Source organism: Pseudomonas sp. BIGb0164 (genome assembly GCF_024810135.1).
GTDB lineage: Bacteria > Pseudomonadota > Gammaproteobacteria > Pseudomonadales > Pseudomonadaceae > Aquipseudomonas.
The window spans coordinates 1-115,343 of record NZ_JANUEA010000008.1 but is presented as its reverse complement, the minus strand read 5'-3'; the positions used below and the strand labels follow the sequence as shown (position 1 = coordinate 115,343).

At 61.6% G+C, this 115,343-nt stretch carries 102 protein-coding genes and 2 pseudogenes; 60 read left to right on the top strand and 44 right to left on the bottom strand.

Annotation, left to right across the window (positions count from 1 at the left end; all coding sequences use genetic code 11):
- Positions 1-36 precede the first annotated feature (36 nt).
- The gene (locus M2394_RS21240; protein ID WP_176997566.1) at positions 37-309 is read left to right on the top strand and encodes a DUF1652 domain-containing protein; all 273 of its coding nucleotides are present in this window, start codon (positions 37-39) and stop codon (positions 307-309) included.
- Here M2394_RS21240 and M2394_RS21235 read toward each other — a convergent pair.
- From M2394_RS21235 to M2394_RS21225, 3 genes are all read right to left on the bottom strand, one after another.
- Positions 272-1,465: an MFS transporter gene (locus M2394_RS21235; RefSeq protein WP_178924004.1), complete on the bottom strand. Its 1,194-nt coding sequence runs from the start codon at positions 1,463-1,465 to the stop codon at positions 272-274. The two genes, M2394_RS21240 and M2394_RS21235, sit on opposite strands and share 38 nt — an antisense overlap.
- A 77-nt stretch (positions 1,466-1,542) precedes the next feature.
- Positions 1,543-1,851 (bottom strand): RcnB family protein, encoded by a 309-nt coding sequence (locus M2394_RS21230; RefSeq protein WP_259174452.1) that lies wholly within the window; start codon positions 1,849-1,851, stop codon positions 1,543-1,545.
- 211 nt (positions 1,852-2,062) lie between these two features.
- Positions 2,063-2,521 carry an REP-associated tyrosine transposase gene (locus M2394_RS21225; protein WP_259174451.1) on the bottom strand — a complete coding sequence of 153 codons (459 nt, stop codon included), beginning with the start codon at positions 2,519-2,521 and terminating at the stop codon, positions 2,063-2,065.
- Positions 2,522-2,822: 301 nt separating this feature from the next.
- Between M2394_RS21225 and M2394_RS21220 the strand changes: the two genes are divergently transcribed.
- The 3 genes from M2394_RS21220 to M2394_RS21210 are packed head-to-tail and all read left to right on the top strand — an operon-like array spanning position 2,823 to position 5,857.
- A complete protein-coding gene (locus tag M2394_RS21220) occupies positions 2,823-3,380 on the top strand; it encodes a helix-turn-helix domain-containing protein (RefSeq protein WP_010211306.1) in 558 nt (185 codons plus the stop codon).
- Positions 3,381-3,391: 11 nt separating this feature from the next.
- On the top strand, positions 3,392-4,738 hold the full coding sequence (locus M2394_RS21215; RefSeq protein WP_259174450.1) for a glutamine synthetase family protein: 1,347 nt from the start codon (positions 3,392-3,394) through the stop codon (positions 4,736-4,738).
- Between the two features lie 21 nt (positions 4,739-4,759).
- On the top strand, positions 4,760-5,857 hold the full coding sequence (locus M2394_RS21210; RefSeq protein ID WP_178924000.1) for a DNA alkylation repair protein: 1,098 nt from the start codon (positions 4,760-4,762) through the stop codon (positions 5,855-5,857).
- A 125-nt stretch (positions 5,858-5,982) separates the two neighbouring features.
- On the opposite strand, the gene M2394_RS21205 is transcribed toward M2394_RS21210, so the two are convergent.
- Positions 5,983-6,876: a LysR family transcriptional regulator gene (locus M2394_RS21205; protein WP_178923999.1), complete on the bottom strand. Its 894-nt coding sequence runs from the start codon at positions 6,874-6,876 to the stop codon at positions 5,983-5,985.
- 130 nt (positions 6,877-7,006) lie between these two features.
- Between M2394_RS21205 and M2394_RS21200 the strand changes: the two genes are divergently transcribed.
- The 8 genes from M2394_RS21200 (at position 7,007) to M2394_RS21165 (ending at position 18,008) form a co-directional block, all read left to right on the top strand.
- Positions 7,007-8,653, top strand: a complete 1,647-nt coding sequence (locus tag M2394_RS21200) for a GMC family oxidoreductase (RefSeq protein ID WP_259174448.1) — start codon at positions 7,007-7,009, stop codon at positions 8,651-8,653.
- Positions 8,654-8,812: 159 nt separating this feature from the next.
- Positions 8,813-10,435, top strand: coding sequence for an MFS transporter (locus M2394_RS21195; RefSeq protein ID WP_176997557.1), 1,623 nt, complete (start codon positions 8,813-8,815; stop codon positions 10,433-10,435).
- Between the two features lie 227 nt (positions 10,436-10,662).
- Positions 10,663-12,612, top strand: coding sequence for a DNA topoisomerase III (locus M2394_RS21190; protein ID WP_259174446.1), 1,950 nt, complete (start codon positions 10,663-10,665; stop codon positions 12,610-12,612).
- Between the two features lie 131 nt (positions 12,613-12,743).
- On the top strand, positions 12,744-13,184 hold the full coding sequence (locus M2394_RS21185) for a CBS domain-containing protein (protein ID WP_078047822.1): 441 nt from the start codon (positions 12,744-12,746) through the stop codon (positions 13,182-13,184).
- Positions 13,185-13,601: 417 nt separating this feature from the next.
- Positions 13,602-15,827: a cytochrome P450 gene (locus M2394_RS21180; RefSeq protein WP_259174445.1), complete on the top strand. Its 2,226-nt coding sequence runs from the start codon at positions 13,602-13,604 to the stop codon at positions 15,825-15,827.
- Positions 15,824-16,618 (top strand): trans-aconitate 2-methyltransferase, encoded by a 795-nt coding sequence (locus M2394_RS21175; RefSeq protein WP_178923446.1) that lies wholly within the window; start codon positions 15,824-15,826, stop codon positions 16,616-16,618. Before M2394_RS21180 ends, M2394_RS21175 begins: the two co-directional genes overlap by 4 nt.
- A gap of 39 nt (positions 16,619-16,657) precedes the next feature.
- Positions 16,658-17,200 carry an isopentenyl-diphosphate Delta-isomerase gene (idi, locus tag M2394_RS21170; protein WP_259174444.1) on the top strand — a complete coding sequence of 181 codons (543 nt, stop codon included), beginning with the start codon at positions 16,658-16,660 and terminating at the stop codon, positions 17,198-17,200.
- A gap of 478 nt (positions 17,201-17,678) precedes the next feature.
- Entirely contained in the window at positions 17,679-18,008 is a 330-nt protein-coding gene (locus M2394_RS21165) for a hypothetical protein (protein WP_176997554.1), read from the top strand.
- Between the two features lie 177 nt (positions 18,009-18,185).
- Here M2394_RS21165 and M2394_RS21160 read toward each other — a convergent pair whose 3' ends face one another.
- Positions 18,186-19,094: a LysR family transcriptional regulator gene (locus M2394_RS21160; RefSeq protein ID WP_178923443.1), complete on the bottom strand. Its 909-nt coding sequence runs from the start codon at positions 19,092-19,094 to the stop codon at positions 18,186-18,188.
- A gap of 133 nt (positions 19,095-19,227) precedes the next feature.
- Here M2394_RS21160 and M2394_RS21155 point away from each other — a divergent pair, with 133 nt between their 5' ends.
- Genes M2394_RS21155 through M2394_RS21145 form a run of 3 tightly spaced genes read left to right on the top strand, consistent with a single transcriptional unit; the run spans position 19,228 to position 21,814 of the window.
- Positions 19,228-19,926 (top strand): CoA transferase subunit A, encoded by a 699-nt coding sequence (locus M2394_RS21155; RefSeq protein WP_010211319.1) that lies wholly within the window; start codon positions 19,228-19,230, stop codon positions 19,924-19,926.
- A gap of 35 nt (positions 19,927-19,961) precedes the next feature.
- A complete protein-coding gene (locus M2394_RS21150; RefSeq protein ID WP_003211625.1) occupies positions 19,962-20,621 on the top strand; it encodes a CoA transferase subunit B in 660 nt (219 codons plus the stop codon).
- A gap of 11 nt (positions 20,622-20,632) precedes the next feature.
- On the top strand, positions 20,633-21,814 hold the full coding sequence (locus tag M2394_RS21145; protein ID WP_178923441.1) for an acetyl-CoA C-acetyltransferase: 1,182 nt from the start codon (positions 20,633-20,635) through the stop codon (positions 21,812-21,814).
- Positions 21,815-21,995: 181 nt separating this feature from the next.
- On the opposite strand, the gene M2394_RS21140 is transcribed toward M2394_RS21145, so the two are convergent.
- Complete coding sequence (locus M2394_RS21140) at positions 21,996-22,418, bottom strand: PaaI family thioesterase (protein ID WP_178923439.1); 423 nt, start codon at positions 22,416-22,418, stop codon at positions 21,996-21,998.
- A 157-nt stretch (positions 22,419-22,575) separates the two neighbouring features.
- Between M2394_RS21140 and M2394_RS21135 the strand changes: the two genes are divergently transcribed.
- The gene (locus M2394_RS21135) at positions 22,576-23,361 is read left to right on the top strand and encodes a DUF4349 domain-containing protein (RefSeq protein WP_259174441.1); all 786 of its coding nucleotides are present in this window, start codon (positions 22,576-22,578) and stop codon (positions 23,359-23,361) included.
- Here M2394_RS21135 and M2394_RS21130 read toward each other — a convergent pair whose 3' ends face one another.
- Positions 23,362-24,447 (bottom strand): DUF1615 domain-containing protein, encoded by a 1,086-nt coding sequence (locus M2394_RS21130; protein ID WP_259174440.1) that lies wholly within the window; start codon positions 24,445-24,447, stop codon positions 23,362-23,364.
- A 326-nt stretch (positions 24,448-24,773) separates the two neighbouring features.
- On the opposite strand from M2394_RS21130, the gene M2394_RS21125 reads away from it, so the two are divergent.
- Both M2394_RS21125 and M2394_RS21120 read left to right on the top strand, forming a co-directional pair.
- Positions 24,774-29,441 carry an RHS repeat-associated core domain-containing protein gene (locus M2394_RS21125; protein WP_259174623.1) on the top strand — a complete coding sequence of 1,556 codons (4,668 nt, stop codon included), beginning with the start codon at positions 24,774-24,776 and terminating at the stop codon, positions 29,439-29,441.
- The gene (locus tag M2394_RS21120; RefSeq protein ID WP_259174439.1) at positions 29,438-29,848 is read left to right on the top strand and encodes a DUF6896 domain-containing protein; all 411 of its coding nucleotides are present in this window, start codon (positions 29,438-29,440) and stop codon (positions 29,846-29,848) included. Before M2394_RS21125 ends, M2394_RS21120 begins: the two co-directional genes overlap by 4 nt.
- A gap of 115 nt (positions 29,849-29,963) precedes the next feature.
- Here M2394_RS21120 and hemB read toward each other — a convergent pair whose 3' ends face one another.
- From hemB to M2394_RS21105, 3 genes are all read right to left on the bottom strand, one after another.
- Entirely contained in the window at positions 29,964-30,938 is a 975-nt protein-coding gene (gene hemB, locus M2394_RS21115; RefSeq protein WP_178925609.1) for a porphobilinogen synthase, read from the bottom strand.
- 127 nt (positions 30,939-31,065) lie between these two features.
- On the bottom strand, positions 31,066-31,908 hold the full coding sequence (locus M2394_RS21110; protein WP_259174436.1) for a PhzF family phenazine biosynthesis protein: 843 nt from the start codon (positions 31,906-31,908) through the stop codon (positions 31,066-31,068).
- A gap of 3 nt (positions 31,909-31,911) precedes the next feature.
- Positions 31,912-32,607, bottom strand: a complete 696-nt coding sequence (locus tag M2394_RS21105) for a glutathione S-transferase N-terminal domain-containing protein (protein WP_218647212.1) — start codon at positions 32,605-32,607, stop codon at positions 31,912-31,914.
- A 798-nt stretch (positions 32,608-33,405) separates the two neighbouring features.
- Between M2394_RS21105 and M2394_RS21100 the strand changes: the two genes are divergently transcribed.
- On the top strand, positions 33,406-34,107 hold the full coding sequence (locus M2394_RS21100) for a histidine phosphatase family protein (RefSeq protein WP_178925607.1): 702 nt from the start codon (positions 33,406-33,408) through the stop codon (positions 34,105-34,107).
- 206 nt (positions 34,108-34,313) lie between these two features.
- Complete coding sequence (locus M2394_RS21095; RefSeq protein ID WP_259174434.1) at positions 34,314-36,743, top strand: Ig-like domain-containing protein; 2,430 nt, start codon at positions 34,314-34,316, stop codon at positions 36,741-36,743.
- Between the two features lie 96 nt (positions 36,744-36,839).
- Here M2394_RS21095 and M2394_RS21090 read toward each other — a convergent pair whose 3' ends face one another.
- Both M2394_RS21090 and M2394_RS21085 read right to left on the bottom strand, forming a co-directional pair.
- Positions 36,840-37,589, bottom strand: coding sequence for a TerC family protein (locus M2394_RS21090; protein WP_178925605.1), 750 nt, complete (start codon positions 37,587-37,589; stop codon positions 36,840-36,842).
- A gap of 31 nt (positions 37,590-37,620) precedes the next feature.
- Positions 37,621-37,866: a hypothetical protein gene (locus M2394_RS21085; protein WP_178925604.1), complete on the bottom strand. Its 246-nt coding sequence runs from the start codon at positions 37,864-37,866 to the stop codon at positions 37,621-37,623.
- A gap of 134 nt (positions 37,867-38,000) precedes the next feature.
- Here M2394_RS21085 and nhaR point away from each other — a divergent pair, with 134 nt between their 5' ends.
- On the top strand, positions 38,001-38,903 hold the full coding sequence (gene nhaR / locus M2394_RS21080; RefSeq protein ID WP_178925613.1) for a transcriptional activator NhaR: 903 nt from the start codon (positions 38,001-38,003) through the stop codon (positions 38,901-38,903).
- 4 nt (positions 38,904-38,907) lie between these two features.
- On the opposite strand, the gene M2394_RS21075 is transcribed toward nhaR, so the two are convergent.
- Both M2394_RS21075 and M2394_RS21070 read right to left on the bottom strand, forming a co-directional pair.
- The gene (locus M2394_RS21075; protein ID WP_178925603.1) at positions 38,908-40,065 is read right to left on the bottom strand and encodes an MFS transporter; all 1,158 of its coding nucleotides are present in this window, start codon (positions 40,063-40,065) and stop codon (positions 38,908-38,910) included.
- Positions 40,066-40,223: 158 nt separating this feature from the next.
- Positions 40,224-40,733, bottom strand: a complete 510-nt coding sequence (locus tag M2394_RS21070; protein ID WP_178925602.1) for a DUF1993 family protein — start codon at positions 40,731-40,733, stop codon at positions 40,224-40,226.
- A gap of 116 nt (positions 40,734-40,849) precedes the next feature.
- Here M2394_RS21070 and M2394_RS21065 point away from each other — a divergent pair, with 116 nt between their 5' ends.
- Positions 40,850-41,497, top strand: coding sequence for a YceH family protein (locus M2394_RS21065; protein ID WP_178925601.1), 648 nt, complete (start codon positions 40,850-40,852; stop codon positions 41,495-41,497).
- Positions 41,498-41,616: 119 nt separating this feature from the next.
- Here M2394_RS21065 and M2394_RS21060 read toward each other — a convergent pair whose 3' ends face one another.
- On the bottom strand, positions 41,617-42,435 hold the full coding sequence (locus M2394_RS21060; RefSeq protein ID WP_259174432.1) for a shikimate 5-dehydrogenase: 819 nt from the start codon (positions 42,433-42,435) through the stop codon (positions 41,617-41,619).
- A 156-nt stretch (positions 42,436-42,591) separates the two neighbouring features.
- Here M2394_RS21060 and M2394_RS21055 point away from each other — a divergent pair, with 156 nt between their 5' ends.
- From M2394_RS21055 to M2394_RS21045, 3 genes are all read left to right on the top strand, one after another.
- Entirely contained in the window at positions 42,592-42,945 is a 354-nt protein-coding gene (locus M2394_RS21055; protein ID WP_078741781.1) for a hypothetical protein, read from the top strand.
- Positions 42,946-43,180: 235 nt separating this feature from the next.
- Positions 43,181-43,375 (top strand): hypothetical protein, encoded by a 195-nt coding sequence (locus M2394_RS21050; RefSeq protein WP_145163363.1) that lies wholly within the window; start codon positions 43,181-43,183, stop codon positions 43,373-43,375.
- Positions 43,376-43,466: 91 nt separating this feature from the next.
- The gene (locus M2394_RS21045) at positions 43,467-43,649 is read left to right on the top strand and encodes a hypothetical protein (protein WP_256349872.1); all 183 of its coding nucleotides are present in this window, start codon (positions 43,467-43,469) and stop codon (positions 43,647-43,649) included.
- A gap of 3 nt (positions 43,650-43,652) precedes the next feature.
- On the opposite strand, the gene M2394_RS21040 is transcribed toward M2394_RS21045, so the two are convergent.
- Positions 43,653-44,720 carry an AI-2E family transporter gene (locus tag M2394_RS21040; RefSeq protein ID WP_178925599.1) on the bottom strand — a complete coding sequence of 356 codons (1,068 nt, stop codon included), beginning with the start codon at positions 44,718-44,720 and terminating at the stop codon, positions 43,653-43,655.
- A gap of 207 nt (positions 44,721-44,927) precedes the next feature.
- On the opposite strand from M2394_RS21040, the gene M2394_RS21035 reads away from it, so the two are divergent.
- From M2394_RS21035 to M2394_RS21025, 3 genes are read left to right on the top strand one after another with little or no spacing between them, the layout of a single operon-like run.
- The gene (locus M2394_RS21035) at positions 44,928-46,097 is read left to right on the top strand and encodes an aromatic ring-hydroxylating dioxygenase subunit alpha (protein ID WP_259174429.1); all 1,170 of its coding nucleotides are present in this window, start codon (positions 44,928-44,930) and stop codon (positions 46,095-46,097) included.
- 28 nt (positions 46,098-46,125) lie between these two features.
- Positions 46,126-47,787 carry a choline dehydrogenase gene (locus M2394_RS21030; protein WP_259174428.1) on the top strand — a complete coding sequence of 554 codons (1,662 nt, stop codon included), beginning with the start codon at positions 46,126-46,128 and terminating at the stop codon, positions 47,785-47,787.
- A 9-nt stretch (positions 47,788-47,796) separates the two neighbouring features.
- Complete coding sequence (locus M2394_RS21025) at positions 47,797-48,855, top strand: GlxA family transcriptional regulator (protein ID WP_259174427.1); 1,059 nt, start codon at positions 47,797-47,799, stop codon at positions 48,853-48,855.
- 2 nt (positions 48,856-48,857) lie between these two features.
- On the opposite strand, the gene M2394_RS21020 is transcribed toward M2394_RS21025, so the two are convergent.
- A complete protein-coding gene (locus tag M2394_RS21020) occupies positions 48,858-49,586 on the bottom strand; it encodes a class II aldolase and adducin N-terminal domain-containing protein (RefSeq protein ID WP_259174426.1) in 729 nt (242 codons plus the stop codon).
- A 267-nt stretch (positions 49,587-49,853) separates the two neighbouring features.
- On the opposite strand from M2394_RS21020, the gene M2394_RS21015 reads away from it, so the two are divergent.
- Positions 49,854-50,789: a choline ABC transporter substrate-binding protein gene (locus M2394_RS21015; RefSeq protein WP_259174425.1), complete on the top strand. Its 936-nt coding sequence runs from the start codon at positions 49,854-49,856 to the stop codon at positions 50,787-50,789.
- 97 nt (positions 50,790-50,886) lie between these two features.
- Complete coding sequence (gene yegQ / locus M2394_RS21010) at positions 50,887-52,200, top strand: tRNA 5-hydroxyuridine modification protein YegQ (RefSeq protein ID WP_178925593.1); 1,314 nt, start codon at positions 50,887-50,889, stop codon at positions 52,198-52,200.
- Here the strand turns inward: yegQ and M2394_RS21005 are convergent.
- From M2394_RS21005 to M2394_RS20985, 6 genes and pseudogenes are all read right to left on the bottom strand, one after another.
- Positions 52,197-53,399 carry a pyridoxal phosphate-dependent aminotransferase gene (locus tag M2394_RS21005; RefSeq protein ID WP_259174424.1) on the bottom strand — a complete coding sequence of 401 codons (1,203 nt, stop codon included), beginning with the start codon at positions 53,397-53,399 and terminating at the stop codon, positions 52,197-52,199. The genes yegQ and M2394_RS21005 overlap by 4 nt on opposite strands.
- The gene (locus M2394_RS21000; protein WP_259174423.1) at positions 53,396-54,055 is read right to left on the bottom strand and encodes an RraA family protein; all 660 of its coding nucleotides are present in this window, start codon (positions 54,053-54,055) and stop codon (positions 53,396-53,398) included. The genes M2394_RS21005 and M2394_RS21000 overlap by 4 nt, the downstream gene beginning before the upstream one ends.
- Complete coding sequence (locus M2394_RS20995; protein ID WP_178925590.1) at positions 54,052-54,720, bottom strand: RraA family protein; 669 nt, start codon at positions 54,718-54,720, stop codon at positions 54,052-54,054. The genes M2394_RS21000 and M2394_RS20995 overlap by 4 nt, the downstream gene beginning before the upstream one ends.
- 102 nt (positions 54,721-54,822) lie before the next feature.
- A complete protein-coding gene (locus M2394_RS30530; protein WP_371319373.1) occupies positions 54,823-55,578 on the bottom strand; it encodes a methyl-accepting chemotaxis protein in 756 nt (251 codons plus the stop codon).
- Between the two features lie 102 nt (positions 55,579-55,680).
- Positions 55,681-56,502: pseudogene (locus M2394_RS30525) on the bottom strand (cache domain-containing protein); the annotation flags it as partial.
- 911 nt (positions 56,503-57,413) lie between these two features.
- Positions 57,414-58,733, bottom strand: coding sequence for a Na+/H+ antiporter family protein (locus M2394_RS20985; RefSeq protein ID WP_259174622.1), 1,320 nt, complete (start codon positions 58,731-58,733; stop codon positions 57,414-57,416).
- Positions 58,734-58,981: 248 nt separating this feature from the next.
- Here M2394_RS20985 and M2394_RS20980 point away from each other — a divergent pair, with 248 nt between their 5' ends.
- Positions 58,982-61,129 (top strand): methyl-accepting chemotaxis protein, encoded by a 2,148-nt coding sequence (locus tag M2394_RS20980; protein ID WP_259174422.1) that lies wholly within the window; start codon positions 58,982-58,984, stop codon positions 61,127-61,129.
- A 142-nt stretch (positions 61,130-61,271) separates the two neighbouring features.
- Here the strand turns inward: M2394_RS20980 and M2394_RS20975 are convergent, their stop codons facing one another.
- The 3 genes from M2394_RS20975 to M2394_RS20965 are packed head-to-tail and all read right to left on the bottom strand — an operon-like array spanning position 61,272 to position 63,573.
- Positions 61,272-62,585: a sensor histidine kinase gene (locus M2394_RS20975; RefSeq protein WP_259174421.1), complete on the bottom strand. Its 1,314-nt coding sequence runs from the start codon at positions 62,583-62,585 to the stop codon at positions 61,272-61,274.
- Positions 62,582-63,250, bottom strand: a complete 669-nt coding sequence (locus tag M2394_RS20970) for a response regulator transcription factor (RefSeq protein ID WP_259174420.1) — start codon at positions 63,248-63,250, stop codon at positions 62,582-62,584. The genes M2394_RS20975 and M2394_RS20970 overlap by 4 nt, the downstream gene beginning before the upstream one ends.
- Positions 63,250-63,573 carry a PepSY domain-containing protein gene (locus M2394_RS20965; protein WP_178925841.1) on the bottom strand — a complete coding sequence of 108 codons (324 nt, stop codon included), beginning with the start codon at positions 63,571-63,573 and terminating at the stop codon, positions 63,250-63,252. The genes M2394_RS20970 and M2394_RS20965 overlap by 1 nt, the downstream gene beginning before the upstream one ends.
- A gap of 149 nt (positions 63,574-63,722) precedes the next feature.
- Between M2394_RS20965 and M2394_RS20960 the strand changes: the two genes are divergently transcribed.
- The 5 genes from M2394_RS20960 to codA all read left to right on the top strand — a co-directional run bounded on the left by M2394_RS20960 (position 63,723) and on the right by codA (position 67,760).
- Positions 63,723-64,802: a patatin-like phospholipase family protein gene (locus M2394_RS20960; protein ID WP_259174419.1), complete on the top strand. Its 1,080-nt coding sequence runs from the start codon at positions 63,723-63,725 to the stop codon at positions 64,800-64,802.
- 154 nt (positions 64,803-64,956) lie between these two features.
- The gene (queD, locus tag M2394_RS20955; protein WP_003173033.1) at positions 64,957-65,313 is read left to right on the top strand and encodes a 6-carboxytetrahydropterin synthase QueD; all 357 of its coding nucleotides are present in this window, start codon (positions 64,957-64,959) and stop codon (positions 65,311-65,313) included.
- A gap of 92 nt (positions 65,314-65,405) precedes the next feature.
- Positions 65,406-65,846 carry an N-acetyltransferase gene (locus M2394_RS20950; RefSeq protein ID WP_259174416.1) on the top strand — a complete coding sequence of 147 codons (441 nt, stop codon included), beginning with the start codon at positions 65,406-65,408 and terminating at the stop codon, positions 65,844-65,846.
- An 8-nt stretch (positions 65,847-65,854) separates the two neighbouring features.
- Positions 65,855-66,478, top strand: coding sequence for an NUDIX hydrolase (locus M2394_RS20945; RefSeq protein ID WP_178924323.1), 624 nt, complete (start codon positions 65,855-65,857; stop codon positions 66,476-66,478).
- A gap of 46 nt (positions 66,479-66,524) precedes the next feature.
- On the top strand, positions 66,525-67,760 hold the full coding sequence (codA, locus tag M2394_RS20940; protein WP_259174411.1) for a cytosine deaminase: 1,236 nt from the start codon (positions 66,525-66,527) through the stop codon (positions 67,758-67,760).
- Positions 67,761-67,777: 17 nt separating this feature from the next.
- Here the strand turns inward: codA and M2394_RS20935 are convergent, their stop codons facing one another.
- A complete protein-coding gene (locus tag M2394_RS20935) occupies positions 67,778-68,764 on the bottom strand; it encodes a diaminopimelate epimerase (RefSeq protein WP_259174409.1) in 987 nt (328 codons plus the stop codon).
- 356 nt (positions 68,765-69,120) lie between these two features.
- On the opposite strand from M2394_RS20935, the gene M2394_RS20930 reads away from it, so the two are divergent.
- Positions 69,121-70,272 carry an MFS transporter gene (locus tag M2394_RS20930; protein WP_259174408.1) on the top strand — a complete coding sequence of 384 codons (1,152 nt, stop codon included), beginning with the start codon at positions 69,121-69,123 and terminating at the stop codon, positions 70,270-70,272.
- 6 nt (positions 70,273-70,278) lie between these two features.
- On the opposite strand, the gene M2394_RS20925 is transcribed toward M2394_RS20930, so the two are convergent.
- From M2394_RS20925 to M2394_RS20900, 6 genes are all read right to left on the bottom strand, one after another.
- The gene (locus M2394_RS20925; RefSeq protein WP_259174407.1) at positions 70,279-70,911 is read right to left on the bottom strand and encodes a type III secretion effector protein; all 633 of its coding nucleotides are present in this window, start codon (positions 70,909-70,911) and stop codon (positions 70,279-70,281) included.
- 478 nt (positions 70,912-71,389) lie between these two features.
- Positions 71,390-71,563 (bottom strand): type III secretion effector protein, encoded by a 174-nt coding sequence (locus M2394_RS20920; RefSeq protein WP_178924317.1) that lies wholly within the window; start codon positions 71,561-71,563, stop codon positions 71,390-71,392.
- A 304-nt stretch (positions 71,564-71,867) separates the two neighbouring features.
- Positions 71,868-74,273: a TonB-dependent receptor gene (locus M2394_RS20915; protein ID WP_259174405.1), complete on the bottom strand. Its 2,406-nt coding sequence runs from the start codon at positions 74,271-74,273 to the stop codon at positions 71,868-71,870.
- Between the two features lie 97 nt (positions 74,274-74,370).
- Positions 74,371-75,321 carry a FecR family protein gene (locus M2394_RS20910; RefSeq protein WP_259174621.1) on the bottom strand — a complete coding sequence of 317 codons (951 nt, stop codon included), beginning with the start codon at positions 75,319-75,321 and terminating at the stop codon, positions 74,371-74,373.
- Positions 75,322-75,353: 32 nt separating this feature from the next.
- Positions 75,354-75,854, bottom strand: coding sequence for a sigma-70 family RNA polymerase sigma factor (locus M2394_RS20905; protein ID WP_176999320.1), 501 nt, complete (start codon positions 75,852-75,854; stop codon positions 75,354-75,356).
- A 129-nt stretch (positions 75,855-75,983) separates the two neighbouring features.
- On the bottom strand, positions 75,984-76,895 hold the full coding sequence (locus tag M2394_RS20900) for a LysR family transcriptional regulator (RefSeq protein WP_259174404.1): 912 nt from the start codon (positions 76,893-76,895) through the stop codon (positions 75,984-75,986).
- A 111-nt stretch (positions 76,896-77,006) separates the two neighbouring features.
- Between M2394_RS20900 and M2394_RS20895 the strand changes: the two genes are divergently transcribed.
- The 6 genes from M2394_RS20895 (at position 77,007) to M2394_RS20870 (ending at position 82,944) form a co-directional block, all read left to right on the top strand.
- On the top strand, positions 77,007-78,119 hold the full coding sequence (locus M2394_RS20895) for an alkene reductase (RefSeq protein WP_259174403.1): 1,113 nt from the start codon (positions 77,007-77,009) through the stop codon (positions 78,117-78,119).
- Between the two features lie 11 nt (positions 78,120-78,130).
- A complete protein-coding gene (locus M2394_RS20890) occupies positions 78,131-78,652 on the top strand; it encodes an ester cyclase (protein ID WP_259174401.1) in 522 nt (173 codons plus the stop codon).
- Positions 78,653-78,790: 138 nt separating this feature from the next.
- On the top strand, positions 78,791-79,591 hold the full coding sequence (locus M2394_RS20885) for a glucose 1-dehydrogenase (RefSeq protein ID WP_178925877.1): 801 nt from the start codon (positions 78,791-78,793) through the stop codon (positions 79,589-79,591).
- Positions 79,584-81,410: a glycoside hydrolase family 15 protein gene (locus M2394_RS20880; protein WP_259174400.1), complete on the top strand. Its 1,827-nt coding sequence runs from the start codon at positions 79,584-79,586 to the stop codon at positions 81,408-81,410. Before M2394_RS20885 ends, M2394_RS20880 begins: the two co-directional genes overlap by 8 nt.
- A 49-nt stretch (positions 81,411-81,459) precedes the next feature.
- A complete protein-coding gene (locus M2394_RS20875; RefSeq protein WP_259174399.1) occupies positions 81,460-81,933 on the top strand; it encodes a cysteine hydrolase family protein in 474 nt (157 codons plus the stop codon).
- Positions 81,934-82,017: 84 nt separating this feature from the next.
- Complete coding sequence (locus tag M2394_RS20870; RefSeq protein ID WP_259174398.1) at positions 82,018-82,944, top strand: alpha/beta fold hydrolase; 927 nt, start codon at positions 82,018-82,020, stop codon at positions 82,942-82,944.
- Here the strand turns inward: M2394_RS20870 and M2394_RS20865 are convergent.
- Complete coding sequence (locus tag M2394_RS20865; protein WP_259174396.1) at positions 82,914-83,882, bottom strand: GlxA family transcriptional regulator; 969 nt, start codon at positions 83,880-83,882, stop codon at positions 82,914-82,916. The genes M2394_RS20870 and M2394_RS20865 overlap by 31 nt on opposite strands.
- 90 nt (positions 83,883-83,972) lie before the next feature.
- Here M2394_RS20865 and inhA point away from each other — a divergent pair, with 90 nt between their 5' ends.
- Positions 83,973-84,653: an isonitrile hydratase gene (inhA, locus tag M2394_RS20860; protein ID WP_259174395.1), complete on the top strand. Its 681-nt coding sequence runs from the start codon at positions 83,973-83,975 to the stop codon at positions 84,651-84,653.
- Positions 84,654-84,736: 83 nt separating this feature from the next.
- Here inhA and M2394_RS20855 read toward each other — a convergent pair whose 3' ends face one another.
- Positions 84,737-85,366, bottom strand: a complete 630-nt coding sequence (locus tag M2394_RS20855) for a LysE family translocator (RefSeq protein WP_259174394.1) — start codon at positions 85,364-85,366, stop codon at positions 84,737-84,739.
- A 616-nt stretch (positions 85,367-85,982) separates the two neighbouring features.
- Here M2394_RS20855 and M2394_RS20850 point away from each other — a divergent pair.
- The 12 genes from M2394_RS20850 to M2394_RS20795 are packed head-to-tail and all read left to right on the top strand — an operon-like array spanning position 85,983 to position 101,364.
- Positions 85,983-87,422 (top strand): undecaprenyl-phosphate glucose phosphotransferase, encoded by a 1,440-nt coding sequence (locus M2394_RS20850; RefSeq protein WP_259174393.1) that lies wholly within the window; start codon positions 85,983-85,985, stop codon positions 87,420-87,422.
- The gene (locus M2394_RS20845; protein ID WP_259174386.1) at positions 87,422-88,882 is read left to right on the top strand and encodes a mannose-1-phosphate guanylyltransferase/mannose-6-phosphate isomerase; all 1,461 of its coding nucleotides are present in this window, start codon (positions 87,422-87,424) and stop codon (positions 88,880-88,882) included. Before M2394_RS20850 ends, M2394_RS20845 begins: the two co-directional genes overlap by 1 nt.
- Position 88,883: 1 nt before the next feature.
- On the top strand, positions 88,884-89,795 hold the full coding sequence (locus M2394_RS20840) for a glycosyltransferase family 2 protein (RefSeq protein WP_259174384.1): 912 nt from the start codon (positions 88,884-88,886) through the stop codon (positions 89,793-89,795).
- Positions 89,796-89,824: 29 nt separating this feature from the next.
- Positions 89,825-90,601: a polysaccharide biosynthesis/export family protein gene (locus M2394_RS20835; RefSeq protein ID WP_178926065.1), complete on the top strand. Its 777-nt coding sequence runs from the start codon at positions 89,825-89,827 to the stop codon at positions 90,599-90,601.
- A gap of 14 nt (positions 90,602-90,615) precedes the next feature.
- The gene (locus M2394_RS20830; RefSeq protein ID WP_259174381.1) at positions 90,616-92,607 is read left to right on the top strand and encodes an exopolysaccharide transport family protein; all 1,992 of its coding nucleotides are present in this window, start codon (positions 90,616-90,618) and stop codon (positions 92,605-92,607) included.
- Positions 92,607-93,797, top strand: a complete 1,191-nt coding sequence (locus tag M2394_RS20825; RefSeq protein ID WP_259174380.1) for a glycosyltransferase — start codon at positions 92,607-92,609, stop codon at positions 93,795-93,797. Before M2394_RS20830 ends, M2394_RS20825 begins: the two co-directional genes overlap by 1 nt.
- The gene (locus M2394_RS20820) at positions 93,787-95,115 is read left to right on the top strand and encodes a GH39 family glycosyl hydrolase (RefSeq protein ID WP_259174378.1); all 1,329 of its coding nucleotides are present in this window, start codon (positions 93,787-93,789) and stop codon (positions 95,113-95,115) included. The genes M2394_RS20825 and M2394_RS20820 overlap by 11 nt, the downstream gene beginning before the upstream one ends.
- An 8-nt stretch (positions 95,116-95,123) precedes the next feature.
- Positions 95,124-96,341: a glycosyltransferase family 4 protein gene (locus M2394_RS20815; RefSeq protein WP_178925958.1), complete on the top strand. Its 1,218-nt coding sequence runs from the start codon at positions 95,124-95,126 to the stop codon at positions 96,339-96,341.
- Positions 96,332-97,435 (top strand): glycosyltransferase family 1 protein, encoded by a 1,104-nt coding sequence (locus tag M2394_RS20810; RefSeq protein WP_259174377.1) that lies wholly within the window; start codon positions 96,332-96,334, stop codon positions 97,433-97,435. Before M2394_RS20815 ends, M2394_RS20810 begins: the two co-directional genes overlap by 10 nt.
- Positions 97,432-98,865, top strand: coding sequence for an O-antigen ligase (locus M2394_RS20805; RefSeq protein WP_259174376.1), 1,434 nt, complete (start codon positions 97,432-97,434; stop codon positions 98,863-98,865). Before M2394_RS20810 ends, M2394_RS20805 begins: the two co-directional genes overlap by 4 nt.
- Positions 98,866-98,867: 2 nt before the next feature.
- Entirely contained in the window at positions 98,868-100,277 is a 1,410-nt protein-coding gene (gene murJ / locus M2394_RS20800; protein ID WP_259174375.1) for a murein biosynthesis integral membrane protein MurJ, read from the top strand.
- Between the two features lie 37 nt (positions 100,278-100,314).
- A complete protein-coding gene (locus M2394_RS20795) occupies positions 100,315-101,364 on the top strand; it encodes an acyltransferase family protein (RefSeq protein ID WP_405046580.1) in 1,050 nt (349 codons plus the stop codon).
- A 45-nt stretch (positions 101,365-101,409) separates the two neighbouring features.
- Here M2394_RS20795 and M2394_RS20790 read toward each other — a convergent pair whose 3' ends face one another.
- The 4 genes from M2394_RS20790 to M2394_RS20775 form a co-directional block, all read right to left on the bottom strand.
- Entirely contained in the window at positions 101,410-102,003 is a 594-nt protein-coding gene (locus tag M2394_RS20790; protein ID WP_259174374.1) for a DUF4174 domain-containing protein, read from the bottom strand.
- 165 nt (positions 102,004-102,168) lie between these two features.
- Positions 102,169-102,801: a glutathione S-transferase N-terminal domain-containing protein gene (locus M2394_RS20785; protein ID WP_178925957.1), complete on the bottom strand. Its 633-nt coding sequence runs from the start codon at positions 102,799-102,801 to the stop codon at positions 102,169-102,171.
- Between the two features lie 12 nt (positions 102,802-102,813).
- Positions 102,814-103,392, bottom strand: coding sequence for a GNAT family N-acetyltransferase (locus tag M2394_RS20780; protein ID WP_178925956.1), 579 nt, complete (start codon positions 103,390-103,392; stop codon positions 102,814-102,816).
- Between the two features lie 69 nt (positions 103,393-103,461).
- Positions 103,462-105,819 carry a DNA polymerase II gene (locus M2394_RS20775; protein ID WP_259174373.1) on the bottom strand — a complete coding sequence of 786 codons (2,358 nt, stop codon included), beginning with the start codon at positions 105,817-105,819 and terminating at the stop codon, positions 103,462-103,464.
- 217 nt (positions 105,820-106,036) lie between these two features.
- Between M2394_RS20775 and M2394_RS20770 the strand changes: the two genes are divergently transcribed.
- Positions 106,037-108,268, top strand: a complete 2,232-nt coding sequence (locus M2394_RS20770; RefSeq protein WP_259174372.1) for a TonB-dependent siderophore receptor — start codon at positions 106,037-106,039, stop codon at positions 108,266-108,268.
- 87 nt (positions 108,269-108,355) lie between these two features.
- Positions 108,356-108,940, top strand: a complete 585-nt coding sequence (locus M2394_RS20765) for a hypothetical protein (RefSeq protein WP_259174371.1) — start codon at positions 108,356-108,358, stop codon at positions 108,938-108,940.
- 101 nt (positions 108,941-109,041) lie between these two features.
- Here M2394_RS20765 and M2394_RS20760 read toward each other — a convergent pair whose 3' ends face one another.
- The 3 genes and pseudogenes from M2394_RS20760 to M2394_RS20750 all read right to left on the bottom strand — a co-directional run bounded on the left by M2394_RS20760 (position 109,042) and on the right by M2394_RS20750 (position 110,184).
- Positions 109,042-109,500 carry an SRPBCC family protein gene (locus M2394_RS20760; RefSeq protein ID WP_178925824.1) on the bottom strand — a complete coding sequence of 153 codons (459 nt, stop codon included), beginning with the start codon at positions 109,498-109,500 and terminating at the stop codon, positions 109,042-109,044.
- Positions 109,501-109,579: 79 nt separating this feature from the next.
- Positions 109,580-109,864: pseudogene (locus tag M2394_RS30395) on the bottom strand (hypothetical protein); the annotation flags it as partial.
- Positions 109,783-110,184 (bottom strand): sigma factor, encoded by a 402-nt coding sequence (locus M2394_RS20750; RefSeq protein ID WP_310522025.1) that lies wholly within the window; start codon positions 110,182-110,184, stop codon positions 109,783-109,785. The gene M2394_RS20750 and the pseudogene M2394_RS30395, both read right to left, overlap by 82 nt.
- A 135-nt stretch (positions 110,185-110,319) precedes the next feature.
- On the opposite strand from M2394_RS20750, the gene M2394_RS20745 reads away from it, so the two are divergent.
- The gene (locus M2394_RS20745; RefSeq protein WP_178925823.1) at positions 110,320-110,721 is read left to right on the top strand and encodes a GFA family protein; all 402 of its coding nucleotides are present in this window, start codon (positions 110,320-110,322) and stop codon (positions 110,719-110,721) included.
- 1 nt (position 110,722) lies between these two features.
- Here the strand turns inward: M2394_RS20745 and mrdA are convergent, their stop codons facing one another.
- Positions 110,723-112,615 (bottom strand): penicillin-binding protein 2, encoded by a 1,893-nt coding sequence (mrdA, locus tag M2394_RS20740; protein ID WP_259174370.1) that lies wholly within the window; start codon positions 112,613-112,615, stop codon positions 110,723-110,725.
- A 134-nt stretch (positions 112,616-112,749) separates the two neighbouring features.
- On the bottom strand, positions 112,750-114,165 hold the full coding sequence (locus M2394_RS20735) for an aldehyde dehydrogenase family protein (protein WP_259174369.1): 1,416 nt from the start codon (positions 114,163-114,165) through the stop codon (positions 112,750-112,752).
- Between the two features lie 102 nt (positions 114,166-114,267).
- Here M2394_RS20735 and M2394_RS20730 point away from each other — a divergent pair, with 102 nt between their 5' ends.
- The gene (locus M2394_RS20730) at positions 114,268-115,158 is read left to right on the top strand and encodes a LysR family transcriptional regulator (RefSeq protein WP_259174368.1); all 891 of its coding nucleotides are present in this window, start codon (positions 114,268-114,270) and stop codon (positions 115,156-115,158) included.
- The last annotated feature ends 185 nt before the right edge of the window (positions 115,159-115,343 follow it).

Genomic DNA, 115,343 nt, shown 5'->3' with positions numbered 1-115,343 from the left:
TTTAAGGCATCGAAATGATGCCCTGAAGGAACCCGCATGTTTACCCTCGCCCAACTGCGCAACTGCATTGAAGAAGGCTTGTCGCCACTGACCTGTGAGTTCACCCTGTGCCGTGACGCGTCCCTGACCCTCAAGGTCTACGACCTGGACACCGGCCGGGTGGACCTGGTGGTCACCGGGATCAGCACCAACCGGCTGCAGACCCCGCAAGAAGTGGAAAAGATGGTGGAAGAGCTGCGCTACGAACTGCAGAGCAACACCATGGGCAAGCTCACGCTGGATGATTTGCCTTCAACGACGCCCCAATGAAATAGAACACCCCGCCCCCGACGATGAATGCCCCCAGCATGTAGAACATGGTGTGAGCCGGCAGGTTGGCCAACACCAGCCCACACAGCACCGGCCCAAGGGCGGCGCCCAGGTTGGACAAGTTCTGCGCCCCGTAATACATGCCCCGCAGGTGGTCCGGGGCGATGCGGTCGATGAACATGTACTCGGCCGGAAACACGATGATCTCCCCCACCGTGAACACCGCCATCGCCAGCACCCACCACAGCACGCTGGTGGACAGCGCAAAACCGATCAAGCCCAGCATGAACATGCCCAGGCCGGCGACCAGCCACTGGCCCAGGTAACGGTGGGAAATCCGCCGCCCGATCACGTATTGCAGGGCGATCACCAGCACTGCGTTGGTGGTCAGCACGGCGCTGACCACGGTGTAGGTGTATTCGGCCGTGGTGGTGGTCACCAGGTATTGCGACAGCCATGCTGTGAACTGGCCGAACACCACGGCGCTGAGCACACCGCCGAGGGTGAAGCACACCAGGCGATGATCCCTTAACAGAACACGGCCGACGGCAAGGAACGGCACCGGCTTTTGCGTGGCATCAACGGTCGCCAGGGTGCGGTCGCCCCAGCGCCAGTACAGCAGGAAGAACCCCACCCCCATCAGCGCCGACAGGATAAACGGCACGCTGATATCCAGCTTGGCCACTATCGCCCCGAACGCCGGGCCCACGGCGTAACCGATATTGGTCAGGGTGTACTTGATGGAAAACACTTCGCTGCGCGCATCCTCGGGCAGCAGGACGGCAAAACCGGCCTTCACCGCGATATCGATCACCGCATATGCCAGGTTGATCAGGATCAGACAGCTGTAGAACGCCCAGATATTCTGCGCGAGCACTGTGCCGATAAAGCCCAATACGAACAGCACACTCAAGGCCAGCAGCAAGCGATAGCTGTTGATGCGGTCGACCAGGAAACCGCCGTACACGCTGAGCAGCGAACCGACGATCAACGAACTGCCGATCACCAGGCCGACCTCGGTGATGTCCAGGGCAAAGTGGCTGGAAAGGTAGATGACGAGGTAGGGAAACGTGATCGCCTTGGCCAGCGTCAGCAGCAACGTGGCGGACAGCAACAGGTTAACGGTACGGGGGTAGTTTCTTATTGTGGCAAGCATCCTGCTCTCTTTCTCTTAAGGTAACGCGGCGTCTATAGCCGGCTACCTTAACGCATGAGCTGGGACAAAATGCAAGGTCATTTCTTGACGGGCGTGATCTCAAGAATGGTGCCATTGGTGGTCTTGAGCAGCACGAACTTATCGCCTACACGCGCCCATTGGCTGTCGGCCTCAGGCTGTTTGAGGCCGCGCTGTTTCCAGTCGCTGACGGCCGATTCCTTGCGCATCAGGATATCCGGGGCACGGTCGCCTTCTTTCAAATCGCGGGTGTTGATGCTGGAAGGTTGCACGGTTTCTTGCGGAGTATCACCGGCCTGCACGATGAAGCTGGCAGTGGACAGGCTGGTGGCGACCAGCAGGCTGGCGATCAGGGACGTTGATTTCATGGGTGCTCCTTCAAGGGATGAGGCGTACCTAAGGTCGGACCACTGCCACGCGTGATCATTCAATCAACCCTGTGGCGAGGGAGCTTGCTCCCGCTGGGCTGCGCAGCAGCCCCAAAAGTCAGACCGAGGCCTTTCTGAATCAACGCGCTGAAGCCATTGGGGCCGCTTCGCGGCCCAGCGGGAGCAAGCTCCCTCGCCACAGGGGTTGCCTTTATAGCCAGGCGGCGTCCCATAGGGGGTAATCACCCACATGATCGACCAGACCTGCTCGCAAGGGATTGCCGATGATGTATCGCGCGATTTGTATAAGGTCTTCTTCTGCACGGGCTGCGCGGTCATGGTAGCAGCTTTGCCAAAAAGCTCCCTGTGCGCCACGGGCACGATTGATGGCCAAGGTACTCTTGGATTTCACCCGCCTCATGACCTGGGGTAATGCTGCGTCTCGCAACTCAAACAGCCAGTGGAAATGGTCCGGCATGATGACCCACGCAAGGGATTCAACCAGGCTGAGGTCGTGCGCCTGCTTGAACTCTGCAACCAATAACCGTCCTAGATAAAGGTTGGTGAAAACGGGGCGTCTTTGATAAACCACAGCAGTGACCAGATAGGCGCGACCTGATTCCGAATAACGACCACGGCGTAACAAATGAGAATTGGGCTTTTGAAGCAATCCTCTGCTCCTCTGAATGAATAATTAATGCCTTCAACCTAGCAGGCGCCCCCAATGCTCTTGCTCTGTACAGTGTCCCAATATGTCACCGTTCCCCCTGTGGCGAGGGAGCTTGCTCCCGCTGGGCTGCGCAGCAGCCCCAAAAGTCAGACCGAGGCCTTTCTGAATCAACGCGCTGAAGCCATTGGGGCCGCTTCGCGGCCCAGCGGGAGCAAGCTCCCTCGCCACATAGGTAATCAGTAGCATTGCCCGCGTGAAATAAATCCTGTAATTTTTCATGAAATTTATCGAAATAAATTTCATGACCCCACAAGAAGAACTCGCCACCCTCGCCGCGCTGATCCACGACCTGCGCAAGCACAAGAAGCTCACCCTCGCCCAGCTCGCGCAGAAAATCGAGCGCTCGGTGGGTTTCCTGTCTCAGGTTGAACGCGGCCTGTCGCGCCCGACCGTGGCGGACCTCACGGCCATCAGCCACGCCCTCGACGTGCCCACCACTTACTTCTACAGCCAGCCCAAACCCAAGGCGGTGGACTGGATCACTCGTCCCAACGAACGGCGCACGGTGTATTACGCCAATGGCATCACCGACATCCTCGTCTCGCCCAGCATGAACGGCGCCTTCTCGATGCTCGACAGCCTGCTTGCCCCCGGCGCCAACAGCGGTGAACAAACCATGAGCGACCGCGCCGAACAGGCCGGTTTCGTGCTGGAAGGCGAGTTGACACTGTGGGTGGAGGGCGAAGCCGATTCGGTCACCCTCGGCCCCGGCGACAGCTTCCACCTGGCCAGTTTTGCCCATTGCCGCTATGCCAACCTGACCGACCTGCCCGCCCGCGTACTGTGGGTTTACAACTAGGAGCTGCACCCGTGAAAAGCCATGCCTCCACGTTACTGGCCGAAGTACGGACCTTTCGCCAGAACCATCCCGATGTGCGTTATGTCGACCTGATCGCCCTGGACATTCCCGGGCACTTCTACGGCAAACGCTACCCCATCGAGATGCTGGAAAAAGTTGCCGCCGGCAGCCCCTTGAAGTTGCCGCAGAACGCTGTGCTGCTGGGGGCCCAGGGTGGGCTGTTCAAGATTGGTGACTACTGCTTCAACGACGGCGACCCGGACGCCAACCGCCGGCTGGTGCCCGGTACGCTCAAGCCGGTGAGCTGGGAATCGCAGCCGTTGGGCCAGATGCTCATCACCTCCGACGGCACCGAGGCGCCGATCGAATTCGAACCCCGCGAGGTGTTGGCCAAGGTGCTGGAGCGCCTGCAGCACAAGGGCATTCACCCGGTGGTGGCGTTCGAGCTGGAGTTCTACCTGTTCGACAAAAAGCTCGATAACGGCCTGCCGCAGTTCGCCCGCGACCCGTTGAGTGATGACGCCGATGACCAGCCCAACCTGCACATCGAACGGCTGTCACGCTTCAGCGAGGTACTGGATGACATGGCGCAGACCGCCAAGGACCAGGGCATCGACATCACGGTGATCACCGCCGAAATCGGCCCCGGCCAGTTCGAGATCAACTTCGGTCATTTGGACGATGGCCTGCGCGCCGCTGACTGGGCCGCCCTGTTCTGCCGCAGCACCCGAGGCGTGGCGCTCAAGCACGGTTATCGCGCCAGTTTCATGGCTAAGCCGTACCTGCAATACCCCGGCAGCGGCATGCATGTGCACGTCAGCCTGTATGACGGCGCGGGCAATAACCTGCTGGCCGCGCACCAGCAGCAACCGTTGCGCCACGCCGTGGCCGGTTGCCTGGAGTTGCTGCCCCACTGCATGCCGATCTTTTCGCCCAACAGCAATGCCTTCCGCCGCCTGGGCGGCACGGTGAATGCGGCGACTCGCGCCAGTTGGGGCTTTGAAGACCGCGACGCGTGCGTGCGTATCCCTGAGTCCGACCCGCGCAACCTGCGCATCGAGCACCGCCTGGCCAGTGCCGATGCCAACCCGTACCTGGTGCTGGCGGCGATCCTGGTCGGCCTGGAGCATGGCCTTGAAGCCAAACGCGAGCCCATCGCACCGCTGAACGAGGACCGCAGCAGCGGCACCGACTTCCCCCTGGAAATGCTCGAAGCCGTGCGTGCCATGCACCACCAACCGGTATTGCGCGATAAGCTGGGCGCCGAATTTGTCGACGTGTACTGCGAGAACAAACGCCAGGACCACCTGGCCTTCCAGCAAGAGATTCATGCGCGGGAATACCGCTGGTTTCTCTGACCCCACCCAATGGAATCACCGATGACCGACCAAAGCGCCCCGGCCCTCAAGGAAATTTTCAACGTCGAACGCCTGCAACACATCGCCACCGAGATGACAGCGGTGTACCCGGCGTTCGACGCCAAGGGGTTTCTCAAACACGCCAAGGCCGGGCTGGCCGAGTTGTCGGTGATGCAGCGCATGGCGCGGGTCAGCGAGAGCCTGCACGCGGTGATACCTCTGGATTACCCGCAAACACTCAAGCTGCTGCATGCCCTGGCACCGCGCTTGAACAGTTCGTTTGTCAGCCTGTTCCTGCCGCACTACGTGGCGAGCTACGGGCTGGATGATTTCAAGCGTTCCATGGCCGCGCTGAAGTACTTCACCACTTTCGGTTCCGCTGAATTCGCCATCCGCCACTTTCTGCTGCACGACTTCCCGCGCACCCTGGCGGTGATGCAAGCCTGGTCGCTGGACGACAACGAACACGTGCGCCGCCTAGCCAGCGAAGGCTCGCGCCCGCGCCTGCCCTGGTCGTTTCGCCTGGCCGATGTGCAAGCCAACCCCGAGCTGTGCGCGTCGATCCTCGACAACCTCAAGGCCGACCCCAGCCTGTACGTGCGCAAGTCGGTGGCCAACCACCTCAACGACATCACCAAGGACCACCCCGACTGGGTGCTCGGCCTGATCGAAGGCTGGAACCTGGAGAACCCCCACACCGCCTGGATCGCCCGCCATGCCCTGCGCAGCCTGATCAAGCAAGGCAACACCCGCGCACTGACGATCATGGGCGCAGGGGCCAAGGCCGAGGTGAAGCTTCACCACCTGAAGGTCACGCCGGCTGTGATCAACCTGGGCGAGCGCATCAATCTGTCCTTCAGCCTGGAATCCACCGCTGCTGCGCCACAGAAGCTAGTGGTCGACTACGCCATCGACTACGTGAAAAGTGCCGGGCACAGTGCGAACAAAGTGTTCAAGCTCAAGGCCTTCAGCCTGGGCGCCGGCGAGCAGCAGCACGTTCGGCGCGAGCAGCACATTCGCGACATGACCACCCGCAAGCACTACCCCGGCCGGCATGTGGTGCATGTGTTGGTGAATGGGGAAAGGTTGGGGAGCGCGGAGTTTGAGTTGCGCGCCTGACGCAATACCCCCCCGACCTGTAGGAGCCAGCTTGCCGGCGATTGCGGTGTGTCAGTTGATAAATCTGGCGACTGATACACCGCCATCGCAGGCAAGCCAGCTCCCACAGTGAGGGTCCGATTTCTTCAGTGGGTTTCACCCAGCAACAAGCCCTGCTCCCGCGCGCACAACTCCACCACGTAATCCCACAACACCCGCAGCCGCACTGACTTGTGCAGCTCCCGTCGCGAGCTGATCCAGTAACTGCGTTGTATCCCCTCCCCCGGCAGCAACGGCACCAGGTCCGGGTCGCCGGCGGCCATGAAGCACGGCAACACCGCAATGCCCAGCCCCGAGCGCGCCGCCTGGTGCTGGGCGATAACACTGGTGCTGTGGAACACCACCTTGGGGTTACGGCAAAAGCTGCTGAGGAATTTGAGTTCCTGGCTGAATAGCAGGTCGTCCACGTAATCGATCCAGGCGTGGGCGGCGAGGTCTTCGCGTTTTTCGATCGGCGGGTTGCGGTCCAGGTAGGCGCGGCTGGCGTATAGCGCCAGGCGGTAGTCGGTGAGCTTGCGGGTGACGAGTTGGTCGACGCTGGGGCGTTCGAGGTGGATGCTGATTTCCGCTTCGCGGTTGAGGATGCTGACAAAGCGCGGCACCGCCACCAACTCCACCTCCAGCCCCGGGTAGCGCTCGAACAACCCGCCCATGCGGCTGGCCAGGAACATTACGCCCAGGCCTTCGGCGACGCCGAGGCGGATTTTGCCCAGGGGCGCGGCGCTGTGGGTGAGCTCGTCTTCGGCCAGCAGCGCGACGTTTTCCATGGCCTCGGCGTGCTTGAGCAAGGCTTCGCCCGCGGGGGTGAGTTCGTAACCCTGGGCGTGCTGCACGAACAACGCGGTGCCGAGGCTTTTTTCGATGGCTTCGATATGCCGGGCCACAGTGGCGTGGGTGGTTTTCAGGCGTTGCGCGGCGGTGAGCAGGCGGCCGCTGCGTTGCAGCTCCAGAAAATATCGCAGGTCATTCCAGTCGAACATGTCGCCTCCATTGCATGAACTCCGGCCGCGCTGTTTAAAAACGCACAGCAGCTGGGTAAAAACTAACATTTTTAAGACGAAAACTAACAACTAGGATGGAACCCATAAGAAAAACAAGCGAGACCTTCAGATGCCCATTGCAACTGCTGAATACGATTACATCGTCGTAGGCGCCGGCCCCGCAGGCTGCCTGCTGGCCAATCGACTGTCCGCCAACTCCGCCCACCGCGTGTTGCTACTGGAAGCCGGTGGCCGCGACAACTACCCCTGGATCCACATCCCCGTCGGCTACCTGTTCTGCATCGGCAACCCACGCACCGACTGGTGCTTCAAGACCGAGGCCCAAGAAGGCCTGCAAGGCCGTGCGCTGAGTTATCCGCGCGGCAAAGTATTGGGCGGCTGCTCCTCCATCAACGGCATGATCTACATGCGTGGCCAGGCCCAGGACTACGACGGCTGGGCGGCCCTGGGCAACCCGGGCTGGGCCTGGAACGACGTGCTCCCGCTGTTCAAGCACAGCGAAAACCACTTTGCCGGCGGCTCGGACTTCCACAGCGATGGTGGTGAATGGCGCGTGGAACAACAGCGCCTGCACTGGCCGATCCTCGACGCGTTTCGGGATGCCGCGGCGCAAAGCGGCATCGCGCCGATCAGCGACTTCAACACCGGCGATAACGAAGGCTGCGGCTACTTCCAGGTCAACCAGAAAGCCGGTGTGCGCTGGAACGCGGCAAAGGCGTTTCTCAAGCCGGTTCGCCATCGGCCCAACCTCACGGTACTGACTGATGTGGACGTCGACCGTGTGCTGCTGGAAAACGGCCGCGCTTCGCAGGTCATCGCACGTCAGCATGGCCAGCAGGTGAGCTGGAAGGCACGCAAGGAAATCGTGTTGTGTGCCGGCTCCGTGGGTTCGCCCGGCATTCTGCAGCGCTCGGGCATCGGCCCGTCCAACGTGCTCAAACCCTTGGGCATCGAGGTGCTGCGCGAACTGCCTGGGGTGGGCGGCAACCTGCAAGACCACCTGCAATTAAGGCTGATCTACAAGCTGGAAAACGCCCGCACCCTGAACCAGATCGCCGGTTCCGTGTGGGGCAAGATGGGCATGGGCCTGCAGTACCTGTATGACCGCAGTGGCCCGCTGTCGATGGCGCCCAGTCAGTTGGGGGCGTTCGCCCGCTCGGGCCCCGAGCAGGCGTCGGCCAACCTTGAATACCATGTGCAGCCACTGTCCCTGGAGCGCTTCGGCGAACCGCTGCACGGGTTCCCGGCGTTCACCGCATCGGTGTGCGACCTGCGCCCACAGAGTCGCGGGCGCATTGATATTCGCTCTGCCAACCCTGCGGATGCGCCGCTGATCCGCCCCAATTACCTGAGCCATCCCGAAGACTTGCGGGTGGCCGCCGATGCGATCCGCCTGACACGTCGCATTGTCGCTGCGCCTGCCCTGAGCCAGTTCAAGCCGGTGGAATACCTGCCCGGCGATTCGCTGCAAACCGAAGAAGAACTGCACGAAGCAGCAGCCCGCATCGGTACGACTATCTTCCATCCGGTGGGCACCTGCCGCATGGGCGACGACCCGGATGCCGTGGTGGACGCACAGCTGCGCGTGCATGGCGTGCCGGGCCTGCGCATCGCCGACGCCTCGATCATGCCGCGCATCACGTCCGGCAACACCTGTTCACCTACGCTGATGATTGCGGAAAAAGCCGCACAGCTGATCCTTTCGCCGAATACAAGGAACCTTGCTGCCGAGAAAACAATCGCCACACCCGCGTGACCTGCAGGCGTCCGGCTTGCCGGCGATTGCACCCTCTGGATTTGCGTATGACTTGAGGGCGCCATCGCCGGCAAGCCGGGCTCCTGCATAAGGACGACCGGCGCTGAAGTTGGCGCCGACAGTGGAACAACAATAAATAATCACTGTGAGGGCTACCCGATGTCAGAACATGCTCAACCCCTGGGCTCGGCGGTTACCGCCAGCGCCGGCAACGACTCCAAAAAGGTCATCTTCGCCTCGTCCCTGGGGACGGTGTTCGAGTGGTATGACTTTTTCCTCTATGGCGCCCTCGCGGCGGTGATCAGCAAGCAGTTCTTTGCCGGGGTCAACGACACCACGGCGTTCATCTTTGCCCTCATGGCGTTTGCCGCAGGCTTCGTGGTGCGCCCCTTTGGCGCGCTGGTGTTCGGCCGCCTGGGGGATATGATCGGGCGCAAGTACACCTTCCTGGTGACCATCATCCTGATGGGCGTGGCAACCTTCTGCGTCGGCCTGTTGCCCACCTACGCCAGCATTGGCATTGCGGCGCCGATCATCCTGATCGTGCTGCGCATGCTGCAAGGCCTGGCGTTGGGCGGTGAATACGGCGGTGCAGCGACCTACGTGGCCGAGCACGCACCGGCCGGCAAACGCGGTTTCCACACCAGCTGGATTCAATCCACCGCTACCCTCGGCCTGCTGCTGTCGCTGCTGGTGGTGCTGGCCTGCCGTTACTTCACCGGTGACCAGTTCGAGGTGTGGGGCTGGCGGATTCCGTTCCTGTTCTCCATCGTGCTGCTGGGCATTTCCACCTGGATCCGCATGAGCCTGCATGAGTCGCCGGCCTTCCTGAAAATGAAAGAGGAAGGCAAGGCGAGCAAATCGCCAATCCGCGATTCCTTCGGCAAATGGGAAAACCTCAAGATCGTGCTGATTGCGCTGTTCAGCATCAACGGCGGGCAAGCGGTGACCTTCTACGCAGCGCAATTTTATGTGCTGTTCTTCCTCACGCAATTCCTGAAGATGGACCCAGCCCTGGCGAACATGCTGTTGATCATCAGCGTGGTGATCGGCGCGCCGTTCTTTATTTTCTTCGGCTGGCTGTCGGACAAGATCGGGCGCAAACCGGTGCTGATGCTCGGCCTGCTGCTGGCAACCGCGCTGTACTTCCCGATCTTCAAGGGCCTGGCGCACTACACCAACCCCGCCATGGACCAGGCCAGCCACCAGGCGCCGATCACCGTGACGGCCGACCCGGCCACCTGCACCTTCCAGTTCGATCCGGTGGGCAAGGCGAAATTTGACAGCCCGTGCGACAAGGTCAAGACGTTTCTGGTCAAGCAGGGCCTGCCCTACAGCAGCGCCGCCGCACCCGCCGGCAGCCCGGTACAGGTGAGCGTGGGCGAAGTGCGTATCGACGGCTTCGACGAGGCCGCCCTGCGCGGCGCGGTGACCCTGGCCGGCTACCCGACTTCGGCGGATGTGGCCCAGGTCAACAAGACCATGGTGGTGGTGCTGATCGTGGCGCTCATCCTGATCGCGGCCATGTGCTACGGCCCGCTGGCGGCGTTGATGGTGGAGCTGTTCCCGACGCGTATCCGCTACACCTCGATGTCGCTGCCCTACCACATCGGTAACGGCTGGTTTGGCGGGTTCCTGCCCACCGTATCGTTTGCCCTGGTGGTGTACACCGGCGATATCTTCTACGGTTTGTGGTACCCGGTGGCCGTGACCGGGGTGAGCCTGATCGTGGGGCTGTTCTGCCTCAAGGAAACGCGCAACGTGGATATCGACAACAACTGATCTTCAACACACTGGAGATCCTCTGTGGGAGCGGGCTTGCTCGCGAATTCGGTGCATCAGTCAAAGACGAGTTGACTGACCCGCCGCCTTCGCGAGCAAGCCCGCTCCCACATTGGGTTGTGTGGCTGCCACACAAATTGCTGTATATCCATCCAGATAATGGTTGATCAAATCCCTTCTTTTGCCCATCCTGCTCCCCATTCAACTGTGTAACGAATGGGCTGACCATGCGGCTGTACCTCTGTGAAAAACCCTCCCAGGCCAAGGACATTGCGGCCGCGCTCGGCGCCAGCCGCCGTGGCGACGGGTGCTGGCTAGGCACCGGGGTTACCGTCACCTGGTGCATCGGCCACCTGCTGGAAACCGCCCCGCCCGATGCCTACGACGAGAAGTACAAACGCTGGGTGCTGGCCGACCTGCCGATCATCCCGGAAAAATGGAAGATGCGGGTCAAGCCCAAGACCGCCAGCCAATTCAAGGCGGTCAAGCGCCTGTTGGGGGAAGCCCAGGAACTGGTGATCGCTACCGACGCCGACCGCGAAGGCGAGATGATTGCCCGTGAGCTGGTGGAGCACTGCCGTTATCGCGGGCCTATCCAGCGCCTGTGGCTGTCGGCACTGGATGACGCTTCCATCCGCAAGGCCCTCGCCGCACTCAAACCGGGGGCAGAAACCTTTAGCCTGTATCACTCGGCTCTTGGCCGTTCCCGCGCCGACTGGCTGATCGGCATGAACATGAGCCGGCTGTTCACCTTGCTCGGGCGCCAGTCCGGGTATCAAGGCGTGCTGCCCGTGGGCCGCGTGCAAACGCCGACCTTGCGCCTGGTAGTGGACCGCGACCGCAGCATTGCCGACTTCGTGCCGGTGGCCTACTGGGCCATCGATGTCGACCTGCAACATGAACGCATGACCTTCACCGCCCAGTGGCGCGCCGCCGAGGATGCCTGTGATGACCAGGGCCGCTGCCTCAACCCGCAACTGGCACGGGAAGCCGCAGACGCGATGAGCAACGCCGTCCGTGCACGCCTGGTAAAACTGCGCACCGAGCGCATGCGCGAAGTGGCTCCCCTGCCCTTCGACCTGGGCACCCTGCAGGAAATCTGCTCCAAGAAGCTGGGCCTCGGCGCCCAGGAAACGTTGGATATCGCCCAGTCGCTCTACGAAACCCACAAGGCCATCACTTACCCGCGAAGCGATTGCGGCTACCTGCCGGTGAGCCAGCACAGCGAAGCGCCGAAGATCCTCGCAGCACTCGGGCGCGCAGACGCGGCCGTGAATGAGCTGATGCCGCATCTCGATGCCCAGCGCCGTTCACGGGCCTGGAACGACGCCAAGGTCAGCGCGCACCACGGCATCATTCCCACTGGCGCCGGTAAGGATGCCAGCCAACTCACCGGCAAACATCGGGCGGTGTACACGCTGATTCGTGCGCGCTACCTGGCGCAGTTCCTGCCCAACCATGAATACGATCGCACCCAGGCGGATTTCGACTGCGCCGGCTTTGCGTTGCGCGCGGTGGGCAAGGTGGTGATCGAGCCGGGCTGGAAACGCGCATTGCCTGAAGCGCTGGCCCCGGCCAAGGGGCGTGAAGCGCCGGCGCCTCAAGCGTTGCCGACATTGGTGCAGGGCCAGCACTACGCGGTGGCAAAGGTCAACCTGAAAGACCTGTGGACCCAGCCGCCCAAGCCCTTTACCGAAGGGGACCTGATCAAGGCGATGAAGAACGTCGCCAAGCTGGTGGAAGACCCGCTGCTCAAGCAAAAACTCAAGGATACCACCGGCATCGGCACCGAGGCCACCCGCGCCGGAATTATCCAGGGGCTGTTGGATCGTGGTTACCTGGTGAAAAACGGCAAGGCCCTGTCGGCCACAGCGGCGGCGTTCAGCTTGATCGACGCAGTGCCCCGCGCCATAGCCGACCCGGGCACCACGGCCATCTGGGAGCAGGCACTGGACATGGTGCAAAGCGGTGAAATGAGCCTGGAGGAATTCGTTGCCAAACAGGCGGCCTGGATGAGCAAGCAGGTGGCACGCTGCAACGGGATGCGCATGACCATCACCGCACCGGCCAGCCCCGCAGGCCGTAGTGCCACCCCCTGGAAAAAGAAACGCAAGAGTGCCCCACGCAAGGCAGCGACGGGCCCGAAACGGGCGAAAAAGCCGAAAAATGCAGGGTAAAGCGCAAAAAAATCCGGGGAATGACGTTTTTCGACGGGTTTGACGCCGCTTTGGACCTTGCGACGGCGTGGGCCGTCTAGGATTCTGTAGGGGGACCCTGACCCACTAACAACAACATCGGAGTGGCCGCCATGAAAACCGTCGCACAAGTGCTCAAAGCCAAGGACCAGAAAAACCAGGACGTCCACACCATCAAGCACGACCATACCGTGTTTGAAGCGCTGGTGCGGATGTCGGAGAAAAACGTCGGGGCCTTGCCGGTGGTCCAGGACGGTGTAGTGGTAGGCATCATCAGTGAGCGTGACTACGCGCGCAAAATCATGCTCAAGGGGCTGTCATCGGTCACCACCAAGGTCCATGAGGTGATGAGCTCTCCGGTGATCACCGTCGACACCCATAAAAAGGTCGATGAGTGCATGAACATCATGACCGACAGTCACCTGCGCCACCTGCCCGTGGTCGAAGACGGCAAACTGCTGGGCCTGCTGTCCATCGGTGACCTGGTGAAGGAAGCCATTGCCGACCAGGCTGACCTGATCAAACAGTTGGAGCAGTACATCCGCGGGGAGTAGAGACCCCGAAGGCGTGTGCCGCAACGAGGCGGCACACGCGGTATACATACCAAACGCTCCGGGGTTGGGTTTTATGCCCGCGCCATGGGAGCCGTTTCCTGTGCTGACCACAGTTAACTCCTACATCTTGAGCATTTCGTCCTCCAGTAAAGTCTGCCGGTCTGAATAGCCGGGTTGGCCGAACAATGGAGTTTTTTGCGTATACGACACAGGGACGCTCTATGGCTGATACTCCAGGCCATGGCTCAATCTCGAACGCCTTACACCTCCCCGCCAGCGAACGATCCCTCCAAACGCGCACTGACCGCCCCAATTGCTCAGAAACACCCTCCAAGCCTTCCATTTTGCAGAAAACGGAACCGCTCGGGTGTTGCCGCCAAACGATCCTTATAAAAACTTGATTCAAGGTAGAGCGCCATGCCAACGGTACACCTCGAAGGCGGCCCCCGTATCCGCCACGGCCGTCATTTACCGCCGACATCACTGATCATTCCAGAGATTCGGCTTCCTTTTGCCGGTCCGCCGCCCCGTTCCGACAACGATCAGTTGAAGGCGCATGCCCTTGCTTGGGCACAGCAACGTGGCTTGATCGGTCGACGCGGTGCGCATCGGTTAAACACCACGCCGCTGCTCGAGCTGGGGATGGCGTTGTGCGGACAAGCCCCCACACACCGAGCCGAGACGCTGGTGTGCTGGTATCTGTGGGCGCTTACGCTGGACGATCGGATTGATGACGGGCCATGGGCGGAAAACGGTGCATTGGAGCGATTCGTCACCGCCGTGCAGGCAGTGACCGAGAACGATGGCACGCATCCCTCCAGTGAAATGAGCCGTTTTGATGACCCGATGCTGACTGTCCTGGCCAACGATCTGTGGCCACGCACCAGACACTGGGGTAACGACGGTTGGCGGCAACGGCTTGTACGGCACCTGATCCGACACCTGCGCGCCCAGGTGACGCTGGTGCGAATGCGTGAAACCGACGCGGTGCTCACGCTGGCCGAATATCTGCCATTGCGCCGGGATTCGTTCGGCGCACTGTTCTTTTTTGATCTGATAGATGCCGCCGAAGCACTCGACCCCTACCAGCCTCCAGCGGACATCGAATGGTGGGACACACTGCGCGGACACAGTGCCGATATCATTGCCTGGACGAACGATATCCATTCGATTGCCAAAGATGTGGTGTGTGGTGAGCACTTCAACCTGGTATCGATACTGGCGGACAGCGCAGGCATGGAATGGCCAGCCGCGATCGACTCTGCGCATCAGATGGTGGTCAACGCCGTCACGGCGTTCACGGCTGTCGCCACTCGCCCAGCCCATCACCTGCCATCCGCTGCAACCGAGCCGGACCGGCTGCGACAGGTTGTCCGGGCAGCGGGTGACTGGCACCAGACCGTTTCTCGCTACCACCTGCACACCACCGGCGCTACAACTCAGGCCAACCGGACAGTGGACCTGACACTTACGCCACCCACGCTGAAATCCAGGCAGTTCGAAATCGACCCCTATCCCTTGTATGAACGTTTACGTACCACTCTGCCGATCACCTACGACGAGCCCACGGACGTATGGCTGGTCAGCCGGTATGTGGATGTCAAAGCTGCATTGACTCATCCGCAAGCCAGCAACAATAACTACGCCTGGCAGATTGGGCCGCTGCTGGGACACACTCTCGTGGCGATGGACGGCTGTGAACACGCTCAGCACCGTGCACTGCTCAGCCCATCGTTTCGCAGCCAAGCCCTTGCCGCGCTTGAAGCATCCATCATTTCGGTCACCACTGACCTGCTGGCACGCATGCATGGCCGGGCCCAGGTGGACCTTATCGCCGACTTCACTGCAGCACTGCCCGTGCGGGTGATGGCTCACGCACTGGGCCTGCCGGCTGACACCTGCGAAGAGGTAGAGCGGCTGAAGCGCTGGTGCGCGATCGGCTTCGCTTACATGGGCAATTATCGACAGGACCCGGCCCTGCTGACCGGGGGGTTGTCCAATCGAGACAATTTCTACGATTTCATCCAGCCACACATCGACGCCCGCCGCGCTAAACCTGCAGATGATTTGATTTCACAGCTCCTGGCGGCAGAGATTGACGGCCAACCATTGCCTGAAACCTTCGTCCGGGCTTACTGCGCAATTCTGATGACTGCAGGTAGCGAGACCAGTCACGGCGCCCTCGCAAATCTCATTGTCAACCTGCTGAGCGAACCCGGCGTCAAAGACGCCGTGATGGCTGATCCCGACTTGATGGACACTGCGCTCACCGAAACCTTGCGACGCAACCCTCCTTTGCAACTCGTACTCCGCGAGGCCCGCGAGGCGCTGCAACTGCCGTCGGGAACGATTCCTTCCGGTGCGACCCTGGCCTGCCTGATCGGCTCGGCCAACCGTGATCCGGCTCAATACACCGACCCGGACACCTTCAGCTTGTCGCGCACCGATCAGGCAACAAATCATTTCGCGTTCGGCGCAGGGCGTCACTTCTGCCTGGGATCCATGCTGGCGCGGATGGAAATCACGATCGGCGCTCGCATGCTGCTACAGACCTTTCCAGACGTGCGCTGGGCGCCAGGGTTCCAGCCCTCGGAACACGGCTTTCTGAACCGCTGCCCCGACCGACTGGAGGTCGTTCTATGACCACTGCTGCCCCCGGCTACACCGACAGCTATCTCGGCGACCAGCACGCCGGCCAATTGGCACGCTTGCGCACGCTTGAATGCGCCTTTGACCCACAGAGCCAAACGGTTTTCGACCAGCTCAACCTTCCGTGCAAGCCTGACATCCTCGATCTCGGCGCCGGTGCGGGGTCGTTCACTGGCTGGCTGGCCCAGCGATACCCTGACGCGACAGTCACGGCGACCGATATCGATACCCGATTCCTCGCCGATATACCCGGCATAAAGGTGCTCACCCACAATGCCGTTACCGATGACTTTCCTGTGGCCTCTTTTGATGTGGTACACGCCAGGGCGCTCCTGTGCCACCTCCCCCAGCGGGAAGACATATTGACGCGCGCCGTCACCTGGCTTCGCCCTGGTGGCTGGTTGGTGGTCGAAGACGTGAGCCTACAGCCGAGCTTGAAAACCTCGCACCCATTGTTCCGAAAAGTCGCCCAAGCCGGCATCACACTTCTGACAAAATCCATAGGCTCCGACATGCTCTGGGCCGATACGCTCCCTGACCGATTGCGTGACAGGGGACTCTCCAACGTAGGGCATCGCCTCTTTGAAGGCCGAATCGGTGATAACAGCCCTGCCGATACATTCTGGGCCTCAACTACCCTACAGGCTGGGCCGGCGCTGCTGAAACTTGGGTTACTCACCCAGGATGACCTGGAGGCCATGACCCACCTGCGTGCCGATCCAACATTCACCGACACTGCATTGACATTTGTCAGCGCCTGGGGACAAGCCCCTGGACGTGGGTAGAACGGCGGAGCGCCGTGCATTACACCGAAGGAACTCAGAATGATCGATCATGTAGTGTTAGTTGACGCACAAGACGTGCAAGTCGGCGTGTGTGACAAACGTGCCGCACACCTGGGGGAGGGTCAGCTTCATCGCGCCTTTTCGGTCCATCTGATCGACAGCGCCGGACGTCATCTACTTCAACGTCGTGCAGCCGGTAAAATGCTTTGGCCAGGTTTCTGGTCGAATGCCTGCTGCAGCCATCCGGCATCCGGCGAGACGATTACGGATGCCGCCTCTCGTCGTCTGCGCGAAGAACTGGGCATTTCTGCCTCGTGCCGGTTTCAGTACAGTTTTGAATATCATGCTCGCTTTGGCTCGATCGGTGCGGAGCACGAGTTTTGTCATGTATTGGTTGCTCAGTCTGACGCGGCGGCCAACCCGGCGGCAGAGGAAATCAGTGAGATCAAATGGTGGACTCGCGCCGAAATCTCGGCCCGGCTTTCAGAATCCCCAGCGCAATTCACACCCTGGTTCCACATGGAGTGGCTTCACCTGCTGTCAGATTACCCTTCATTCGATACACCCACCGTCCAGGAATGATTGGGGCCAGCTCAACGACCCAGCACGCCAAAAAATGACGCCCAAGTCACGTTTTCACGCATTCTCCCGTCCCTACAGCCATTTATGTAGTGATCAAAAATAATCACTACATAACCGTTGACGTAACCCTTTTGTCCTTGCATTATCGAGACGTCTCCCGGATCGGGAGCGTTGGCAACAAGCGTTTTGAAAGAGCTCGTCTGACCGCCGAGCTGTTTTTTCCGGATGTGCACTGCCCACAAGGCAGATTGATGAAGCTGACCGGCCCGGAGGGCTCGGTACAAGGCGCTCAAATGCGGCTTGTCTTCGTTATGAAAGCATTGCGTAGCAGTTCATCAGCAAGACTACATGCATCAGGTTCAAGACCCTGCCCGTATTCGGCAGACCGTCGCTGACGCCCGGTTTTCGCAACCGGAGACAACTTACGAAGTTTTAACGAACCAACTGATAGATCGCCAACTGGTCAAGGGGCTTACACATGAATCTGAACAACCAACCAACTATCGATGAATTGGCTGAGATGTTCGCAGCGCAGAAAGACACACTCGACGACCATATCCTTTGGGTGGGTAAATCGGGCGAAGTCCAAATTGACTGCCTGGCGCCCCACACCGAAGAAGCCGAGTTTGACCGCAATAACCGTGAACTGGCGGCGCGCCTGAAGATGTACCGCCGTGGCCAGGGTTATGTCGGCAAGAAGGCCGCGGCCGATCGCAACTTTATCGAACATGTATTCGAGACACTTAACAACGCCTGGGCGTCTTTCAAGGACAGCTCGCAAGTTAAAGTGATCGACCGCTACTACTAACTATTAGTTAGCACACTAAGTCCGCCCGGTTAACCGAGCGGACTTTTTTATTACCCTAATTTTTTAATATCTCCACAAACCCTGTAGGAGCCGGCTTGTCGAATCGTCGCACCGCGGCGATTGCGGCCTTGGAAAGTGGCGATCTGTTCAAGCATGCCATCGCCGGCAATCCGACTGCTACACAGGCCAGAGTGGGAATCGGCCTTTCGCAGCTTCATCACGGAAAATGTCGAACAACACCTGCGCCGCAGCCGACAGTTCATGCCCTGGCTTGGTCAACACACCAATCGGCCGTTCGATCACGGGGTCACTCAGGGTGATGCAATGAGCACCCGCCTCTTCCATCTGTTGCGCGCACAACGCCGGGACCGCGCTGACGCCCAGGCCACTGGCAACCATCTTGCCCACGGTCGCCAGTTGATGGCTTTCCAGCGCAACCGGCAGCTTCATTTGCAGGGCACCCAGGTGCTCCTCCAGCATCACCCGCACCGTGGAAGGCCGTTGCAGGGTGATGAATGGTTGCTCCAACAGGGTCTTCCAGTCGATGTCATCGCGCTGCGCAAGCGGTGAGTCGCCGGGTACGACCGCAATGAAGCGGTCCAGGTACAAGGGCGTGAACGCCAGCGATGAACCCTCCGAGGGCTCGAACGCCACACCCAGTTCGACCTGACGGTCGCGGACCATCTCCATGACCTGCTCGTTGATCAGGTCATGCACCGTCACGTTCACCTGCGGGTAACGTGCGCGGAATATCTTCAGGATCGGCGGCAGCAGGTTGCCCGCAAATGAGGGCATCGCTGCCACGGTCACCCGCCCGCGTTGCAAGGTGAAGCGCTGGCGCAGTTCGTCCTCGGCGTTGTCCCAATCGGCGATCAGCCGACGTGCCAGGGGCAGCAGCGATTCGCCCTCAGGCGTGAGGGCCACATTGCGCGTGTTGCGGCTGAACAGGCGCCCGCCCAAGCCTTCTTCCAGGCCCTTGATGGTCAGGCTCAACGCCGATTGGGAAAGGTGCAGGCGCTCGCAGGCGGCGGCGAAACTCAGGGATTGGGCCACGGCGAGAAAGGCCCGCATCTGTTTAACGGTCATGAGGCTGCTCCGGGCGGTTGGACGACTATGCTGTTTTTTAAATCAATCATCCCTAAAAAACAACTTAACAAATCAATCCGTCGGCGCAACACTCGGATCACTGGCTGGACCACAAACAATAAAAGAGGTGCATATGGCAGGTTTCGATAAACGCGTAGCGTCCTATGAAGAAGCGCTGGCAGGCCTGGAAGACGGCATGACCGTCCTCTCCGGTGGTTTTGGCCTGTGCGGCATTCCAGAAAACCTCATCGCCGAGATCAAGCGCAAAGGCACCCGCGACCTGACTGTGGTTTCCAACAATTGCGGCGTCGACGGTTTTGGCCTGGGCGTGCTGCTCGAAGAAAAACAGATCAGCAAGGTGATCGCCTCCTACGTGGGTGAAAACGCCCTGTTCGAGAAGCAATTGCTCAGCGGCGAAATCGAAGTGGTGCTGACCCCACAGGGCACCCTGGCCGAAAAAATGCGTGCAGGCGGCGCCGGTATCCCGGCCTTCTTCACCGCCACCGGTGTCGGCACCCCTGTGGCCGAAGGCAAGGAAACCCGCGAGTTCAACGGCCGCCCGTACCTGATGGAGGAGTCCATCACCGGCGACTTCGCCATCGTCAAAGGCTGGAAAGCCGACCACTTCGGTAACGTGATCTACCGCCATACAGCCCAGAACTTCAACCCGCTGGCCGCCACCGCCGGCAAGATTACCGTGGTCGAAGTCGAGGAAATCGTCGAACCGGGCGAGCTGGACCCGGCGCAGATCCACACCCCTGGCATCTACGTCGACCGGATCATCTGCGGCACGTTCGAGAAGCGCATCGAACAGCGCACCGTGCGCAAATAATCCGCCCCCAGCCCGAATAATAAGAGGAAACACACATGGCGCTTACCCGCGAACAAATGGCTCAACGCGTCGCCCGCGAAATGCAGGACGGTTTCTACGTCAACCTGGGCATCGGCATTCCGACACTGGTGGCCAACTACATTCCCGAAGGCATGGAAGTGATGCTGCAATCGGAAAACGGCCTGCTGGGCATGGGACCGTTTCCTACCGAAGAAACCATCGATGCCGACATGATCAACGCCGGTAAACAGACGGTGACCGCACGCATCGGCGCGTCGATCTTCTCCTCCGCCGAATCCTTCGCGATGATCCGTGGCGGCCACGTCGACCTTACCGTGCTGGGCGCCTTCGAAGTGGACGTACAAGGCAACATCGCCTCGTGGATGATCCCTGGCAAGCTGGTCAAGGGCATGGGCGGCGCCATGGACCTGGTGGCCGGCGCAGAAAACATCATCGTGATCATGACCCACGCGTCCAAGGACGGTGAGTCCAAGCTGCTCAGCCAATGCAGCCTGCCGCTGACCGGTGCCAACTGCATCAAGCGCGTACTGACGGACCTGGCGTACCTGGAAATCGAAAATGGCGCTTTTGTCCTCAAGGAACGCGCACCTGGCGTCAGCGTTGAAGAGATTGTGAGCAAGACGGCCGGTAAACTGATCGTCCCGGACCACGTTCCAGAAATGCACTTCCAGTGAGGACAGATTCCATGCAAGACGTCGTGATTGTTGCTGCCACCCGCACCGCCGTGGGCAGCTTCCAGGGTTCGCTGGCGAACATCCCGGCACCGGAACTGGGCGCCGCCGTGATCCGTCGCCTGTTGGAACAGACCGGACTGGACCCGGCTCAGGTCGACGAAGTAATCCTCGGCCAGGTGCTTACCGCAGGCAGCGGCCAGAACCCGGCGCGCCAGGCCTCGATCCTCGCCGGCCTGCCCCACGCGGTGCCGAGCCTGACCTTGAACAAGGTCTGCGGTTCGGGCCTCAAGGCCTTGCACCTGGGCGCCCAGGCCATTCGCTGTGGCGACGCCGAGGTCATTATCGCAGGCGGCATGGAGAACATGAGCCTCGCCCCTTACGTACTGCCCGCCGCGCGCACCGGCTTGCGCATGGGCCACGCCAAGATGATCGACAGCATGATCACCGACGGCCTGTGGGATGCGTTCAACGACTACCACATGGGCATCACCGCCGAGAACCTGGTGGACAAGTACGGCATCAGCCGTGAAGCCCAGGATGCGTTCGCCGCAGCCTCCCAGCAAAAAGCCGCTGCCGCCATCGAAGCCGGGCGTTTTGTGGATGAAATCACACCCATCCTGATCCCGCAGCGCAAAGGCGATCCGGTAGCGTTTGCGGTGGATGAACAACCCCGCGCCGGCACCACCGCCGAATCCCTGGCCAAGCTGAAACCGGCGTTCAAGAAAGACGGCAGCGTCACCGCCGGCAACGCTTCCAGCCTCAACGACGGCGCCGCTGCGGTGCTGCTGATGAGCGCCGACAAGGCCAAGGCCCTCGGCCTGCCCGTGCTGGCGCGCATCGCCAGCTACGCCAACGCAGGCGTCGACCCGGCGATCATGGGCATCGGCCCGGTGTCGGCCACCCGCCGCTGCCTGGACAAGGCCGGTTGGAGCCTGGGCGACCTGGACCTGATCGAAGCCAACGAAGCCTTCGCCGCGCAATCCTTGGCGGTGGGCAAAGAGCTGGAATGGGACGCGAGCAAGGTCAACGTCAACGGCGGCGCCATTGCCATCGGCCACCCGATCGGCGCCTCAGGCTGCCGCGTGCTGGTGACCCTGCTGCATGAAATGATCAAGCGCGACGCCAAGAAAGGCCTGGCAACGCTGTGCATCGGTGGTGGCCAAGGCGTAGCCCTCGCCCTCGAACGCAGCTGATCCAAAGAGCAACACGGAAAAGGCCCGGTTCCACGAAAACCGGGCCCTTTCTTAATGCGCTCTATCTGAAAAACGCTGTTCAAATGTGGGAGCGGGCTTGCTCGCGAAAGCGGTGAGTCAGCCATGAATAGGGTGACTGACACACTGCATTCGCGAGCAAGCCCGCTCCCACATTTGATCTTTATTGCCTGTCGGATTGGGGCACGGCAAACACCGCATTCGCCCGCGCTACCACCTTTTCCCCCACCTGCAGGCTCACGGTGGCAAACGCCATCTGCCGCCCTCGTTTGTGATGCTCCAACCGCACCACAATCCACTCCCCCACTTGCACGGCCCCAAGGTAGTCCAGGGTCATGCTCGCCGTGATCAACGGCAGCGGCGGCTCACTGGAAAACGCCATCGCATAGCCCATGCCGACGTCCGCCAGGGTCGCCAGCACCCCGCCATGCACCGTACCGCGTCCATTGGCATGGCGGTTGTCCGCACGCAAGCCAATCTCCAGATGTAAACCTTCACCCCGGCAGTAAGCCGGGCCCAATAAATCGAGCAGTGGACTGCTGCGTGGCAACGAGACAAAGCCTTCAGGCACGGTGTGAGCGATCATGGCAAGTTCTTCCTTGGAGTCAGGCTTGAGGTGTACGCCTGGCACCCTCCGTCGGCCATCACCATCAGCCGCGCAAATCCCCTCTGATGCTTTGCGTTAATCGGCCAGACCCGGTTTAATCGCCGTCAAATTTCCCAGCATTTCCCAAGGAATAGCGATGCGCCACCTGGACGGCAAACCAACCTCTTATTTCCTGTGCTTGCTAGTGGCGCTGGCCATTGCAGGCTGCTCACCCAAGGATCCTTCCCGCGCCCGGGTAATCAACGGCGAACAAAGCCGGGCCGGTGCGCAATTGGCTTATGAACATGAACTGACCCTCGCCCTGCCTGGCGCCCTGCTCGCCCCGCGCATGCAGGAAACTCGCGAGGCCTGTGAGACTGCGCGCTTCGGTGCCTGCAACATCCTGGGTATCACCGAAGACGGCAACGGCGGCGAGATCATCCTGCGCATCGCCCCCACCGGTGTGGAGCCTATGGTTACCCTGGCCGCCGAGGGCGGAAAACTCGGGCAGCGCATCACCACTGCCGAGGACCTGGCCGATGCCGTCGCTGATGTGCGTCGCCGCCAGGACCGCCTACTGGCCCAACAGCAACGCCTGGATGAGCTGGCCAAGCGCAAGGACATCACCGTCAGCGACCTGATTGCCCTGAGCAAAGAACAAGCGGCCATCGAAAACGAACTGCAGGAACTGGCCCAGGTCTCCGCCGGCCAGCAACGCCGCCTCGACACCAACCGCGTGACCTTGAACTTCCGCTCCTCCGACGGTGCGAACCAGCCGTCGCGGTTCAGCCGGATGTTCAGCAACCTCGGCGACAACCTGGTCAACGGCACGGCAGACGCCTTGGAGCGCTCCAGTTATGTGCTGCCGTTTGTGATCCTGGCATTCCCGGTGGTGTGGCTTTGGGTGTGGTTGTGGCGCCGGTTTGTCAAACGCCGCACGTGATCAACGCTTCATGCAACGCTGATACCGTTCATCCACCCGCTTGGCAAACCACGCCGTGGTCAGGTTGCGGGTGATCTTGGGGCTCTTGAGCACGATGCCCGGCAGGATCGCCCGTGGCATCGGCTTGCCGGCAGCTTTGTCAGCCAGTGCAAACACACGCTTGTAGAGGGTGGTGTCTTCAAAATCCAGGCTCTCACCCTCCTCCAGCTGGCTGCGGATGCTGGGGTTGCGCATGTCCAGCTTCGCTCCCAGGGAACGCACTGCCAGCTCGGTGGTGCCGGGCAGCAATGAACCGTAGCGAATCAGATCACCATCCAACGCCAACTCGGTGCCCGTCACTCGGCTGACCGCAGCCTGGAACGCGGCATTACGGCTGGCGTACCAGCCGGCATTGAAATCGGCAAAACGGTACAGCGGCTGGTCGTAGTTGACCGGGTAGCCCAGCAAGTGCGCGATACCGAAATACATGCCGCCACGGCGGGTGAAGACCTCGCGTCGGATGGTGCCATCCACCGTGTAGGGATAACCCCGGGCCTGCTTCTGCGCAAAGTCGATGCTGACCTGCATGGGGCCTGCGGTGTGCACCGGGTTGAAGCCGCCAAACAGGGTGTTGCCCAACGGCACCATGCTGATGAAGTCATCGAAGATGCCGCTCAGGTCCTTCTCGGTGCGCGCGGCGCTCAGGCGGTCGGTGTAGGTTTTCCCGGTGGGCGAGCGCAGTTGCAGCGCGCTTCGGACGACAAACGCCGGTACGTGGACTTTCCCCGCACGCCGCAGGATTTCATCCTGGGCGATCTTGCCCATGTTCGGCACGGGCGGGTCGACCTGATAAGTGGACTCCTGCTCGGTCACCGCCAGCACGGCGCAAATATTCTCGGTGCTGGGGTAGATCTTCTGGGCATCGAAGGCGGTGTAGATGTCCTGGGCCCAGCCGTTGCGGTCGGCCACCGTCGCCGACAGCAGGCGCACGATTTGCGCCTTCACCTCGGTTTCGCTGCGCTCCGGCTGCTGCGGGTTGCGTGTTGTGGAGCAACCGGCCAGCACCAGCAAAGCGGCAAGGCACAGGATCACGCGGCTTGAGAACATAAGGCTTCCTTGAAAGGCGACAGGCCGGGTATTGCAGATATCGACCGGTAAGTCTAACCGGCGTTCGCTGAACAGCTGGGCTTTCGAGTCTTTTCCAAAAATGACAGGTCCATCCCCCGCTCACGTAGCACGCAAACGGCTGAAGCGTCCCACGTGATGACGGGACAAGCTCTACAGATATCACCCGAAAACCACTGCAAAGTCCTTCGCCTGAATACACAGTGCGAGGGATTGCAGATGGCGTTATTTATTCAGCCCCCATTTCATGGGGCATGCTCTTGATCGCCCTTACCAGCCAAACCATTGGCTTTCTGGTACTGGCGGCCATGGATTCGAAGACACGCGACGTCGAATCCGTTATCAGCGACTTCAAGCGCTGCCTGAACTCCTACGACGCCTGGGCCGAAAATTTTTTCAGTTTTTCCGCCCTGGATATCGAACAGGTCTTCAAAGTCGGCGATGAAGTGGCGCTCGTTGCGCCGATCAATCGCTCCATCCTGCCCAACAGCACCACTGCAACGTGCCAGGCGAACGGTACGCTGACCCTGGTGCATATGTTCCAAAGCTCACGGTTCGTGCCCATTGGCAATACGCCGGTGGTGTTGCAGCGCATCGACCCGAACGGTGGCCCGCTGGGCGAACCGATCCATAAAACCATCGGGCCCAGCGGCATACTTGAAGTCACGGAGTGCGACCGTAACCAGCAATACCGGGTCAACTTCTACCCTAATGTTTCCGCCACACATTTCAAGGCGTTGTATGCCTCTTACCAGACGGTCATCGCCCCCCTGGAAGGCTGGCTGCGCAAGGAATGGCGCGACACCTTCGAACCGCTTTGGAAGGACTACTCCGAAGCCAACTTTCTCAACCGCTACCTGTCGCTTTATCAAGCCTACACGCGCGGATTCAACGAGGCGCTGTACGCGCTCTGGGACAACCTGGAACAACTGCTCCAATGGCTGTCGGCTCCGCTGGCCCATGCCGAACAACTGCTGCATTACCTGTCCCAGGTTGAGTTTGAAAACCTGTTAAAGCTCGACACCGACGCCATCGCAAAGGGTTTGCTGGTGCTCAGCGATGAGCCGCTGCTGTTTATCTACCTGGCCGCAATGGTCAGTTGGATGCGGATGTTGCCACCTCCGTACATGAACGAACTGCTGGGTGAAATCAGCTTTGAAGTGCTGATCAACCTGTTGCTGGTGCTCGCGACGGCCGGAATGGGCATGGCAATTCGCTTGAGCTCGAAGGTGCTGGCGGGCGTCAAGTCGCAAGCTGCCCGCACTTGGCTGAACCACATGGCCAAGCAATTCGGCAAAGCCCGGGTGGATGACCATGTCGAGATGGGTAAGCCGATTTGGCTGGGTGGGCCTGCAACGCCGATCAAGACGATCCCCGATGTGCCATTGAAGGCCGGGGACAATCTGGTTCCAAACCCCGTCCCGGTGGTGCGCGAAAAGACACAGCGCACGGTGCTGGTCAGGCAGGAACAGGTCGATGACGTGCCGGTGTCCGGGAAAAACCAGAACGGCGATGCGGCGACCTGCTCGGCGACTACGTGCAAGAACGGCTGCCCGGTGTCGATGGTCACCGGCGAGGAATTGCTCACCCTCACCGACGGCACGCTCGATGGGATATTGCCGTTCGAGTGGACCCGGCTTTATCGCACCAGCGCGGTGGAAGTGGATTGCGGGTTGGGGTTTGGCTGGAGCCATGCGCTGGCCCATCGGCTGGAGGTTTCCGGTGATTCGGTGGTGTGGACCGATCATGAGAACCGCTCGACTGAGTTTCCACTGCCCTCCTCCGCCCGCCCTGCGATCACCAACAGCTTGGCCGAAGCAGCGATTTATCTGGGGACGTTGCCGGATGAATGGGTGCTGGCGCAAGGCTCGCGTTTCTACCATTTCGTTAATGGTTTTCTGACAGCGATCAGCGATGCGTATGACAACCGGCTGCGTATCTCTCGAGACTTCAGGGGGCGCATTGAGCGAGTGGATAACGGCGTCGGGCGGTCGTTGTTTTTGCGCTATTCGTCGGGCCGCATTGTTGGCGTGGACTACCAGATTCACCGGGCTGAAGGGCCGGGTGAGTTTGTCTGGGTCACCGAGTACACCGTTGTTTCCTACGCCTATGACGACCTTGGCCGGCTTATCAGTGCGACCAACGCCGTCGGTGAAAGCGAGGTTTATCGCTACGACGATCAGCACGTCATTCTCGAACGCCAGTTGGCCGGTGGGGCAAGTTTTTACTGGGAGTGGGAACGATCTGGCAAGGCCGCGCGCTGTGTCCGGCACTGGGCCAGCTTTTCGCAGATGGACACCCGCTATGCCTGGGATGACAACGGCCAGGTCACGGTGTTTAACGCCGATGGCAGCCAGGAAGTCTATGTGCATGACGGGCGTGCGCGGCTGGTGCAGCGTGTTGATCCGGACGGCGCTGAACACTTCAAATCCTACGACGAAAAAGGCCGGCTGACGGTTGAGCAGGATCCGCTGGGCGCGATCACGGCCTATCAGTACGACGACGCTGGGCGTTTGGTGGCGTTGTTTCCGGGGGACGATGAGCCGACGTCCTACGAGCATGACAACGGATTCGTTCGGGTTGTAAGGCGCGGTCAGGCAGTCTGGAAATATGAACGTAATGACAGGGGCGATATCACCCGCAGGATTGATCCCAACGGCCACAGTACGGACTACAGCTACAACAAATATGGGCAGCTGACGGGGGTTTGGTTTCCGGATAACAGTTGTCAGCGGCTGGTGTGGAATGAGCGTGGGCAGTTGCTTGAGGAGCAGTTGCCGAATGGCGGGATTAAGCGGTATCGCTATGACGATCTCGGGCGTCAGGTGGCGCGGGAGGACGAACATGGCGCGCTGACCCAGTATCAGTGGGACAGCGTGGGGCGACTGGTTCGGGTGGTGTTGCCGGGGGGCGCTTGTAGGGAATACAGCTACAACCCTTATGGAAAAATCACGTCTGAGCGGGATGAGTTAGGCCGCGTTACTCGTTACGAGTATGCCGATGGGCTGCATCTGATCAGCCGTCGTATCAATTCCGACGGCACCCAGGTCAAGTATCGCTACGACAATGCGCGGTTGTTGCTGACTGAAATCGAAAATGAAGTCGGTGAGACCTATGGATTGCAGTACCACCCCAATGGCCTGATCCAGCAGGCGATAGGGTTTGACGGTCAGCGCACGGCTTACGTCTATGACCTCAACGGTAACCTGCAGGAAAAGACCGAGCACGGCGACGACGGCAGTCAGCTGGTTACCCGCTACGAACGCGATCATGCCGGGCGCCTTGTACGAAAAACCCTCCCCGACGGCAAAACCGTCGACTACACCTACGACCGCCAGGGCAACCTTCTCGGCGTCGAAGATGGTCACTGGGCGCTGGCCTACGAATACGACAGCCAAAACCGCCTCACCGCTGAACACCAAGGCTGGGGCACCTTACGCTATGGCTACGACGCCTGCGGCCAGTTGCAAAACCTGCGCCTGCCCGACAACAACCGCCTGGTCTTCAATCATGCCAAGGGCGGCCACCTCGCCACCGTCGAACTCAATGGTGAAGTCCTCACCTCTCATCTGTTCAAAGCCGGCCAGGAACACCAACGCCAACAAGGCCAACTGCTCAGCCACTACCACTACGACGACCAACAACGCCTGCATGCCCACACCGTCACCCAGCAGGAACACCACCTCTACGCACGCCACTACACCTACGACAAATCCGGCAACCTCACCCGCCTGCTCGATACCCGCAAAGGCCAGCACGACTACAGCTACGACCCACTGAGCCGCCTCACCCGCGCCGACCACTCCCAGGACCTGCAAGAACGCTTCGCCCACGACCCGGCGGGCAACCTGCTCATGCAAAACCGCCCCGGCCCGGACATCGTGGCTGGCAACCGGCTGATGATTCAGGGGGACCGGCATTACGACTATGACGCGTTCGGCAACCTGATCCGTGAGCGGCGTGGGCGTGGGCACTCACTGGTCACTGAATACCGTTATGACTGTCAGCACCGGCTGATCGGTATCACCCAACCCAATGGGCAGACCGCCAGTTACCGATACGATCCGTTTGGGCGGCGGATCAGCAAAACCGTAGATGACATAACCACGGAATTTTTCTGGCAAGGCGACAAGCTGATTGCCGAGCACCACAAAGACCGTCATCGCAGCTACCTCTACGAACCCGGTAGCTTCAGGCCCTTGGCTTTACTGGAAGGTTTTGGCCCCAAACAAACCAAGCCCTTCCACTACCAACTCGACCACCTCGGCACCCCACAAGAACTCACCGCCCCCAACGGCGAAATCGTCTGGTCCGCCCACTACGGCGCGTACGGCGAAATCAGCCGTCTGGACGTCGGAAAAGTCGACAACCCGCTGCGATTCCAGGGTCAGTACTTCGATCAGGAAAGCGGGCTGCACTACAACCGGCATCGCTACTACAATCCGGATATTGGTCGTTACCTGACGTCGGACCCGGTGAAGTTGGCGGGTGGGATCAATGCGTACCGGTACGTGCCGAATCCTACGGGGTGGGTGGATCCGCTGGGGTTGAGTACATGTCCTGGAGGAGATGGCTGTAAACCACAAACAAACACAGACGATACAATTAATGAAACAGGTGTAGATGAGGGTTTGCCTTCAACACCTCTTATCCACGAAGTCGATGCTGGCACTTTGAAGCGGACACATACCATTGAAGGAAAACGATCAACAAAGCGCGTAGAAGGTTTTGCTCGCATCATGCAAGAGACTGGGTTCGACAATATAGAACCCATCGACGTTTTTGAGCACAACGAACAACGCTATATTATCGATGGGCACCATCGAGCTTCGGCAGCGAGACAAACGCACACCCCAGTCACTATAAAGCTGATCGATAATTTGAACGCTTATAAAAGCTCGTATAACAGCGCTCAAGATGTCATAGACGAATCAAACGCAGTTGGACTCGACAGACTGGACAGGCCAAGAAGATGAAAAATAGAACGCTAGAAGATTTGATAAACGAATATATAAAACAAGTACAACAGGCAACAGAGTTACTTGAGCATTCATTTGGAACCAAAGACATCCTAGAATTATGGTGGACAAATAAAATCCCACGATGTGGCGTACTTACTGATGGAGTGGAATACGAACTGCACGGAGTTGGCTGTAGCGTTTATCTGACTGATAGATGCATCGATTTTGACTATGGTCCTGGCGGACGAGTTGATGGCTTCGACCCTTGGAGACTCTATATGTATGCATGCGAAACTCCGCAACAGCATAAAAAATACACTGACATGAAGCTCCTAGAGCATGAGTTCAATGAATATCTAGAAAAGGGAAAGGTCAGAAAAATTGAAGGCTCCATGTCCAATTTGTATTTCATACAGCCTTGATTAAAAAACAACGCCTCATGATATTCCGTCTAGACAAACAAAAAGATCTGACTCTTTTAGTATTCAGCGGCCCTGTGACAAGCAAACTCACCCGCCACAGAGCTACTCACCTAAATCAAATCCCCGCCAACGCCAAATCCATCGCAAAATACGTAAAAATCAAATCCGCCCCCGCGCGCTTGATCGACCCCAACGTCTCGCGCACCACCCGCGCCTCGTCAATCGCGCCCGCCTGGGCACCGAACTTGATCATCGCGTACTCGCCGCTCACCTGGTACGCCGCCACCGGCAGGTGTGAGGCTTCGCGGATGTCGCGGATGATGTCGAGGTAGGCGCCGGCCGGCTTGACCATCAGCGCGTCCGCGCCTTCCTGTTCGTCCAGCAGCGATTCGCGCACGGCTTCGCGGCGGTTCATCGGGTTCATCTGGTAGCTTTTACGATCGCCCTTGAGCGCACTGCCGCCGGCTTCGCGGAACGGGCCGTAGAGGGCCGAGGCGAATTTGGTGGAGTAGGCCATGATCGGGATGTGGGTGAAGCCGGCGTCATCCAGTGCGCGACGGATTGCCTGGACCTGGCCGTCCATGGCGGCGGACGGTGCGATGACATCGGCGCCGGCGCGAGCGGCCGCCACGGCTTGTTTGCCGAGGTTGACCAGGGTTGCATCGTTGTCGACGTGGGCGCCGTGCATCACGCCGCAGTGGCCGTGGTCGGTGTATTCACAGAAACAGGTGTCGGACATCACGACCATTTCCGGTACGGCGTCCTTGATGATCGAGGACATGCGCGAGACCAGACCACGCTCTTTCCAGGTGTCGCTGCCGCTGGCGTCCAGGTGGTGGGACACGCCGAAGGTCATGACCGACTTGATGCCGGCACGGGCATAACGCTCGATCTCGGCGGCGAGTTTTTTCTCAGGGATGCGCTGCACGCCCGGCATGCTGGTGATCGGCACGAAATCATCGATTTCTTCCTCGACGAAGATCGGCAGCACCAGGTCGTTCAAGGTGAACTCGGTTTCCTGGAACAAGCCACGCAGCTCCGGGGAGCGGCGCAGGCGGCGTGGGCGGGCTTGGGGGAACTGGCTGGTCATGGCTTTCCTGGCTTCCAAAACGGTAGAGGCATACATATTTGGGGCGAAAGCTTATGCCCCCTGGCCCCCATGGCACAAACGCGCGGGGGCCAATAGTGTATTGCGAGGCCTGTAACAATGTATTGATCTAGAGCTGTAGGCGCCCGTCGATGCAGACCGCAACCGCACCGCCCACCCATATTTCAGGGCCGTGGCGCTCGATGCGAATGCGCCCCGCCCGCCCCATCGCCGTGCCCTGGCTGACGACATAGCGCTCCGGCGCCAGACCCTCCCCCAGCAGCCACTGGGCAACACCCGCGTTCAGGCTGCCGGTGGCCGGATCTTCCTGGGCGCCGTCACCGGCAATAAAGGCGCGCACTTCGAATTGCGCATCCACCGCATCGTGCTCAGGGTCGCAGGCAGCGATCACACCCACTGCCAGGCCCAATAGTTGCGAATAGTCAGGTTGCAAACCCAGCACCTGCTCGCGGTCAGCCAGCATTAGCGCCAGCCAGCCTGCGCCATTGTCAACCCACTGGCTGCGCAGGATGGCCCCGGGCGGCAAACCCAACCCCAGGCGCACGCGCTCCAGCAACGGTGCCTCCACCGCGTCGGAACGTATCAGCGGCGGTGCGATAAAGGCCAGCTCATCCCCTTGGCGGCGGATACGCACCAGGCCGATTTCACACTCCTGGATGATCTCTTCACCTTTGGGGATGCCCCCCGCCTGCAGCCACGCATGGCAACTGCCCAACGTGGGGTGGCCGGCGAACGGCAGCTCCTTGAGGGTGGTGAATATTCGCACCCGGTAGTCGGCCCTCGGGTCACGCGGGGTCAGCAAAAACGTGGTTTCACTGAGGTTGGTCCACTTGGCGAAATCGGCCATTTGTTGGTCGGTGAGGCTGTCGGCCCCCAATACCACCGCCAGCGGGTTGCCTTTGAGCGCGACGCGGCTGAACACGTCCAGTTGTTTGAAATCGAAAGTCGGCATGCGTCAGCTCGGGATGTTCAGGCCACGGATCACGGCCGGACGTGCGACAAAACCGTCCAGCGCGCGCAGCACATTGGGGAAATCAGCGATGCCCACCAGGTCACCGGATTCATAGAAACCGATCAGGTTGCGAATCCAAGGGAAGGTGGCGATATCCGCGATGCTGTAGTCATCACCCATGATCCAGGTGCGGCCCAGCAGGCGTTTTTCCAGCACATCCAGCAGGCGCCGGGATTCGGCGGCATAGCGGTCGCGGGGACGCTTGTCTTCGTAGGCCTTGCCGGCAAATTTGTTGAAAAAGCCCAGCTGGCCAAACATCGGGCCGATGCCGCCCATCTGGAACATCAGCCACTGGAGGGTTTCATAGCGGGTAGCCGGGTCTTCGGACAGCAGCTGGCTGGTTTTTTCCGCCAGGTAGATCAGGATCGCGCCGGACTCGAACAGCGCCAACGGCTGGCCGCTCGGGCCATTGGGGTCGATGATCGCCGGGATCTTGTTGTTGGGGTTCAGGGACAGGAACTCGGGTGACAGTTGGTCCTGGGTCTCGAAACTGACTTTGTGCGCTTCATAGGGCAGGCCCAGCTCTTCAAGCATGATCGACACCTTGACGCCGTTGGGCGTGGGCAACGAATACAGTTGCAAGCGTTCGGGATGCTGGGCAGGCCATTTTTTAGTAACAGGGAAGCTTGAAAGAGACATGATGGTGAACTCCCTTTAAAAACTGGAATAGTAAGGGTTCACAAGGTAAACAAAATAGATAGAGCGATCTAATTTACTGACTGTGCGGAACAGAAAAAAGGCGTTGAGAGCCCGTCCATTGACCAACGGCTGACGCTCAACGCTCTTTTAGGTCTGGCACGACCCGCTACGGGTAGCGCACCGGTTTTTACTCGGATCGCTAGCGCCGGCCAAATGTCGTGACTCGGAAGCAATCGCCGTAGCCGAATTCAGACGGCCGATCTTCACTGCGCACGTTGTAACTACTTCCGTTCCACTCCCGATCGCTCGTAGCGCGCCCACCAGTGCAGGTCCAGAGTATGGGGGCGCGCCTTTTTGACCTAGATGGATCCTCGTTTTCTGACGCTGACATCGTGTTAAAACCGCTGTAGAGGTTGCTTGAAGACGAGCCGATATTCATGTTTTCCATTTAGTGACGAGGCTCACTGGCTGAACTGAGACGCCATAGCGTGCGCTAAAACGGCTACTCACTTGCCAACCAGTGACAACGACTATGTTGCAAACCCTGAATATCCGTTCCACTGCGTACAAATCACGAAACACACTTCGCATCGCGATACCGTTTTGCAACATTTGCCAACTATCATTAGGGATAGGTTGGAATAAACATCCTTGCGCATAGAACCAATCGACGTAAAAACACTCCCACCCTCCAAGCTTGACGACCGCACGGCTAGAAAAACAAACCGGCTATCACACAGGAGTGGACCCCCGCATCAGGAGTGCTCGGCCCTAGTTGCATTACTGAAAAGTGGAACCATGAATCTAAAACCTGCCCGAGTTGCACATCATTTCAAGCGTTACACTTATGTCGTCTTACCGTTGCTGCTAATTGCCGGCACCGTTGGGCTGACGCTAGACGCCCGAGAAAGCCGTGCACAAGTCGTAGATGGCGTGCAAACCTTGATCTTCCTGCGTCACGGTGAAAAACCCAGCGGCGGCCTCGGCCAGCTCAACTGCCAGGGGCTGAACCGCGCAATGAACCTGGCCACCGTATTGCCGGAAAAATTCGGCAAGGCCAATTTCGTGTTTGCCGCCAACCCGACGCGCAATGTCGAGGAAGGCGAGAAGGACAATTCGTACAGCTACATTCGCCCACTGATGACCATCAGCCCCAGCGCCATCAAGCTGGGCCTGCCGGTGAACATCAAGTTTTCGGCGAATGACACCAGTGCCCTGGCCGACGAGCTGGTGGAAGACAAGTACCACAACGCAATCATCTACACCGCCTGGTCCCACGGCTACCTGCCGGAACTGATCAACAAGGTGGCCAGTGAAGCCTCGGGGGAAAAGCACACCATTACCCAGGATTGGTCCGGCAGTGACTACGACACGCTTTACGTGCTGACCCTGACCTGGCACAACGGTAAGGCTTCGCTACTCAGCCGCAACTACAAACAGGGGCTGGATGACGGACAAACCACCTGCCCGCCTGCCACACAGGCCAGTGCCGATATCTGACGATCACTGGCAAGGTCCTGGCCTGTTTTTTTTTGAGACCGTTCTTAGAGTTCACAAACCGATAAGTATGCGGAAATGCGCCTGTGACCCCGGGGGGCGGGCACGCGGCATTCTCTATACTTTATTGGAAACAAGACCTTATGGACGCTAAGAAAAAGTACACAGCTGAGCGTGAGGGTTCTCAACGCACTGTGGACTCAGCCTCAATGACGCTGACCTTGCACGGTACGACCAGTGCCCATGCAACCGTCGAAATCTACGACGCCCAGAGCAATCCGGTCGGGACCACGCAGGCCGATGAAAATGGTCGCTGGGCCTACACGACAGAACAGGCCGCCAGCCCGGAGCGGGAGAATTTTAGCATTACTGTAGACGGCCAGATCACCCAGGATTTCTCGATCCGGCTTGATACGCTGTCCTCTGAAACAACGCCGCTTGCTGTTCCAACGGTCGAGACGGGTAGCAATACCCTGGGCGTATCGGCCACTGACAGCCAGGCGGGAGATGCCGGCCCGCAGTTGCAGATTGAACTCAAGCCGCAGGCGGTGGCGGAAAGTATCATCGTAGAACCTGAGATCGCCGTACTTGAGAACGCGACAGCTCTTACATTTGACACCGCTTATGACACCGCCGGGTACGAGACCGGGTTGGTAGAGAGTGGTGCCACGATCGACGATAGCCGCCCCTACCTTTCAGGTAAAAGCGAGGCCATCGGCACCTTTGTCAAAATCTATGACAATGGCGAATACCTGACGTCTGCCTTTGTGGACCTGCAAGGCAACTGGCAGGTTCGCCCGTCCACCGAAAGCGCGCTGCAGCCCGGTGTACATGAGTTGACCGTCGTAGATAGTCTGGGTCAGACATCAGAACCCTTTTTGCTGACCGTCAGCATTCTTGAAGCGTCAACTCCGCTGATCGATTCAGTATTCGATAGTGTCGGCACCCCTGGAGAAATCGCCCCTGGTGCCAGTAGCGATGATACGACTCCCACGTTCCACGGCCGTGGCGAGCCAGGTGCCCAAGTGCTCCTGTACGACGGTGCCTTTATCGTTGGCTCGTCATTTGTTGGCCCGGATGGACGTTTTACGGTTGAGACCGGAACACCCCTGACGCCGGGTCAGCACACCTTGACGGTAGCCGTGAACCGAATCGCATCACAGCCCTTTACATTCACCGTAGAGGACACAGAGCCAGCCACTCAACCGACTATCAGTTCAGTCATTGATGATTTTGGCAAATTCGGTGAGATCACAAACGGTGGCAGTATCGATGACGCCACACCAACGTTATGGGGTACGGCCGCGCCACATTCTCAAGTGGCTATCTACGATGGCACTACCCGATTGGGTTATGCCCTCACGCGCCCGGATGGCAACTGGCAATTCCAGGCAGCCACTCTGAGCCAAGGCGAACACTCGCTCACTGCCGTGACCAAGACACCTATTGGCACCGAACTGAGCTCTGATACGTTCACCCTGACGATTGGTGCACCGGAATCGGCCAAACCACAGATCGACCAGGCGTTTGACAACTTCGGCAAATACAGTGAGCTGGTCAACGGCAGCCTTACCGATGACGCGACTCCGGCCTTGCGCGGCAAGGCTGACCCCTTTGCCATGGTGCAGATCTACGATGGCAGCCGCCGCATTGGCTACGCCCACAGTAACGCCGACGGCATTTGGGAGTTCCAGGTACCCCCGTTGAATCAAGGCACGCACGTGTTCACTGTGGTGAACGCTGGAGTCAGCTCAGACCCGTTCACCTTGACCATTGGCGCACCGGAATCGACCGCGCCCGTGATCACTTCCGTAGTCGACAATATAGGTACTGTGATCGAGCTTGCGAGCGGCAGCGTGACCAACGACGCACGGCCGACGTTCCATGGCCAAGGCGAACCGCTGACGCTCCTGAAGGTGTATGACAATGGGAAGTTGGTCGACAATGTCACGGTTTTGCAGGATGGCAGCTGGACATACACCAACATCAATAAAAAACTGAGCCCAGGCGAGCATACCTTCACATTTGTCGGGGAAGGCGCCACCTCTGAAGCCTTCGTATTGAATGTGCAGGATGTCCCGCAAACCCCAACGCCTCAAGTTGACAGCGCACTCGACCAAGCCGGCGACTGGACGGGCAGTGTGACAAGTGGCGCGACCATTGACGACTATCGTCCTGTTTTCAGCGGGCAAGCCGAACCGGACTCTGCCGTGTTCGTGTATGACGATCGTCTGTTCATCGGCGCCGCCCGTGCCGGGGAAGACGGCCAATGGACATTCCAACCTTCGGAATTCAGCCCGCTGAGCCCAGGAACGCATACGTTCACTGTCGTCACTGATGGCGTGACCTCAGAACCTTTTGTGTTGCACGTGGAAGCCACCGCGCAAGGAATTGAGACATCAGGCCATGAACGTGAGCCACAACTGCCGCTGCTGTCGGACCTGCTGCAACCCGCTTCCGAACTGTTCGCAGGTGACGCAAGTGTGATCGCGACCGGCGAGGCTGTCCTCGATCTGTCTCTGGCGGGGTTCAACGAAAGCCTGGAACTGGCGCCTGTCACAACAAATGGGGTCAGCGTGTTCTCTCCCGCAGCGCTACCACAACCCTGGGAGCAAGAAACCACCTACCCGTTCGGCTAAACAGCAAACCGGCCGCCTGGGATACGGGCGCCCGCAGCAGACAGTGAAAGGCCAGGTGGGCTCGAATGAACCCACCTGGCCTTTTGCTTTTAGTGGTTACTGGCGGGCGGCGAGCAAACGCTTGTGGCGGTTGCGCCGGGCGATGTTCAGGCATTCGATGGCGGCCGAGAACGCCATGGCGGCATACACGTAGCCTTTAGGCACATGGGCGCCGAAGCCTTCGGCAATCAACGTCATACCGATCATGATCAGGAAGCCCAGGGCCAGCATCACAACGGTCGGGTTGTCGTTGATGAACTTGGCCAACGGCTCGGCCGCCACCAGCATCACGATCACCGACGTCACCACGGCAATGATCATGATCGGCAAGTGCTCGGTCATGCCCACGGCGGTAATGATGCTGTCGATGGAGAACACCAGGTCGAGCAACAGGATCTGCCCGATCGCCGCGGCGAAGCCGATGGCGACCGTGTTGCCGACGCTGGCCTTCTCTTCCGGCTCCGGGTCCATGCTGTGATGGATCTCGGTGGTCGCCTTCCAGACCAGGAACAGGCCACCGGCGATCAGGATCATGTCCTTCCACGAAAACGCCTGGCCGAAGATCTCGAACACCGGCGCTGTCAGCTGCACGATAAACGCGATGGTACTCAGCAGGCCCAGACGCAAGAACAACGCCATGCTGATACCGATGCGCCGGGCCTTGGCCCGATGTTTTTCCGGCAACTTGTTGGTGAGGATCGAGATAAAGATCAGGTTATCGATGCCCAGCACGATTTCCATGACGATCAAGGTGGCCAGTGCAATCCAGGCGGTGGGGCTGGCGGCCAGTTGTAAAAGGTAGTCCATAGGTCAGTCCTGACGTGGTAGTGCTGGGGAATTAGGTTTCTTTGGTGTCGGAAGCGTCTTCGGCTTCTTTTTCCGGTTTTTCAGGCTTGATCAGCCCCTGGGTTGCTTCACTCAACGCCTGTTCGGCAGCCTTGTGGGTATCGTCGATCGCTTGCTTGGCCGACTCGGTCGCCTTGCCCAGCACTTGCTGGGCGCTCTTCTCAACCTGATCGCAGCCACTGACCACTACCAATGAAAGCGCAAGCAACGACGCGGCGCCCAGGGAATTGAGTTTCATGATGTATTCCTCGTTAGAACCCTTGGGCCCAAAAAGTGGCCCCTCGATAGCGAGGCATTCTATGCAGACGAACACTTCAGGAAAATTCGTATTTTTCTCGCGTATACTTCGGTTTTCACGAAGTGACCGCCATCGTGCTCAATTACCGACAACTGCATTACTTCTGGGTCGTAGCCAAGACCGGCAGCATCGTGCGCGCCTGTGAGCAACTGAACCTCACGCCCCAGACCATCAGCGGGCAGATCAGCCTGCTTGAACAGACCTTTGGTGTCGCGCTGTTCCAGCGTGTCGGCCGCCAGCTTGAACTCACGGAAGCCGGGCGCCAGGCCCTGCCCTACGCAGAGCAAATGTTCCAGACCGGCAACGAGCTGGAAGCGATGTTGCGCGCTCAGCCCAATGAACAGCAGATCCTGTTTCGCGTAGGCGTGGCGGATGTGGTGCCCAAATCCATCGTCTACCGGCTGATCGCCCCGACCATGGAGCTCAGTGAACCGATCCGCATCACCTGTCGTGAGGACAAACTCGAACGCTTGTTGGCCGACCTGGCGATTCAGCGCCTGGACCTGGTGATTTCCGACAGTCCCATGCCCTCTCACTTGGACATCAAGGGCTACAGCCAGAAACTGGGGGAATGCGGCATCAGCTTTTTCGCCACTCAGGCGTTGGCTGATCAGTACGGCGGTGATTTCCCACAGTGTCTGCAGGGCGCGCCGCTGTTGATTCCTGGCGCAGAGACGGTTGTGCGCAGTCGTTTGCAGCGCTGGTTTGCGGAACAACAGATCCAGCCGAAGATCATCGGTGAATTCGACGACAGCGCGTTGATGCAGGCTTTCGGCCAATCCGGCAGCGGGATATTCATCGCCCCCAGCGTGATTGCCGATGAGGTGGTGCGCCAATACGGTGTGGCGCTGATTGGCCAGACGGATGCGGTGACCGAGTCGTTCTACGCGATCTCGGTGGAGCGCAAAGTCAAGCACCCCGGCATCGTGGCGATTACCGAAGGTGCTCGACGGGAGTTGTTTACCGCCCTGCCCTGACCGTTCAGGCGCCTGCGGCGTGCGGCTGCTTGACGCTCATCAGCCACAGCGCCAGCAGGATCGACACCAGGATAAACCCGGACGCGGCAAACCCCAGGCTGCCCAAGCCCAACGTGTCGATCACATGCCCACCGACCATGGCACCCAAGCCGATCCCCAGGTTGCCCCCGGCGATGTTCAGCGACGCCGCAAACGCCGGCGCGTGAGGCGCGGCCTTCATCAGCCGCACGTGGCTGACCAGGAACATCGCGGCTTGGGTCACGCCCCACACCGCCATCGCAGCCGCCAGGCCCAGGGTGGAGTGAATCGCTGGCACCAGCGCCACCATGCCGGCAATCATGAACGCGCAGAACACCATGGACGCAATCAACGGATGGCGATCCACTGCCCGGCCGCCCAAGGCATTGCCTATCAGCCCGACGGCGCCAAAGCCCATCAGGCACCAGCCTACCAGCGTGCCGTCGAACCCGGCCAGGCGTTCGAGGATGTCCGCCAGGTAGGTATATGCGGTGAACATGCCGCAAAACACTAGGATCGACAGCAGGATGTGCCCCTGCATCAGCGGGCTGCGCAGGATCTTGAACTGCGCGCGCAGGGTCACCTGGTCATTCTTCGGCGTTGTCACCGGCAGGTAGATGAACAGCAGCAAGGCCTTGGCTAACGCCACCACGGCGAGGATGGCAAACGCGGTGCGCCAGCCGAACATGTCGGAAATCAGCGTGCCCACGGGGATGCCGAACACCGTGGCGCAAACGATGCCAAAACCGATCTTCTCGATGGCACGCCCGGCGTATTCGGGGCCGACGATGTCCACCGCCGTTTCACTGGCCAAGGCCCAGAACACCGGCAACCCCAGCGCCGGGATCAACCGCGCCAGGGCCATCACCCAGATATTCGGCGCCAGTGCCGCCACGGTATTGGCTATGCCAAACAGAACCAGGATGACGATAAACAGCCGCTTGCGCTGGAATCGCGCGAAATACGCCGTGAGAAACGGGCCGAATGCCGCCACGGTGAACGCGAACAGCGTCACCAGCAGCCCCGCCTGGGGCACGCTGACGTTCAGATCGCGGGCAATGGCGGGCAGCAGGCCGACAATCACAAACTCTGTGGTCAGCACGGTAAAGCCGGCAGCTGACAACAACAGGATGGGGAACAACATGAAAACTCCAGAAACGACAACATCAACGACAACCCGAGGGTTCGCTGACAGATAGGGTGATAAAGGGATGTCGAATCTTAACAGAGTGTGTCGAATGCGGCCCATGAAAAAGCCCGGCGGTGCCTGCTGGCACCCACCGGGCTTCAACGTATCAAGGCTTAGAACGCGCCCATGTAGTCGCGCTTGCCCACTTCCACACCGTTGTGACGCAACAGGGCGTACGCGGTGGTGACGTGGAAGAAGAACTGCGGCAGGCCGTAGGTCAGCAAATAGGACTGGCCGCTGAAGCGCTTCTCTTTCGGGGTGCCTGGGCGGGTGATGATTTCGATGCCTTCCTTGCCGTCGATTTGCTCAGGCGAAATGGTGTCGACAAACGCCAGCACCTTGGCGATCAGCGCTTGCAGGTCGGCGAAGGTCACTTCGCTGTCGTCGTATTTAGGCACTTCGATCTCGGCCAGGCGCGCCGAAACGCCCTTGGCGAAGTCGACGGCGATCTGTACCTGGCGCACCAGCTGGAACATGTCCGGGAACAGACGCGCTTGCAGCAAGGCGTTCGGCTCGATGTTCTTGGCGGTGGCGTGGGCTTCGGCTTTGGTCAACACACCGCTCAGGGCGGTGAGCATTTGCTTGAAGACCGGGATGGAAGCGGCGTACAGGGAAATAGTCATGGCAGTCTCATGGGTGATGGCACGGTTTGGACAGGCGACGATTATAGACCGGCCCGTCGCTTGTCTTTTATTTTTTCAGGATTAGGCTAAGCACTTCACTGCATAGGGAAAGCGCGATGACCGCCGAGCACGACACCGACACCCCTGAGCCGCGCCTGAACAGCACGGAAATCCGCATCCTGGGCTGCCTGATCGAGAAACAGGCGACCAATCCGGAAACCTACCCCCTGACCCTCAATGCCCTGGTGCTGGCCTGCAACCAGAAGACCAGCCGCGAGCCCGTGACCAACCTCAGCCAGGGCCAGGTCGGCCAGAGCCTGCGTGCGCTGGAAGGCCAGGGTTTTACCCGCCTGGTGATGGGCAGCCGCGCCGATCGCTGGGAGCATCGCGTGGACAAGGCGCTGGAACTGGTGCCGGCCCAGGTGATCCTGATCGGGCTGCTGTTCCTGCGCGGGCCGCAAACCGTCAACGAACTGCTGACCCGCAGCGGGCGCATGCATGACTTTGAAGATGCCGAGCAGGTGGTGCACCAGCTTGAGCGCTTGATTGCACGCGGGCTGGCGCTGCTGGTGCCACGCCAGGCGGGGCAGCGGGAAGATCGCTACACCCATGCGCTGGGGGATCCGGCGGATATCGAGGCAATTATCGCGGCACGGGGCAATCCGGTGGAGCGAGGGGCTTCGGTTTCCGTGGACCGCATTGAAGAACTGGAAGCGCGGATAGCCGCATTGGAAGAACGCTTGGCCCAATTGGAACAGGCATAACACGGTACAAAATGTGGGAGCGGGCTTGCTCGCGAAAGCAGTGGATCAGTCACATCTATATTGACTGACACTCCGCTTTCGCGAGCAAGCCCGCTCCCACATTGGTTCTATGCAAGGCTTCAGTTTCGGGCAAACGCCACGGCTTTCTCGAACTGCTCCGGCGTCGGCCGCACCCCGGTATACAACACGAACTGCTCCAACGCCTGGATCGCAATCACCTCCAACCCGGTGATCACCCGCTTACCCTGGGCACGACCGCGCACGATCAACGGCGTTTCGGCGGGAATCGCCACCACATCGAACACAGTCTCAGCACGCTCAATCGCATCAGCCTCAAACGCCAAGGCGTCCGCCTCCGGCCCACCGGTCATGCCGATAGGTGTCACGTTGATCAACATCTGCGGGCGCAACTCGCCCAGCTCGGCCTGCCACTCATACCCCAGGTTCTGCGCCAGCGCGCGACCCGCCACTTCATTGCGCGCCACGATCACACCATTGGCATACCCGCCGTCCCGCAAGGCGCTGGCCACGGCCTTGGCCATGCCGCCGCTGCCGCGCAGGGCGAACGTCGACGCCTTGGGCACCGCGTGCGTCTTCAGCAGTTGCTCGATGGCGATGTAGTCAGTGTTGTAGGCCTTGAGGTGGCCGTCGGTGTTGACGATGGTGTTCAGGGAGTCGATGGCCTGGACCGACTCATCCAGTTCGTCCACCAAGGCAATGGCAGCCTCTTTGAACGGCATGGAAACCCCGCAACCACGCACGCCCAGCGCCCGGATACCGCCGATCGCGCCGGGCAAATCCCGGCTGCTGAACGCTTTATAGTAGAAGTTCAGGCCCAGCTGTTCGTACAGGTGGTTATGAAAACGCAAGCCAAAATTCCCGGGACGCGCCGACAATGACATGCACAGTTGGGTGTCTTTGTTGGGGTGCATCTGCATGAATAACTCCTTTGAGTAAGCAAACCGGTACAGACCTTACACAACCTTTACCTATCGGCCGTGCTGTTTTTCAGAAATACGTTGTCTTAAAAGTATCCCCGCGACAATCCTTGAGTCTATTGATTGCAGACCACAAGCGCAGGGGCTAACCGAGGAATGACCATGATTCGTAAAATCCCCAAGATCGCCTTGCTTATCGGCGCACTCGCTATGGCAGGCCAAGCCTCCGCCCACGGTGGTGGCTGGGGTGGCCCGGCCATATTGGGTGGTTTGATCGGCGCAGCCGTTGTCGGCTCCGTGGTGGCCAGCCAGTCCCAGCCGGTCTACGTGCAGCAACCCGTGTATGTGCAGCCGCAACCGGTCTATGCCGCGCCGCCACCGGTCTACTACGCACCGCCACCACCGGTGTATGTGCAACAACAGGTTTACTACCGCCCGGCGCCGGTCTACTACGGCCCACCGCGCGGTTATTACGGCCCTCCCCACGGCTACTATGGTCGCGGCTGGTAATACGTGAGTCGACACGACAGGAACAGGCCTCGCCCACACGCGGGGCCTTTTTTTTGCCTGCAAAGTCCGGATTCATCGTGCCAAGGTCGCTGTCAGAACAATGCCCGGGGCGTATTCGCACATGATTAAGGTCAATGTCTACTTGCCCGGACCCGGCTCGCACTGTCATGTTTGCGTCACGCAACAGTCTCACTATCGACCCTGTCCACCCAATAACAACTAAGGACGACCGACCATGCCCACGCAAAACCCGCACCGCACCGCTGGCCTGTGCACGTCCAGCAAGGTCTACAGTGCCCTGACCGAACTCAAGCACCTTGAAGGCCACCGCAGCGCCAAGTTCCTGGCCCTGCTGGCAGAAAACCTGGTGCACAAGGGCCTGCTCAGTGAACAGGAAGTGGTGATCATGCTCGACCAGGTGGTGGATTGACGCCTGGCGTTGATGTCGACTATCGAGACAGGTGATTTTTCTCCGGGGCCGCAGCCCCGTAAGGTGACCTTCATAACGATTGGAGGTACCTATGCCCACCGCTCACATCATGTCCGTCATCGGCAGCGCCGTCCCCGCCCCTCTCCGGGAGCTTGGGCTACTGGCTTGCTGGTACGTGGTACGCGATGGCGAAACCATCAGCGGCCCACTCACGTCGTTGTCCGCCGCTGAAAAACAGCTGCAAACGGCCTCGAACTTCAGGCTCCACGCCTGAACATCACGGTAACGGCAGCTTGACCCGCGGTTTGCTCTCCACAAACAGCGCCCAGCACGACATGAACAACGCCGCCACCAACGGCCCGATCACAAACCCGTTCAGGCCGAACACCGACAAGCCGCCCAGGGTCGAGATCAGGATCAGGTAGTCCGGCATCTTGGTGTCCTTGCCTACCAGGATCGGGCGCAGCACGTTGTCCACCAGGCCAATCACAAACACCCCGAACAAGCCCAGCACCACCCCCTGCCAGATCGAACCGCTTAACAGGAAGTAAGCGGCCACCGGCCCCCACACAATCCCTGCACCCACAGCAGGCAGCAGCGACAGAAACGCCATCAAGACCGCCCAGAGCAACGCGCTGGGGATGTCCAAAAACCAGAAGATCAAGCCACCCAACGCGCCCTGGGTCACGGCCACCAACACGTTGCCCTTGACCGTGGCCCGCACCACCCGGTTGAACTTGAGCTGCAACCGGCGCTTCTGCGGCTCGGCCAGCGGCACCGCCGTGCGCACTTTGCGCACCAGTTCCGGGCCATCGCGCAGCAGGAAAAACAGCAAGTACAGCATGATGAAAAAGCTCACCAGGAAATCGAACGTGCCCTGGCCAAAGCTGAACGCCTGGGACGCAAAGAACTGGCTGCCTTGCATCGCGCTCTTGACGATCTTCTCCCGCAGGCCCTCCAGGTTGCCCATGCCGAAGCGATCCAGCAGGTGCTGGAAGTACGGCGGCAGGATGTTCTTGAACTGCTCGATATACCCCGCCACGTCCAATTTGCCGCTTTCGATGTTCTTGTAGAGCGTTGCGCCCTCCTGCACCAGCAAGGCACTGGTGATGATCACCGGCAAAATGGCGATCACCAGGCACACCGTCAGGGTGGCCAGTGAGGTCAGGTTGCGGTTCCAGCCGAACTTCATGTGCAGTCGGCGTTGCATCGGCGCAAAGATGATGCCCAGGATCACCGCCCAGAACACCGCGCCGTAGAACGGCAGCAGTATCCAGATAAACGCGATGGTGACCAGGGCCAGCAGCAACAGCAGGGTCTTGAATTGCAGGTTGGTTTGGTTCATGTCCGGTCCATGTCAGAAAAACAGGGTGCGTGTGTGCGCCCTGAGGGTTAGTCCGCTGCAAAACCGGCGAGTGCCCTATTTATCGCGCCTTGATCTTTTTCCAGGGCAACTGGTCGCAATCGATCAATACCAGCTCGCGCCCTCCCCCTAGATTAGCTCCCAGAACACGAAGCCGTGCCGCGCGGCCAGCCCCTGAGGAGATCGCCCATGCAGACGTTCCAGACCCACAAGCACAACAGCCCCGTCGAGGGGTGGGACCACCAGGACCCGGAAGAGGCCTTCACCCTGCCCTCGCGCTACTTTTTCGACGAAACGCTGTTCAAGGCCGAGCGCGACAACATCTTCATGCACGCCTGGCACGTCGCCGGGCACGTCAGCGAGTTCGCCGAGCCGGGCCAGTACGTGGTCACCGACCTGTTCGACCAGAGCGTGGTGGTGGCGCGTAACCGCCAGGGCCAGATCCACGCGTTCCACAACGTCTGCCAGCATCGCGGCAACCGTTTGCTCGAAGACCGCCGTGGCACCACCGGGGGCGTAGTGCGGTGCGCCTACCACTCCTGGTGCTACGAGATGGACGGCACCCTGCGAGGCGCGCCACGTTGCGACAAGATGAAAAACTTCGACCTGCAGCAGTTCAACATCCCGCAGATCCGCACCGAAGAACTGGGCGGCTTCATCTATTTCAACTTCGACCCGGCCGCGCCCTCGCTGCGCGACCTGTTCCCGGGGGCTGATGAAGAAATGCGCCGTGTATTTCCCAACCTGGCGAACATGCGCCTGATCGAGGAACAGGATGTGATCGTGCCGGCCAACTGGAAAGTGATCATGGACAACTCCATCGAGGGTTATCACTTCAAGCTGTCCGGCCCCTGCCATATCGACCTGGCCAAGCTCATCGACTTCAAGGGCTACCAGTTGACCAAGCGCGACAACTGGTGGACCTACATCGCCCCGGCCAACCTGGCCGTCAGCGAAGCCTACGGTGTGCCGCTGCGCGCCGACATCAACCCGGACGAATGCTTCTTCAATATCGGCATGTGGCCGAACAACACCTTCTATACCTTCCCGTTCTCGGAGTTCCTCGGCTCGTTCATCATGATTCCCCTGGACGCCGAGCGCTCCCTGCTGCGCTTTGGCTACTACTCCAGCAACACCGCCGTCGCCGACGTCAGCACTGCCTGCATGAAATGGATGAACGAGGACCTGGGACCGGAAGATATCGCCCTGAACATCTCCGTGCAAAAGGGCCTGCACTCCCTGGGTTATGACCAGGGTCGCTACATGATCGACGCCCAGCGCAGCAATGAAAGCGAGCACCTGGTGCATCACTTCCATCGCCTGGTGTTCAACGGCATCCACGGCCCGTCTTCGGTCTGACCGCCTTTTGAATGGAGCACCCCAAACCATGGCCGAGCCAGTGTTTGACTACCTGATTGTGGGCGCGGGTTCGGCCGGCTGCGTGCTGGCCAACCGCCTGGGAAGCGACCCCAACATGCGCATCCTGGTGCTGGAAGCCGGGCCGGCGGACAAGAGCTGGACCCTCGATATGCCCTCCGCCGTCGGCATTGTGGTGGGCGGCTCGCGCTACAACTGGCGCTATGAGTCCGAGCCTGAACCCTACCTGGACAACCGCCGCATCAGCACGCCCAGGGGCAGGACGCTGGGCGGCTCGTCGTCGATCAACGGCATGGTCTACATGCGCGGCCATGCCCGTGACTACGACGCCTGGGCCGAGCACGGCTGCACCGGCTGGAGCTACGCCCAGGTGCTGCCGTATTTCATCCGCGCCCAGCAGCATCGTGACGGCGGCGATGATTACCGAGGTGCCAACGGCCACCTGCATGTCACCCCCGGCGATACCCGCACGCCACTGTGCGCAGCCTTCATCAAGGCCGGCGCCGAAGCCGGGTATGGCCTGAGCAAGGATTTGAACGGCTATCGCCAGGAAGCCTTTGGCCCGGTGGACCGCACCACCCGCAACGGGCGGCGCTGGAGCACGGCACGAGGCTACTTGGGCGAGGCGTTGGCGCGCGGCAATGTCACGGTGGCCACCAACGCCTTGGCGTTGCGCATCCTGTTTGAAGGCAAGCGAGCGATCGGCGTCGAGTATGAACAGAGCAGCAAGATCCACCAGGCTTTCGCCGGACGTGAAGTGCTGCTGACCAGCGGCGCCATCAATTCGCCTCAACTGTTGCTGCTCTCCGGTGTCGGCCCGGCCGCCGAACTGCGGGACGTGGGCATCAGCGTGATACATGAGCTGCCAGGAGTGGGCAAACGGCTCAACGATCATCCCGACACCGTCGTGCAGTACCGCTGCAAACAGCCGGTGTCGCTCTACCCCTGGACCACCGCCCCCGGCAAGTGGTGGATCGGCGCACGCTGGTTCGTCACCCACGACGGACTGGCGGCGAGCAACCACTTCGAGGCGGGCGCGTTCATCAGATCGCGGGCCGGCGTGGAGCACCCCGACCTGCAATTGACCTTCATGCCCTTGGCCGTACAGCCGGGCAGTGTCGACCTGGTGCAGGGCCATGCATTCCAGGTGCATATCGACCTGATGCGGCCCACGAGCCTGGGCAGTGTGACCCTCCGCAGCGTCGACCCTCGACAACCGCCCCGCATCCTGTTCAATTACCTGCAGACGGAGCAGGATCGAGCTGACATGCGCGCCGGTGCGCGGCTGGTGCGCGAGATCATCGGGCAGCCCGCCATGGCGACGTTCGCGGGCGAGGAGCTGGTGCCCGGCGCACACGCCCAAAGCGACGCCGAGTTGGACGCCTGGGCCCGACAGGTGACGGAGACCGGTTACCACGCCAGCGGCACCTGCAAGATGGGCCCGGCAGAGGACCCCGAAGCGGTGGTGGACACGCACCTGCGCGTGCATGGCCTCGACAACCTGCGGGTAGTGGACGCCTCGATCATGCCGATTATCGTCAGTGGCAATACCAATGCGCCAACGGTGATGATCGCGGAAAAGGCCAGCGACCTGATTCGTGGACTGGCGCCGCTGCCACCGTCCCAGGCTCCGGCGTGGGTTCATCCGCACTGGCAGACACGGCAACGATAGAGAGGCCTCATGAACCCATCTTCTGAGACACCCACCCGATTCACCTGGCGGCGCGGCGACGTGGCGCCGTTGCGGGTGTCGGTGTTGCTGCTGCCGTCGTTCTCCCATTTTGGCCTGGCCGCCGTGCTCGAACCCCTGGTGATTGCCAATTGGCTGGCCCAGCGGCCGGTGTTCGAGTGGACGCTGCTGTCCCTGGATGGAGCGCCGGTACAAGCCAGCAACGGCCTGTGCACCACCGCCGATGAGGGACTGCATGCCGACCAGGGGTTTGATGTGTGCCTGGTCATCGCCAGTTTCGATGTGCACAAGCACAGCCGCAACCTGGCGCTAAAAAGCTGGTTGCGCAAACAGGCACTGTTCGGCGCAGTGTTGATGGGTGTGGAAACCGGCACCGAACTGCTCGCCGCGGCCGGGGTGCTGGACGGGTACGAAGCCGCCGTGCATTGGGACAACCTGCAGGGTTTCCAGGAAAGCTATCCCCGGGTGAAAGCCAAGCCACAGCTCTACACCCTGGAACGCCAACGCATGACCTGCGCCGGTGCCACGTCCACCCTGGACATGCTGCTGGCCTGGATCGACCAAAGCGTCGACAGCTGCCTGGCGCGGGAAATTGCCATGCACCTGTTGATGGGCCAGGTGCGCGCCCCTGCCGCGCCGCAGCTGGAAGGTGGCCAGGCCAGCACCGGCCTGTACGGCAGCAAGATCCGCCGGGCCGTGCAGTTGATGGAAAAAGCCCTGGAGGAGCCGTTGGACTGCGAGGCGATTGCCAGCCAGGTCGGCTTGTCACGCCGGCAGTTGGAGCGCCAGTTCAAGTACCAGACCGGGCTGTCGCCGCTCAAGTACTACATCACCCTGCGCCTCGCCAAGGCCCATAGCCTGTTGCAGCAAACCCGCCTGAGCGTGGCGCAGGTAGCGGCCTGCTCGGGGTTTGGCTCACTGGAGCATTTCTCCCGCACCTACCGCGCCCGCTTCGGCTGCCCGCCCAGTGAAGACCGCAGCCAGGTGCTCAACGCCCCGGTGATGCGCCAGCCCCTGAGCCAGGCCCATCGCCCGGCCGAGGCCGACTGAATTCACAGGCGATAGCCAGGCTCCTCTTCATCCAGCATGCCCATCAGCGCGTTGAAGTGTTTGTCGGCAAACCCGGGGTAATCCAGCCATTGCCGGCACGTCTTGCGCGCGATGTCATCGCTGGCAATACGCAGCGGCCGGCCGGTGGCGAGCGCCGTGAGGTAGGTCTCGCAGGCCCGTTCAAAGTAATACAGGTCATCGAACGCCTGGGCGACGGTGGGTGCGGCGACCAGCAGGCCGTGGTTGCCCATCAACAGGATCGGCTTGCCCGCGAGCAAATGGCTGACACGCTCGGCCTCATCCCCCAGCCCCATGCCATCGAAGCCGTCATCGATCACCACCCGCTCGAAAAAGCGCATCGCATTCTGCTCGATCGGTGGCAGCCGCGAATCGGCCAGGCAGGCCAGTGCGGTGGCGTACTTGGAATGGGTATGCAGGATGCACCGCGCGTGTGGCTGGTTGCGGTGCAGCGCGCCGTGCAGGGCCATGGCCGTGATGTCCGGCGCGTCCGGGCAGTCGAGGCTGGCCGGGTCATCGGCGCTGACCAGCAGCAAGTCACTGGCCCTGATCCGGGAGAAGTGCTTGCCATAGGGGTTGATCAGGAAGTCCCGACCGTCCCCCGACACCGCCACGCTGAAGTGGTTGGCAATCGATTCATGCAGGTCCAGCCGCGCCGCCCAGCGAAACGCACAGGCCAGGCGCACCCTCAGTTGCTCCACGGATTGATTCATCGCATCCCCCTCGGCTTTTTGCCCAGTGTAGGGCCGCACCAACGCCGCACTTGACGGGAAACGACATTCTTCAGTAGTGAGCGAGCTCGCCTCGCGCCAGCCCCACCGCGGTGTACCTGCTGTACCGAATGCGCCTGGACGGGGGGCCGTCGCGAGGCAATAGCGCAACACGACAAAAGCGGCGTGTGATGCCGCGTTTGATCAAGAGCCGCCTTGCCAGCAGCGCATAGTGAGCGCTGCCGACGTCTACCGTTGAGGAGTTGCCCCATGAAAGCCATGCTCTTGCTCGCGTCGTTAACCTTGCCCCTGATCGCCCAGGCCGCCGAACCTGAGTCCTGCGCCACCGTGCGTTTCTCGGACGTCGGCTGGACCGACATCACCGTCACCACCGCCATCACCAGCGAGGTGCTCGAGTCCCTTGGCTACACCACCCGGGTCACCCTGCTGTCGATCCCGGTCACCTACCGCGCCCTGGCCTCGGGCAAGGACCTGGACGTCTTCCTCGGCAACTGGATGCCCACCACCGAGAACGACATCAAGCCGTTCCGCGACGCTGGCACGGTGGAAACCGTGCGCGCCAACCTGCACGGTGCCAAATACACACTGGCGGTGCCCGATTATGTGTACGACGCCGGGCTGCATGACTTTGCCGACATCGCCAAATTCAAAGACAACCTCAACGGCCAGCTCTACGGGATCGAGCCCGGCAACGACGGCAACCGCCTGATCCAGACCATGATCGACAAGAACGCCTTCGGCCTGAAGGACTTCAAGCTCGTCGAGTCCAGCGAGGCGGCGATGCTCTCGCAACTCAAACGCGCCACCCGCAAGAATGAATGGATGGTGTTCCTGGGTTGGGAACCGCACCCGATGAACACCCGCAACAAGATGAGATACCTCACCGGCGGCGATGATTACTTCGGCCCCAACCTCGGCCAGGCCACGGTGTACACCAACGTGCGCAAGAATTATCTCACCGAGTGCAGCAATGTCGGCAAGCTGTTGCAGAACCTGGCGTTCAGCCTGGCCATGGAAAACCAATTGATGGATGCGGTGCTCAATCAGAACCAGAAGCCCCGGGCCGCCGCCAAGGCCTGGCTCAAGGCCCACCCTGACGTTCTGCAAACCTGGTTGGCAGGTGTCAGCAGCCGCGATGGCCGCGATGCAATGACCGTGGCCAGCGCCCACCTGGCACACCCGTAACACCCATTCATGCCAAGGACGGCAGCCCTTATAGACCTGGATCAATAAACCGACGATGAAGCTCGGCTACCTTCGCGACCTTTTGCGACCCGAGCCCATGCCCCCCATCCTCGCCCCCGAACTGCTCGCCCCTGCCGGCACCCTGAAAAACATGCGCTACGCCTTCGCCTACGGGGCCGATGCGGTCTACGCCGGCCAGCCGCGCTACAGCCTGCGGGTGCGCAACAACGAGTTCGACCACGCCAACCTGGCGCTCGGCATCCAGGAAGCCCATGTGCTGGGCAAGCGTTTCTACGTGGTGGTGAACATCGCGCCGCACAACGCCAAGCTGAAGACCTTTCTCAAGGACCTGGCGCCGGTGATCGCCATGGGCCCGGACGCGCTGATCATGTCCGACCCGGGGCTGATCATGCTGGTGCGCCGCCACTTCCCGCAGATGCCGATTCACTTGTCGGTGCAGGCCAACACGGTGAACTGGGCCAGCGTGGAGTTCTGGCAGCAGCAAGGGATCTGCCGGGTGATCCTGTCGCGGGAGTTGTCACTGGAGGAGATCGACGAAATCCGCCAGCAGGTGCCGGCCATGGAGCTGGAAGTGTTTGTGCACGGTGCGTTGTGCATGGCTTATTCCGGGCGCTGCCTGCTCTCGGGCTACATGAACAAGCGCGACGCCAACCAGGGCACCTGCACCAATGCGTGCCGCTGGAAATACCAGGCCACCCCGGCGGTGGAAAACGCCACCGGGGATATCGTCCAACAGGTCGAGCCGACGCTGGGGATTGGCGCGCCCACCGACCAGGTGTTCCTGTTGCAGGAAGCCAACCGCCCGGACGAACAGATGCCGGCGTTCGAAGACGAACACGGCACCTACATCATGAACGCCAAGGACCTGCGTGCCGTGCAGCATGTGGAGCGCCTGACCCACATGGGCGTGCACTCGCTGAAGATCGAAGGCCGCACCAAATCCCACTTCTATTGCGCACGCACCACCCAGGTGTACCGCCAGGCAATTGACGATGCCGTGGCCGGCCGCGCCTTCGACCGCAACCTGATGACCGATCTCGACTCCCTGGCCCAACGCGGCTACACCGAAGGTTTCCTGCGCCGCCACGTACACGACGAATACCAGAACTATCAGAACGGCAGCTCGGTCTCCGAGCGCCAACAGTTCGTCGGCGAGTTGACTGGCGAACGCCGAGGCGAGTTGGCCGAGGTCAAGGTGAAGAACCGCTTCGCCGTGGGCAACCACCTGGAGTTGATGACCCCCAGCGGCAATTTCCACTTTGACCTGGCCACGTTGCACAACGCCGAGGGCGAGGCCATCGAGGTGGCGCCGGGAGACGGGCACACGGTGTATGTGCCGCTCCCGACCACGATGGACCTGCGTTTCGGCCTGCTGATGCGCGACCTCTAGCGGGTCGCGGCGCAGAAGCGGTGGATGGCTGCACAAGCCTGGCGCAACGCCTCGTCGTCCAGGGCATAGGCGATGCGCAGGTACGGCGCCAGGCCGAATGCGCTGCCATGCACCACCGCCACATTGGCCTCATCGAGCAAGGCGTGGGCTACGTCTTCGTCGGTCTGCAGCAGCGTGCCGGCCGGCGAGGTGCGCCCCAACAGGCCCGCGCAAGAGGCAAAAGCGTAGAACGCGCCGGACGGGTTCGCGCACGTCAGCCCCGGCGTGGCGTTGAGCAATGACACCACCAGGTCGCGACGGCGCTGGAACACTGCCCGCGAGGCCTGCACAAAATCCTGCGGGCCGCTCAAGGCGGCGATCGCCGCGTGCTGGGAAATCGCACTGGCGCCCGAGGTCTGCTGGCCCTGGAGTTTTTCCATCGCCTCCAGCAACCAGCGCGGGCCGGTGGCAAAGCCGATGCGCCAGCCGGTCATGGCATAGGCCTTGGACACACCGTTCATGGTCAGCACCCGCGGGGCCAGGCGCGGCTCGACCTGGGCCAGGGTGTAGAAACGCTGGTTGTCGAACAGCAGGTGTTCGTAGATGTCGTCCGCCAGCACCAGCACCTGTGGGTGTTTGAGCAACACCTCGGCCAACCCTTGCAGCTCCTGCCGGCTGTACACCGCCCCCGTGGGATTGGACGGCGAGTTGAGGATCAGCCAGCGGGTGTTCACCGTGATCGCCTCGTCGAGGGCCGCAGGCGTCAGCTTGAAGCCATCCTCCGCACCGCAGGCCAGCACCTTCGCCGTACCGCCGCACAGCTCAACCATCTCCGGGTAGCTGACCCAGTACGGCGCGGGCACGATGACCTCATCGCCTTCATTCAGGGTGGCGGCCAGGGCGTTGTAGATCACGTGCTTGCCGCCATTGCTGACCAGCGTGTCTTGCCAGGTGACGTCCAGGCCGTTTTCGTGGCGGAACTTCTCGGCCACCGCTTCTCGCAACGCACGCACCCCGGCCACCTGGGTATAACGCGTATGGCCGTCGCGGATCGCATCGATGCCCGCCTGGCGGATATGCGCCGGGGTGTCGAAATCCGGCTCGCCAGCGCACAGCGAGATGATCTTCGCCCCTTGGGCGCGGCGCTCGGCCACGCGGTCGATGATGCGGTACGTGGCGGACGGCTGGGCCTGGGCCAGGCGCTTGTTCAGAAGGATCACGACGGCTTCCTCTGCAGGGTGTGATAACCCAGGGATGCACGCGCTTGCTTGAGAGTCTTGCCGGCTTCGATCTGGGCGCGGATCTGCGCTTCCACGGCTTCGATCTGCCGTGCGACCTGCGCCACTTCGGCGGCACGGGCGCGGGGTACCACCAGCACGCCATTGGCATCGGCCACCACGATGTCGCGGGCACACACACGGGTCTCACTGATAGCCACCGGCTGGTTCACCGACAACACTTCCACGCGGTCCTTGCCGGTGCGCATGTAGCGGCCCCGGGTGAACAGCGGGTAGCCGTCGCCCAAGGCCTTGCTCACGTCGCGGCACACGCCGTCGATCACCGTGGCGGCGATCCCGCGTGCCCCGGCGTACTGGGTCATGATGTCGCCCCACACGGTGCAGTCGGTGCGGCCGGCGTTGGCGATCACCACCACGTCACCGGGTTGCACGTCTTCGATAAAGTCCCCCACCGAACCCGGTGGCGTGTTGGCGGGCACGTATTGCACGGTGAATGCCGGGCCCACCACGGTGCCGTGGTAGTTATCCAGCGGCGCGATGCCCAGGCACTGGCCGGGGATGCCGAGCTTGTCCATGGCGTCCGAAACGCCGGGGGTGTCGAGGCCTGCAAACAGGGCGACTAATTGTTGATCGTTCATCGGGCAGGCTCCACGCGGATGGCTTCGAATTGGCTGTCATGCATCACATCGGCGACCGAACGGCCGCTGCGCACGGCATCGACCATGCCGGCTTCACGGGCGGCGATGCGTTCGCCCAGGTCGAGTACCTGCTCAATCACCGCAGCGGGGATGAACACACTGCCGCAGCGGTCGGCGATCACGTAGTCGTCTTCCGACACCGCCACACCGCCGACATTGAGGGTCACGCCGGAATCCACCTGTACCACGCGGTTGCGTGCGCTGATCATGGTCACGCCACGGCCATACACCGGGTAGCCAATGGAGGCGCTGCCGTCGATATCGCGGCTGAAACCGTCGATCACCGAGCCGCGGATCTTCTTGGCCACGGCGGCGTTGGCGATGATGTCGCCCCAGCAGGAAATGCCTTCGATGCCGCCGGCAATCACCAGCACGCGGTCGTCGGTGGTGATCGCATCGATCACCGGCGAGATCAGGTGCACGCCAGGGGCCGCGTCGGTCTTGGGCGCCAGCTTGACCGTGCTGGCCCGGCCCACCACCTTTGGGCAATCCCACAATGGGCGAATGCCAACGACGGCCCCCGGCAGTTGCAGGAAGTCCAGGGCGTCGGAGACGGTGTTGGTGTCGAGTTCAGCCAGGCGCTGAAGCGGGTCGGGAAGCGGCATCAGGTGAGCCCCTGTTGTGGTTGGGGCTCAAGTCTCACTGAGGGGCTGTGATAGGTATATTCGTATTAACGTTAGGCCAACATACGCCGAAGCTATGGCTGATCAGATGCGGAACTGCCCCACCAACTGGCCCAGGCGCTGGCCCAGATCGGCCAGGCTGCGGGAGGTCTGGGCACCCAACTGAGTCTCATCGGCCACGCTGTCCACCGCCACGGCAATCTGGTGCACGCTGCGGTTGATCTCTTCGGCCACGGCAGTCTGTTCTTCGGCGGCGCTGGCGATCTGGGCGTTCATCGAATTGATGGTGCCGATCAGCTGCGCCATGGTGTCCAGGGACGCCCCGGCTTCGTTGGCCTGGGCCGAGGTGCCGTCACCGGCATCGCTGGAACGGCGCATGGCATCCACCGCCGCCTCGGTGCCTTTTTGCAGGCGGTCGATCATGCCCTGGATTTCCTGGGTGCTGGTCTGGGTGCGGCTGGCCAGGGCACGCACTTCGTCGGCCACCACCGCAAACCCGCGCCCGGCCTCCCCTGCCCGCGCGGCTTCAATGGCGGCGTTAAGCGCCAGCAGGTTGGTCTGCTCGGCAATCGAGCGGATCACCCCAAGCACGCTGACAATCGACGACACGTCCTGCTGCAGGCTGTCGAGGGACACGCCGCTGCTGCGGATGTCGTTCACCAGTGCATGGATCTGCGCGATGCTGCCATCCACCACGCGCTTGGCGGCCTGGCCTTCGGCGTCGGTCTGTTGCGCGGCCACGGCGGCGCCTTGGGCACTGCGCGCCACTTCGTGGGCAGCCGACGACATCTGGTTGATCGCGGTGGCGACCTGGTCGGTTTCGTGCCGCTGGCGCTCCATGGCCTGCTCGGAGCGCTGGGCCTGGTCGGATACCTGGCTCACCAGGCCAGTGAGTTGCGAGGTCATCTCGGTGATCTGGCGCACGAGGCCGTGGATCTTGTCGACAAAGCGGTTGAACGCACCGGCCAGGTCGCCCAGTTCATCCTGGCTGGTAATGGCCAGGCGGCGGGTCAGGTCGCCTTCGCCGGCAGCGATGTCGTCGAGGTTGGCTTTCATCAGGTTCAGCGGACGCAAAATGGTGTTGGCCAGCACCATGCCCACGGCGGCAATCACCAGCAGCACCACCACGGCCACGCCGAGGATGCTCAGCAACACGCCTGCCATGCGCTTCTCAACCTTGGCTTCGACCACCGCCACCTGGGCTTCGATGCCGTCGAGGTTCACCGACGTACCAATCACCATGTCCCACTTGGGCAGGTATTCGGTGTAGCCGAGCTTGGGCACCAGTTCGGTCTGCCCGGGCTGGGTCGAGCTGTATTGCAGGTAGTGGGTGCCGTCCTTGCCGACCTTGACCAGGTCGCGGTTGACGTAGACGCCGTTGGGGTCGCGGTTGTCCTTGAAGCTCTTGCCCACGCCGTCGGGGCTGTTGCCCTTGAACAGGCGGATGGTCTCGGAGTCGTAGCCGAAGAAGTAGCCGTCCTTGCCGTAGCTGGTGTTGGACAGCAACTTGACCACCTGCGCCCGCGCGGCGCTGTCACCGGGGGCGGCGGCGTCATAGAGTGGCTTGATGGTGGTCATGGCCACCTCGACATAACTTTGCAGGGTGGCCTTGGCGTCGTTGAGCAGGCGCTGGCGGGTTTCCTCCACCTCATTGCGCGCCTGGCCCTGGAGAATCCACACGGTGGTCAGGCTGATGACCACGGCAAACAGCAACACCGGCACGATAGCCAGGGACAGGACTTTGGCCTTGAGGCTCAGACGCATGGCTTTTCTCTCTTATTAGTGGCGACTATGAGAGGTTAACGGCCAGTGGGTGGATATCTGTAGGGGGTTGGGGTTGGAGGCTGGGTACATATCCATTTTTTGGTGATGGCTTGTATTGGTTCCGCTCTTACAGCGGGTCACTTTTGGAAAAGAGCCCCAAAAGTAACCAAAAGGGCTCTTGCCCCAACACTCGGCACCTCGCTCACGCTCGGTGTGCCCGTAATCCGACAGTGATTTGGGGGGCCGCCGCCACGCGCCATCCATGGCGCGGGGCGGCTAAGCCGGCGTCCTGCCGGCTTACCCCCCAAATCCCTGCCGAATTCCGGCCAGCGTGTTTGACGGGGCGCTTAAGATCAAAATCAAGATCAACAGCAAGAGCACAGCGGCCTGACAGCCGGCTTGAGTGGTGTAGATCAAGAGCGAAGAGCTATCGCTGGTTTGATTGGGCTTGTGGGTGTACCGAGATGCCTGACGCGGCGCCATCACTGTGGGAGCTGGCTTGCCTGCGATGGCATCTGCCCGGTGTACCTGATTCACCGCAGTGTCTGCATCGCTGGCAAGCCAGCTCCTACACGTATCTGCTTTTGATCTAACCACTCAGGTCGGCTACTAGGCCGCCGTGCTTTTGATTTTGATCTTAGGCGCCCCGTCAAACACGCTGGCCGAACGCAGGTTTGAATCCGTGGGTAACCCGGCAGGACGCCGGGTTAGCCGCCCCGCGCCATGGATGGCGCGTGGCGGCGGCCCACGGATTCAAGCCTGCGTTCGGGCACACCGAGCCTAGGCGAGGTGCCGAGTGTTGGGGCAGAGCGTTTTTGGTTACTTTTGGCGCTTTTCCAAAAGTGACCCGCCGTAAGGGCGGAACCCTAAGTAGCCGTTACCCAAACAATGGATAGGTACTCCGTCCCCAATCAGAGCGTCATGGCGGCAAGCCAGCCGAAAGCCAACAGCGGAATGTTGTAATGCAAAAACGTCGGCACCACCGTATCCCAGATATGGTGATGCTGGCCGTCAATGTTCAAACCGGAGGTCGGGCCCAGGGTGGAGTCCGACGCCGGCGACCCCGCATCGCCCAACGCGCCGGCCGTGCCGACGATGCACACGATGGCCAGCGGGCTGAAACCCAGCTGTACGCAAAGCGGCACGAAAATCGCCGCCAGGATCGGCACCGTGGAGAACGACGAACCAATGCCCATGGTCACCAGCAACCCCACCAACAACATCAACAAGGCGCCGACGCCACGGCTATGGCCGATGAAGGCCGCCGAGGCTTCCACCAGCGAGCGCACGTCGCCTGTGGCCTTGAGCACTTCGGCGAAGCCTGAGGAGGCGATCATGATGAAGCCGATCATGGCCATCATCTTCATGCCTTCGGTGAACAGGTCGTCGGTCTCGCGCCAGCGCACGATGCCCGACACCGAGAAGATCAGGAAACCGGCCAGGGCGCCGATGATCATCGAGTCCAGCCACAGCTGAATGATGAACGCCGAGGCAATCGCCAGGCCGGCCACCAGCAGGGTCAGCGGGTTGTACTGCACGGCTACTTGCTCGACCCGTTCGATTTTCTCCAGGTCATATACGCGTTTCTTGCGGTAGCTGACGAACACCGCCACCAGCAGGCCGACCACCATGCCCAGCGCTGGCAACCCCATGGCGTGGGTGACGTTGACCTGGCTGATGTCCACCCCGCTCTTGGCCACGTTGGCCAGCAGGATCTGGTTGAGGAAGATATTGCCGAAGCCCACCGGCAGGAACATGTACGGGGTGATCAGGCCGAAGGTCATCACACAGGCAATGAGGCGGCGGTCCAGTTGCAGCTTGGTCAGCACGTACAGCAGCGGCGGCACCAGCAACGGGATAAACGCGATATGGATCGGCAGGATGTTCTGCGAGGCGATCGCCACGACCCAGAGCAGGCCGATCAACAGCCATTTGACATGGCTGCCGCCGGTGGCTTCCTGACGGTCCACCAGCATCAGCGCCTTGTCGGCCAGCGCGTGGGCCAGGCCGGATTTGGCAATGGCCACGGCGAACGCGCCGAGCAAGGCGTAGGACAGCGCCACAGTAGCGCCGCCGCCCAGCCCGCCGTTGAAGGCTTTGAGCGTGGCCTCGATGCCCAGGCCACCGGTCAAGCCGCCCACCAGGGCGCCGACGATGATGGCGATGACCACATGCACGCGGGACAAGCTGAGCACCAGCATGGTGCCGACCGCGGCAATGACTGCGTTAATCATGGTTACCTCAAGCAGAAACATAAAAAACAGGCATGCCCGCGCCCAGGCGGCCATCGGGTGGATGGCTGCCAGCGTGCAGGCTTGAAGGAGGTCTTATTAGAGGGCGCGCACTTTGCAGCAGGCGCGGCTGCATGTCAAAAAACGGCGCCGCTTTTGGGTTTAAATTGAACGTTTAAATAATAAAGAACCAAAAAACGCGGCCGATACAAAGGCTCTCTGTGTTTTCAGGTTAAGGATGCGCCTCGATGTCTCTCAGACAGCTTTCCATTCAATGGAAAATCACCCTGCTCGCCGGCCTGTGCCTGCTGGGGATCGTGACCCTGCTGGTGGGTTTGTCGTTGTATCGCATGGAACAGAGCTCGGAGCAGGTCAAGGCGTCCAGCATGCAGATGCTCGATCAAGCCGCCCAAGCGCGCATCGAAGCCCAGGGTGAAGCCCAGGCCCTGGGCATTCGCCGTCAGTTCATGGACGCATATCAATATGGCCACGGATTTTCCCGCCAGGTGCTGTTCTTGCGCGAGCAGGCCGAAAAACGCTTTTTGGATGCGTTCGACACCCGCGAAGACCTGACCCGCCAGGTCAAGGCGGCCCTACAGGCCAACCCCGACTTGCTCGGCTTGTCCCTGGTGTTCGAAGCCAACGCCCTGGATGGCAAGGACGAGCTGTTCGCCAACCAGGCAGAACTGGGCAGTAACGACAAGGGCCGCTTCGCCCTGTACTGGTCGCAACCCACGCCCGGCAAACTGGAGTCGATGGCGCTGCCGGAAAGCGATATGGCCGACACCCGCGTCGGCCCCAGCGGTGAAAAGGCCAACGCCTGGTTCACCTGCCCGCGCACCACGCTCAAGCCCTGTGTGATCGAGCCGTACTTCTATGTAATCAACGGGCAGAACGTGCTGATGACCAGCATCGTGTTCCCACTGATGGTCAATGGCAAAGTCATCGCGTCGCTGTCGGTGGACATCAACCTAAACAGTCTGCAGGCCGTGAGCCAACAGGCGAGCCACAAGCTGTATGACGGCCAGACCCAAGTCAGCATCCTCAGCCCTACCGGCCTGCTCGCCGGCTACAGCCCGGACGCCGGCAAGCTCAGCCAGCGCCTGGACAAGGTCGACACCGCCAACGGCGCGCAATTGATCAGCGCCCTGGCCAGCAGCAACCAACTGCGCAGCCTGCGCACCGACCATCAGCTCAAGGTGCTGGCGCCGTTTGCACCGATCCCGGACGGCAAGGCATGGGGCGTGTTGCTGGATGTGCCGGAAAAAGTGCTGGTGGCCCCGGCCGAGGCACTGAAAACCCAACTGGATGCCGACAATGCCAAGGGCACCTTGCTCGAGCTGAGCCTGGGCCTGTTTGCGGCCGTGCTTGGCCTGATCCTCGTGTGGCTGATGGCCCGCAGCGTGACCCGGCCGATCCTTGGCGTGGCCAGCATGCTGGAAGACATCGCCAGCGGTGAAGGCGACCTCACCCGCCGCCTGGCCTACGACAAGCAGGACGAGCTGGGGCAGTTGGCCGGCTGGTTCAACCGTTTCCTCGACAAGCTGCAACCGATCATTGCCGAGGTGAAGCGCTCGGTGCAGGACGCCCGTGGCACCGCTGACCAATCGGCCGCCATCGCCAGTGAAACCAGTGCTGGCATGGAGCAGCAATATCGCCAGGTCGATCAAGTGGCCACCGCCTCCCACGAAATGAGCGCCACCGCCCAGGACGTCGCCCGCAGCGCCGCCCAGGCAGCCCAGGCAGCGCGCGATGCCGACCAGTCGACCCGTGAAGGCCTGACGGTAATCGACCGCACCACCACCAACATTGGCAACCTGGCCGCCGACATGAGCACGGCCATGGCGCAGGTTGAAGGCTTGGCGGCCAACAGCGAGAAAATCGGTTCGGTGCTGGAAGTGATTCGCGGCATCGCCGAGCAGACCAACTTGCTGGCCCTCAACGCAGCGATCGAAGCGGCCCGTGCCGGTGAAGCCGGTCGCGGTTTTGCCGTGGTGGCCGATGAAGTGCGCAACCTGGCGCGCCGCACCCAGGAGTCGGTGGAAGAAACCCGCCTGGTGATCGAACACCTGCAAAGTGGCACCGAAGATGTGGTGGGCGCCATGGGCAACAGCTATCGCCAGGCCCAAGGCAGCGTCGAGCAGGTCGGCCAGGCCGTGACCGCCCTGCGCCAGATCGGCGATGCGGTGACGGTGATCAGCGACATGAACCTGCAGATCGCCAGCGCCGCTGAAGAGCAGAGCGCGGTGGCCGAGGAAATCAACAACAACGTGGCGACGATCCGGGATGTGACCGAGTCGTTGTCGGAACAGGCCAATGAATCGGCGCGGGTGAGCCAGGCGCTGAACAGCCTGGCCAATCAGCAGCAGGGGTTGATGGATCAGTTTCGGGTGTAACGGATTGCCCTCGAATGGGGTGGCGATACCATGTGGGAGCTGGCTTGCCTGCGATGCAGGCAACCCGGTGTGTCAGTCACACCTCTGTGATGCCATCGCAGGCAAGCCAGCTCCCACATTGTTGATCGGTGGCGTGTCAATTCTAGCGTTTGGGCAGTTCGATCAAGGCCTTGAGGCCGCCCAGCTCGCTTGCTTGCAGTTGGAGCACCCCGCCCCACACTTCGACGATATCGCGCACAATCCCCAGGCCCAAACCGTGGCCGTCGATCTGCTCGTCCAGGCGTGCGCCTCGGCTGAGCACTTGGTCGCGTTGCGTTTCAGGGATACCGGGACCGTCGTCGTCTACCGCCAGCACATAGCTTTGCGCTGTTTCGCTGACGCTCAACCGCACATCCGCATCCGCCCATTTGCAGGCGTTGTCCAGCAGGTTGCCCAGCAGCTCCAGCAAATCCTCACGGTCCCAGGGCAGTTGCAGGCCAGGGGGCACGTGGTAGCTCAGGTCCAGGTGTTCGCCGTGGATCATGGTCAACGTGGCGAGCAAGCCGGGCAGTTCTTTTTCGCAGTCGAACAACGCGCCTGGCAGGGTTTCACCGGCCAGGCGTGCGCGGTTGAGCTCGCGGTTGAGGCGTTGCTGCACCTGCTCCAGTTGGTCGCGCAACAGTTTGCTCAATTCGGGGTGGTCCTTGAGGGCTTCGCTCGAGGCCGCACTCAATAACACCGCCAGCGGGGTTTTCAGGGCGTGGCCCAGGTTGCCCAGGGCATTGCGCGAGCGCTTGAGGCTGTCTTCGGTGTGGGCCAGCAGGTGGTTGATCTGCGCCACCAGCGGTTCCAGCTCCAGCGGCACCTGCGTGTCGAGTTGCGAGCGCTGGCCTTGTTGCAATTGGGCGATCTGTTCGCGCGCGGTTTCCAGCGGGCGCAACGCACGGCGCACGGTAACCCGCTGCAGGATCAACACCAATAATAGCGCGGCCAGGCCGAGGATCAGGCCAATCCGACGCATCAGGCGAAAACTTTCCCGCACGGGCGTGTAGTCCTGAGCCACGCTGATCGAGATCAACCGGCCATAGCGCTTGTAGTCGGCGCGCAGCACCAGCAGTTGCTGACCTTCCGGCCCCAATTGCAGGTTGCCCTTGAGCCCGATCTCGGGCAGGCGTGGCAGTTCCTGGTCCCACAGCGAACGCGAGCGCCAGTGGGTATCGTCAAAATCAATGCGAAAATAATGCCCGGAAAACGGCCGTTGGTAGGCCGGCGACAAGCGCTGCTCATCCAACTGCACGCCGCCTGCCGCGCGTACCAGCGCCACCAGCAGGTTCTCGGCGTCATTGCGCAGCCCGGCTTCCAGGTAGCGCTGCAACCCCGCTTCGAACAACCACAGGCTGGTTTGCGCCAGCGCCACGCCGACGACCACCATCACACTGATCAGCCCCAGGCTGAGGCGCCGTTGAATCGACCTCATGCGGGGCTTGCGCCAAACAGGTAACCCTGGCCACGCCGGGTTTCGATCACGCTGCGGCCCAATTTGCGTCGCAGGTGGTTGACGTGGACTTCCAGCACGTTGGAATCGCGCTCGGTCTCGCCGTCATAGAGGTGCTCGGCCAAGTGGCTTTTCGAGAGGATTTGTTCGGGGTGCAGCATGAAGTAACGCAGCAGACGGAATTCGGCGGCGGTCAGCTGGATCTCTTCGCCGTCACGCAACACGCATTGACGGCCTTCATCCAAGTGCAAGCCCGCCGCCTGCAACGTGGGCTGATTGGCACGGCCGTGGGAGCGACGCAACAGCGCCTGGATGCGCAGGTACAGTTCCTCAGGGTGAAACGGTTTGGCCAGGTAATCGTCGGCACCGGCCTTGAGCCCTTCGATGCGCTCGGCCCACGAATCCCGGGCAGTGAGGATCAGCACCGGCGTGGCCAAGGCGGCAGTTCGCCATTGCGCCAGCACGTCAAGCCCCGGCAGGCCAGGCAAACCGAGGTCGAGGATAATAAGGTCGTAGGGTTCACTGCGGCCCTGGTACGCAGCGTCGCGCCCATCGGCCAGCCAGTCGACGGCATAGCCCTGGCGCTGCAGGCCGGCCAACAGTTCATCGGCCAGGGGCACATTGTCTTCCACCAGGAGCAGGCGCATCAGTCGTCTTCCTTATCTTTGAGCAGCTCGCCGGTGCTGGCATTCAGCTCGATTTCACGCACCACGCCGTCGGCGGTCAACAGTTCGATTTCATAGATATAGCGCACCGGCCGGTCGTCGTGTTCTTCCAGCTCGGCGTCCAGCAGCTTGGACCCAGGGTAGCGCGCGAACGCCGGCCCCAACAAATCTTCCAGGGGTGCAATGACCCCCTTCTGGCGCAGGCGCAGCGCTTCGTCCTGTCCGAGGTCATGGGCCGCCAGGCCTGAGCTGATCAGCAGCAACACCAGCGCCACTCGACCGCCCGTGCGTCGATATACCTTCATTACCAATCCTGTTGTTTCTTGACGTTGCCACGTTAACCGCCGCAACTTAACTGAAACTGAATTGCCACCATGGCAATTGCCGATAGTCCATTTCCCAACTGTTGTGCGAGATTTCTTATACTGATCCGCTCGCTTTAACTGAGACTGGTATGACTGCCATCCACATCAAGTTTCCTGCCCTGACCCTCAAGGCCGGCAAACGCGCCTTTACACGCATTCGTGAGCAAGGCCTCAAACCGGCCGATGTAGGCATCCTACCCGGTGCGGCCGGCGGCCCCAAGGCCTTGGGTATCCAGGGCCTGGACCTGGCGCTGTTCGGCGACTGGCTGCCACGCATGCCACGGGAGCGCGCGCTGATCGGCGCGTCCATCGGTTCCTGGCGGTTTGCCAGCGCCTGCTTGCCCGACCCGGTGCAAGGCCTGCTCGATCTCGGCCGCCTGTACAACGAACAACGTTTTGCCAAAGGCGTGACCATGGCCGAAGTCAGCCGCAGTTGCCAGCGCATGCTCGACGACTTGCTCGCCGGCCGTGATGCACGGGTGCTGGACAACCCCGACTACCGCCTGAACATCATGGTGGTCAAAAGCCATGGCCTGCTCGCCGACGACCACCGTGGCCGCCTCGGGCTGGGCCTGTCGTCAGTGATCGCCGATAACCTGCGGGGCCGCGCGCGGTTGTCGCGGCATTTCGAGCGACTGATCATCCACGACCCGCGCCAGGCACCACCGGTGCATCCGTTGCAGGATTTCCCGTCGCGCTTCCTCGACCTGGAATTGGGTAACCTGCGCCAGGCGCTACTGGCCTCGGGCTCGATCCCTATGGTGATGCAAGGCGTGCGCGACCTGCCAGGCGCGGGCGCGGGCACCTACCGCGACGGCGGCCTGCTGGACTACCACCTCGACCTGCCCTACCACGGCGATGACATCGTGCTTTACCCGCACTTCACCGACCGGGTCATCCCCGGTTGGTTCGACAAAGGCCTGCCGTGGCGGCGCAGCAATCAACAGGGCTTGCAGGATGTGTTGCTACTCGCCCCGTCCAAGGACTACCTGGCCCGCCTGCCCCACGGCAAGCTGCCGGACCGCAGTGACTTCAAGCGTTTCATGGGCGATGACCCGAGCCGCAACAAGTACTGGCAAACCGCGATGAGCGAGAGCCGGCGCTTGGGGGATGAGTTCCTGGAATTGGCCGATAACAACCAATTGGGCGAGCGACTCCAGCCCCTGTAGGCGCCCGGCTTGCCGGCGATGGGCATCAACGATAACGCGGCGCCTGTTGGATTTTTCGCCGGTAAGCCGGCGCCTACGGAGGGACGGTATGCGCGGTATGGGATCAAGCTGTTAAACTCGCCGCCTGCCAGACACCGACCGAGCTGAAAACACTGTGGAAATCTTCAAGGAATTTACATTCGAATCCGCCCACCGCCTGCCCCACGTACCGGACGGCCACAAATGCGGGCGCCTGCATGGGCATTCGTTCAAGGTGGCGATCCACCTGAGCGGCGACCTGGATCCCCATACCGGCTGGATTCGCGACTTCTCGGAGATCAAGGCGATTTTCAAGCCGCTCTACGAGCGCCTCGACCACAACTACCTCAACGACATTCCCGGCCTGGAAAACCCGACCAGCGAAGTGCTGGCCAAGTGGATCTGGAATGAGCTCAAGCCCCTGCTGCCGGAACTCAGTGCAATCCGCATCCACGAAACCTGCACCAGCGGTTGCATCTACCGCGGCGAGTAAGCCACCGGCTGCTGAAAAACCACCTTCGGGTGGTTTTTTTATGTCCGGCTCCCGTACAGTCATGGCCTCCAGCCCACTCGGAGCACGCTGTCATGATGCGCCCTGCCAACGCCCATGATGTGGCCGCCATCGAAGCCATCGTTGAAGCCGCCTACTCGCCTTACATCACGCGTATCGGCCGCCAACCCGGTCCGATGCTGGAAAACTATCAGGCGCTTGTCGCGGCGGGAGGCGTACACGTGCTGGACAATGCCGGGCAGGTACAGGGCTTCATTATCCTGCTGGATGCTCCCGACGCACTGTTGCTGGACAACCTGGCTGTCGCCCCGCAAGCCCAGGGCCTGGGGTTGGGACGCCACCTGATGGACTTTGCCGAACACCAGGCGCGCGACGCCGGCTACTCGGCTATCCGGCTCTATACCAACGTGGCAATGACTGAAAACATTGCCCTGTACACCCGTCGTGGTTACAGCGAGACCCATCGGGCCGAAGCACACGGCCTGCATCGGGTGTACATGCGCAAAACCCTTTAGGAGCATCCATGGAAAACACCTGGCTGGCCCAGGCCAAACGCTTGCAGGCGTTGGCCTCCACGGGACTGCATTTTTGCACCGACGATTTCGAGCGCGAGCGCCTGGAGGAAATCGCCGAGATTGCCCACAGCATGCTGGCGCAACTGGGCAACGTACCCCTGGAACGCATCACCGGGTTGGTGCCGGACTTTGCCAAGCGCTATTCCACCCCGATGATCGACGTGCGGGGCGCGGTGATCGAAGGCGACCGGATCCTGCTGGTGCGCGAATTGACCGATGGCTGCTGGGCATTGCCGGGCGGTTATGCCGATATCGGCCTGTCGGCGGCGGAAAACATCGTCAAGGAGATCCGTGAAGAGGCCGGGCTGACCGTCACCGCACGGGCGCTGTACAGCGTCACCCACAAGGCCAAGGGCTTGTATCGCCCGGATGTGCGGGACTTCTACAAGCTGTATTTCCTGTGTGAGCGCGTCGATCAACTGGCCCCCATGGCCGGGTTCGAAACCACCGAAGTGGGCTTTTTCAGCCTGGATGACCTGCCGCCGCTGTCCCGAGGGCGCACCATCGAAAGCGACCTGGAAGCCGCGTTTGCCTTTCATCGCGGCGAGACCTCCCAGACACTGTTCGACTGAACCACATTGAACGCCTGATTGCTTTTTGCCCAAGAGGAACTTGACCATGCACATCATCAACGCCCGCCTGCGCCACCGTGAAGGCCTGCATGATCTGCACCTGGAACATGGCCGGATCGCCAGCATCACCGCGCAAACCACGGCGCCCGTACTGGCGGGCGATGACCTGGACGCTGCCGGCAACCTGGTGATCCCGCCCTTCGTCGAACCCCACATCCACCTCGATGCCACCCTCACGGCTGGCGAGCCGCGCTGGAACATGAGCGGCACGCTGTTCGAAGGCATCGAGTGCTGGGGCGAGCGCAAAGCCACCATCACCCAGGCAGACACCAAGGCTCGCGCCAAGAAGACCATCGAGGCCCTGGCGGCCCACGGTATCCAGCATGTACGCACCCACGTCGATGTGACCGACCCGGACCTCACCGCGCTCAAGGCCATGCTGGAAGTGCGCGAAGAAAGCACGCACCTGATCGACCTGCAAATTGTCGCCTTCCCCCAGGAAGGCATCGAGTCCTACCGCAATGGCCGGGAACTGATGGAGGAAGCCATCCGACTGGGCGCCGATGTGGTCGGCGGCATCCCCCATTTTGAATACACCCGCGACCAGGGCGTAAGCTCGGTGAAATTCCTGATGGACTTGGCCGAGCGCACCGGTTGCCTGGTGGATGTGCACTGCGACGAAACCGACGACCCACACTCGCGCTTTCTCGAAGTGCTCGCCGAAGAGGCCCGCAGCCGTGGCATGGGCGCGCGCGTCACCGCCAGCCATACGACCGCGATGGGCTCTTACGACAATGCCTACTGCGCCAAGCTGTTCCGCCTGCTGGGGCATTCGGGCATCAGCTTTGTTTCCTGCCCCACCGAAAGCATCCACCTGCAGGGCCGCTTCGACAGTTTCCCGAAACGCCGGGGCGTCACCCGCGTCAACGAACTGCTGGAAGCGGGCATGAACGTCTGCTTCGGCCAGGACTCCATCGTCGACCCTTGGTACCCGCTGGGCAACGGCAACATCCTGCGCGTGCTTGAAGCCGGTCTGCACATCTGCCACATGCTCGGCTATCGCACCCTGCAAAGCGCCCTGGACCTGGTCACCGACAACAGCGCAAAGGCCATGGCCTTGGGCGACCGTTACGGTCTTGAGCCGGGGCGCCCAGCGAACCTGCTGATCCTGTCGGCAGACAGCGACTATGAGGTGATCCGCAGCCAGGGCCTGGCGCTGTATTCGATCCGCCATGGCAAGGTGTTAATGAAGCGGCAGCCGGCGCAGGTGACGTTTTTGTAACGCGCCTGGATGCTGTTTCAGGTTTGTGGCCGTGCCGTGCCAAACAGGCTGACGCTCAACAAGGTGTCGCCCTGTGTCAGCAATCGCACAGGCGCCGTACCGCCCGGCATCACCACCGCGACCTCACCGCCCTCGACCCACCCCGCTCGCCACGCCGCGCAGGCCACGGCACTGGCACTGGTCCCCGAGGATGCCGTAGGCCCTTCCCCGCGTTCGAATACCCGCGCCAGTACCTGATTGCCCTGTCCACGGGCCGCCCACTGCAAATTGACCCCCGCGACACACGGAACGCCACCGCCCGCCGGTGGCGCGAATGCAATGGCTTTCAAGGGTTCGAACAACGCAGGTTGATGCATTCGGGCATTATCTGGCAGCAGCGCGGCGTCTTGAACCAACGTGACGCAATGCGGGTTGCCCACACGCACGAACTGGCTGCACGACCATTGCGGCTCAAGCGCCGTCAGTGAGGCCACCTGGCTGAATTCACGGTTCGCTGTTTTCACGCTGTCCACGCCACGGGCACCGACTGCCTGCGGCCCGAACTCGGGCAAACCCAGTGCCAGCCAGAACCCCGTCACGTGCTCGTAGACCGCAGGCTCCACCCGGGTGATGACCGGCGATTGCGCATCAGCTTTATCGTGATGCACCCGCAACTCACACCCTTGGCTCAGCAAGCCCTGGTCGGTCAGGGCCTGGGCGAAGATGGTCAGGCCATTGCCGCTGCGCTCGGCGAGGGAGCCGTCGGTGTTGACGATCAGCACATCGAACGGTGCCTCGGCCTGGAACGGCCCGACCAATAGCCCATCGCATCGGTGGGCCTTGGCATCCGCAGGGCGTGGCACTGAGCCCCAGCCACATTCGGCTGCGATGGCTGAAGCCGCCCACGCCTGGCGGCTATTCGCAGCTTCGGCGGCGCTATCAGGGATGTTGATGCCTTGGCGTCTTAATAGGGCCGGGCTGATCACGCCATAGATATTGCCGCGGGCATCGTAGAAGTGGGTCATAGCGTGATTCCCCAGCAGTCGCTGACTTTTGAAAAAGAAATAAGCCACGCGATTGTGTGGGAAACCGTCGGTTGAAACTACCTGCTGAATTCAGTCGAGAAGTGGCCTGGAAGGTGGTCCCCCTTGCGAGAACTCTGGGGTTCATCAGTGCTCACAAAGATTACGCCCCCTCCAGGCCACGTCTGACAAAGCCTGTGTGGTTGGCAGAGCGCCTCACGTTCCATGTTTGTAAAAATAATATTCATGAGTGTCACGTCGATCCTGCTCATCAGGGAACCCGGCTCGCTCGATGCGGCCTGATGTGCAAGGATGTCGCGCCGGACATCGTTCTTTGAACGCAAAACCAAGGATTCTTCATGACTGCCATCCCCACCCCAGCGCCCGTGGTTCCCGGGCGGCTGGAACAAATGTCGACCCGCATCGCTTTCTTTATCGCAGGTTTCGGTATCGCCGCGTGGGCGCCACTGGTGCCCTATGCCAAGGCACGCGCGCAACTCAACGAGGGCACGCTGGGCCTCCTGCTGTTATGCCTGGGGGTGGGTTCGATCATCGCCATGCCGGTGGCGGGTGCCTTGGCCTCGCGCTACGGCTGCCGACGCGTGCTGACCGCAGGAACGATTCTGATCTGCGTGGCGCTGCCGATGTTGGCGACCGTCAGTTCGGTTCCCTGGCTGATGGCCGGTTTGTTCCTGTTTGGCGCGGGCCTGGGCACCGTGGATTCCACAGTCAACCTGCAAGCGGTGATCGTTGAGCGCGCCAGCGGCAAGACCATGATGTCGGGCTTTCACGGTCTGTTCAGCCTGGGTGGCATCGTCGGTGCGGCAGGAGTGGCCGGGTTGCTGGGGCTGGGCCTTTCCCCCTTGCAGGCAACTCTTGTAGTGATCGCAGTGATGGCGGTGGCCTTGCTCAAGGCCGGGCCGCACCTGTTGCCCTACGGCAGTGAGAGCTCGGGACCGGCCTTTGCGATTCCCCATGGCGTGGTGCTGTTTATCGGCTGCCTGTGCTTCATCGTGTTTCTGGCTGAAGGCGCCGTCCTTGACTGGAGCGCGGTGTTCCTCAGTGCCGAACGTGGCCTGGATGAAGCTTATGCGGGCCTGGGCTATGCCGCCTTCGCCCTGACCATGACAGCCGGGCGCCTGATGGGCGATGCCATCGTGCACCGGCTGGGCGCCACCCGCGTGATCGTGATCGGTGGCGCACTGGCCACCGCGGGCATGCTACTGGCTACGCTTTCCCCCGCCTGGGAAGCCGCGTTGCTGGGCTACGCGCTGGTGGGCGCCGGCTGCTCGAACATCGTACCGGTGCTGTACACCGCAGTGGGCAAACAAAAGGTCATGCCGGAGCATATCGCGGTGCCGGCCATCACGACCCTGGGGTATGCCGGCATCCTGGCCGGGCCCGCCGTGATCGGCTTTATCGCCCATGGCAGCAGCCTGAGCACGGCCTTTGTGCTGATCGCAGTGTTGCTGGCAGCGGTGGCGATCAGTGGCAAGATCCTCAAGGTGTAGGCTCCGTCACCTCGCTTTGTGAGCCTCATCCTGCTCCAACCAGCGATCGAGGCTCTTGTTGCTCAGCCAGCCTTCCTGGTGGGGCGGGCCGAACAGCCGAGCACCATTGGCACGCTCCAGTGAACGCAATAACCCCGGGCGCTCGATGATGTTCTTCGCGGTGTAGACACACAACTCACTGTACTTCGGCCGGGGCATGCCAGTAGACGGGTCCAGCACGGCCTCGCCTCTTTGATCGACGTCGTAAGGGTCCTGCATGACCCTCTTGAGCGTGACGATTTCCACGAATTGGTGGGGCTCGAAAAAATAGCTACGGTCCTTGGACTTATCCCTCAACTGCTCGAACAGACCTTGAAACGCCTGGACCACTTGGGCATTGCCCTGGGCATGGAACGGGTCCTGGCTGTACACACTTGGAGAGCTGTTACCCGGCAACGCGCTGGCGGCGGCCCGCAGGCTGTCACGGGTGATGTCACCCTCGCTGCTCAGGATTGCATCACTCAACCGGGGGCGCTGGAGTATTTCCCGGGCCACCGGGATCACCCGGTCCAATGCCTCGCTTTCACCCATGCGCTGGGCGGCGAGGAGCTGCAGTGACGAGCAGGTCAAGCGTCCGTCCTTCAGGAAGGGGTGCAACATGTCATAGCCTTTCTCAAGGGCTGCGGCCAATTGACTGTCCGTCGATGTTGCTCCGGGTTGCGAAAAGGTCGTGCGCGCAGCAGGAGGGTTTTGCAACGCGCGCCGATGTAACCCCGACAGCGCTCCACGCAACAACAGAGGCCTGCGAGACGCTGGCCCCTGTGGAAGGTCTTGAGCCTGGGCCGTGCCCGGGGCCCCGCTCCACGCGTCCGAGTGGGCCGTGGGGGGAGGCGCGGCCGGCCGTGCAGCCGATCCGTCCAAGATCGTCTGCCATGCGTGAGGTAATGCGCCCTCGATAGTCATGCGGTTTCTCCAACTTGTCTCAAATGCATACTTGCTCGATGAATGCCACCGTAGTGGCCAGGCTCAACGCGTTGACCCCATCAGCCGGCTGCAAGTATGTGGCTGGATAAACCCGGCAGTTCCAGTTCGCACACGAATACCAATTTCAGCATGTAAAAACCCGGTGAGTGCAGGATCAGTCCGCCTTCTGCTTGTGCCACCAGGCGACCAGGCCGTTGATCAGCGCAGTGCCGGTGCGTTTCGAAGATTGACTGCGGGGAGCTGGAGGTTGCCCACTGGCCAGCATGCCGCGGGAAAAGTCATCGGCGACAGGCGCCTGGAATTTGCGCTGGCCAACGAAGGTCCTCATTCGATGGACTTGGGCGGCATGGTCATCTGACAGCATCGGCGATGCCAGCCCGACTGCATTGTCGTCGGGCGCTGGCGGTTCAGCTTCACCCACACCGCGCAAAGGCTCGTGCCGCATGCTCTGCGAAGAATGAAACGAGGTAGACGTCATTGGTTGGCCCTGACTCGAGATCTGAATAACGCCCGGCTTGATCAAGCCGGCGGATGTGACCTATGTGGCAATTGGGCATAAACCGTTCCAGACACAAAAAACCGGCAAAAAAAATCGCAGCCCTGGGGCTGCGATTGTTCACGTTGACGGCAGGTCAGAACCCGACGCTGGCCTGCACGAAGAACGTGCGCGGCTCGCCCAGGTACAACCCGGCGTTGTTGTCGCTGGAACGGGTGTAGTGCTGCTGGTCGAAGACGTTTTTCACGCCCACACCCAGTTTCAGGTTCGACAGTTGCGCGCCAAAGTCATACCCGCTGCGCACGTTGACCGAGACATAACCCGGGATATCGCCGTACTGGCCATCGGCAGTGCCCTGGGTGATGTAGGTGGTACCGGTGCCGGGCGCACGTTGGCCGGACTGGGCGAAGACGTCCAGGTTGTGGGTCCAGTGGTTCACGTCGTAACGCAGGCCCAGGGTCGCCACTTCACGGGAGTACAACGGCAGGTCGCGGCCCTTGAACGGCACGTCACCTTCGGAGGTGGCCTTGGTGTAGGTGAAACCGGCGCTGGCGGTCAGGCCCTCCAGGCGTGGGTCCAGGTTCGACAGGTCATAGTGGGCCGAGGTCTCGATCCCCTGGTGCTTGGTGGCGCCCAGGTTGGTCCAGCCCACGTCGTTGCTGACGTATTGCAGTTCATCCGAGAAGTCGATGTAGAACAGCGTCACTTCGCCGCCCCAGACGCTGTCGTTGTAGCGCGTGCCGATCTCGTAGGTCTTGGCTTTCTCCGGGTTCAGGCCGTTGGCGGTCTGGTCGCCGGTGCCGCCCTGCCCCAGCTGGAAATACTGCAGGCTGCCAAACGAGGTTTCATAGTTGGCAAACAGTTTCCAGGCATCGGAGACGTGGTACATCACGCTCAGGGCCGGCAGCGGTTCGTTGTTGTGGACCTCGCGGCGTTTTTCCTGGGTGCGGGTGCCGTTCAGGGCCACCACCGGGCGGTCGTGCCATTCGGTGCGGATGTCTTCGAAGCGAATACCCGGGGTGATGGTCCACTTGCCGATATCGACCTTGTTGTCGATATAGAAGGCGTTGGCTTCAGTGCCACCGGTGCGGTCCTGGTAGACATGGCCATCGCTCTGACCGCCTGGCGTGGGCACATTGTTGACCAGGTTCAGGCTGCTGGCCTGCTCGTGCATGCCTTCCTTGAGGTAGCGATAACCCAGGCTGACTTCCTGGGTGCTGGGGCCCACGTCGAACACATGGGACACCCGCGGCTCGATGCCGAAGGTGTAGTAGGTGCGCGGGTAGGAGCCGATGGTTTTCAGGTCGCGGTTGGCGATGTTGCTGCCACGGAAACTGTCGGAGTAGTAGGTCAGCACTTCGGCCTGGGTACGGTCGTCGATCTGACGGATGTACTTGAAGGACATATCTTTGCGGCGCCCGCTGAAGTTGTCCCAGTCACGCACCGATTGGTACGGGTTGGCGTCGAACTGCTTCTGGGTCAGGCCACCGGGCATGTCGGCGCTGGCGTCGTAGTAGTGGAAGTTGAGCGAGAAATCGTCTTGATCGGTCGGGGCCCAGTGGGTCTTGAAGATCACGTCGTCGATGTCGTTGGAGTTGTTGCTGCTGCGATAACCGTTGCCCTTCACACCGGAGTACAGCAACGCCGCGCCAATACCGTTGTCGGCCGTACCGCCGACGAAGGCGTTTTCGATGTGCTTCCAGCCGCCGTGGGCCGAGGTTTGCAGGGTGGTGCCGACGTCGCCGGAGAATTTCTCGGGAATGGCGCGGGTCACGAAGTTGATCACGCCACCGACGTTTTGTGGCCCATAACGCACGGAGCCGGCGCCACGCACCACGTCGATGCTGTCCAGGTTGCCGGCGGAAATCGGCGCCATCGACAGTTGCGGCTGGCCATAGGGGGCAAACGCGGCCGGTACGCCGTCAATCAGCACCGTGGAACGTGGTGACAGGCGCGACGTAAGACCACGCACACCGACGTTGAGGGAAATATCGCTGCCACCGGTGCCGTTGGACTCTTGCACCTGCACACCCGGCACACGGCGCAACACGTCGCCGACGTTCATCGCGCCCTGCTCCACCATCGCCTCGCGACGGATCACGGTACGTGCGCCCGGGTGGTTCTGCACCACTTCGGCGTTGGCGTCACCCAGCCAGTCGCCGACCACCTTGATGTCGGTCACGCCCAGTTCCAGGGGCGAGCCAGCTTCACCGGTGCCCTTGCTCAGCGGGCGCAGGGTCACGGAGCCCGCATCAATCTGGTAGTCCAGGCCGCTGCCTTGCAGCAATTGGCGCAGGGCTTGTTCAGGCGAGAGGTTGCCGTCGACCGCAGGCGCCTGCTTGCCGGCAACCATGTCGGGGCTGAAGAACACTTGCAGGGAGGTCTGCTGGCCCAGCTGGCTCAGCGCCGCGCCCAAAGGTTGGGCGCGGATGTGAATGCCGTCATCGGCATAGGCTTCGGGCAGCGCGGCGCTGACGGCCAGTGCGAGGGCCAGGGGCGCCCAGCGGGAGACTTTATTGTTTTTCACGGCGAGTTTTTTCACGTCGAACCTAGTCCTGTGATCGCAAGAGTGTGCGGCTGTTAATGCAAACCAGTTGCAGTTGCAGGAGAAGACGAAGAACTCGGAAAAAACCTGAACGTCAGCGTGAAATAATTTCCTGGCTGCCATCCGGCAAGGTGCGCAAGGCCACCGGCAGGATGTGCGGCAAGGCTTTGAGCAAGGCGTCGGTGTCACTGGACTTGAACACGCTGGTCAAGCGCAGGTCTCTCACCGCGGCCGTGCTGACCCGCAATGGCTGCTCGCGATAGCGCGACACTTCCCGCGCCACTTCACCGAGGCTGGCGTTGTTGAACACCAATTTGCCCGTGCGCCAGGCCGTCAGTTCGTCAGCGTTCACGGCGTACGCTGTGGCGACTTGCCCTTGTGCATCGATATGGGTGCCCCGGCCTGCCGTCAGCGTCACGCTCTGGTCCGCAGAACGCCCCTGTACCTTGACCGTGCCGGCCTCCACCACCACGCGGGTCTGGTCGTCATCACGGCGCACGTCAAACCGCGTGCCGGTGACCGTCACCTGCCCTGCCCCGGCCGCCACGATAAAGGGGCGACTGGTGTCATGTTCGACGCTGAACATCGCTTCGCCCTGTTTGAGCTCCACACCGCGCCGGCCCTTTTCATAGTGCACGGCGACCACGCTGCGGCTGTTGAGGTCCATCACCGAACCGTCGGGCAACGCCACCTGGCGGTGCTCGCCCAGGCGGGTGCTGAATTCGGCGCTGTAGGGTTTCGGGTGATCCAGGCCGCTGAACAGGCCCAGCCCCAGGGCGACAGCCACCACGCTCGCAGCCACTGCATAACGCAGGAGGGCACGGCGTTTGGGGCGCTCGGCCGGCGCATCGCACAGGGCTTGCAACCGGGCCTTGGGCAGCAGATCGGTGGCGCTCCACAGCCCTTGCAAGACATCGAATTCATATTGATGCGAGGGCTGCTCCGCACGCCAGGCATCAAACCGTTGGCGCTCTTCACCGCTCAACGGGCCGTCTTGCAGGCGTACAAACCATTGCGCGGCTTCGTCGCGGGCACGGCTATCCATCATGGAAGGTCCTGTTTCAGGGCGAGCTGGGTTCATGGGGCGATCGCGTCCAGGCGGTCACGCAGATGCCGCAGGGTGCGGATCATATACTTTTCCACCATGTTCTTGGACAGGCCCAGGCGCACGGCGATTTCCTGCTGGGTGAGGCCCTCGATTTTCTGCCAGATGAAGATCTTGCGGCAGTTGAGCGGCAACTCGGCCAAGGCCCGCTCGATGGAGTCCGCCAACTGGATCGCGTGCATGAAATGCTCCGGGTCGCCACTGTGAGGCGAACTCTGCTCTAGGGCTTCCAGCGCCAGCGTCTCGCGCCGGTCTTCGCGGCGGTAGGCGTCAACGGCGATATTGCGCGCCGTCTGATGCAGATAGGCGCGCGGTTGCTCAACCTCGGTCGAACGCGACTCGAGCACCCGCACAAAGGTGTCGTGGGCCAGGTCTTCGGCCTGCTGACGGTTTCTCAGGCGGCGCGTCCAGGTTCCGATCAACTCTTCGTAATGCTCGAAAAAGCCTGTTCTGCGGGGCGGCTGAGGAATCATCGCGGGTGCACTGGGAAGGCGGGGGCGTGAATAGTAATGCTTCCTATTAAGTGGAGCAATTGCTACCCGTCGTGTCTGTGGTTAATGGATTACCCAAAAAAATATCGGCCCTCGCCCCGCCACACCGCCTTAACACGGCATCTGTCCCGAAGCCTGCTCGAACCGTTCACGCAAAAAATCCAACAGTGCTCTCACCCTCGGCGCCAGATAACGGCTGCGCGGGTAAAGCGCATGCACCGGCGCTTCAGCTGTTTGCCACTCGGGCATCAGCCGTATCAGGCGCCCGGCAGTGAGATCCGCCGCCACGTCCCAGACTGACTTCAGCACAATGCCATGGCCGTCCACCGCCCATTGCCGAGCGAGAGCACCGTCGTTGGTTTCCCGGGCTGCCTCCAGCGGTACCTTGAACAGCACCTCCTCCACGCCACGCTGCAAGCGCCATTCATTCGACCAGCCTGACTGCCCCGCGACGATATGATCGAAATCGGCCAATTGTCGCGGATGGTCCGGCGTGCCCTTGCGGGCCAGGTAACCGGGCGCCGCGCACAGCACGCGGCGATTGTCAGCCAGCGGTCGGGCGATCAGCGAGCTGTCCGGGGGCACGCCGAATCGGATCACCAGGTCGACGTCGTCGGCGATCAGGTGCGAGAGTGAATCGGACAACTGCAGCGCCGGCACCACCTGCGGGTATCGGGCCGTAAATTCGTCCAGCCATGGGTTGAGGACATGACGGCCAAAGTCCGAAGTGGCCGAAATACGGATCTTGCCGCGAATCTCGTTTTTTTCTGCCGACAGTGCCGCACGGGCATCGTCCAACGCTTGCAGGGCTTGGCGGCAGTGTTCCAGATAAAGCCGGCCCTCATCGGTGAGGCGCAGTTGACGCGTGGTGCGCTCGAACAAGCGGGTAGCCAACGAGGACTCAAGCTTGTGCAACCGCGCGCTGGCAGCGGCCGGCGACAGCCCCAGCTTGCGGCCTGCGAGCGAGAGACCGCCCAACTGCGCGGCTTCGACAAACAAACGGATGTCACCCAAGTTGTCCATGATTATTCCAATTTTTTTGAATATCCATCAAACAGTAGCTCAATTATCAATCTGGATCCCCTGCCGCAGACTTGCTCCATGCAATCACCTCACCATCAGGAGATCTTCACCATGACGACACTCTCGACGCTGTTCAGTCCGATCACCTTCGCTGGAATCAGCGCGCGCCATCGCGTGGTCATGGCTCCCATGACGCGTGCACGCAGCAGCCAACCCGGCGATATCCCCAATGCCCTGAACGCGCAGTACTACGCACAGCGAGCCTCGGCGGCCTTGATCGTCACCGAAGCCACGCAGATTTCACCTCAAGGCAAGGGCTACTCTTTCACCCCCGGTATCCACAGCGAAGCGCAGGTACACGGCTGGCAGGGCGTGACCGAAGCGGTGCACGCCGAGGGTGGACGCATCTTCCTGCAACTGTGGCATGTGGGGCGGTTGTCCCATCCCGATTTTCACAACGGCGAGTTGCCGGTGGCGCCTTCCGCCGAGCCCTTTGAAGGGCAAATCTGGAAAGTCGACCCCGCCACCGGGCAGGGCGCCATGGTCGATTGCCCGACGCCTCGCGCACTGACCCACGCCGAAATCCAGCAGATCGTCGAGGACTTCCGCCAAGCTGCGCGCCGCGCGATGCGTGCGGGCTTTGATGGCGTCGAGATTCACGGGGCCAACGGCTATCTGATCGACCAGTTCCTGCGCACCACCTCCAACACGCGTACCGATGAGTACGGTGGCTCGCGCGCCAACCGCCTGCGTTTTTTGCAGGAAGTGGTCGACGCAGTCAGCCAGGAAATCGGCGCCGAGCGCACCGCGATTCGCCTGGCGCCGTTCCTGACCGCGCGCGGCATGGCCTGCCCGGATATTCTGCCGACCATTCTTGAGGCAGCTCAGTATCTGCAAGGCAAAGGCATCGGCTACCTGCACCTGGTAGAGGCCGACTGGGATGACGCGCCGGTGTTTACCGAAGCCTTCCGCCAAGCGATACGTGCCCGCTTCAGCAACCCGATCATCGTCGCCGGCAACTACGACGTCCAACGTGCCGAGTGGGTCATCAGCCACGGCTACGCCGACCTTGTGGCGTTCGGCCGGCCTTTTGTGGCCAACCCGGACCTGCCACTGCGCCTGGCCCAGGACCTGCCCCTCGCCCCACTCGACCACGCCACACTGTTTGGCGGCAGCGCCAAGGGTTACAGCGACTACCCAACACTCACCGCGGGAGAAGCCTGATGCGTACGCTAATGGCCGTCGCAATGCTAGCTGCTGCTGTCATGAGCCCGCTCGTCACGGCTGCGGAACCGCCACTGCTAAAACCCAAGGTTCTCATTGCCGAGCCAGGCGCCAAGCCCACGCACATCCAGGCGCAGACCCTCGCAGCACGCCGCTACGCAACCTTCTGGTCATCCGGCGACCCGGCACTTGCGCGTGAAGCGTTGGCCGCCGATTTTATGGACCGGGCCTTGCCGCCAGGCCGCCCTCAAGGCCTCGCAGGCCCACTGGCGGCGTCGAAGGCTTTTCATGGCGCGGTGCCTGACCTGGAATGTGAGGTGCAGCAAATGATTGTCAGCGGTGATCGGGTCGTTTCGCACCTGCGCTTCACCGGGCATTTCACCGGCACGTTCAACGGCGTACAGGGCCAGGGGCAGGCGGTGAACTTCATTGCGACCGATATCTATCGCATCGCCGACGGCAAGATTGCCGAGAACTGGCACCTGGAAGATAACCTGACCTTTTTGCAGCAGATCGGAGTCATCAAGCCTTGAAACCGTCGGTAAAACCCGACCGAATGGACAAACACTGTTGCCACATCAGGTATGAATCGGTCTTCATCCAACCCCGGTGAACTTCCACAGCGCCGCACCAGTCAGCTGAGAGGACTCTCATAAAACGGTGGGTGGGCGATGCAGATTTCGTTGCAGCAACAAGTGGCCCTGGTCACCGGCGCCAGCTCCGGCATTGGGGCAGGCGCGGCAAAGGCCCTGGCCGAAGCCGGTGCGGCGGTGGTGCTCAATTACAATTCCCAGGCGGCGCCGGCAGAAGCCCTGGCGGCGCAGATCAACGCCAGCGGCGGGCGTGCAATCGCCATTGGCGGCGACGTGTCCAAAGAGGCCGACGTCGAACGCCTGTTCGCGCAAACCCTCGATGCCTTCGGCCACCTGGATATCCTGGTGGCCAATTCCGGCCTGCAGAAAGACGCCAACCTGGTCGACATGACGCTCGACGACTGGAACACCGTGATCGGCGTCAACCTCACCGGCCAGTTCCTGTGCGCGCGGGCCGCCGTGCGTATTTTCAACCGCCAGGGTGTGCGTGACGGTGTGTCGCGGGCGGCCGGCAAGATCATCCACATGAGTTCGGTGCACCAGGTGATCCCCTGGGCCGGGCATGTGAATTACGCGGCGTCCAAAGGCGGCGTGGAAATGTTGATGCGCACCCTCGCCCAGGAAGTCAGCGAACAACGCATCCGCATCAACGGCATTGCGCCCGGGGCGATCCGTACCGCAATCAATCGCGCAGCCACCGAAGGCGCAGCGGAAAAAGAACTGCTCAAGCTGATCCCCTACGGTCGTGTGGGTGATGTGGAAGACGTCGCCAATGCGGTGGTCTGGCTGGCCAGCGATGCTTCCGACTATGTGGTGGGCAGCACCCTGTTTATCGATGGCGGCATGAGCCTGTATCCGGAGTTCCGTGGCAATGGTTGATTTCAACAACGAACCTCAGAGTGCCATCGATGCCCACGGCATCATCGGCGACATGCGCAGTGCGGCGCTGATCAACGACAAGGGCAGCATCGACTTTTTCTGCTGGCCGGAATTCGACAGCCCGTCGATCTTCTGTTCGCTGCTGGACACCCCCCAGGCCGGTGCCTTCCAGCTCACCCCTGACCTGCCCAACGCCCGCCGCGAGCAGATCTACCTGCCCGACACCAACGTGTTGCAAACCCGTTGGCTCAGCGACGAAGCCGTGGTGGAAATCACCGACTTGCTGGTGATCAGCGAAGACATCGACGACCTGCCGCTGCTGGTGCGGCGGGTGCGGGTGGTCAGCGGCAACGCAACCATTCACCTGCGCTGCGCCGTGCGCCATGACTATGCGCGCACGTCCACCCGGGCCAGCGCCGTGGACGGTAAGGTGCTGTTCAGCGCCGACGGCCAACCCGGCCTCCTCCTCGCCAGCAGCCAGCCGTTGCAGATCAAAGACGCTGCAGCCGTCGCCACCTTCACCCTGGCTCAGGACGAAGGCGCCGAGTTTGTGCTCGGCGGTGAAGACGACGAACGCGTCGACAGCCGCTGCACCGACCTCGTCCTGGCGCACACCTTGAAATTCTGGCGCGGCTGGATCGCCCAATCCAACTACCGGGGGCGCTGGCGTGAAATGGTCAACCGCTCGGCCCTGGCGCTCAAGCTGCTGACCTCGCGCAAACACGGCGCAATCATCGCCGCTGCCACCTTCGGCCTGCCCGAGGCGCCCGGCGGCGAGCGCAATTGGGACTACCGCTACACCTGGATCCGCGACGCTTCGTTCACCGTGTATGCGTTCATGCGCCTGGGCTTTGTCGAGGAAGCCAACGCCTATATGCGCTGGCTCAAGGGCCGGGTCAGCGATTGCTGCGGCCAACCGACCAAAATCAATATCCTCTACGGCATCGACGGCCGCCAGGAACTGCCCGAAGCCACGCTTGCGCACTTGAGCGGCCACGGTGGCGCCCAGCCGGTGCGCATCGGCAATGAGGCGTTCGACCAGATCCAGCTGGATATCTACGGCGAGCTGATGGACGCGGTGTACCTGGTCAACAAGTACGGCGAAGCCATCTCTCACCAAGGCTGGAAACACACGGTGGAAGTCGCCGACCAGGTCTGCGAAATCTGGAACACACAGGACGTGGGCATCTGGGAAATGCGCGGCGAGCAGCATCACTTCCTACACTCGCGTCTGATGTGCTGGGTGGCGCTGGACCGCGCGATCCGCCTGGCGTCCAAACGCTCGCTGCCCGCTCCTTTCGCCCGCTGGGATGAAACACGCCAAGCCATCTATGCCGACATCTGGAGCAATTTCTGGAATGAAGAGCGCGGCCACTTCGTGCAGCACATCGGCAGCACGGCACTCGACGGTTCGATGCTGCTGATGCCGCTGGTGCGCTTTGTCGCGGCCACCGACCCGCGGTGGTTGAGCACACTGGAGGCGATCCAGAAAAGCCTGGTGCGCGACGGCATGGTCTACCGCTACCGCAACGACGACAGCCAGATCGACGGCCTGCAAGGCACCGAAGGCGCATTCGCCGCCTGCTCGTTCTGGTACGTCGAATGCCTGGCCCGCGCCGGGCAAGTGGAAAAAGCTCACCTGGAGTTCGAGCAGTTGCTGCGCTACGCCAACCCCTTGGGTTTGTACGCCGAAGAGTTCGACAGTCAGGCCCGGCACCTGGGCAACACGCCCCAGGCCTTGAGCCATTTGGCATTGATCAGCGCGGCGACCTTCCTGGACCGCAAACTCAGCGGGGAGAAGACCACCTGGCAACCCTGAAGCGGCGTGTGCACAATGGGCAGCCCTCGGGCCGCCCTCAGGAGCTGCAATGCGCCAGGTACTGCTGATCATCGACGTGCAACCGTCCTTCAACCCACCGGCGTGGCTGGTCGACGGCATCAACGCCCTGCTCGGCCACTTGCCGTCGGTGGCCACCGTGGAACGCCACGACGAAAGCATCACCCCCTTCGCCCGCCAACTGGGCTGGCAGCCTGCGCCGGATGACCACAGCCTGATTGCGGCGGATCGCATCTTCATCAAGCACGGCTATGCACCCACGCCCGAGACGATCGCCTACCTCAAGGCGCTGGCACCGGAGCGGGTATTGGTGTGTGGCATCCAGACCGACACCTGCGTGCTGGCGGCGGGTTTTGCGTTGTTTGATGCCGGGTTGCAGCCGACGTTGATCAGTGATTTGACGGTGGGCTCGTCGCTGGATCGGTCGGGAAAATTGGGGGTGGATTTGTGGCGGCACCACTTCAAACACGTGTTGGAAAGTGCCGACCTCGGCCTAGACAAGTAACCCCCCTGCCTTAAACCGCACCACGCGCCGTCATCGGTTTGGGCTAAAGTCTGTGCACCTTCGGCTACTGCGTTAGAGCCCACCATGAGTCCAACTGCTTCGCGACTTTATGTCCGCACCCCGATGCTCAATGTGGCGTATGAGGCCCACGGGCCCGCCAGTGGCGAGCCGGTGATCCTGCTGCATGGCTTCCCCTATGACCCGCGTGGCTATGACGAGATTGCACCGGTGCTGGCCGAGCGCGGTTACCGGGTTCTGGTGCCGTACTTGCGCGGGTATGGCCCGACGCGGTTTGTCAGTGAGCAGGTGATGCGCTCCGGGCAACAGGCGGCGCTGGGCACCGACCTGCTGGATTTCATGGATGCGCTGTCGATCCCCCAGGCCACCCTTGTCGGCTTTGACTGGGGTGGGCGTGCAGCGTGCATCGTCGCGGCGCTGTGGCCGCAGCGGGTGCGCGCGCTGGTGACCGGGGATGGCTACAACATCCAGGACATCGCCAAATCACTCAAGCCCAGGGCGCCGGAGACGGAGCATCGGCTGTGGTACCAGTTCTACTTTCATACCCAGCGTGGCGTGGACGGCTTGACCGCCAACCGCCGCGAGTTATGCGAGCTGTTGTGGCGCCTGTGGTCGCCAACCTGGGCCGAGGGGCCAGGGCTGTATGCCAAGACGGCGCCGTCGTTCGATAACCCGGATTTTGTCGAGGTGGTGATTCATTCGTACCGTCATCGTTTCATGTACGCCCCGGGCGATCCGGCCTTGGAGCCCATCGAACAGGCCCTGGCGCTGAAACCGCCGATCTCGGTGCCGAGCATTTCCTTGTGCGGCGCCGACGATGGCGTGGGCCCGGCGCCGGTGGAGGATGACGACGTGGACCACTTCACCGGTTTTTATCGCCGCCAGGTGCTGGCCGGCGTTGGCCACAATGTGTTCCAGGAAGCACCGCAGATCACCCTTGAAGCGCTACAGGCATTACGTGCCTACGACACCGGCGAAAAACGTTCGCGGTAAGCCTGGGGCGTCACCGACAAAGCCCGCAGGAAGCTGCGGCGCAAGGTCTCTTCACAGCCGAAACCGCATTGCACGGCAATGCGTTTGATCGAGGCGCTGCTGTCCGCCAATTGCCGGCGCGCAGTTTCCACGCGGATCAGCTCGACGGCCCGTGCCGGGGTCTGGCCGGTCTCGGCGCGGTAGTGGCGCACAAAGCTGCGTTCACTCATGCCTGCCTGGGCGGCCAGGGTGGCGATGTTGAGGTCGAGGGTGAGGTTTTCCGCCATCCAGGCATGGAGCTGGGCAAAACGGCTGTCGCCCTTTTGCAGGGACAGCGCCACGCTGAATTGCGATTGGCCCCCCGGGCGCTTGAGAAACACCACCAGGTGCCGCGCCACTTCCAGGGCGATGGCGCGTCCCATGTCTTCTTCTACCAGCGCCAGGCACAGGTCGATGCCGGCGGTGACACCGGCTGACGTCCAGATGGCGCCTTGCCGGATGAAGATTGGATTGGACTCCACCGTCAGCAGCGGAAACTTGCGCGCCAGTTCTTCGCAGCGCGTCCAGTGGGTGGCCACGCGGCAACCGTCGAGCAAACCACTGGCCGCCAGCAGGAACGCACCGGTGCACACCGACGCCATGCGCCGGGTATGCCGGGCCTTTTCGCGTACCCAGTCGACCAGGGCCGGGTCTTCGGCGGCACCGTACACGCCCCAGCCACCGGCGATCACCAGGGTGTCACAGGGCTGGTCGACGGCGGGCAGCGGCTCGGCCACCAGGGCCAGCCCGGCCGAGGTTTTCACCGGTTCCGACTGAGCGGCGATCACCGACACCGCGTAGGGCAGCGGCAAACCGCGCTGGCGCGCCAGGTCATTGGTGGAGGCGAACACTTGCAGTGGCCCGGTTACGTCGAGCACCTGGGCATTGTCGAAAGCGAGTACGTGGATGAGTCTCGGCATGATTGGCGTGATTTGTGGGCTCAATGGCGTATTCGCCAAAGCCTAGGCCTCTACAGTGAAGCCGTCCACCCCTTTATCGGAGCTTCATTCATGACCTTGCAGATCGGCTTTCTGTTGTTTCCCGGTATCCAGCAACTCGACCTCACCGGCCCGTATGACGTACTCGGCTCGTTGCCCGACGTGAAGCTGCACCTGGTGTGGAAGGACTTGGCGCCGGTCACGTCCAGCACCGGGTTGGTGTTCGCGCCGACGATGACCTATGCCGAGTGCCCGAACCTGGATGTGATCTGCGTACCGGGGGGTTCCGGCGTGGGTGCGTTGATGGAAGACCCGCAGACCCTGGACTTCCTCAAGGCCCAGGCACAGACCGCGCGCTACGTGACCTCGGTGTGCACCGGCTCGCTGGTGCTGGGCGCAGCGGGCTTGCTGCGCGGTCGCAAAGCCACCACTCACTGGGCCTATCACGACCTGCTCGCCCCGCTCGGCGCGATCCCGGTGCAGGCGCGTGTGGTGCGTGACGGCAACCTGTTGACCGGAGGCGGCATCACGGCCGGGATCGATTTTGCCCTGACCCTGGCGGCCGAGCTCTACAGCGAAGCGGCCGCACAACTGGTGCAATTGCAGATTGAATACGCACCGGCGCCACCGTTCGATTCGGGCAGCCCGGAGACCGCGCCCAAGCATGTGCTGGAAGAAGCACGCAAACGCACCGCCGAATCGCGCAAGACCCGTGGTGAAATCGTCGCACGGGCCGCGGCACGCCTGGGCTGACAACACCTGTAGGAGCTCAAAACCCTGTAGGAGCCGGCTTGCCGGCTCCTACAGGGATGTCGCATCGTTCGGGTTTTGCGGGGTCAGGTCGGGCGGGACATCACGGCCAATCGCGCCGCGAGCACCATCAGTACGGTCGCCAGCCCCCATTTCTGCAGCCAGGCGCTTTGGGATCGGCTGGAAAAGAACCGGCTCAACGCGCCCCCGAACACGCCCAACAGGCCATGAAACACCGTAGCAATCAACGTCAACACCCCGCCGAGCAGCATCAACTGCAGGGCAATGGGCCCCGCCTGCGGTTGCACGAATTGCGGCAGGAACACCACGAAAAACAACAGCGCCTTCGGGTTGAGCAAGCTGTTGAGCGTGGCGTGCATAAACACCCGCCCAAGTGGCACACGGTTGACCGCGTCAGTGTCCAGCCCAGGGCTTTTCTGCAAGGTCTTGAACACCAGCCACAGTAAGTAGACCACCCCCGCATACCGGATCAGATCAAAGGACGGCGGCCAACTGGCCACCAGCGCCGTCACGCCCGTGGCGGTCAACGCCGTCAGCAGCAGGTCGGCCACGCTGATGCCCAGGGTCGCGGCCATGCCACCGCGCCAGCCGTGGGAGACACCGTGACTGATCACAAAAGCCATGTTCGGCCCCGGCGATAACAGCAGCAACAAGACTGCACCGGAAAACACCGCCAGGGTCGCCAGATCGATCATGCTCACACCCTCCATTGGGAAAACCCGCAGATTAATCCGCACGCTCAGGGGCGAACAAAAAATTGTGCTGGATACATTGCCCGGCGTCACTGATCACACGCCCCCGCTGTCGTCGAACCGGTTTGAACACCGCCTCTGGAAGCAACTAACAGGGAGAACCGCGCCATTTCACCGTGAGCTTGAAAGACAACTTCCGATCCCGCGAACGCCCCAGTGACCGGGCACTTAGTGCACCCTGTCACCCCTTCTTTGTCCCCGTTTCCTACGCCTCTTCAAAAAAGGTTTTCCGGTTAAACAGGAAAATTCTCACATTTGTTCCTACACTCAAAATCACACCCAATCGCCGAGTGTCCGGACAAGGAAAGTCAATAAAATGCCGCAAAAAAGATTAATTAACGTGTCTAGCACACCGCCTCCGCACCATCGTCAATTCGTTGACTAAGCAATACACAGGGAACACTCCTTAAGTCACTACCCCGCAGGTTTCCTCCGTCCAGGATGGAGTAGTTGCGTTTTACCCAGAGTAGCCGTAGTTCGACTCGCGCTCTAAAGCAGTTCGCTGCCTTATTGATCAAACAGCCGAGCAGAGAGCCTGGAGTGCAATGAGGGATGTTTTATGCGAGAAAAGTCGTCAGTCGATAGCCTGTTTTTGACGCGCGCCGGTTTTGTTGAGTTCTTTGTTGTTTTCGTCAAGTTGATCCATGGCCTGACGGCCATCTTGCCACCGCTGGTCCTGGTGTATTTCCTCGACCCGATGGACCCCGAAATGCGCCCTCATTTCCTCGGCCTGCTGCTGTTTTTCGCGGTCATGACCATCATTATGTTCCAGGCCATGGGCATCTATTCCGAAGAGCTGTTCAGCAATCGTCTGCGCCTGCGCACCAAAGTAGTGGCCTGGACGGCGGCGTTTTGCATCCTGCTGTTCATGTACCAGATCCTGCAGATGTTCCCGCAACTCAACCCACATAACCTGGCCGCCTGGTACTTCGCCAGCCTGGGCCTGCTGTGCGTTGAACGCCTGGTGATGCTGCGCCTGTACCGCAACCTGATGCGCAACGGCAAATACCTGCAACGCACGGTGATCCTGGGCTTCACCGACACCGCCGTGCACGTCGCCGACCACCTGCAGCGCAACGGCGACATCCGCTCCGGCCTGATCGGTTTCATCGATGACCGCACCGAACGCATTCCCAAGGAGCTAAGCAACCTGCCGTTGCTGGGCAACACCCGCGACCTGGAAAAACTGATCCGCTCCGAAGAGGTCAATCAAGTGATGATCTGCCTGCCCTGGGCCGCCGAGCAGCGCATTCATGGGCTGGTCAATCGCCTGCGGCAAATGTCGGTCAACGTGATGCTGGTGCCCGACATGGCGGCCCTGCGCTACGGCCACAGCCGCATCACCGACGTGGGCGGCATCCTGATGTTCAACACCTCGCAGTTGCCGCTGCGGGGTTGGTCGCCGTTTATCAAGCGTTGTGAAGACCTGCTGCTGGCCAGCCTGGCACTGATAACACTGTCCCCGGTGATGCTCGCGACGGCGATCGCGATCAAGCTCGATTCCAAAGGCCCGGTGCTGTTCCGCCAGAACCGTTATGGCTACAACGACAACGAGATCCGCGTGTTCAAGTTCCGCTCGATGTTCACCGACCAGAGCGACTTCACCGCCGAGCAGCAGACCACCCGCAAAGACCCGCGCATCACCCGCGTGGGCCGCATCATCCGCAAGACCAGCATCGACGAGCTGCCGCAGTTGTTCAACGTGCTGCTGGGCAACATGTCCATGGTCGGCCCGCGCCCCCACGCCACGGCGACCAAGGCCGCCGGCATTCCGTTCGAAGTGGCGGTGAGCGAATACAGCTCGCGGCACCGGGTCAAGCCGGGCATCACCGGTTGGGCGCAGATCAACGGTTACCGGGGCGAGACCGATACCCTGTTCAAGATCCAGAAACGTGTCGAGTACGACCTGGAGTACATCTCCAAGTGGTCGGTGTGGTTTGACTTGTACATCGTCTTCATGACGGTCCCCGCCGTCCTGTCCACCAAGGAGGTCTATTGATGAATACCCTCAACGGATTGATTCCCTGCATTATTTCCGGTGGTTCGGGCACGCGGCTGTGGCCGGTGTCCCGGCAGAACATGCCCAAGCCGTTCATGCGCATGCGCGACGGCCAGAGCCTGCTGCAAAAGACTTTCCAGCGCGCCGCCAAGTTGCCCGGCGTGGAAAGCGTGCTCACGGTGACCAACCGTGACCTGCTGTTTCGCACCCTCGATGACTACCGTGGGGTGAACAAGGCGCACCTGCCCCTGGACCTGCTGCTGGAGCCGTTCGGTCGCAACACGGCGGCGGCCATCGCGGTCGCGGCGTTGCACGTGCAGGAACATTTTGGTGACGCCGCCCAATTGCTGGTGATGCCCGCCGACCATCTGATCCTCAATGAAGTGGCGTTCGCCCACGCCGTGACCCAGGCCCGCGACCTCGCCGAGGCCGGCTACCTGGTGACCTTCGGCATCCAGCCCGACCACCCGGAAACCGGCTTTGGCTACATCGAAAAAGGTGAAGCGCTGGACACCGGCAACCGTGTCAAACGCTTTGTCGAAAAACCTGACCTGGCCACCGCCCAGGCCTACCTCGACGGCGGCAAGCACCTGTGGAACGCCGGCATGTTCTGCTTCAAGGCCAGCACCCTGGTGGACGAACTCGCCACCCATGCGCCGGACGTGCTCAGCGCTGCAAGCGCCGCGCTGGAACACAGCCAGAGCCTGCAGAACAAGACCTCACGCCAGCGTGAGCTGGAGGCCGAAGCCTTTGGCAGCGCGCCGGATATCTCCATCGACGTGGCGCTGATGGAAAAATCCAAGCAAGTGGCGGTGGTGCCGTGCGACATCGGCTGGAGCGACATCGGCTCCTGGGAAGCCCTGCGCCAGCTCACCTCCAGCGACGCCCATGGCAACCAGGTCAATGGCGAAGCGATTTTGCATGACGTGCACAACTGCTACATCGACTCACCCAAACGCGTGCTTGGCGCCGTCGGCGTGCGTGACCTGATCATCGTGGACACCCCGGACGCCCTGCTCATCGCCGATGCCAACCGCAGCCAGGATGTGCGCTACATCGTTGCCGAACTCAAACGCCAGAACCATCCGGCGTTCAGCCTGCACCGCACCGTCACCCGGCCGTGGGGCACCTACACCGTGTTGGAGGAAAGCAGCCGGTTCAAGATCAAGCGCATCGTGGTCAAGCCCCAGGCGTCGTTGTCGCTGCAGATGCATCACCACCGCAGCGAACACTGGGTGGTGGTCAGTGGCGCAGCGCAGATCACCAATGGCGAGCGCGAATTCCTGATCAACGCCAACGAGTCCACCTACATCCCGGCTGGGCACAAGCACCGCCTGACCAACCCCGGCATCATCGACCTGGTGATGATCGAGGTGCAGAGCGGCGAGTACCTGGGCGAAGACGACATCGTACGCTTCGACGACATCTACGGGCGCGCGCCCCTCGACGTGAAAAAATAATATGCGCACCTCGTTGATCATCCCGACCCGCAACGCGTCCAGTCACCTGGCGCGACTGCTGCCGGCGCTGCAGATGCAAAGCCTGCAACCGGACGAGATGCTGGTGGTCGATAGCGCCTCCAGCGATGACACCGTGGCGCGCTTTCGTGAGTTTGGCGCGCGGGTCGAAGTGATCGACGCCCGTGATTTCAACCACGGCGGCACGCGGCGTTGGGCCAGCGAGCAGGTTGAGGGCGAGGCCTTGATCGTGATGACCCAGGATGCGATCCCGGCCGCCCCCGACACCTTCGCCAACCTGCTTGACGAACTGCAGCAAGACCCGCTCAACGGCGTGGCCTACGGCCGTCAGCTGCCGCACCCGGGTGCCGGGGTGCTGGGCGCGCAATCGCGGCACTTCAACTACCCGGACCAGAGCCGCAGCAAAAGCCTGGCCGATGCGCCGGAACTGGGGATCAAGACCTGCTTCAGCTCCGATTCGTTTTCGGTGTACCGACGCAGCGCCTTGCAGGCCGTCGGAGGCTTCCCCGCCGATGTGATCGGCAGCGAAGACGCCTACGTGGCCGCGCGCATGCTGCTGGAAGGCTACAAGGTGCGCTACGCCGCTTCGGCGCGGGTGTACCACTCCCACGATTACCGACTCATGGATGAGTTTCACCGCTACTTCGACATTGGCGTGTTCTACGGTCGCGAACCCTGGATCCGTCAGGCCTTTGGCGACGCGGGCGGTGAAGGTAAACGCTATGTACTGGCTGAGCTCGCGGCGTTACGCGCAGCCGGTGCATTGCACCGCGTACCCGAAGTACTGGTGCGCAGCGCGTTCAAGTTGCTCGGCTACCGGCTGGGTCACCTGGAACGCCGGCTCCCCCTCGCCCTCAAGCGGCGCATCAGCATGTTCCCCGGTTATTGGAGGTGAGCATCATGACCAACAGGAAGTCCCAATTGATGAAACGAACCCTGCTCGTCCTGGCCATGATTGCCTTGGCCGCCTGCAATACCCCTGCGCGCATCGTCCGGCCGGATGGCCAGGCCGTCGAGGACGGCAAGCGCGCCCTCGAACAGTTGGCACAACTGCCCCAGGCCGTGGAACGCATCCGCGTCGGCGACCAATTGCGCATCGTGCGTGATGCCGGGGAGATGCCGACGCTGTCGGCGTTCAACGTCAGCACCATCTACGAGCTGACGCTGTACACGGTGCAAACCGACGGCAAGATCAATTACCCGTTCCTGGGGCCGATCCAGGTTGCCGGGCGCCAGCCTTCGGAGCTGGCGACGGAGCTGAGCAACAAGCTTGCCCCGGTCTACCGCGAACCTCGGGTGACGGTGAACATCAACCAGGCACCGGGCAACTCGGTGATCGTCGGCGGCGCGGTGAACAACCCGACGGCGGTGCAGATCGGCACGGCCAACACCCTGGAGCAAGCCATCATCGGTGCGGGTGGGGTGAACCCCTCGGGCGATGCCAGCATGGTCGCCTTGCTGCGCGAGGATGCCCAGGGCGCCTACCACGCCTATTTCCTGGATTTCAGCCAGTACCTCAAACCCGGCCCGAACGGGCGCAAACCGGTACGCCTGCAACGGGGCGACGTGGTGTTCGTGCCTAAATCCAACGTGGGCGAACGCATCCAGGGAGTGGATACCTACTTGAACCAATTGATCCCGTTCACCAAATCCATTGGGGTTGGCTACAACTACACCAAAACCAGCGGCGGCAATAACTAAAGGAGCGACATCCCATGATCGAGATCCGTTCTTTTCGTGATCTTCTGCGCCTGTTCTTCATCTTCCGGCACGAGTTCAAGCTGGCGGCCGTCGCGGCGCTGGTGATCATCCTGCTGGGGGCGTTCCTGCTGCCGGCCAAGTACGAATCCACCGCACGCCTGCTGGTCAAGCCAGGCCGCGACTCAACCCTGCCGATCGAGATCAGCAACCGCCAGGCGCTGGTGATGCCCAGCACCCAGCGTGACCCGATTGTCGACGAAGAGCGCCTGCTGACCGGGCGCCCGATCGTGCGTGCAGTGGCCGAGCATTACCTGGAAATCATCGAAAACGCGCCACCGCCCGAAGGCTTCTGGAAGCGCACCAAGTACTACGTCAAGGCCGGTGTCGGTAGCGTGTTCGATGGCCTGCGCGTGGTGCTGGAAACCGTCGGCATCGTCGAGAAGACCACGCCGGTGGAGCGCCTGGCCGCCAGCCTTGAGAAGAACTTCGAGGTCAGCCACGCCGCAGGTTCCACGGTGATGGACATCAGCTTCAAATGGGGCGACCCGGAAATCGCCCAGGCCGTGGTCAAGAACTGGGTCGAAACCTACATCGCCGAACGCACTGAGGCCTTGGGCCGCAAGAGCCTGTACGCGTTCTATGAAGGCCAGGTGAACACCAGCGCCAACGAGATCAAGAGCTACAAGCAGCAGATCCTCACGCACCTCAATGAAATCGGCGCAGCGAGCATCACCGATCGCCTGGAAGACCTGTCCGAGCGCATCAACGTGCTGCGTGGCGAAACCTTCAACACCACACGGTTGATCGCCTCCTCCGACAGCGCCATCGCCAGCACCCGTGAGCAACTCAAGGGCCAGCCCAAGGAAGTGACCACGGTTCGCCAGATCGCGCTCAACCCGCAACAACAAGACTTGCGTCGCCTGCTCAACCAGAAGTTGCTGGAAAAGGCCGACATGATGCGCACCTACACGGACAACGCGCCGCCGGTCAAAGCCCTGGATGCGTCGATCCAGGCCATGCGGGTGCAGGTCGCCAGTGAAAGCAACACCGTGCAGAGCTCGGAAAACCGCGCGCCAAACACCCTGGAAATCCACTTGCAGCGTGTGCTGCTGGATGAAACCAGCAACAACCTGGCGCTGCGCACCCAGCTGGTTCAACAACAGAAACAACTGGTGAACCTGGAAGCGCAACGCAAGGATGCGCTGGAGATTGAACCGGAGCTGGCCCGCCTCTCCCGCGAGCTGAACACCACCGAGCGCAACTACGCGTTGTACGTGGACAACCTGGAAAAATCGCGCATCGACCGTGAGCTGGACAACAGCCAGATCAGCAACATCGCGGTGATCGAAGAAGCCACCCTGAACCCGGGCCGCATCTTCCCGAAAACCCTGGTGATGCTGGTGTTGGCGATCCCGTTTGCCATCGTCGTCGGGCTGCTGGTGATCTACCTGTGCTACCTGCTGGACCAGCGTATTCACGACGGCGGCCTGGTGGAGCGCAAGTTCGGCCTGCCGCTGTGGACCACCCTGCCGGAACTGGATACCACCACCGCGCAGAGTACCAACGCGTTCAACGCCAGCATCTATCGGCTGTACAGCCTGCTGCAGCCTGACCGCATTGCCGACCATGGCCTGACCCTCGGGCTGACCTCGGCGCGACACGGCGAAGGGGTAACCTTTGTGGTGGAGCAACTGCGCCTGTTGCTGCAGGAGAACGGTATCAACGTCCGTGTCGGCGGCCAGGCGGCGGCCGAGCCGGGTGAGGTGGTATTGCTGGATGCATCGGCACTGCTGGACAACCGCGATGCGTTTATCACCCTGCGCCGTGCCGACCTGATCGGCCTGGTGGTGGAAGCCCAGAAAAGCACGGTGCCGGTGGTGGAACACGCGCTGTCGATCCTCAACACCGCGTTCGGCAAGGTGGACGGCATCATCATCAACCGTCGCAAGTTCGAAGTACCGGCCAAGGTACTCCGCACCATCGCCAAGTACCGGGGGGCGTTCTGATGCGCATCGCCCTACTCGCTCCTTTGCCGCCGGAAAAAAACGGGATCGCCGACTACGCGAACCATTTCAAGGCGGCCCTGGAGCAAGTGGGCGTGACGGTGGCGACACCGTTGGCGGGCGTGGAAGGCAACAGCGAGGCGGTCCAGCGGGCTCTCGGTGGCTTCGACTGGCAGAGCGTGGACCTGGTCCACGCCGAACTGGGCGGCGGGCGGCTCGGTGAGTTCCTGGCCCTGCGCGAACTGCGCAAGGCCTACCCCAACCTGCCGCTGACGGCCACCGTGCATGACCCGGAGCGCATCGTGTGGCGACGCGAACGCCTGCCCTTCCCGTTGAACCTGCTGGAACGCCTGCCCAGCCCGTTGCCGCAAGCGGCGGTGGTGCTGGCCGACCCGCTGACGTTGCGCGAAGAGCGCCAGGTCGCCAAAGGCCTCACGCGCCTGATCACCCTCACTCGCCTGGGCGCCGATTGCCTGGGCGAGCGCATGCAGTTGCCGGCCGGCAAGGTGGCGGTGATCAACCACGCCAACCTGGCCATTGCCCCGGCACCGCTGCCTTCGCTGGACACCTTGCACCTGCTGTATTTTGGGTTTATCTACCGTGGCAAAGGCATTGAAGACCTGTTGCAGGCATTGGCCGACGTCTTCAAACAAGCCCCCGAATTGCGTGACCGTGTGCGCCTGACCCTGGCCGGTGGCACTGCCCCTGAAATGGCGTTTGGTGCGGGCGGCAACTACCTGGAACAGCTGAACAGCCAGATCGCCGAACTGGGCCTGACGGGTGTGATCGACTGGCGCTTGAACCTGCCGGCCGATGAGATCGCACAGACCATCCAGGCGCACCATGTGATGGTGCTGCCGTACCGTGAATCGAAAAAACTCGGCCTGCTGGGCCGCCAGCGTGGCACCAGTGGCGCGTTGTCCTGGGCCACGGCCTGCGGGCGCGGCGCGATCACCTCCAACGCCCGCGCGTTTGCCGAAGAAGTGGCAAGCGGCAACGGTGCGATCTTCCCCGAGGGCGATGTGGCGGCGTTGAGCGAGCAGTTGTTGCGCCTGGCGCGCACGCCGTTGCTGGCTCGGGACTGGGCGGAACGCGCCGGGGAAATCGGCCGCGAACGCCTGTGGCCCCTGACCGCGCAGAAATTCAAGCAGCTGTTCGAGCAGGCGATTGCGGGAGTTCCCTATGGCGCGTAAACGCACCTACCTGGCCACCCTTGCCGTCATCGCCGCCCTTGGCCTGACCGCCTTCCTGTGGGGGCGCCAGGCCGACGCCGAAAACCATGTGCTCAAGGGCAGCAAGGTGGTGGTGTGGAAAGACTTCCTGGGGGTGAACGCGCAGTTCCTGTGGTTCAGCCCCACGCTCTACCAGAAGCAGATCGACCGTCTCAAGGCGCTGGGCCTGGAGTGGGTGCGCCTGGACTTGCATTGGGATCAGCTGGAACCTGCGCAGGGCCAGTACCAGATCGCCACGCTGGATCAACTGGTGGGCAACCTGCAAACCAACCAGCTCAAGTCGGTGTTCTACCTGGTGGGCTCGGCGCCCTTCGCCACCACCGCGCCGGTGGGTGCGCCCTATCAGGACCAGTACCCACCCAAGGACCCGAACCTGTTTGCCAACCGCATGGCGTTGCTGTCCCAGCGCTACCCCAGCGTGAATGCCTGGCAGGTGTGGAACGAGCCCAACCTGCTCGGCTTCTGGCGCCCGGTGGCCGACCCGGCCGGTTACGCCACCCTGCTGACCGCCACCGCGGCTGCATTGCGCGCCGTGGACGCGAACAAACCCGTGGTGGCCGCAGGCATGGCGTTTTTCAGTGAGATGCCCAACGGCCAGACCATGTTCAGTGCACTCGGCGCGTTGGGGGTGGCGAGCCTCAATACCACCATTTCCTATCACCCCTACACCCAACTGCCCGAAGGCAACGACCCGTCCAACCTGGATTTCATCAGCAAGACCACCACACTCAATCAAGCGTTGCGTGGTGCAGGCGTGCAAACCCTGTGGAGCACCGAATGGGGCTGGTCCACCTACCCGGGGCCCAAGGACGCCCAGGACCTGATCACCCAGCAGGGCCAGGCCGACTACATCGTGCGGCGCGTGGCGCTGATGAGTGCGATGGATTACGACAAGATCTTCCTGTTCACCCTCAGCGACCTCGACCAACGCGCCAGCGTGCGTGACCAGTATTACGGCTTGCTGGACATCGACGCGAACCCCAAGCCGGCCTACACCGCGCTGAAGAACTTCCTCGATGTGAGCGGCCCGCAACTCACCCCCGGCGACCCGCCCACCGCCGACCAGTTGCCCGACGGCCTGTTCAGCATCGGCTGGACCCGCGCCGACGGGCACAAGCTGTGGTTCTTCTGGTCGGCCGAAGGCGGCAGCGCGCACTTGCCCAACTTGACCAGCGCCACCCTCTACGACCCGTTGCGCGGCACGCAAACCCCGGTGAGTGGCACCAACGGCCTGACCGTACCGGTCAAGTCGAACCTGCAAATTCTGTTATGGGATTGAAGCCCGCCATGCGCATTCTATGGATCCTGCCCTACTCGCCCTGGCCCGCCACCAGCGGTGGCAAGACGCGCCAGTTCCACCTGCTGCGCAGCCTGGCCGCCCGTGGGCATCGGATCACCTTGCTGCTGCATGACAAACACCCAGTGTCGCTCACCGATCGCCAGGTGCTGGAGGCGTTTCTCGAACAACTGATCATCCTGCCGCGTCGCCCACTGCGCAGCTTCAAGACCTTGGTCGCCGGGCTGTTTGCGCCCTACCCGCTGCTGGCCAGCGTGAACGGTTTGTCGGGCCCCCTGCAGGACACCTTCAACCAGCTGCTCAACGAGCATTGGGACGTGGTGCAGATCGAACACAGCTACACCTTCCAGCCCTATGAAGACACGCTGCTACGCAAATCCCAGCCGTTCGTGCTGACCGAACACAACGTGGAGTCGGCCCTTGGCGCCGCCACCTACGACCGTTTGCCGGGTTGGGCGTTGCCGTTCATTCGCTACGATCAATGGCGCTATGCCCGCTGGGAACGCCGGGTGATGCGCCAGGCGGCGCAGGTGGTGGCGGTCACCGACACGGACGCCCAGGTGCTGGAAAAGATCGCCGGCAAAGCGGTGCCGGTGGTGGTCAATGGAGTAGATTGCGATCACTTTGCCGCGGCCCGTCCCGACCCGTCGACACGCCGTGTATTGTTCCTGGGCAACTACGAATACGCCCCGAACGTGGACGCCATCGAATGGGCCCTGGACGAGATTCTGCCCAAGGTCTGGGAGCGTTGCCCCGAGGCGCGCATGAGCGTGTGTGGTTTCGGCATGCCGGGCAGTTGGCGCGAACGCTGGAAGGACCCGCGCATTGAGTGGCAAGGCTTTGTGCCAAACCTGCTGAACCTGCAATCGAGCTGCTCGGTGTTCCTTGCGCCGTTGCGCCATGGCGGCGGCTCCAAATTGAAAGTACTCGAAGCCCTGGCCGCCGGCCTGCCGCTGGCGAGCACCGACCAAGGCGTGTCCGGCCTGGACCTGGTCGAAGGCCTGGACTACCTCGGCGGCCAGAGCGCCACCAGCCTCGCGGAATCGGTGGTGCGCCTGCTGCAATTTCCCGACGCCGCCGCGCCCATGGGCGAAGCCGGGCGCGCCTATGTGCGCCGCGCCCATGACTGGAGTGTGGCGGCCAGCCAGCTGGAGCAGGTGTACGCCAGCCTGTCGCCACTCGAGCAAAAGGAGCCCGCATGCGTGTAGGCCTGGATTACCGCACCGTCGGCACGTCGCCGCAATCGGGGATCAGCCGCCAGGTGTATGCCCTGGAAGATGCCCTGCGTGCGTTGCCGCAGATCGAGCTGGCGCGGTTCACCGTGGCGCCCCTGGGCGATGAAACCCGCTTGCAGGCCCACTGCCCGGCCTGGGGCTGCGCGAAGACCGCCATGCACCAACCGCACAATCGCCTGCGTTTCGAGGCGGGCTTCCTGCCGCGTGCGTTGCGCGAGCATCACATCGACTTGTACATCAGCACCTTCAATATGGGCCTGCCGTTGCCGCCCAAGCCCAAAGGCTTGCGCACGGTGGTGCTGTTGCATGACCTGTTCCAGATCACCTTGAACAACTACCACGCCAACCGCTTGAAGGCGTTGATCTACAAGACCAGCGATCGCCTGTCGATTGCCTACGCGGTGCACAGCGCTGACCGGGTGTGGACACCGTCGCAGTACAGCGCCGATGAAACCGCGCGGTTGTTTCCCAAGGCCGCCGGCAAGATCCGTGTGCTGCCCAATCAGGTCGATGGCTTTGTCGAATTGGCAGCCGACCTCACCGCGCGCCAACTGCCCGAACGCTATTGGTTGTTGGTAGGCACCCGTGAATTGCGCAAGAACGTACCGTTCCTGGTGGAGGCCTGGCAGCAGGCGCGTCGCCAGTCGCCGGGCGTGCCGGAATTGGTGCTGGTGGGCAGCCTCGACCATTTGCCCGAAGCCCAACGCAACCTGCCGGGCATCCGCGCGTTGAGCGGTGTGTCGGACGCCGAGCTGCACGCGCTGTACCGCCAGGCCTCACGCCTGTGGCAGCCCTCCTACGCCGAAGGCTTTGGTTTGCCGGTGATCGAGGCCCTCAGTGTCGGCACGCCGGTGGCGGTGGCCAGCGGCACGTCGTTGGATGAAATCACCCCGCCGTCGGCGCCGCGCTTTTCGCCCACCGACGGCCCGGCCCTGGTGCAGCTGATGGTGGGTTTGTGCGAGAGGCCCGATGAACAATCGCCCGAGCAACGACGCCAATGGGCCGAGCGTTTCAACCGCCAGGCGTACCGTCGGCGCCTGGCCGAACTGATCGAGGAATTGAAGTGAGACTATCCCTGGCAAGCCTCGTCGCGATCCTGTTCGGCCTGCTTTTTGGTGCCCTCGCCTTGGCGCTGTCACCGGCCAAGGCGTTCCTGGCGGTGATCGGCCTGGCGGCTGCGGTGACCATCCTGCGCTTTCCCCTGTGGGGCCTGTTGCTGTTTGCCGGGGTGGCCACCTTCATGCCGTATTCGACGGTCAACCTGGGCATTCGCAGTACGGTCAGCGAGGCGATCCTGGCCCTGACCTGGGGCGCGGTGCTGTGGCACAACTTTCTGGCGCGCCTGCCCGACACACCGAGCCTCACCCGTCGCCCCACCGACCAGATGCTGTTGTGGCTGATGCTGTTCAGCGTGTTCCCGTTCATCGTCGGCCAGGTGACCATCCACGCCGACACCAGTGGCGTGGCCAACTGGCTGCGCTGGCTGCTGAGCCTGTCGGCGGTGTTCCTCTGCGCGAAGTTGCTGACGGAACACAAACAGCGCGAATCGTTGGTGATTGCCCTGTTGCTGGGTTCCCTGGCAATGCTGGTGCTGTCGATCGCCGTGTTCGTGCGCACACGCTCCGGCGCAGGCATTGCGCCGATCCTGGCGGTGTTCAACTACGGCAACTTCGAGATGCTCAAATTCGGCCTTGAGGCGATGTCTTCGCGCATGGGCTCGCCGTGGATGCACCCGAACGCCATCGGCGGAATCATGGCATTGCTGCTGCCGCTGGCGTTCTGCTTCGGCATGACCGAACAGGGCTGGAAGCGAGCACTGGGCCTGGGCGTGGCGTGCCTCGGCGCCGCAGCCCTGCTGTTGGCCAGTAGCCGTGGCGCAATGGTCAGCCTGGCGCTGGTGCTGATGTGGATGGCCACGCGACGTGTGCCGTACACCGGGCGTCTGTTGATGATCGGCGCGGCGCTGACCGTGGCGCTGGTGATGGCGTACCCGCCGTTGCAAGACCGTCTGGCAACGATTTTCTCGTCGAGCAACGCCAGTACCGAAGTGCGTTTTGACGAGTACCGCATGTTCCCCGCAGCCATGGCGGCCTATCCGTTCGGGATTGGCTTCAAGGTCGACCCACCGGTGCCCGGCACGCACTTCCTAGGGATTTCCAACCTCTGGCTGAACTTCATCTACAAGACCGGCATCGCCGGCATGCTGTTTTTTGTCGCGGTGACCGTGCGCTGGTGGCGTGAAGCGCGCCCTGAAAAAGGCCCGATCCGGCTGACCAAGGACAATGCGCTGTGGCTGGGCAGTACCGCAGGGATTCTTTCTGCGCTGGTCAGTGGGTTGTTCGACCACTACTTCAGTTTTGCCGTGGTGATGGTGGCGCTGTTCTGGTTGATGGTGGGCATCAATGTGCTGGAGGCTCGCCGGTTGTTTCCGGCACGCCTGCCGCAGGTCAAGAGCGTGGCGCCGGGCAAATCTCTCCTAGACGGCGCGCGGCCTTAGCCATGCTCGGCTCCGCCGTCTGGCTGACCCTGGCGACCCTGCTGGGCCTGTGCCTGGGGTTCGCCCGTGAATGGTTGCTGGTGGCGGCCTGGGGTGCGGGAGAGCGCAGCGATGCGTTCCTGATCGCGCTGTTCTTGCCCGAAGCGTTACGCATGTCATTGGCCGGTGGCGTGCTCAGTGCCGCCGCGTTGCCGTTGTACCTGGAGCGCAAGGACGGCGAGCGCCTGGATTGGCTGGCGGTGCTGTTTCCGGCGTTGATGTTGATTGCCCTGGTCACAGGTCTGCTGCTGACGGTGTTGGCGCCCTGGCTGGTGCAGTTGCTCGGCCCCGGTTTGGCAACCAGCGCCACAGCCTTGGCCAGTAGCAACCTGCAGATCGTGGCCTGGTGCGTGCCGGGGTTGATGCTGCATGCGCTGTTCAGTATTCCGTTGCAGGCCAGCGAACGCTTTGTGCTGGCGGGGTTGGGCTCGCTGCTCTTCAACCTGCCGCCGGTGACCTACCTCGCCCTGGCCGGCACCGCCACGCAACCGCACTCCCTGGCATTGGCGTGCCTGGCCGGCAGCTTGTTGATGCCGTTGGCACTGCTGCCGTCGATCTGGCGCCTGGGCTGGCGGCCGTGGCGCTGGCAACTGTCCTTTACACCGCTGCGGGAATTGGGCCAACGCATCGGCCCATTGCTGTTGAGCAACGGCGCCAGCCAGGGCTTGGCGTTGATCGAGCGGCTGGTGGCGTCGTTGCTCGGTGAAGGCGCGGTGACCTGGGTCAACCTGGCGCGCAAGCTGATGAACCTGCCGCTGATTGCGCTGATGAGCCTCAACCAGGTACTGCTGGGCATGATGAGCCGGCGCCAGGGCGATGAGCGCCTGGCCCTGCTCAAGCGCGGCCTGGAAACCGCCAGCGTGCTGACCTTACCGGCCGGTGTGGGCCTGGTGGCCGCCGCGCCGAGCCTGGTGGCCTTGCTGCTGCCCAAGCAATCGGCCGATTCGCCGTTGCCGTTGCTGCTGGCCTGGTTTGCCGTGCCGCTGGTGTTCGGTGCCTGGAACGCGTTGCTGGCGCGTTATGCCTACGCGGCCGGCGACACGCGCCAGCCGCTGCGTTGTGAACTGCTCGGCAGCCTGGTCAACGTTGTATTGCTCGGCGCCCTGCCCTTTGTGTTCGGCTTGGCGGGCATTCCGTTGGCGGCGCTGGCGGGGGTGATCTGCACGGCGTTGCTGCTGATGCAGCGTCAATCGCTGCTCGGCGACCTGCCCTGGGCCCGGCAATGGGGGCTCAGTGCGCTGGTAATGGGGTTGGCGGCGTTGGCGTTGTTTCGAATTGATGGCGTGTGGCTGCAACTGGGGCTGAGCACCCTGGCGGGGGCGGTGGTGTTGCTTGGGATGGGGCTGTGGTTGAAGCCGTGGCGCAAGGCGTGAGGCGCGCTGTAGGGGTTTATAGAGAGGGAGAGGTCACGTGAAGCATCGTTGGATTCAAATGGACATTGCCAAGGGCATCGGCATCTTGATGATCGTGTACGGTCACAGTTGGTTCGTGGCGAACTCGCTGGAGCTGCAGTACCCGATCATCGCCTCGTTCATATTGCCGCTGTTTTTTTTCCTGTCCGGTGTGTTCTTCAAACCCGAGCAGCCGTTTGTGGAGATGGCGGTGCGCAAGGCCGACGGCCTGCTCAAGCCGTTTTTCTTCACGATGCTGGTGTATGTGATCGTACGCGACGTACTGCGCGGCCAACCCCTGCTACCGGACATCGGCGGCGTTCTGTATGCCTCGGTGGACACCATTCCCTGGCAGGCGCTTTGGTTTCTGCCGCACTTCTGGGTAGCGATCCTGTTCAGTTGGGTGATGCTGCGCCTGATCCAGCGCCTGAAGCTGTCACTGCCGGTGAGCTGCCTGCTGATGGTGCTGCAACTGTTGATCGGCATCTGGATACTGCCGTGGTTCTGGCAGGTACCGGTGAGCATCGGTGGCCAGACCTGGGTGGTGCCCGGCCTGCCCTTCGGCCTCGAAATCACGCTGATCAGCAGCACCTACTTCATCTGCGGCTACCTGCTGCGCGACTGGCTGCGTCGGCACGAAGGATCGTGGCTGGCGCTGGTGATTTCGGTGGCGTTGTTCGCCGCCGTGTTCCTTGGCAGCCACGCCACCATGGACCTGGCGCAACGGCGCTATGACCACTGGCTGTGGACCAGCCTGCTGGCGGTGCTCGGCGTGTACGCGTGCTGGTCACTGGCGCGGGTGCTGATGGTGTCGACCCTCATCACACGGGCGATGACCTACATTGGCCAGAACACCCTGATCCTGCTGATCTTCCACGGTGAGATCCAGCACAAGACGGTTGACCTGCTGGAGCGGCTGGGGCTGCACGCGTTTGTCGCGGCGTGCGTGGGTTTTGTGGTGGCGGTGGTGGTGCCGTTGTTGATCGGGGAAGTGATCAAGCGGGTGGCGTTCTTGCGGTTCTTCTACTTCCCGTTTCCGGTGCGTAAGTCATCTCAAGAACAACGCTGAACAAATGTGGGAGCGGGCTTGCTCGCTCCCACAGGGGTTATGTGTTTAGTCGTCGAGTTGTTGGGGGGCTGGCTTGCTGCCGGCTTTTTCCGGCTTGGCCGGTTTGGCGGGCTTGGCCCCTTTGGCGGGAGGCGCCGCAGCAGGCTCGGGTTCGGCCGGTGCGGCCAGGTCTTTTTCAGCCTGGGGCATCTGGTCGATGGCGCTGAAGAATTCCTTCAGGTCGAGGGTGTCCGGTGGCACAGTCTTCTCGACTTTCTTCTCGCCGTCCTTGCCCACCAGAATCACCTTGGTACCGCTGCCGGCACCCAGCTTGAGGGCGCGGATCAGGGCGTTGGTTTCCGGTGGCGTGAGCTTTTTGCTGTCTTTGGGGTCCTTGGCGAACTTCTCGCCTTCGGCACCGATGCTGCCGAATGACACGGTGTAGAACACCATGTTGCGTTCTTCGAAGGACTGCTTGGTGGCGGGCTCGTTCAATTGCTTCTTGAGGGTGGCCAGGGTCGGGTTGCCGGAGTCCAGCTCCACCACCACCAGCGGGCGTGATTTGCCCAAATCCTGCTTGAGCGGGTTGATATCATCAGCGGCCAACAGCGGCCCCGTAAAAGCCATCAAGGTAGCCAGGGTCAGCGACCGGATGAGCATGCGCACCTCCTTTCAATTCCATGCAGGGTTCTTGAGTTTCATGTCTGCGACAGTCAAATTCAAGGATGATTCCTACACCACTTTAAGAAAGCGTAGGTCAGGACGCCCGCTACGCAAGGGGTTGGACCGGGTCTGCGGTGATTGTTTCCACTGATTACGGAAACATCATGAGACCTTCCACTGCGGCCAATGCCGTGCAAACACGGGGGCCACGATGGGGTCGGCGTCCACTTGGGCCAGGGTTTGTGCAAAGCCCGGGGCGAGGCCGTTCAACGCCTCCCGTGATTCGTCCCAACGCGACACTGCCGCCGCCATCAGGCCCAGTGCATTCGGCTCGCCGCTTGGAGCAAACAACTGCTCGGCAAACTGGTCGGCGAACACCACCCAGGCCTGGTGCAGGTAGCGCCGGGTGCCGGTGACCAGCTGTGTCTGCACCGTTTCATTGACGTTGCCCAGCCAGCGTTGCGGGTAGTCGATGATGCCGATGGCCGAGTAGCAATTGGCGGCGATGTACACCAGGCCGCGGATGACCTGTGCACGGTTGCCGCCCAGCAGGTCGGCGCCCGGAAATTCCAGGCCCAGGTGGATCAGGATCGCGGCGCTCTCCGTCAGCACCTGGCCATCCGGCGTCACCAAAGTGGGCACCTGCTTGAGCGGGTTGATGCGCGCCAGTTCATCACTGCCCTCGCCCTCGGCCCATGAGGCCGCGTCGACCCGTCGCCACGGCACCGCGCAGCGCTGCAGGGCGATTTCGATCATGCAGGAGCCGGATTCGTCGATGCCATAAAGCGTGTACATGGGCCTTTCCTCCTAGCGTTGCAGTTTGGCCTGCAAACCGGCCTTCACCTGCGGCCATTCCGAATCGATGATGCTGAAGCGCACCGAGTTGCGCTTGCGCCCGTCGGGCATGATGCGTTCGTGGCGCACGATGCCTTCCTGCACGGCGCCCAGGCGCAGGATCGCGGCGCGAGATTTCTCGTTGAGTTCGTCGGTGGTGAATTGTACGCGCACGCAGTCGAGTACTTCGAAGGCGTAGGTCAGCAACAGCAGTTTGGCTTCGGTGTTGACCGCGCTTTTTTGCGTGGATTGCGCCAGCCAGGTGTGGCCGATTTCCAGCTTGCGATTGACCCGGTCGACCTTCCAGAACCGCGTACTGCCCACCACCTGGCCGCTGTCACGGCGCACGATGGTGAACGGAATGACGGTGCCCGCATCACGCCCGGCCAGGGCGGTGTCGATGTACTTATCAACCGTGTCCGGCCCCGGGACATTGGTGACCTTGAGGTTCCACAGTTCGCCATCGGCGGCGGCTTCAAGCAAGGCGGCCTTGTGGTCGCGGAGCAGGGGTTGGAGTTCGACCGTGGTGCCGGTCAGGGTGATCTGGGTCATGGAGGTGCTGCCGTCTGAGGGTCGTCAGAGACAGAGAGTGCAGGCTTGCGCCCGCACGAATCAAGCGTTTTAAAACAGGCCCATTTGCCCACCCACCAGGGTGCTGAAATCGTCGTCCACGAACGGCAGGATCGCGTCGGCCACCGGCTGCAATTGCCGGGTGACGTAGTGGTCGTAGTCGATGGGCGCTTGGCGCACTTCCAGCGGTTCGGGGCCATTGACGCTGATCACGTAGCTGATCCAGCCACCGCGCTGGTACTGGCGCGGACGCCCCAGGCGATCGTTGTAGTCATCCGCCAGGCGCGCGGCACGCACATGGGGCGGCACGTTGCGCTCGTAGTCGTCCAGTTGACGGCGCAGGCGCTTGCGGTAGATCAGCAGGTCGTCCAGTTCGCCGCTCAGGGTGCGCCGCACGTAGTCACGCACGTAGTCCTGATGGGGCTGGCGATGGAAGATGCGTTGATAAAGCTCCTGCTGGAACTGCCGCGCCAGGGGCGACCAGTCGCTGCGCACGGTTTCCAGGCCTTTGTAGACCATTTCTTCGCTGCCATCGCCACGCACCACCAAGCCGGCGTAGCGCTTTTTGCTGCCCTCCTCCGCGCCACGGATGGTGGGCATGAGGAAGCGGCTGAAGTGGGTTTCGTACTGCAATTCCAAGGCGCTTTGCAGGCCGAACTCGCTGCGCAAGTGCTCGCGCCACCAGTCGTTGACGTGCTGCACCAGCGCCAGGCCGATGCGGCTGGCGTCGTCCTGGGAATGGGCACTGCCGAGCCAGACGAAGGTGGAGTCGGTGTCGCCGTAGATCACCTCATACCCCTGGGCCTCTACCAGCGCGCGGGTCTGGCGCATGATCTGGTGGCCGCGCATCGTGATCGAGGACGCCAGGCGCGTATCGAAGAAGCGACAGCCGCTGGAGCCCAGCACGCCGTAGAAGGCGTTCATGATGATTTTGAGTGCCTGGGACAGCGGCGCGTTGTGTTCGCGCTTGGCCACTTCGCGGCCTTCGGAAACCCGCGCGACGATGGACGGCAGGCAGTGTCGGGTGCGGGAGAAACGCGCACCGCGAAAGCCCTCTACCGACTCGCTGTCATCGGGGTGCTTGAGGCCTTCGACCAGGCCCACCGGGTCGATGAGAAAGCTGCGGATGATCGACGGGTAGAGGCTTTTGTAGTCGAGCACCAGCACTGATTCGTAGAGGCCGGGGCGCGAGTCCATGACAAATCCACCGGGGCTGGCCTGGGGTGGTTTGTCGCCCAGGTTCGGCGCGACGAAACCCTGGCGGTGCATCAGCGGCATGTACAGGTGCGTGAAGGCGGCGACGGAACCGCCGCTGCGGTCGGCGGGCAGGCCGGTGACGCTGGCCCGTTCCAGCAGGAACTTGAGCAGCTCGGTCTTCTCGAAAATCCGCGTGACCAGCTCGCAGTCCTTGAGGTTGTAGCGCGCCAAGGCGGGCTTGTCCTCGGCGAACATGCGGTTGATTTCATCCATGCGCTGGTACGGCGTGGAGATGTCCTTGCCTTCGCCGAGCAGGGTTTGCGCGACGTTCTCCAGGCTGAAGGATTCAAAACTCCAGGTGGCCGAACGCAGGGCTTCGATGCCGTCGATGATCAGCCGTCCCGCCGCCGCCGCGAAATAATGGGTGCGGCTGCCGTGCTCGCGCCAGGCCATGGGCTCGTCGCCCCGGCCTAGCATCAACGGCACCTTGAGGCGCTGGGCATGTTCGTGGAGCACGCGAAGGTCGAACTGCACGAGGTTCCAGCCGATGATTGCATCGGGGTCGTGCTGGGCCAGCCATTGGTTGAGGCGTTCGAGCAACTGGGCGCGGGTGTCGCAGTAATCGAGTTTGAAGTCGACCGCGTCGGCCTTGTTGGGCGGGCCGAGCATGTACACCTGGCGCTCGCCGCAGCCTTCGAGGGCGATGGAATAGAGGTCGCCCTGGGCGGTGGTCTCGATGTCGAGGGACACCAGCTTGAGCGGCGGACGGTAGTCGGGGGCCGGTTTCATCTGCGCCTCGGACAGCGCACCGTTGGCGTCGGGGGTGCCGCCGAACCACACGGGGGCGGTGATGAAACGCTCCATCATGTAGCGCTCGGGCGGGCGCACGTCGCCTTCATAGACATCGACACCGGCTGCGCGCAGGCGCTTTTCCACGTCCATCGCCTGGCGGTGCTGGCGGGTGTAGAGGCCCAACACCGGGCGATGATGAAAGTCCTGCAACTGCAGCGGGCGCAGCTCGATGTCGCGCTCGCCCTTGAGCAACCCGTCCAGCGGCTTGCGGTGGGCCTCGGGGATAAACATCACCGACGTCTGCATGGGGAGTCGGATAAACCGCGGGCCGGCGTCGGTGGCCAGCCAGAAGCTGACCTCCGTGCCCGTCGGGGTATCGCGCCAATGCCGGGTCAGGACAAAACCCTGCTGTAAATCCACCGTACCGCACCTCTGGAATCGCTTTCAGGGCGTGATTCTACTCGGCATCTGCACAAACGCGGCACGTTAACGCGCACGCAGACCGCAATCCGACAAATTTGTTGCAAAACATTAATAACAATCACTATCATTTGCATCGGAGTCGTATCCGCGCAGCGAGGACGCGCAACGTTGTTGCCCCATTCCTCACAGTGACGGTTCGCCGTCAGGATCGACCATGCCCACCCGTACCCGACTTTCCGTGCCGTTTCGCCCCACCCTGCTCGCCCTTTGCTGCTCCTTGAGCCTTGGCGCTCACGCTGCCGCCCCCGTCACCCCGCAGGATGCGAATAACCGTCAGGACGGCAACACACTGGAGTTGGGCGCCACCAACATCAACGCCGATGCGCCAGCGCCAAGTGCCCTGCCCCCAGTCTATGCCGGTGGCCAAGTGGCAAGAGGTGGCCAGTTGGGTGTGCTGGGCAACCAGGACATCATGGACGCGCCGTTCAGCATGTCTTCCTACACCGAAAAACTGATCCGCGACCAACAGGCGCAAACCGTTGGCGATGTGTTGCTCAACGACTCCTCGGTGCGCCAGGCGTCAGGGTATGCCAACCAATCGCAGGCCTTTGTGATTCGTGGCCTGCCGCTCAATGGCGACGATATCTCGTTCAACGGCCTGTACGGCATCGTGCCGCGGCAGCTCATGTCCACCGATGCCTTGGAGCGGGTTGAAGTGTTCAAGGGCCCCAACGCCTTCATCAATGGCGTGACTCCAGGGGGTTCAGGCATTGGGGGCGGTGTGAACCTGCAACCCAAGCGCGCCGACGACGTGCCGCTGCGCCGCTTCAGCACCGACATCAGCAACGACGGCCGGGTGGGCGAACACCTGGACATCGGCCAGCGCTTCGGCGAAGACAACCGCTTTGGCGCGCGGGTGAACCTCTCCCAGCGCGAAGGCGATACCGGTGTGGACGATGAGAGCCAGCGCTCGAAGCTGTTCTCGGTCGGCCTGGACTACCGTGGTGATGCCCTGCGCTTGTCGGGAGACTTCGTGTACCAGAAGCAGCAGGTCAACGGCGGGCGCAACTCGGTGTTCCTCGGGCAAACACTGACCCACATTCCCGACGCCCCTTCGGCCGACACCAACTACGCGCCTAGCTGGGCGACCACCAGCCTGGAAGATACCTTCGGCATGCTGCGTGGCGAGTACGACCTCAACGACAACTGGACGGCCTACCTTGCAGCCGGTGCCAAGCACACCAACGAGATCGGGCGTTACTCTTCGACCACCGTGAACGACACCCTGGGCAACGCCACCGTGACCGGCTCGCGCATCGCCCACCAGGAAGACAACACCAGCCTGATGGCCGGCCTCAACGGCAAGTTCCAGACCGGCGCCGTCAGCCATAAACTGAACGTCGGTTTGACCGGGATCTGGACCCAGTCTCGCAATGCCTACGACTTTGACTTCACCGGGCACGCCAGCAATATCTACAACCCGGTCGACGTGGCGCAGCCGGTCAAGGGCAGCTTCACGGGTGGCGACATGAACGACCCGGGCATCACCGCCAAGACCTTCGCCCGCAGTGCAGCGGTGTCGGACACCTTTGGTTTCCTGGATGACCGCGTGCTGTTCACCGCCGGCCTGCGCCGTCAGGAACTGGTGGTACAAGGCTATGCCTACGGCACCGGCGAGCGCACGGCCAACTACGACAAGGGCATCACCACGCCGGTGTACGGCCTGGTGTTCAAACCGTGGGACCATGTGTCGTTCTACGCCAACCATATCGAAGGCCTGGCGTCCGGGCCGACCGCACCGACGACCTTTGCCGGCGCCAACGTGATCAACAAGAACCAGACCTTCGCACCCGCCCGCTCGAAGCAGACCGAGGCCGGGGTGAAAGTGGACATGGGCAGCTACGGCGCAACGCTGGGTGTGTACCGCATCGAACAACCGACCCAGGGTTACTCTGAGCTGAACGGGGACGGCACCGCGACGTTTGTGTTCCAGGGTGAGCAGGTCAACAAGGGCGTCGAGTTGAACGTCTTCGGCGAGCCTGTTGCCGGCCTGCGCCTGCTGGGCGGCGCGACGATCATCCACACCGAAGTCAGCGGTACCGCGGGCGGCGCCAATGACGGCAACCGTGCGGTCGGCGTGCCTTCGTTCCAGCTCAACGCCGGGGTAGATTGGGATGTGCCAGGCCTGCAAGGCGTGACGGTCAACGGCCGCATGCTGCGTACCGGTGGCCAGTACGCCGACGCCGCCAACAACTTGAGCCTGCCAACGTGGAACCGCTTCGATGTGGGTGCACGCTACAGCTTCAAGGTGCAACAGCGTGATGTGACGCTGGGCGCGACCGTGGAGAACGTCGCGAACACCAAGTACTGGGAGTCGGCACTCGGGGGTTACCTGACCCAGGGCGATCCGCGCGTGGCCAAGCTGTCGGCGACGGTGGATTTCTAAACGTTTGACTGGAGGGCGAGCCGGCGCAGTTGCGCATCGCCGGCTCGCCACTAGACTCAGGGCTTCACTCACAGGGAAGTCCACTCAATGAACACTGTTCGCACGCTTCGCCAGGCCATTACCCTGGCCACACTTTTGGCCGCCGGCAACCTCGCCTACGCCGCCGACATCCCGCTGTCCAAATCCCTTGAAGCCGATGAAGTGACCACCAAGGTGCTGTCGGTGGATGCTGCCAAGCATCAAGTGGTGCTGGCGGGCGCCCAAGGCAACCCGGTGCATGTGCAGCTCAGCGAGGATGCCAAGGACCTGGGCAATCTCAAGGTAGGTGATCAAGTCAAAGTGCTGACCACCCATTCGGTTGCGGCCGTGCTCGATACCGACGTCGACAAAAGTGCACCGGATGCCAGTGAAAAAACCGGCGTAATCCGTGCGACCGCCGACAACCCGAACCCCGGCGGCGCAGCGTTCCGCCAGGTGCAGGTGCAGTTGAAGATCACCCACATCGACCTGAAGAAAAACCAGGTCACCCTGGAAAACCCGACGGGGGCGACCAAGGTGCTGAATGTGGAAAAACCGGAGATTCGTGCGGGGCTTAAAGACCTCAAGGTGGGGCAGAGTGTGTTGGTGACCTTCACCGACACCCTGGAAATCACCACGGCCCACGAAGGCTGACAGCTTGTAGTGAGCGGGCTTGCCCCGCGCAGCGGTGTGTCAGGTTAGCTTCAGGTGGCTGGTACACCGCCGCGCGGGGCAAGCCCGCTCACTACAAGAGGTCAGGCTTGGTTGAGGTAGGTTTCGATGTTGCCCATTTGTTCGTCCCAGCCACGGGAATTCATCTTGAAAGCTTTTTGGCGACGGGCTTCGGGCACGGCATTAAAACCGGATTCCACCACCCGCAGCAGAATGCCAGGAGCCCGGTCTTCGATGGTGAATTCCACCAGGGTGGGCGTCTCCTTGTCGTAATCGACCCCTTTCTCGACCGCATAAGGGTGCCACCAGAAAGAAAACAGGGTTTGCGGCAGGATACGTTCGATCCTGGCCTTCCAGGTCACATGCTCGTAACCCGGGTAAGTGATCGGCGCTTCGAGGGTTTCCCCGGCAGCGAAGGCTTTGCCCTTGAGGGCGATACCGAACCAGCTGCCAAACTGTTCGGCATCGGTGAGTGCCTCCCACACCTGCTTACGTGAAGCATTGAGCAGGACTTTTCGTTCGATGCGATCTAGTACATGCATAAGTCACCTCCTCCATTGACAGTAGGCGACATCGACCAATGCGCAACCTTTTCGGCCACGCACTGGCAGTGCTAGACCCTCAGAATTTCCACTTGGCGTTGACCATCGCATTACGCGGCTCGCCGTAGGAGCCAGAGTTGAACGTGCCCATGCCGTCGTAGTATTTCTTGTCGAACAGGTTGTTGACGTTCAGCCCCACGGACAAGTGCTCGTCCACCTGGTAGTTGGCCAGCACTTCGTTGAGCGTGGACAGGTGCTGGTCATCCACCAGTTGGCGGGTGACTACGCTGACCGACTGCGGCGTTTCGCGCAGGGACAGCGGCAGCTTGGTCGCAGTGCTGGTGGCGCCGGTGGTGTAGGAACCTTCCGGCGAAATGGCAGAGCCCTGCGGTTGTTCGGCCAAGGCCTGGAGGTATGCTTGCTCAGGGGCTTTGTGGCGAAACTGTCGATCATCACACGCTTGGCAACCGTCACCAGAAAGTGCCGGGGCTCTTTCAATTCAGCGGCCACGGGCTGAGTGCGTTCGGCCAGCAACAAGCGGACAAAGGTGTCTTGAGCCAGTTCCGCCGCCTGCTGTGAGCAACCCAGGCGTGCGCGCAGCCAACTGACCAGCCAGCGGTGGTGATCGCCGTAGAGCTGCCCAACGGGTTCACGAGAAGTGTGAGGCACAGTAGACAGAGGCATAGTGATGTTGCGTACGAATGAGAACGCCTTGCAATTTAAAGCAATGTAGGAATAAGGGTAACGACTTGTATGACTCTAATGCGCAGCGTGCCCGCAAAAGGTAGATTGTGCCCTCCCCCTTTGAGATGGCACGCAATGAGTCAACAGCTCCACGGAAGTTGTTTTTGCAAGGCTGTGCAGTATCAACTCGACAGCCTGGATATGCCCATCAGCCACTGCCACTGCGAAAGCTGCCGCAAAGTGCATGCGGCGCCTTTTGTGGCAACCGCAGGGGTGATGCGCGAGCACTTTCGCTGGACACAAGGTGAGGCGCTTTTATCCTCGTATGAATCTTCGCCGGGCAAGCTCAGGCATTTCTGCTCTCGCTGCGGCTCACATCTGATGGCCGAGCGAGGGCATCAACCCCATGTGATTGTGCGAGTGGCGACGCTGGACGATGATCCTGGCGTACGGCCCACCTCGCACATCTGGACAGCCCACGATGTGCCATGGCTGGCACATGAAGGCGTGGAGCAGTGGGACGCGTGGAAGGTGTGACTCAGACGTGCGGGTCTCCGGGCGCCTTGGCGGGCGTCGCATATTGCGGCTTCAGGTGACCGTCCTGATCCAGTAGCCAGGCGTCCATGATCTGCCGCACCACCGGGCCCGCCACGCGGCCACCGGCCTCGCCGTTCTCGATCATCACCGAGATCACGATCTTCGGATGTTCCGCTGGCGCAAACCCCACGAACAAGGCGTTGTCACGGTGGCGCTCCAGCGTCTTGTTACGGTCGTAGCGTTCGCCCTGCTTGATCGCGACCACCTGCGCCGTACCACTCTTGCCGGCGATACGGTACTGCGCACCCTGTGCGGCCGCCCGCGCGATACCACGCGGATCATGCATAACCAGCTGCATGCCGTGGTTGACCTGCTCCCAGTCGCGCGGGTCCTTGAGGACCACGTTCGGCATCGGGTTATTATCCACCGGCGGCACGCCGTTGATCGTCTTGGCCAGGTGCGGACGGTTCCACACGCCTTTGTTGGCAATCAGCGCGGTGGCCTGGGCCAATTGCAGCGGCGTGACCTGCATGTAGCCCTGGCCGATGCCAAGGATCACGGTTTCACCCGGGAACCAGGGCTGGCGGCGGGTTGCGCGCTTCCAGGCTTGGGATGGCATCAGGCCTGCTGACTCTTCGAACATGTCCAGGGACACTTTCTGGCCAAGGCCGAATTCGGCCAGGTAATCGTGCAGACGATCAATGCCGAGCTTGTGGGCCAAGTCATAGAAGTAGGTGTCGTTGGACCGCATGATCGCGGCATCCATGTCCACCCAACCGTCGCCGCTGTGGTTCCAGTTGCGGTATTTGTGGTCAAAATCGGGCAACTGGTAGTAACCGGGATCGAACACGCGGGTTTGCGCTGTGACCACACCGCTGTCGAGGCCAGCGATGGCCACCTCGGGTTTGATGGTCGAACCCGGCGCGTACAGCCCGCGCAGTACGCGATTGAACAGCGGGCGGTCGATGGAATCGTGCAGGGCGGCGTATTCCTTGAAGCTGATCCCGGTCACAAAACTGTTGGGGTCGAAGCTCGGCTTGCTGACCATGGCCAGTACTTCGCCGGTCTGCGGGTCGAGGGCAACCACCGAACCGCGACGATCTCCCAGCGCTTCTTCAGCGGCTTCCTGGAGGTGGACGTCGAGGCTCAATACGATGTTTTTGCCGGGAATCGGGTCGGTGTGCTTGAGCACGCGCAACACACGGCCCTGGGCGTTGGTCTCGACCTCTTCGTAGCCGACGTGGCCGTGCAGTTCGGACTCGTAGAAGCGTTCTATACCGGTTTTGCCGATGGACTGGGTACCGCGGTACTCCACCGAATCGAGGGCCTTGGATTCTTTCTCGTTGATGCGGCCGACGTAGCCAATGGAATGGGCGAAATGCGCGCCCAATGGATAGTGGCGGACAAATTGCGGCTCGACGTCTACGCCAGGCAAACGGAATTCGTTCACGGCCAATACGGCGATTTGTTCTTCGGTCAGTTCATAGAACAGCGTGACGGGCACAAAAGGATGGCGGGCTTGCTTGAGCGCCTTGTCAAACACAGCACGGTCTTCGGCTGGCAGATGCAACAGGCTGACGATAGCGTCCAATTCGCCCTTGAGGTCGGTGGTGCGCTCGCGGGTGATGGTCAAGTTGTAGCTGGGGCGGTTGTCAGCGAGGACGACGCCGTTGCGGTCATAAATCAGTCCGCGGGTCGGCGTGATCGGCAATACATGGACGCGGTTGTTTTCAGAAATCGTGGAGTGGTAGTCGTACTGCACCACCTGCAGAAAATACATGCGCCCAACCAGGGCACAGGTGATGCCGATCACCAGCAGTGCGCAGGCAAGCAGGCGCTTGTTGACCAGGCGGTTTTCTTTTTCGTGATCCTTGATCGGTATCGGTTCAGGCATTTCTACAGCATCTCGTTGAAGAAGGTCGACGCCGCATCCTGCGGATAAAAGATCAATCCTTGTGAAAATGTGCTGCACCATACCAAAAATGCAGAAACACTTTGCATCGATTTCCCCAACGGCATGCCGTTTTGTCAGGACAGGACGGATTTTGGCTCCAGAAATGCCTCCAAACCGAACGTCCCGCACTCGCGGCCGATACCTGACTGTTTGAACCCACCAAAGGGGGCGCGAGGTTCGTGGGCCAACGTATTGATAAGCACGCGGCCCGCCTCGATGCGCGTGGCCAGTGCGTGGGCCTTTGGCAGATCCGAAGACAGGATGTACGCCTGGAGGCCGTAGGCCGTGTCATTGGCTATCGCCAGGGCTTCTTCCTCGTCGCTGTAGGTGATGATCGACAGGACGGGGCCGAAAATCTCTTCACGAGCGATGGTCATCTGGTTCGACACACGGCTGAAGACCGTAGGTTTCACAAACCAACCCGTGGTGACGCCCTCTGGCAATCCTGGACCACCGACCAATAAGCGGGCGCCCTCTTCCATGCCGATGTGTATGTATCGCTGGACGCGCTGCCATTGCTTGAGGCTCACCATGGGGCCAACGCTGGTGGCAGGGTCATTGGGGTCACCCGCCTGGACCTTCGCCACTGCCTCGACCATCAATGCTTCGACTTCTGCCAGGCGGTGGGCGGGTACAAGAATGCGGGTGCCGGCGATACAGGCTTGGCCGCTGTTCATGAAACCGGCTTGAATGGCCATGGGTACAGCGCTAGCGAGATCGGCATCCTCGAGAATCAGTACCGGAGATTTCCCACCCAATTCGAGCGTGATTCGTTTCAAGGTTTCAGCGCCGGCACGCAGGATTTGTTTGCCGACGGCGGTAGACCCGGTAAACGAGACTTTCGCAATATCCGGGTGCGTGCTCAGCACGGCACCGACGGTTTCACCTCGGCCCGTGACGATGTTGAACACTCCTGGCGGCAAACCCGCTTCGTGCAACGCGCGCGTGACGATGGAGGTCTGCAGGGCGCTCATTTCGCTGGGTTTTATCACCGCCGTACACCCGGCGGCTAACGCCGCAGCCAGCTTGCCGCAGATGAAACCGGCATTGCTGTTCCAAGGTGTGATGAGCCCGGCAACGCCGAGGGGTTGCAGGGTCACTTCGGCGATACCGATGCGCCGTGTAAAGGCGTAATCATCCAATACGTTTGCGGCGTCCAGCAGCACGCTCGCGGCATGCTTGGCCATCCATTGCGCACGCGATAACGGCGCTCCGTACTCAAGAATAATGGCGGCAGTGAGCTCCGCTTCTACAGAGGCTACGGCTGCGTGCATGCGCTTGAGGTAAATAACGCGCGTCGCTTTGGGTGTACGGGAAAACTCGGGAAATGCCTGCTTGGCGGCGCTGATCGCGCTGATTGCGTCGTGCTCGTCAGCCAGGCGGACCTGAGCAATGGGCTCGGCGGTCGCGGGGTTGAACAGGTCGAATCGTTCTTCACCGTGGGGCGTCACGAACTGACCATTTATGTAGATCTGGTTGATCTGAAGCATGGAGCCTCCGAAGGCACTCAATTGGTATGCCCTACGGTAAGCCACTATGATTGATCTGATAATCCGCACAAATCGGAACGACTTGATGAGAAATTCAGGACAATGAACACATCGGGATTGAACGAGCTGGAAGCAATCTTGGCAGTCGCCCGGCATCGCAGCTTTCGGGCGGCGGCGACAGAGTTGAATGTGTCTACGTCGGCGCTGAGTCACTCGGTCGCCGCGCTTGAGGCACGAATGGGTGTGCGATTGTTCAATCGCACGACGCGCAGCGTGTCCCTTTCGGAGATTGGCGCGGAGTTTGTGCGCACGGTGACGCCCGCCCTGTCGACCATCCGTATGGCGCTTGAACAAGCGGGGAATAGTCAGGCCGCACCGAGCGGTACTCTGCGCCTTAATACTTCAGCAGGCGCCGCCAAGCAGGTGATGCCACTGCTGCTGGAGTACATGCAGCGCTATCCGCAAATGAAGGTGGATATCGTCACTGAAGGGCGCCTTGTCGATATCGTGGCGCAAGGATTTGATGCCGGGATCCGCCTGGGCGATAGCGTTGCGCAAGATATGATCGCTGTCGATATCAGTCCGCCTCAGCGGTTCGCGGTATTGGGCAGCCCTGCCTACTTTGCCAGGCGCCCTGCCCCTTTAAGCCCCCTGGATCTGGGCGCCCATGAGTGCATACGCAGTCGAATGCCGAGCGGTGCGATCTATCGTTGGGAGTTTGCACGTCACGGTGAAGCGATTGCGGTGGATGTACAAGGTGCGCTGACGCTTGATAACCCCACTTTGATGCTTCAAGCCGCCAGAGCGGGAATGGGGCTGACTTACCTGACGGAATGGAACGCCGCCACGGACCTCGCGCAAGGAACACTGGTACGCGTGCTGGAAGACTGGACGCCCGCCTATGACAAGCTGCGCCTCTATTACCCGGGTCGACGCCATGTGCCTGCCGGGTTGAGGGCGCTTATTGAGTTGATCAGGGAGAAGGGGTTTTGATGTGAAGGGGCTTGGGCTTAGGCTCATGGGTGAGCGTCGCTGATAGTAAGGTCTGCTTTTCGACCGCCCAAAACAAAACCCCATCTGCTCTCGCAAATGGGGTTTCGGAATTTAATCTTGACGATGACCTACTCTCACATGGGGAAACCCCACACTACCATCGGCGATGCATCGTTTCACTACTG

Bases quoted from the DNA above. Each gene is read 5' to 3' on its own strand.
- M2394_RS21100 (WP_178925607.1), top strand. From the start codon at position 33,406: ATGAATCTAAAACCTGCCCGAGTTGCACATCATTTCAAGCGTTACACT.
- M2394_RS20880 (WP_259174400.1), top strand. From the start codon at position 79,584: ATGGTTGATTTCAACAACGAACCTCAGAGTGCCATCGATGCCCACGGC.
- M2394_RS21165 (WP_176997554.1), top strand. From the start codon at position 17,679: ATGAATCTGAACAACCAACCAACTATCGATGAATTGGCTGAGATGTTC.
- M2394_RS21030 (WP_259174428.1), top strand. From the start codon at position 46,126: ATGGCCGAGCCAGTGTTTGACTACCTGATTGTGGGCGCGGGTTCGGCC.
- M2394_RS21175 (WP_178923446.1), top strand. From the start codon at position 15,824: ATGACCACTGCTGCCCCCGGCTACACCGACAGCTATCTCGGCGACCAG.
- M2394_RS21140 (WP_178923439.1), bottom strand. From the start codon at position 22,418: ATGATCGCTCACACCGTGCCTGAAGGCTTTGTCTCGTTGCCACGCAGC.
- M2394_RS21200 (WP_259174448.1), top strand. From the start codon at position 7,007: ATGCCCATTGCAACTGCTGAATACGATTACATCGTCGTAGGCGCCGGC.
- M2394_RS20970 (WP_259174420.1), bottom strand. From the start codon at position 63,250: ATGCGCCTGCTCCTGGTGGAAGACAATGTGCCCCTGGCCGATGAACTG.
- M2394_RS21065 (WP_178925601.1), top strand. From the start codon at position 40,850: ATGACCGCCGAGCACGACACCGACACCCCTGAGCCGCGCCTGAACAGC.
- M2394_RS21150 (WP_003211625.1), top strand. From the start codon at position 19,962: ATGGCGCTTACCCGCGAACAAATGGCTCAACGCGTCGCCCGCGAAATG.
- M2394_RS21195 (WP_176997557.1), top strand. From the start codon at position 8,813: ATGTCAGAACATGCTCAACCCCTGGGCTCGGCGGTTACCGCCAGCGCC.
- M2394_RS21000 (WP_259174423.1), bottom strand. From the start codon at position 54,055: ATGAACGATCAACAATTAGTCGCCCTGTTTGCAGGCCTCGACACCCCC.
- M2394_RS20920 (WP_178924317.1), bottom strand. From the start codon at position 71,563: ATGAGGACCTTCGTTGGCCAGCGCAAATTCCAGGCGCCTGTCGCCGAT.
- M2394_RS20890 (WP_259174401.1), top strand. From the start codon at position 78,131: ATGGCCGTCGCAATGCTAGCTGCTGCTGTCATGAGCCCGCTCGTCACG.
- M2394_RS21230 (WP_259174452.1), bottom strand. From the start codon at position 1,851: ATGAAATCAACGTCCCTGATCGCCAGCCTGCTGGTCGCCACCAGCCTG.
- M2394_RS20910 (WP_259174621.1), bottom strand. From the start codon at position 75,321: ATGGATAGCCGTGCCCGCGACGAAGCCGCGCAATGGTTTGTACGCCTG.
- M2394_RS21145 (WP_178923441.1), top strand. From the start codon at position 20,633: ATGCAAGACGTCGTGATTGTTGCTGCCACCCGCACCGCCGTGGGCAGC.
- mrdA (WP_259174370.1), bottom strand. From the start codon at position 112,615: ATGCCTGAACCGATACCGATCAAGGATCACGAAAAAGAAAACCGCCTG.
- M2394_RS20975 (WP_259174421.1), bottom strand. From the start codon at position 62,585: ATGAGGTCGATTCAACGGCGCCTCAGCCTGGGGCTGATCAGTGTGATG.
- hemB (WP_178925609.1), bottom strand. From the start codon at position 30,938: ATGACCAGCCAGTTCCCCCAAGCCCGCCCACGCCGCCTGCGCCGCTCC.
- M2394_RS21050 (WP_145163363.1), top strand. From the start codon at position 43,181: ATGCCCACGCAAAACCCGCACCGCACCGCTGGCCTGTGCACGTCCAGC.
- M2394_RS20950 (WP_259174416.1), top strand. From the start codon at position 65,406: ATGATGCGCCCTGCCAACGCCCATGATGTGGCCGCCATCGAAGCCATC.
- M2394_RS20850 (WP_259174393.1), top strand. From the start codon at position 85,983: ATGCGAGAAAAGTCGTCAGTCGATAGCCTGTTTTTGACGCGCGCCGGT.
- M2394_RS21185 (WP_078047822.1), top strand. From the start codon at position 12,744: ATGAAAACCGTCGCACAAGTGCTCAAAGCCAAGGACCAGAAAAACCAG.
- M2394_RS21070 (WP_178925602.1), bottom strand. From the start codon at position 40,733: ATGACTATTTCCCTGTACGCCGCTTCCATCCCGGTCTTCAAGCAAATG.
- M2394_RS20840 (WP_259174384.1), top strand. From the start codon at position 88,884: ATGCGCACCTCGTTGATCATCCCGACCCGCAACGCGTCCAGTCACCTG.
- M2394_RS20845 (WP_259174386.1), top strand. From the start codon at position 87,422: ATGAATACCCTCAACGGATTGATTCCCTGCATTATTTCCGGTGGTTCG.
- M2394_RS20900 (WP_259174404.1), bottom strand. From the start codon at position 76,895: ATGGACAACTTGGGTGACATCCGTTTGTTTGTCGAAGCCGCGCAGTTG.
- M2394_RS20905 (WP_176999320.1), bottom strand. From the start codon at position 75,854: ATGATTCCTCAGCCGCCCCGCAGAACAGGCTTTTTCGAGCATTACGAA.
- inhA (WP_259174395.1), top strand. From the start codon at position 83,973: ATGACCTTGCAGATCGGCTTTCTGTTGTTTCCCGGTATCCAGCAACTC.
- M2394_RS20750 (WP_310522025.1), bottom strand. From the start codon at position 110,184: ATGCCTCTGTCTACTGTGCCTCACACTTCTCGTGAACCCGTTGGGCAG.
- murJ (WP_259174375.1), top strand. From the start codon at position 98,868: ATGCTCGGCTCCGCCGTCTGGCTGACCCTGGCGACCCTGCTGGGCCTG.
- M2394_RS20770 (WP_259174372.1), top strand. From the start codon at position 106,037: ATGCCCACCCGTACCCGACTTTCCGTGCCGTTTCGCCCCACCCTGCTC.
- M2394_RS21060 (WP_259174432.1), bottom strand. From the start codon at position 42,435: ATGCAGATGCACCCCAACAAAGACACCCAACTGTGCATGTCATTGTCG.
- M2394_RS21015 (WP_259174425.1), top strand. From the start codon at position 49,854: ATGAAAGCCATGCTCTTGCTCGCGTCGTTAACCTTGCCCCTGATCGCC.
- M2394_RS21160 (WP_178923443.1), bottom strand. From the start codon at position 19,094: ATGACCGTTAAACAGATGCGGGCCTTTCTCGCCGTGGCCCAATCCCTG.
- M2394_RS20965 (WP_178925841.1), bottom strand. From the start codon at position 63,573: ATGAAGGTATATCGACGCACGGGCGGTCGAGTGGCGCTGGTGTTGCTG.
- M2394_RS21155 (WP_010211319.1), top strand. From the start codon at position 19,228: ATGGCAGGTTTCGATAAACGCGTAGCGTCCTATGAAGAAGCGCTGGCA.
- M2394_RS20945 (WP_178924323.1), top strand. From the start codon at position 65,855: ATGGAAAACACCTGGCTGGCCCAGGCCAAACGCTTGCAGGCGTTGGCC.
- M2394_RS20765 (WP_259174371.1), top strand. From the start codon at position 108,356: ATGAACACTGTTCGCACGCTTCGCCAGGCCATTACCCTGGCCACACTT.
- M2394_RS20810 (WP_259174377.1), top strand. From the start codon at position 96,332: ATGCGTGTAGGCCTGGATTACCGCACCGTCGGCACGTCGCCGCAATCG.
- M2394_RS20870 (WP_259174398.1), top strand. From the start codon at position 82,018: ATGAGTCCAACTGCTTCGCGACTTTATGTCCGCACCCCGATGCTCAAT.
- yegQ (WP_178925593.1), top strand. From the start codon at position 50,887: ATGCCCCCCATCCTCGCCCCCGAACTGCTCGCCCCTGCCGGCACCCTG.
- M2394_RS20785 (WP_178925957.1), bottom strand. From the start codon at position 102,801: ATGTACACGCTTTATGGCATCGACGAATCCGGCTCCTGCATGATCGAA.
- M2394_RS20930 (WP_259174408.1), top strand. From the start codon at position 69,121: ATGACTGCCATCCCCACCCCAGCGCCCGTGGTTCCCGGGCGGCTGGAA.
- M2394_RS20935 (WP_259174409.1), bottom strand. From the start codon at position 68,764: ATGACCCACTTCTACGATGCCCGCGGCAATATCTATGGCGTGATCAGC.
- M2394_RS20855 (WP_259174394.1), bottom strand. From the start codon at position 85,366: ATGATCGATCTGGCGACCCTGGCGGTGTTTTCCGGTGCAGTCTTGTTG.
- M2394_RS21205 (WP_178923999.1), bottom strand. From the start codon at position 6,876: ATGTTCGACTGGAATGACCTGCGATATTTTCTGGAGCTGCAACGCAGC.
- M2394_RS21110 (WP_259174436.1), bottom strand. From the start codon at position 31,908: ATGCCGACTTTCGATTTCAAACAACTGGACGTGTTCAGCCGCGTCGCG.
- M2394_RS20995 (WP_178925590.1), bottom strand. From the start codon at position 54,720: ATGCCGCTTCCCGACCCGCTTCAGCGCCTGGCTGAACTCGACACCAAC.
- M2394_RS20865 (WP_259174396.1), bottom strand. From the start codon at position 83,882: ATGCCGAGACTCATCCACGTACTCGCTTTCGACAATGCCCAGGTGCTC.
- M2394_RS20760 (WP_178925824.1), bottom strand. From the start codon at position 109,500: ATGCATGTACTAGATCGCATCGAACGAAAAGTCCTGCTCAATGCTTCA.
- M2394_RS21135 (WP_259174441.1), top strand. From the start codon at position 22,576: ATGCGCCACCTGGACGGCAAACCAACCTCTTATTTCCTGTGCTTGCTA.
- M2394_RS20875 (WP_259174399.1), top strand. From the start codon at position 81,460: ATGCGCCAGGTACTGCTGATCATCGACGTGCAACCGTCCTTCAACCCA.
- M2394_RS21130 (WP_259174440.1), bottom strand. From the start codon at position 24,447: ATGTTCTCAAGCCGCGTGATCCTGTGCCTTGCCGCTTTGCTGGTGCTG.
- M2394_RS21120 (WP_259174439.1), top strand. From the start codon at position 29,438: ATGAAAAATAGAACGCTAGAAGATTTGATAAACGAATATATAAAACAA.
- M2394_RS21105 (WP_218647212.1), bottom strand. From the start codon at position 32,607: ATGTCTCTTTCAAGCTTCCCTGTTACTAAAAAATGGCCTGCCCAGCAT.
- M2394_RS20780 (WP_178925956.1), bottom strand. From the start codon at position 103,392: ATGACCCAGATCACCCTGACCGGCACCACGGTCGAACTCCAACCCCTG.
- codA (WP_259174411.1), top strand. From the start codon at position 66,525: ATGCACATCATCAACGCCCGCCTGCGCCACCGTGAAGGCCTGCATGAT.
- M2394_RS21235 (WP_178924004.1), bottom strand. From the start codon at position 1,465: ATGCTTGCCACAATAAGAAACTACCCCCGTACCGTTAACCTGTTGCTG.
- M2394_RS21085 (WP_178925604.1), bottom strand. From the start codon at position 37,866: ATGAAACTCAATTCCCTGGGCGCCGCGTCGTTGCTTGCGCTTTCATTG.
- M2394_RS20735 (WP_259174369.1), bottom strand. From the start codon at position 114,165: ATGCTTCAGATCAACCAGATCTACATAAATGGTCAGTTCGTGACGCCC.
- M2394_RS21240 (WP_176997566.1), top strand. From the start codon at position 37: ATGTTTACCCTCGCCCAACTGCGCAACTGCATTGAAGAAGGCTTGTCG.
- M2394_RS21040 (WP_178925599.1), bottom strand. From the start codon at position 44,720: ATGAACCAAACCAACCTGCAATTCAAGACCCTGCTGTTGCTGCTGGCC.
- idi (WP_259174444.1), top strand. From the start codon at position 16,658: ATGATCGATCATGTAGTGTTAGTTGACGCACAAGACGTGCAAGTCGGC.
- M2394_RS20835 (WP_178926065.1), top strand. From the start codon at position 89,825: ATGAAACGAACCCTGCTCGTCCTGGCCATGATTGCCTTGGCCGCCTGC.
- M2394_RS20960 (WP_259174419.1), top strand. From the start codon at position 63,723: ATGACTGCCATCCACATCAAGTTTCCTGCCCTGACCCTCAAGGCCGGC.
- M2394_RS20825 (WP_259174380.1), top strand. From the start codon at position 92,607: ATGCGCATCGCCCTACTCGCTCCTTTGCCGCCGGAAAAAAACGGGATC.
- M2394_RS20925 (WP_259174407.1), bottom strand. From the start codon at position 70,911: ATGTTGCACCCCTTCCTGAAGGACGGACGCTTGACCTGCTCGTCACTG.
- M2394_RS20885 (WP_178925877.1), top strand. From the start codon at position 78,791: ATGCAGATTTCGTTGCAGCAACAAGTGGCCCTGGTCACCGGCGCCAGC.
- M2394_RS21020 (WP_259174426.1), bottom strand. From the start codon at position 49,586: ATGAATCAATCCGTGGAGCAACTGAGGGTGCGCCTGGCCTGTGCGTTT.
- M2394_RS21055 (WP_078741781.1), top strand. From the start codon at position 42,592: ATGACCATGATTCGTAAAATCCCCAAGATCGCCTTGCTTATCGGCGCA.
- M2394_RS21045 (WP_256349872.1), top strand. From the start codon at position 43,467: ATGCCCACCGCTCACATCATGTCCGTCATCGGCAGCGCCGTCCCCGCC.
- M2394_RS21075 (WP_178925603.1), bottom strand. From the start codon at position 40,065: ATGTTGTTCCCCATCCTGTTGTTGTCAGCTGCCGGCTTTACCGTGCTG.
- M2394_RS21095 (WP_259174434.1), top strand. From the start codon at position 34,314: ATGACGCTGACCTTGCACGGTACGACCAGTGCCCATGCAACCGTCGAA.
- M2394_RS20815 (WP_178925958.1), top strand. From the start codon at position 95,124: ATGCGCATTCTATGGATCCTGCCCTACTCGCCCTGGCCCGCCACCAGC.
- M2394_RS20820 (WP_259174378.1), top strand. From the start codon at position 93,787: ATGGCGCGTAAACGCACCTACCTGGCCACCCTTGCCGTCATCGCCGCC.
- M2394_RS21090 (WP_178925605.1), bottom strand. From the start codon at position 37,589: ATGGACTACCTTTTACAACTGGCCGCCAGCCCCACCGCCTGGATTGCA.
- M2394_RS20830 (WP_259174381.1), top strand. From the start codon at position 90,616: ATGATCGAGATCCGTTCTTTTCGTGATCTTCTGCGCCTGTTCTTCATC.
- M2394_RS30530 (WP_371319373.1), bottom strand. From the start codon at position 55,578: ATGGAGCGCCAGCGGCACGAAACCGACCAGGTCGCCACCGCGATCAAC.
- M2394_RS21125 (WP_259174623.1), top strand. From the start codon at position 24,774: ATGGATTCGAAGACACGCGACGTCGAATCCGTTATCAGCGACTTCAAG.
- M2394_RS21210 (WP_178924000.1), top strand. From the start codon at position 4,760: ATGACCGACCAAAGCGCCCCGGCCCTCAAGGAAATTTTCAACGTCGAA.
- M2394_RS21025 (WP_259174427.1), top strand. From the start codon at position 47,797: ATGAACCCATCTTCTGAGACACCCACCCGATTCACCTGGCGGCGCGGC.
- M2394_RS20980 (WP_259174422.1), top strand. From the start codon at position 58,982: ATGTCTCTCAGACAGCTTTCCATTCAATGGAAAATCACCCTGCTCGCC.
- M2394_RS21220 (WP_010211306.1), top strand. From the start codon at position 2,823: ATGACCCCACAAGAAGAACTCGCCACCCTCGCCGCGCTGATCCACGAC.
- M2394_RS20745 (WP_178925823.1), top strand. From the start codon at position 110,320: ATGAGTCAACAGCTCCACGGAAGTTGTTTTTGCAAGGCTGTGCAGTAT.
- M2394_RS21180 (WP_259174445.1), top strand. From the start codon at position 13,602: ATGCCAACGGTACACCTCGAAGGCGGCCCCCGTATCCGCCACGGCCGT.
- M2394_RS21035 (WP_259174429.1), top strand. From the start codon at position 44,928: ATGCAGACGTTCCAGACCCACAAGCACAACAGCCCCGTCGAGGGGTGG.
- M2394_RS21190 (WP_259174446.1), top strand. From the start codon at position 10,663: ATGCGGCTGTACCTCTGTGAAAAACCCTCCCAGGCCAAGGACATTGCG.
- M2394_RS20895 (WP_259174403.1), top strand. From the start codon at position 77,007: ATGACGACACTCTCGACGCTGTTCAGTCCGATCACCTTCGCTGGAATC.
- M2394_RS20730 (WP_259174368.1), top strand. From the start codon at position 114,268: ATGAACACATCGGGATTGAACGAGCTGGAAGCAATCTTGGCAGTCGCC.
- M2394_RS20790 (WP_259174374.1), bottom strand. From the start codon at position 102,003: ATGCTCATCCGGTCGCTGACCCTGGCTACCTTGATGGCTTTTACGGGG.